The 111,232-nt window shown below is 64.7% G+C and carries 106 protein-coding genes, 1 tRNA gene, 1 other RNA gene and 2 pseudogenes (1 of these 110 cut by a window edge); 57 read left to right on the forward strand and 53 right to left on the reverse strand.

Annotated elements, in window-relative coordinates; all coding sequences use genetic code 11:
* Positions 1 to 67: 67 nt before the first annotated feature.
* From ACFTOW_RS08675 to ACFTOW_RS08685, 3 genes are all read right to left on the reverse strand, one after another.
* Positions 68 to 952 (reverse strand): hypothetical protein, encoded by an 885-nt coding sequence (locus ACFTOW_RS08675; protein ID WP_379914674.1) that lies wholly within the window; start codon positions 950 to 952, stop codon positions 68 to 70.
* Between the two features lie 221 nt (positions 953 to 1,173).
* A tRNA-Ser gene (locus tag ACFTOW_RS08680) sits at positions 1,174 to 1,263 on the reverse strand.
* A gap of 1,425 nt (positions 1,264 to 2,688) precedes the next feature.
* Positions 2,689 to 3,543 carry a hypothetical protein gene (locus tag ACFTOW_RS08685; RefSeq protein WP_379914675.1) on the reverse strand — a complete coding sequence of 285 codons (855 nt, stop codon included), beginning with the start codon at positions 3,541 to 3,543 and terminating at the stop codon, positions 2,689 to 2,691.
* Positions 3,544 to 4,133: 590 nt separating this feature from the next.
* Here ACFTOW_RS08685 and ACFTOW_RS08690 point away from each other — a divergent pair.
* From ACFTOW_RS08690 to ACFTOW_RS08700, 3 genes are all read left to right on the forward strand, one after another.
* Positions 4,134 to 5,204, forward strand: coding sequence for a tyrosine-type recombinase/integrase (locus ACFTOW_RS08690; RefSeq protein ID WP_379914676.1), 1,071 nt, complete (start codon positions 4,134 to 4,136; stop codon positions 5,202 to 5,204).
* 315 nt (positions 5,205 to 5,519) lie between these two features.
* Complete coding sequence (locus ACFTOW_RS08695; protein ID WP_379914677.1) at positions 5,520 to 7,697, forward strand: YjbH domain-containing protein; 2,178 nt, start codon at positions 5,520 to 5,522, stop codon at positions 7,695 to 7,697.
* Positions 7,688 to 8,374 carry a YjbF family lipoprotein gene (locus ACFTOW_RS08700; protein ID WP_379914678.1) on the forward strand — a complete coding sequence of 229 codons (687 nt, stop codon included), beginning with the start codon at positions 7,688 to 7,690 and terminating at the stop codon, positions 8,372 to 8,374. Before ACFTOW_RS08695 ends, ACFTOW_RS08700 begins: the two co-directional genes overlap by 10 nt.
* 106 nt (positions 8,375 to 8,480) lie before the next feature.
* Here the strand turns inward: ACFTOW_RS08700 and ACFTOW_RS08705 are convergent, their stop codons facing one another.
* Together ACFTOW_RS08705 and ychF are read right to left on the reverse strand one after the other, a co-directional pair.
* Positions 8,481 to 8,708 (reverse strand): hypothetical protein, encoded by a 228-nt coding sequence (locus ACFTOW_RS08705; RefSeq protein ID WP_379914679.1) that lies wholly within the window; start codon positions 8,706 to 8,708, stop codon positions 8,481 to 8,483.
* A gap of 179 nt (positions 8,709 to 8,887) precedes the next feature.
* Positions 8,888 to 9,985, reverse strand: coding sequence for a redox-regulated ATPase YchF (gene ychF / locus ACFTOW_RS08710; protein ID WP_379914680.1), 1,098 nt, complete (start codon positions 9,983 to 9,985; stop codon positions 8,888 to 8,890).
* Between the two features lie 143 nt (positions 9,986 to 10,128).
* Here ychF and trpA point away from each other — a divergent pair, with 143 nt between their 5' ends.
* A complete protein-coding gene (gene trpA, locus ACFTOW_RS08715) occupies positions 10,129 to 10,920 on the forward strand; it encodes a tryptophan synthase subunit alpha (RefSeq protein WP_379914682.1) in 792 nt (263 codons plus the stop codon).
* Between the two features lie 39 nt (positions 10,921 to 10,959).
* Here trpA and argC read toward each other — a convergent pair whose 3' ends face one another.
* The 4 genes from argC to ACFTOW_RS08735 form a co-directional block, all read right to left on the reverse strand.
* The gene (gene argC, locus ACFTOW_RS08720; RefSeq protein ID WP_379914684.1) at positions 10,960 to 11,883 is read right to left on the reverse strand and encodes an N-acetyl-gamma-glutamyl-phosphate reductase; all 924 of its coding nucleotides are present in this window, start codon (positions 11,881 to 11,883) and stop codon (positions 10,960 to 10,962) included.
* Between the two features lie 80 nt (positions 11,884 to 11,963).
* Positions 11,964 to 12,407, reverse strand: a complete 444-nt coding sequence (locus ACFTOW_RS08725) for a MaoC family dehydratase (RefSeq protein ID WP_379914686.1) — start codon at positions 12,405 to 12,407, stop codon at positions 11,964 to 11,966.
* A 25-nt stretch (positions 12,408 to 12,432) separates the two neighbouring features.
* Positions 12,433 to 12,876, reverse strand: coding sequence for a MarR family winged helix-turn-helix transcriptional regulator (locus tag ACFTOW_RS08730; RefSeq protein ID WP_379914689.1), 444 nt, complete (start codon positions 12,874 to 12,876; stop codon positions 12,433 to 12,435).
* 22 nt (positions 12,877 to 12,898) lie between these two features.
* Complete coding sequence (locus ACFTOW_RS08735; protein WP_379914691.1) at positions 12,899 to 14,050, reverse strand: Acg family FMN-binding oxidoreductase; 1,152 nt, start codon at positions 14,048 to 14,050, stop codon at positions 12,899 to 12,901.
* 140 nt (positions 14,051 to 14,190) lie between these two features.
* Here ACFTOW_RS08735 and ACFTOW_RS08740 point away from each other — a divergent pair, with 140 nt between their 5' ends.
* Complete coding sequence (locus ACFTOW_RS08740) at positions 14,191 to 15,357, forward strand: alpha-hydroxy acid oxidase (RefSeq protein WP_379914693.1); 1,167 nt, start codon at positions 14,191 to 14,193, stop codon at positions 15,355 to 15,357.
* On the opposite strand, the gene ACFTOW_RS08745 is transcribed toward ACFTOW_RS08740, so the two are convergent.
* From ACFTOW_RS08745 to ACFTOW_RS08760, 4 genes and pseudogenes are all read right to left on the reverse strand, one after another.
* Positions 15,354 to 16,286, reverse strand: coding sequence for a calcium/sodium antiporter (locus ACFTOW_RS08745; protein ID WP_379914695.1), 933 nt, complete (start codon positions 16,284 to 16,286; stop codon positions 15,354 to 15,356). The two genes, ACFTOW_RS08740 and ACFTOW_RS08745, sit on opposite strands and share 4 nt — an antisense overlap.
* 147 nt (positions 16,287 to 16,433) lie before the next feature.
* Positions 16,434 to 17,814, reverse strand: a pseudogene (locus tag ACFTOW_RS08750) (aminotransferase class III-fold pyridoxal phosphate-dependent enzyme).
* Between the two features lie 79 nt (positions 17,815 to 17,893).
* The gene (locus ACFTOW_RS08755; RefSeq protein WP_379914699.1) at positions 17,894 to 19,378 is read right to left on the reverse strand and encodes an NAD-dependent succinate-semialdehyde dehydrogenase; all 1,485 of its coding nucleotides are present in this window, start codon (positions 19,376 to 19,378) and stop codon (positions 17,894 to 17,896) included.
* A gap of 117 nt (positions 19,379 to 19,495) precedes the next feature.
* On the reverse strand, positions 19,496 to 19,981 hold the full coding sequence (locus tag ACFTOW_RS08760) for an Lrp/AsnC family transcriptional regulator (RefSeq protein ID WP_379914702.1): 486 nt from the start codon (positions 19,979 to 19,981) through the stop codon (positions 19,496 to 19,498).
* 95 nt (positions 19,982 to 20,076) lie between these two features.
* On the opposite strand from ACFTOW_RS08760, the gene ACFTOW_RS08765 reads away from it, so the two are divergent.
* The gene (locus tag ACFTOW_RS08765) at positions 20,077 to 20,700 is read left to right on the forward strand and encodes a sulfotransferase family protein (RefSeq protein WP_379914704.1); all 624 of its coding nucleotides are present in this window, start codon (positions 20,077 to 20,079) and stop codon (positions 20,698 to 20,700) included.
* A gap of 28 nt (positions 20,701 to 20,728) precedes the next feature.
* Here ACFTOW_RS08765 and ACFTOW_RS08770 read toward each other — a convergent pair whose 3' ends face one another.
* Both ACFTOW_RS08770 and ACFTOW_RS08775 read right to left on the reverse strand, forming a co-directional pair.
* Positions 20,729 to 22,258 (reverse strand): cryptochrome/photolyase family protein, encoded by a 1,530-nt coding sequence (locus tag ACFTOW_RS08770; protein WP_379914706.1) that lies wholly within the window; start codon positions 22,256 to 22,258, stop codon positions 20,729 to 20,731.
* Complete coding sequence (locus tag ACFTOW_RS08775; protein WP_379914708.1) at positions 22,252 to 22,911, reverse strand: SDR family NAD(P)-dependent oxidoreductase; 660 nt, start codon at positions 22,909 to 22,911, stop codon at positions 22,252 to 22,254. The genes ACFTOW_RS08770 and ACFTOW_RS08775 overlap by 7 nt, the downstream gene beginning before the upstream one ends.
* Positions 22,912 to 23,170: 259 nt before the next feature.
* Between ACFTOW_RS08775 and ACFTOW_RS08780 the strand changes: the two genes are divergently transcribed.
* Entirely contained in the window at positions 23,171 to 24,739 is a 1,569-nt protein-coding gene (locus ACFTOW_RS08780) for a 2-isopropylmalate synthase (protein WP_379914710.1), read from the forward strand.
* Positions 24,740 to 24,894: 155 nt separating this feature from the next.
* On the opposite strand, the gene rlmJ is transcribed toward ACFTOW_RS08780, so the two are convergent.
* The gene (rlmJ, locus tag ACFTOW_RS08785) at positions 24,895 to 25,674 is read right to left on the reverse strand and encodes a 23S rRNA (adenine(2030)-N(6))-methyltransferase RlmJ (protein WP_379914713.1); all 780 of its coding nucleotides are present in this window, start codon (positions 25,672 to 25,674) and stop codon (positions 24,895 to 24,897) included.
* Positions 25,675 to 25,722: 48 nt separating this feature from the next.
* On the opposite strand from rlmJ, the gene ACFTOW_RS08790 reads away from it, so the two are divergent.
* A complete protein-coding gene (locus ACFTOW_RS08790; RefSeq protein ID WP_379914715.1) occupies positions 25,723 to 26,307 on the forward strand; it encodes a uracil-DNA glycosylase family protein in 585 nt (194 codons plus the stop codon).
* Positions 26,300 to 27,094, forward strand: coding sequence for an SseB family protein (locus tag ACFTOW_RS08795; protein ID WP_379914717.1), 795 nt, complete (start codon positions 26,300 to 26,302; stop codon positions 27,092 to 27,094). Before ACFTOW_RS08790 ends, ACFTOW_RS08795 begins: the two co-directional genes overlap by 8 nt.
* 52 nt (positions 27,095 to 27,146) lie before the next feature.
* Here ACFTOW_RS08795 and ACFTOW_RS08800 read toward each other — a convergent pair whose 3' ends face one another.
* The 6 genes from ACFTOW_RS08800 to ACFTOW_RS08825 are packed head-to-tail and all read right to left on the reverse strand — an operon-like array spanning position 27,147 to position 33,699.
* Positions 27,147 to 28,082: a 2-hydroxyacid dehydrogenase gene (locus ACFTOW_RS08800; protein ID WP_379914719.1), complete on the reverse strand. Its 936-nt coding sequence runs from the start codon at positions 28,080 to 28,082 to the stop codon at positions 27,147 to 27,149.
* 3 nt (positions 28,083 to 28,085) lie between these two features.
* Positions 28,086 to 29,225, reverse strand: coding sequence for a rod shape-determining protein RodA (gene rodA, locus ACFTOW_RS08805; RefSeq protein WP_379914722.1), 1,140 nt, complete (start codon positions 29,223 to 29,225; stop codon positions 28,086 to 28,088).
* Complete coding sequence (gene mrdA / locus ACFTOW_RS08810) at positions 29,222 to 31,165, reverse strand: penicillin-binding protein 2 (protein WP_379914724.1); 1,944 nt, start codon at positions 31,163 to 31,165, stop codon at positions 29,222 to 29,224. Before mrdA ends, rodA begins: the two co-directional genes overlap by 4 nt.
* Positions 31,162 to 31,701, reverse strand: a complete 540-nt coding sequence (locus ACFTOW_RS08815) for a rod shape-determining protein MreD (protein ID WP_379914726.1) — start codon at positions 31,699 to 31,701, stop codon at positions 31,162 to 31,164. Before ACFTOW_RS08815 ends, mrdA begins: the two co-directional genes overlap by 4 nt.
* A complete protein-coding gene (mreC, locus tag ACFTOW_RS08820) occupies positions 31,694 to 32,623 on the reverse strand; it encodes a rod shape-determining protein MreC (RefSeq protein ID WP_379914728.1) in 930 nt (309 codons plus the stop codon). Before mreC ends, ACFTOW_RS08815 begins: the two co-directional genes overlap by 8 nt.
* A 29-nt stretch (positions 32,624 to 32,652) precedes the next feature.
* Complete coding sequence (locus ACFTOW_RS08825) at positions 32,653 to 33,699, reverse strand: rod shape-determining protein (protein WP_379914730.1); 1,047 nt, start codon at positions 33,697 to 33,699, stop codon at positions 32,653 to 32,655.
* 366 nt (positions 33,700 to 34,065) lie between these two features.
* On the opposite strand from ACFTOW_RS08825, the gene ACFTOW_RS08830 reads away from it, so the two are divergent.
* Genes ACFTOW_RS08830 through ACFTOW_RS08850 form a run of 5 tightly spaced genes read left to right on the forward strand, consistent with a single transcriptional unit; the run spans position 34,066 to position 39,396 of the window.
* Positions 34,066 to 34,725 (forward strand): ABC transporter ATP-binding protein, encoded by a 660-nt coding sequence (locus ACFTOW_RS08830; protein ID WP_379914732.1) that lies wholly within the window; start codon positions 34,066 to 34,068, stop codon positions 34,723 to 34,725.
* On the forward strand, positions 34,703 to 36,445 hold the full coding sequence (locus ACFTOW_RS08835) for a KpsE/RkpR family capsule polysaccharide export protein (RefSeq protein ID WP_379914734.1): 1,743 nt from the start codon (positions 34,703 to 34,705) through the stop codon (positions 36,443 to 36,445). The genes ACFTOW_RS08830 and ACFTOW_RS08835 overlap by 23 nt, the downstream gene beginning before the upstream one ends.
* Positions 36,442 to 37,275 (forward strand): 3-deoxy-8-phosphooctulonate synthase, encoded by an 834-nt coding sequence (gene kdsA, locus ACFTOW_RS08840; RefSeq protein ID WP_379914736.1) that lies wholly within the window; start codon positions 36,442 to 36,444, stop codon positions 37,273 to 37,275. The genes ACFTOW_RS08835 and kdsA overlap by 4 nt, the downstream gene beginning before the upstream one ends.
* Positions 37,276 to 37,298: 23 nt before the next feature.
* Positions 37,299 to 38,795: a phosphomannomutase/phosphoglucomutase gene (locus ACFTOW_RS08845; RefSeq protein WP_379914738.1), complete on the forward strand. Its 1,497-nt coding sequence runs from the start codon at positions 37,299 to 37,301 to the stop codon at positions 38,793 to 38,795.
* Between the two features lie 13 nt (positions 38,796 to 38,808).
* Complete coding sequence (locus tag ACFTOW_RS08850) at positions 38,809 to 39,396, forward strand: NYN domain-containing protein (protein ID WP_379914740.1); 588 nt, start codon at positions 38,809 to 38,811, stop codon at positions 39,394 to 39,396.
* 17 nt (positions 39,397 to 39,413) lie between these two features.
* Here ACFTOW_RS08850 and ACFTOW_RS08855 read toward each other — a convergent pair whose 3' ends face one another.
* The 6 genes from ACFTOW_RS08855 to ACFTOW_RS08880 all read right to left on the reverse strand — a co-directional run bounded on the left by ACFTOW_RS08855 (position 39,414) and on the right by ACFTOW_RS08880 (position 45,926).
* Positions 39,414 to 41,429, reverse strand: a complete 2,016-nt coding sequence (locus ACFTOW_RS08855) for a M3 family metallopeptidase (protein ID WP_379914742.1) — start codon at positions 41,427 to 41,429, stop codon at positions 39,414 to 39,416.
* Complete coding sequence (locus ACFTOW_RS08860; RefSeq protein ID WP_379914744.1) at positions 41,426 to 42,490, reverse strand: HesA/MoeB/ThiF family protein; 1,065 nt, start codon at positions 42,488 to 42,490, stop codon at positions 41,426 to 41,428. The genes ACFTOW_RS08855 and ACFTOW_RS08860 overlap by 4 nt, the downstream gene beginning before the upstream one ends.
* Entirely contained in the window at positions 42,490 to 42,963 is a 474-nt protein-coding gene (gene dut, locus ACFTOW_RS08865; protein ID WP_379914746.1) for a dUTP diphosphatase, read from the reverse strand. Before dut ends, ACFTOW_RS08860 begins: the two co-directional genes overlap by 1 nt.
* 41 nt (positions 42,964 to 43,004) lie before the next feature.
* Positions 43,005 to 44,201, reverse strand: coding sequence for a bifunctional phosphopantothenoylcysteine decarboxylase/phosphopantothenate--cysteine ligase CoaBC (gene coaBC / locus ACFTOW_RS08870; protein ID WP_379914748.1), 1,197 nt, complete (start codon positions 44,199 to 44,201; stop codon positions 43,005 to 43,007).
* A gap of 67 nt (positions 44,202 to 44,268) precedes the next feature.
* The gene (locus ACFTOW_RS08875; protein WP_379914751.1) at positions 44,269 to 45,051 is read right to left on the reverse strand and encodes a ChaN family lipoprotein; all 783 of its coding nucleotides are present in this window, start codon (positions 45,049 to 45,051) and stop codon (positions 44,269 to 44,271) included.
* The gene (locus tag ACFTOW_RS08880) at positions 45,048 to 45,926 is read right to left on the reverse strand and encodes an RNA polymerase factor sigma-32 (protein ID WP_379914753.1); all 879 of its coding nucleotides are present in this window, start codon (positions 45,924 to 45,926) and stop codon (positions 45,048 to 45,050) included. Before ACFTOW_RS08880 ends, ACFTOW_RS08875 begins: the two co-directional genes overlap by 4 nt.
* 84 nt (positions 45,927 to 46,010) lie before the next feature.
* Between ACFTOW_RS08880 and cobU the strand changes: the two genes are divergently transcribed.
* From cobU to ACFTOW_RS08900, 4 genes are all read left to right on the forward strand, one after another.
* A complete protein-coding gene (cobU, locus tag ACFTOW_RS08885; protein ID WP_379914755.1) occupies positions 46,011 to 46,556 on the forward strand; it encodes a bifunctional adenosylcobinamide kinase/adenosylcobinamide-phosphate guanylyltransferase in 546 nt (181 codons plus the stop codon).
* Complete coding sequence (locus ACFTOW_RS08890) at positions 46,553 to 47,125, forward strand: histidine phosphatase family protein (RefSeq protein WP_379914757.1); 573 nt, start codon at positions 46,553 to 46,555, stop codon at positions 47,123 to 47,125. Before cobU ends, ACFTOW_RS08890 begins: the two co-directional genes overlap by 4 nt.
* A 73-nt stretch (positions 47,126 to 47,198) precedes the next feature.
* Positions 47,199 to 48,065: a glutathione S-transferase gene (locus tag ACFTOW_RS08895; RefSeq protein ID WP_379914759.1), complete on the forward strand. Its 867-nt coding sequence runs from the start codon at positions 47,199 to 47,201 to the stop codon at positions 48,063 to 48,065.
* A gap of 163 nt (positions 48,066 to 48,228) precedes the next feature.
* Positions 48,229 to 49,728 carry a YifB family Mg chelatase-like AAA ATPase gene (locus ACFTOW_RS08900; protein ID WP_379914761.1) on the forward strand — a complete coding sequence of 500 codons (1,500 nt, stop codon included), beginning with the start codon at positions 48,229 to 48,231 and terminating at the stop codon, positions 49,726 to 49,728.
* Here ACFTOW_RS08900 and ACFTOW_RS08905 read toward each other — a convergent pair.
* Genes ACFTOW_RS08905 through rsmI form a run of 4 tightly spaced genes read right to left on the reverse strand, consistent with a single transcriptional unit; the run spans position 49,691 to position 52,888 of the window.
* A complete protein-coding gene (locus ACFTOW_RS08905) occupies positions 49,691 to 50,620 on the reverse strand; it encodes an alpha/beta hydrolase fold domain-containing protein (RefSeq protein ID WP_379914763.1) in 930 nt (309 codons plus the stop codon). The two genes, ACFTOW_RS08900 and ACFTOW_RS08905, sit on opposite strands and share 38 nt — an antisense overlap.
* Positions 50,617 to 51,552 carry a glutathione synthase gene (gshB, locus tag ACFTOW_RS08910; RefSeq protein ID WP_379914765.1) on the reverse strand — a complete coding sequence of 312 codons (936 nt, stop codon included), beginning with the start codon at positions 51,550 to 51,552 and terminating at the stop codon, positions 50,617 to 50,619. Before gshB ends, ACFTOW_RS08905 begins: the two co-directional genes overlap by 4 nt.
* 59 nt (positions 51,553 to 51,611) lie before the next feature.
* Positions 51,612 to 52,025, reverse strand: a complete 414-nt coding sequence (locus ACFTOW_RS08915) for a YraN family protein (RefSeq protein ID WP_379914768.1) — start codon at positions 52,023 to 52,025, stop codon at positions 51,612 to 51,614.
* Positions 52,022 to 52,888, reverse strand: coding sequence for a 16S rRNA (cytidine(1402)-2'-O)-methyltransferase (gene rsmI / locus ACFTOW_RS08920; RefSeq protein WP_379914770.1), 867 nt, complete (start codon positions 52,886 to 52,888; stop codon positions 52,022 to 52,024). Before rsmI ends, ACFTOW_RS08915 begins: the two co-directional genes overlap by 4 nt.
* Before the next feature lie 84 nt (positions 52,889 to 52,972).
* Here rsmI and ACFTOW_RS08925 point away from each other — a divergent pair, with 84 nt between their 5' ends.
* Both ACFTOW_RS08925 and ACFTOW_RS08930 read left to right on the forward strand, forming a co-directional pair.
* Positions 52,973 to 54,160: a penicillin-binding protein activator gene (locus ACFTOW_RS08925; protein WP_379914772.1), complete on the forward strand. Its 1,188-nt coding sequence runs from the start codon at positions 52,973 to 52,975 to the stop codon at positions 54,158 to 54,160.
* Entirely contained in the window at positions 54,120 to 56,945 is a 2,826-nt protein-coding gene (locus tag ACFTOW_RS08930; RefSeq protein WP_379914774.1) for a [protein-PII] uridylyltransferase, read from the forward strand. Before ACFTOW_RS08925 ends, ACFTOW_RS08930 begins: the two co-directional genes overlap by 41 nt.
* Positions 56,946 to 57,330: 385 nt before the next feature.
* Here ACFTOW_RS08930 and ACFTOW_RS08935 read toward each other — a convergent pair whose 3' ends face one another.
* Positions 57,331 to 57,765: a GNAT family N-acetyltransferase gene (locus ACFTOW_RS08935; protein WP_379914776.1), complete on the reverse strand. Its 435-nt coding sequence runs from the start codon at positions 57,763 to 57,765 to the stop codon at positions 57,331 to 57,333.
* Between the two features lie 176 nt (positions 57,766 to 57,941).
* Positions 57,942 to 58,283, reverse strand: a complete 342-nt coding sequence (locus tag ACFTOW_RS08940; RefSeq protein ID WP_379914778.1) for a zinc ribbon domain-containing protein YjdM — start codon at positions 58,281 to 58,283, stop codon at positions 57,942 to 57,944.
* 232 nt (positions 58,284 to 58,515) lie between these two features.
* Here ACFTOW_RS08940 and murJ point away from each other — a divergent pair, with 232 nt between their 5' ends.
* Positions 58,516 to 60,060 (forward strand): murein biosynthesis integral membrane protein MurJ, encoded by a 1,545-nt coding sequence (gene murJ / locus ACFTOW_RS08945; protein WP_379914780.1) that lies wholly within the window; start codon positions 58,516 to 58,518, stop codon positions 60,058 to 60,060.
* Between the two features lie 4 nt (positions 60,061 to 60,064).
* On the opposite strand, the gene ACFTOW_RS08950 is transcribed toward murJ, so the two are convergent.
* A complete protein-coding gene (locus tag ACFTOW_RS08950; protein WP_379914782.1) occupies positions 60,065 to 61,051 on the reverse strand; it encodes an adenosine kinase in 987 nt (328 codons plus the stop codon).
* Positions 61,048 to 61,692, reverse strand: coding sequence for an endonuclease III (gene nth / locus ACFTOW_RS08955; RefSeq protein WP_379914784.1), 645 nt, complete (start codon positions 61,690 to 61,692; stop codon positions 61,048 to 61,050). Before nth ends, ACFTOW_RS08950 begins: the two co-directional genes overlap by 4 nt.
* A 106-nt stretch (positions 61,693 to 61,798) precedes the next feature.
* Here nth and ACFTOW_RS08960 point away from each other — a divergent pair, with 106 nt between their 5' ends.
* From ACFTOW_RS08960 to ACFTOW_RS08970, 3 genes are all read left to right on the forward strand, one after another.
* A complete protein-coding gene (locus tag ACFTOW_RS08960; protein ID WP_379914786.1) occupies positions 61,799 to 62,638 on the forward strand; it encodes a methylated-DNA--[protein]-cysteine S-methyltransferase in 840 nt (279 codons plus the stop codon).
* Positions 62,639 to 62,790: 152 nt separating this feature from the next.
* Positions 62,791 to 63,429, forward strand: a complete 639-nt coding sequence (locus ACFTOW_RS08965; RefSeq protein WP_379914788.1) for a YiaD family glycine zipper/OmpA-like lipoprotein — start codon at positions 62,791 to 62,793, stop codon at positions 63,427 to 63,429.
* A 176-nt stretch (positions 63,430 to 63,605) separates the two neighbouring features.
* Positions 63,606 to 64,145: an NADPH-dependent FMN reductase gene (locus tag ACFTOW_RS08970; RefSeq protein ID WP_379914790.1), complete on the forward strand. Its 540-nt coding sequence runs from the start codon at positions 63,606 to 63,608 to the stop codon at positions 64,143 to 64,145.
* Between the two features lie 14 nt (positions 64,146 to 64,159).
* Here ACFTOW_RS08970 and ACFTOW_RS08975 read toward each other — a convergent pair whose 3' ends face one another.
* Positions 64,160 to 64,843, reverse strand: coding sequence for a rhomboid family intramembrane serine protease (locus ACFTOW_RS08975; protein ID WP_379914792.1), 684 nt, complete (start codon positions 64,841 to 64,843; stop codon positions 64,160 to 64,162).
* A 76-nt stretch (positions 64,844 to 64,919) separates the two neighbouring features.
* On the opposite strand from ACFTOW_RS08975, the gene trpS reads away from it, so the two are divergent.
* The 14 genes and pseudogenes from trpS to ACFTOW_RS09045 all read left to right on the forward strand — a co-directional run bounded on the left by trpS (position 64,920) and on the right by ACFTOW_RS09045 (position 78,071).
* Positions 64,920 to 65,963 carry a tryptophan--tRNA ligase gene (trpS, locus tag ACFTOW_RS08980; protein ID WP_379914794.1) on the forward strand — a complete coding sequence of 348 codons (1,044 nt, stop codon included), beginning with the start codon at positions 64,920 to 64,922 and terminating at the stop codon, positions 65,961 to 65,963.
* A gap of 267 nt (positions 65,964 to 66,230) precedes the next feature.
* Positions 66,231 to 67,487, forward strand: a complete 1,257-nt coding sequence (locus ACFTOW_RS08985) for a DUF2157 domain-containing protein (protein ID WP_379914796.1) — start codon at positions 66,231 to 66,233, stop codon at positions 67,485 to 67,487.
* Positions 67,484 to 68,047, forward strand: a complete 564-nt coding sequence (locus ACFTOW_RS08990) for a GDYXXLXY domain-containing protein (RefSeq protein WP_379914799.1) — start codon at positions 67,484 to 67,486, stop codon at positions 68,045 to 68,047. Before ACFTOW_RS08985 ends, ACFTOW_RS08990 begins: the two co-directional genes overlap by 4 nt.
* Positions 68,048 to 68,099: 52 nt before the next feature.
* Positions 68,100 to 68,963, forward strand: a complete 864-nt coding sequence (locus ACFTOW_RS08995; RefSeq protein WP_379914801.1) for a branched-chain amino acid aminotransferase — start codon at positions 68,100 to 68,102, stop codon at positions 68,961 to 68,963.
* A 162-nt stretch (positions 68,964 to 69,125) separates the two neighbouring features.
* The gene (locus ACFTOW_RS09000; RefSeq protein ID WP_379914803.1) at positions 69,126 to 69,581 is read left to right on the forward strand and encodes a universal stress protein; all 456 of its coding nucleotides are present in this window, start codon (positions 69,126 to 69,128) and stop codon (positions 69,579 to 69,581) included.
* A gap of 125 nt (positions 69,582 to 69,706) precedes the next feature.
* Positions 69,707 to 70,270, forward strand: a complete 564-nt coding sequence (locus ACFTOW_RS09005; RefSeq protein WP_379914805.1) for a NifU family protein — start codon at positions 69,707 to 69,709, stop codon at positions 70,268 to 70,270.
* Complete coding sequence (tsaB, locus tag ACFTOW_RS09010; protein WP_379914807.1) at positions 70,260 to 70,835, forward strand: tRNA (adenosine(37)-N6)-threonylcarbamoyltransferase complex dimerization subunit type 1 TsaB; 576 nt, start codon at positions 70,260 to 70,262, stop codon at positions 70,833 to 70,835. The genes ACFTOW_RS09005 and tsaB overlap by 11 nt, the downstream gene beginning before the upstream one ends.
* On the forward strand, positions 70,825 to 71,238 hold the full coding sequence (locus ACFTOW_RS09015; RefSeq protein WP_379914809.1) for a GNAT family N-acetyltransferase: 414 nt from the start codon (positions 70,825 to 70,827) through the stop codon (positions 71,236 to 71,238). Before tsaB ends, ACFTOW_RS09015 begins: the two co-directional genes overlap by 11 nt.
* 230 nt (positions 71,239 to 71,468) lie before the next feature.
* A pseudogene (locus ACFTOW_RS09020) lies at positions 71,469 to 72,467 on the forward strand (BMP family lipoprotein).
* 100 nt (positions 72,468 to 72,567) lie between these two features.
* The gene (locus tag ACFTOW_RS09025; RefSeq protein ID WP_379914811.1) at positions 72,568 to 74,214 is read left to right on the forward strand and encodes an ABC transporter ATP-binding protein; all 1,647 of its coding nucleotides are present in this window, start codon (positions 72,568 to 72,570) and stop codon (positions 74,212 to 74,214) included.
* A gap of 3 nt (positions 74,215 to 74,217) precedes the next feature.
* On the forward strand, positions 74,218 to 75,312 hold the full coding sequence (locus ACFTOW_RS09030) for an ABC transporter permease (protein ID WP_379914813.1): 1,095 nt from the start codon (positions 74,218 to 74,220) through the stop codon (positions 75,310 to 75,312).
* 3 nt (positions 75,313 to 75,315) lie between these two features.
* Positions 75,316 to 76,281, forward strand: a complete 966-nt coding sequence (locus ACFTOW_RS09035; RefSeq protein WP_379914815.1) for an ABC transporter permease — start codon at positions 75,316 to 75,318, stop codon at positions 76,279 to 76,281.
* A 108-nt stretch (positions 76,282 to 76,389) separates the two neighbouring features.
* Positions 76,390 to 77,313, forward strand: a complete 924-nt coding sequence (locus ACFTOW_RS09040; protein ID WP_379914817.1) for a sulfite exporter TauE/SafE family protein — start codon at positions 76,390 to 76,392, stop codon at positions 77,311 to 77,313.
* On the forward strand, positions 77,313 to 78,071 hold the full coding sequence (locus ACFTOW_RS09045) for a TIGR02186 family protein (RefSeq protein WP_379914819.1): 759 nt from the start codon (positions 77,313 to 77,315) through the stop codon (positions 78,069 to 78,071). Before ACFTOW_RS09040 ends, ACFTOW_RS09045 begins: the two co-directional genes overlap by 1 nt.
* 24 nt (positions 78,072 to 78,095) lie before the next feature.
* Here the strand turns inward: ACFTOW_RS09045 and ACFTOW_RS09050 are convergent, their stop codons facing one another.
* The 4 genes from ACFTOW_RS09050 to ACFTOW_RS09065 form a co-directional block, all read right to left on the reverse strand.
* Positions 78,096 to 78,815, reverse strand: coding sequence for an SDR family oxidoreductase (locus ACFTOW_RS09050; RefSeq protein ID WP_379914821.1), 720 nt, complete (start codon positions 78,813 to 78,815; stop codon positions 78,096 to 78,098).
* The gene (locus ACFTOW_RS09055; RefSeq protein ID WP_379914823.1) at positions 78,812 to 80,341 is read right to left on the reverse strand and encodes an ATP-dependent DNA helicase; all 1,530 of its coding nucleotides are present in this window, start codon (positions 80,339 to 80,341) and stop codon (positions 78,812 to 78,814) included. Before ACFTOW_RS09055 ends, ACFTOW_RS09050 begins: the two co-directional genes overlap by 4 nt.
* 164 nt (positions 80,342 to 80,505) lie before the next feature.
* Positions 80,506 to 81,795 (reverse strand): crotonyl-CoA carboxylase/reductase, encoded by a 1,290-nt coding sequence (gene ccrA / locus ACFTOW_RS09060; RefSeq protein ID WP_379914825.1) that lies wholly within the window; start codon positions 81,793 to 81,795, stop codon positions 80,506 to 80,508.
* Between the two features lie 133 nt (positions 81,796 to 81,928).
* Positions 81,929 to 83,287, reverse strand: coding sequence for a 1-acyl-sn-glycerol-3-phosphate acyltransferase (locus ACFTOW_RS09065; RefSeq protein ID WP_379914827.1), 1,359 nt, complete (start codon positions 83,285 to 83,287; stop codon positions 81,929 to 81,931).
* Between the two features lie 138 nt (positions 83,288 to 83,425).
* Between ACFTOW_RS09065 and ACFTOW_RS09070 the strand changes: the two genes are divergently transcribed.
* Positions 83,426 to 85,393 (forward strand): methylmalonyl-CoA mutase family protein, encoded by a 1,968-nt coding sequence (locus ACFTOW_RS09070; protein ID WP_379914829.1) that lies wholly within the window; start codon positions 83,426 to 83,428, stop codon positions 85,391 to 85,393.
* Positions 85,394 to 85,446: 53 nt separating this feature from the next.
* On the opposite strand, the gene ACFTOW_RS09075 is transcribed toward ACFTOW_RS09070, so the two are convergent.
* Complete coding sequence (locus ACFTOW_RS09075) at positions 85,447 to 85,827, reverse strand: DUF4168 domain-containing protein (RefSeq protein WP_379914831.1); 381 nt, start codon at positions 85,825 to 85,827, stop codon at positions 85,447 to 85,449.
* A 166-nt stretch (positions 85,828 to 85,993) separates the two neighbouring features.
* Between ACFTOW_RS09075 and ACFTOW_RS09080 the strand changes: the two genes are divergently transcribed.
* The 3 genes from ACFTOW_RS09080 (at position 85,994) to ACFTOW_RS09090 (ending at position 88,581) form a co-directional block, all read left to right on the forward strand.
* The gene (locus ACFTOW_RS09080) at positions 85,994 to 86,437 is read left to right on the forward strand and encodes a GNAT family N-acetyltransferase (RefSeq protein ID WP_379914833.1); all 444 of its coding nucleotides are present in this window, start codon (positions 85,994 to 85,996) and stop codon (positions 86,435 to 86,437) included.
* A gap of 109 nt (positions 86,438 to 86,546) precedes the next feature.
* The gene (deoD, locus tag ACFTOW_RS09085) at positions 86,547 to 87,260 is read left to right on the forward strand and encodes a purine-nucleoside phosphorylase (RefSeq protein ID WP_379914835.1); all 714 of its coding nucleotides are present in this window, start codon (positions 86,547 to 86,549) and stop codon (positions 87,258 to 87,260) included.
* Position 87,261: 1 nt separating this feature from the next.
* Positions 87,262 to 88,581: a serine hydroxymethyltransferase gene (locus ACFTOW_RS09090; RefSeq protein WP_379914837.1), complete on the forward strand. Its 1,320-nt coding sequence runs from the start codon at positions 87,262 to 87,264 to the stop codon at positions 88,579 to 88,581.
* Between the two features lie 48 nt (positions 88,582 to 88,629).
* Here ACFTOW_RS09090 and ACFTOW_RS09095 read toward each other — a convergent pair whose 3' ends face one another.
* Complete coding sequence (locus ACFTOW_RS09095; protein WP_379914840.1) at positions 88,630 to 90,318, reverse strand: acyl-CoA dehydrogenase family protein; 1,689 nt, start codon at positions 90,316 to 90,318, stop codon at positions 88,630 to 88,632.
* Positions 90,319 to 90,477: 159 nt separating this feature from the next.
* Here ACFTOW_RS09095 and ACFTOW_RS09100 point away from each other — a divergent pair, with 159 nt between their 5' ends.
* On the forward strand, positions 90,478 to 91,248 hold the full coding sequence (locus tag ACFTOW_RS09100; RefSeq protein WP_379914842.1) for a sulfite exporter TauE/SafE family protein: 771 nt from the start codon (positions 90,478 to 90,480) through the stop codon (positions 91,246 to 91,248).
* Between the two features lie 35 nt (positions 91,249 to 91,283).
* Here the strand turns inward: ACFTOW_RS09100 and ACFTOW_RS09105 are convergent, their stop codons facing one another.
* Positions 91,284 to 91,643, reverse strand: coding sequence for a helix-turn-helix domain-containing protein (locus ACFTOW_RS09105; protein WP_379914844.1), 360 nt, complete (start codon positions 91,641 to 91,643; stop codon positions 91,284 to 91,286).
* A 204-nt stretch (positions 91,644 to 91,847) separates the two neighbouring features.
* Between ACFTOW_RS09105 and ACFTOW_RS09110 the strand changes: the two genes are divergently transcribed.
* Both ACFTOW_RS09110 and ACFTOW_RS09115 read left to right on the forward strand, forming a co-directional pair.
* Entirely contained in the window at positions 91,848 to 92,762 is a 915-nt protein-coding gene (locus ACFTOW_RS09110; RefSeq protein ID WP_379914846.1) for a helix-turn-helix domain-containing protein, read from the forward strand.
* A gap of 60 nt (positions 92,763 to 92,822) precedes the next feature.
* Positions 92,823 to 93,530 carry a hypothetical protein gene (locus ACFTOW_RS09115; protein ID WP_379914848.1) on the forward strand — a complete coding sequence of 236 codons (708 nt, stop codon included), beginning with the start codon at positions 92,823 to 92,825 and terminating at the stop codon, positions 93,528 to 93,530.
* A gap of 138 nt (positions 93,531 to 93,668) precedes the next feature.
* Here the strand turns inward: ACFTOW_RS09115 and ACFTOW_RS09120 are convergent, their stop codons facing one another.
* Positions 93,669 to 95,267, reverse strand: coding sequence for a phosphoenolpyruvate carboxykinase (locus ACFTOW_RS09120; RefSeq protein WP_379914850.1), 1,599 nt, complete (start codon positions 95,265 to 95,267; stop codon positions 93,669 to 93,671).
* A 363-nt stretch (positions 95,268 to 95,630) separates the two neighbouring features.
* Here ACFTOW_RS09120 and ACFTOW_RS09125 point away from each other — a divergent pair, with 363 nt between their 5' ends.
* The 7 genes from ACFTOW_RS09125 (at position 95,631) to ACFTOW_RS09155 (ending at position 101,066) form a co-directional block, all read left to right on the forward strand.
* The gene (locus ACFTOW_RS09125) at positions 95,631 to 96,332 is read left to right on the forward strand and encodes a response regulator transcription factor (RefSeq protein ID WP_379914852.1); all 702 of its coding nucleotides are present in this window, start codon (positions 95,631 to 95,633) and stop codon (positions 96,330 to 96,332) included.
* Positions 96,332 to 98,056: a sensor histidine kinase gene (locus tag ACFTOW_RS09130; RefSeq protein WP_379914854.1), complete on the forward strand. Its 1,725-nt coding sequence runs from the start codon at positions 96,332 to 96,334 to the stop codon at positions 98,054 to 98,056. The genes ACFTOW_RS09125 and ACFTOW_RS09130 overlap by 1 nt, the downstream gene beginning before the upstream one ends.
* A gap of 1 nt (position 98,057) precedes the next feature.
* Positions 98,058 to 98,522 carry an HPr kinase/phosphorylase gene (locus ACFTOW_RS09135; protein WP_379914856.1) on the forward strand — a complete coding sequence of 155 codons (465 nt, stop codon included), beginning with the start codon at positions 98,058 to 98,060 and terminating at the stop codon, positions 98,520 to 98,522.
* Positions 98,523 to 98,535: 13 nt separating this feature from the next.
* The gene (rapZ, locus tag ACFTOW_RS09140) at positions 98,536 to 99,465 is read left to right on the forward strand and encodes an RNase adapter RapZ (protein ID WP_379914858.1); all 930 of its coding nucleotides are present in this window, start codon (positions 98,536 to 98,538) and stop codon (positions 99,463 to 99,465) included.
* A 3-nt stretch (positions 99,466 to 99,468) separates the two neighbouring features.
* The gene (locus ACFTOW_RS09145; RefSeq protein ID WP_379914860.1) at positions 99,469 to 99,861 is read left to right on the forward strand and encodes a PTS sugar transporter subunit IIA; all 393 of its coding nucleotides are present in this window, start codon (positions 99,469 to 99,471) and stop codon (positions 99,859 to 99,861) included.
* A gap of 8 nt (positions 99,862 to 99,869) precedes the next feature.
* Positions 99,870 to 100,148, forward strand: a complete 279-nt coding sequence (locus ACFTOW_RS09150) for an HPr family phosphocarrier protein (protein WP_379914862.1) — start codon at positions 99,870 to 99,872, stop codon at positions 100,146 to 100,148.
* A 66-nt stretch (positions 100,149 to 100,214) separates the two neighbouring features.
* Entirely contained in the window at positions 100,215 to 101,066 is an 852-nt protein-coding gene (locus ACFTOW_RS09155; protein ID WP_379914907.1) for a lysophospholipid acyltransferase family protein, read from the forward strand.
* 129 nt (positions 101,067 to 101,195) lie between these two features.
* On the opposite strand, the gene rnpB is transcribed toward ACFTOW_RS09155, so the two are convergent.
* The 6 genes from rnpB to ACFTOW_RS09185 all read right to left on the reverse strand — a co-directional run bounded on the left by rnpB (position 101,196) and on the right by ACFTOW_RS09185 (position 105,566).
* Positions 101,196 to 101,614: RNase P RNA component class A (rnpB, locus tag ACFTOW_RS09160), an RNA gene on the reverse strand.
* 11 nt (positions 101,615 to 101,625) lie between these two features.
* Positions 101,626 to 102,324: an N-acetylmuramoyl-L-alanine amidase gene (locus ACFTOW_RS09165; protein WP_465261607.1), complete on the reverse strand. Its 699-nt coding sequence runs from the start codon at positions 102,322 to 102,324 to the stop codon at positions 101,626 to 101,628.
* Complete coding sequence (locus ACFTOW_RS09170) at positions 102,321 to 103,061, reverse strand: hypothetical protein (protein ID WP_379914866.1); 741 nt, start codon at positions 103,059 to 103,061, stop codon at positions 102,321 to 102,323. Before ACFTOW_RS09170 ends, ACFTOW_RS09165 begins: the two co-directional genes overlap by 4 nt.
* Before the next feature lie 35 nt (positions 103,062 to 103,096).
* A complete protein-coding gene (gene gatA / locus ACFTOW_RS09175) occupies positions 103,097 to 104,584 on the reverse strand; it encodes an Asp-tRNA(Asn)/Glu-tRNA(Gln) amidotransferase subunit GatA (RefSeq protein WP_379914868.1) in 1,488 nt (495 codons plus the stop codon).
* Between the two features lie 2 nt (positions 104,585 to 104,586).
* Positions 104,587 to 104,874, reverse strand: a complete 288-nt coding sequence (gatC, locus tag ACFTOW_RS09180) for an Asp-tRNA(Asn)/Glu-tRNA(Gln) amidotransferase subunit GatC (RefSeq protein ID WP_379914870.1) — start codon at positions 104,872 to 104,874, stop codon at positions 104,587 to 104,589.
* A 35-nt stretch (positions 104,875 to 104,909) separates the two neighbouring features.
* A complete protein-coding gene (locus ACFTOW_RS09185) occupies positions 104,910 to 105,566 on the reverse strand; it encodes a ceramidase domain-containing protein (RefSeq protein ID WP_379914872.1) in 657 nt (218 codons plus the stop codon).
* Positions 105,567 to 105,680: 114 nt separating this feature from the next.
* On the opposite strand from ACFTOW_RS09185, the gene ACFTOW_RS09190 reads away from it, so the two are divergent.
* On the forward strand, positions 105,681 to 106,373 hold the full coding sequence (locus tag ACFTOW_RS09190) for a metal-dependent hydrolase (protein WP_379914874.1): 693 nt from the start codon (positions 105,681 to 105,683) through the stop codon (positions 106,371 to 106,373).
* 141 nt (positions 106,374 to 106,514) lie between these two features.
* Here ACFTOW_RS09190 and ACFTOW_RS09195 read toward each other — a convergent pair whose 3' ends face one another.
* Positions 106,515 to 106,874 (reverse strand): hypothetical protein, encoded by a 360-nt coding sequence (locus ACFTOW_RS09195; protein ID WP_379914876.1) that lies wholly within the window; start codon positions 106,872 to 106,874, stop codon positions 106,515 to 106,517.
* Between the two features lie 50 nt (positions 106,875 to 106,924).
* Positions 106,925 to 107,773 carry a molybdopterin guanine dinucleotide synthesis gene (locus ACFTOW_RS09200; protein ID WP_379914878.1) on the reverse strand — a complete coding sequence of 283 codons (849 nt, stop codon included), beginning with the start codon at positions 107,771 to 107,773 and terminating at the stop codon, positions 106,925 to 106,927.
* Between the two features lie 96 nt (positions 107,774 to 107,869).
* Between ACFTOW_RS09200 and ACFTOW_RS09205 the strand changes: the two genes are divergently transcribed.
* From ACFTOW_RS09205 to ACFTOW_RS09220, 4 genes are all read left to right on the forward strand, one after another.
* A complete protein-coding gene (locus tag ACFTOW_RS09205; protein ID WP_379914880.1) occupies positions 107,870 to 108,844 on the forward strand; it encodes a glutathione S-transferase family protein in 975 nt (324 codons plus the stop codon).
* Positions 108,845 to 108,908: 64 nt separating this feature from the next.
* Complete coding sequence (gene cobD / locus ACFTOW_RS09210) at positions 108,909 to 109,910, forward strand: threonine-phosphate decarboxylase CobD (RefSeq protein ID WP_379914882.1); 1,002 nt, start codon at positions 108,909 to 108,911, stop codon at positions 109,908 to 109,910.
* The gene (cbiB, locus tag ACFTOW_RS09215; protein ID WP_379914884.1) at positions 109,907 to 110,803 is read left to right on the forward strand and encodes an adenosylcobinamide-phosphate synthase CbiB; all 897 of its coding nucleotides are present in this window, start codon (positions 109,907 to 109,909) and stop codon (positions 110,801 to 110,803) included. The genes cobD and cbiB overlap by 4 nt, the downstream gene beginning before the upstream one ends.
* Before the next feature lie 61 nt (positions 110,804 to 110,864).
* A protein-coding gene (locus tag ACFTOW_RS09220) for a lytic murein transglycosylase (protein WP_379914886.1) crosses the window boundary here: on the forward strand, positions 110,865 to 111,232 show its 5' end (the start). It continues 817 nt past the right edge of the window; only the first 368 of its 1,185 coding nucleotides appear in the window; its start codon is at positions 110,865 to 110,867; its stop codon lies beyond the right edge, outside the window.

Below are 111,232 nucleotides of genomic sequence, written 5' to 3' on the forward strand. Positions count from 1 at the left end.
CAAGACAGACAGCAGTTTCTCAGCCTTCATAGCCCTCGCAGCGACCGTTATTCGCCTCAGATGAACGTCAACAGGCCCTAATCCAAGGCTTGATGTCAGGTGCAGATGAGTTGCCGCAAATTAATTCGCGCTGTAACTCGAAGGCTTTCCCAACATGCCCTTCTCCGACTTTCCATGTTCTGTGAGCACCCAGCGCATCGGAAGGACGCGATCGGTAACAGGCGATGCATTCGAGGTGATTTGTTTCGGAAGATAGCTCGTAGATCGAAATATTGCAGTATTCATCTGCAATTCGGAACAGCGTGAATTTATAGTCAGCAAGTATCTCCACCACCGCATTGAAGAACACCTTTTTCTTCTCATGGCCGAGATCTGACGTGGTTAGGGCCTGATCCAGCAGCTCTGCAAGAAGCTTTGTAACCGATTGCCAAGAAAGAAGAATTTCTTCACGTCGCTCTAAATAAAGAATGTGGTCCGACTGCTCGTCGACCAATGTTTCCTTGGCATATAAATCCAGTACAAGTGACGCGCTATCTTTCTCGAAAAACAGCAGAATCAAACCGGTGGCGATTATCGCGCCAACTCCACACCAAAATATAAACGACGCCCAATCTTGATGCCACACTGTTTGCGAAGTCATCCAAGCCTGGCCAACGGCTATCGCCACCACGCCGAAAGCGCTGGTTATCAACCTTGCGGCCTTCAACACTCTGGCTAGTGGGCGGATGTACTCCAGGAGGTGATCTGAGGAAGACTGACCCAAGTTTGCCCCTTTTACGCCATTCAGTTCAACGCGGCTGTCCACTGGCAGGCAGGGCACGGCACACGTGATAATGAGAGAAAACGTCGACTGTTTCAATGCGCTAGCTACGCCCTGTTTCGAAGTTGCGCGAACCACCACGCCGCCTGCGGGCGTCTCTGTTCGCACTGAGAGCGGACGAACCTGCTTCAACTGCGGCGCAGTTAGATTTCAGCAACACGTTGAAAGTACGATACTTTTTGAAACCGTCTCGATTTTGATGAAGGGCGGATGGAAAGAGACGCGGGGCGTTCAGAGACCGACTTCGACCGAAACGCCAGTCTCTGAAAGTCGGACGGCCTCGCTAAACCCCTTTGACACCAAAAGAAAAAAGGCCCTGTCAGGGGCCTCGTCTCGGGTTCGCGATATGCAAGTGGCGGAGACGATGGGATTCGAACCCACGAGACCCTTCCGGGCCTACTCCCTTAGCAGGGGAGCGCCTTCGACCACTCGGCCACGTCTCCACTGACGCGTATAACCAAGCAAACATAGTGATTACAAGGCAAAACTGGCCTCCCACCCAAAAAGCTTCCAGGTCTCGAAATTCAGCTGAAATGGCACTGGGAGGCACCGGGTGGCGTGGCAAGGTCCGCTGAATGTCTTGTGAGGGCCGGTCACGATGAGGTGCGTCTCGCTGCACATGCGAAGAGGATTTGAAGCGCCGCGGTCGAAGTGGGCTCGGACCGGTCGTTCGAGGACTGTCAGGGCGATTGTCGCCAGGCTGCAACACGAAATGCAAAGGGCTGGCCTGTTGGCGGGTCTATTGCTTGTCGCTTTTGTGCCCTTCTCTTCTCTTTCCCAGTTTGCCTGCCGGCGCGGTCGCATGCCAAGACCGCGCCGACAGGCGGGACCGCAGTTGTTTCGTGACCAATGGTTTCCATTTCGAATTTCACTCCGATTCGGCTCGTCGGACACGCTTCCCGGCTCCTCAGCGGCCTCAAGCAATCACGAATTGTTTCAAACCTTGCGGCGATGCCCGGTCCGAGACGGGAAGCGCTGCCGTGAAAAAGGGGTAGATTCAGACCCTGCTTTCGCCAGTTTTTCAAAGAATCCGAGAGGGACGGAACGGCGCGAACTGCCTATAAAAGCCGAATTTTTCCAGTCCCTCGTCCCGTCGATACTCGTCTTCGGAAAACGCGTCTCGGATACCTTCAGAACACGCCAAGTTGCCAAGGCCCGATGCAGTATCGGCGACACACGGGACGGACGTCTCCAGAACCATCTGAGAGAGAGCGGTTCGGGTCGTCGCCTACGCGAACACTCCAGACCCACCGAACATTTTCCCCACATCCGCGAAGCGGAAATTTTCGGCAGTGCATTGTCTCTTCTCATGGTGCCCGCTTCGTGTATCGAGGCGGACAAAAATTCGCTTGCATCAGAACCCTGTGACTTTCGGCGAATTATCCCGCAGGTCAGCAAGCGCCCGGCCACGCGACACCCGAGTTCCCGGTTCGGCAGGTATTTCCTCATTTTCCCTTTTGGTCGAAGCGAAAGGAAATTCGTTCATCGAACAGAACAGGTTGACCGACCTCCGAACCGAAATCCCACCCATGCGCCAATCGCTTTCGGCCGCGGTCCGCGGGGGCGGTTTTCCGGTATCGGTTCGCGGTGTCCGCCCGGTTTCAGCCGCCTTGGTCCAGCAACTCCCCCCAGTCCTTTGTCTGCGAGTATAACCGGGTCGCTCACCTGTGCCAGCACGTGTAGGGAAGCACCTCGATTCCCAGCCCGGCGTTGTTTCGAATTTTTCCGAAGGCGACGGCCAGCTGTCCCCCACAGTTTTTCCGGAAGACGTAACGCTGTCCGTTCGGCGCCGGAAAGGCAGGGCCGTCTTCAGGGATCGGACTGATGAGTTCCACGGCGCGAGACGGTAGCCTGACGAAACGGGCTCGTTAGACGGTCTTTTTTCCAGGCGGCCACCACTCCCTTGTGGCCGGATTCCAATGCTTTGCGTCGAGTCCCATCGTCTCGCCGGGCCCGGCACCGGTGCACAGCATGAAGGCGATTTTCCGTAGCATCTCGAAGTTCGGGTCGCGGAGGTCGGCAGCTTCAGGATCTGCGGCTGCTCCCAGGAGCCGCTCGGCTTCTTCTGGCGTCAGCCACCGCGTGCGCCGCGTGTCGGGCAGTCTTTCCCGGCGGTTCCCGGCCGCGAAATTCAGGACCGCCTTTATTGGAACCCGGAGCTGGCGCCGAACCGTCTCGGGCTTGGCAAGGGGATAGAGAGCACGTGCGGCGCGCGCGATGACAATCTCATCGATCTCGTTACACCGCGTATTCTTACCGAAGTGGCCGACGATCCTGGGAAGAAACCGAGCCTCCCCACCGCCTTCGATGTAGAGTTCCGACGCCTCTTCGAAGGTCGGAATTTTCCGCTTTGGCGCCGCAACGTCGACCGACCGCCAGGTCTCGGCGTAGATTTCTTTCGCCCGCGTCTGTGCCACCGCTTCGAGGCTTTTGTCATGTATCGGGAGGCGAGGCCTGATCCTTTTTTCCTCGACCCTGAAGTCGATGATCCAGGCGCCAGCGTCTTCTGACCAGATCGGTTCCCAAGGTTGTTTTTGCCGCAAGTTCAGTCTCCGTTCGCTTGTCTCGCAAGAAAGGTTGGCCGGAACGGTTCGAGGCGAGAAAATTCGCTGAACTTTTTTTTCGATGCACAGTGTTTTTTCGATGCGGTTTTTTCCGGTGCGCCCCCGTCTGGTGCACCGAAATTTCCGTCTCAGCTGGATGGAAAAAACGCGGTATCGCATTGGAGAAATTCCGTCGATTGCGCACGGTCTTTGGATACCGAGAGCATCGGCTTCGAAGTCTGGCGGGGCCGTTTTCATCCGATTGTGGCGCTCGGAAAAACAGGCTGATCTTGGACCAGATACCGCTGCCTTCTTCGCTCATCCATTTCCTTGCCTGAAAACGGTCGCTGCATTTTCCCACTTGCACGCTGCGTCGGTGAGGCCGCAACATACTGTCCGTAATACCTAATTGCCGCTACCTGTCGACGAATGCGCCGCCTCTTGGGCGGTACACGGGAGAGGTTTGGTCAGAAGGAGACGAGCATGAACAGGCAGCCTGTCAGCAGGGAGCCGACTGGGGCGAATGCGAAGGGGCCGGGCTCCACTCGCCCTTCGGAGTCTTCACTGAGTAATCGTGAGACGCCCTTTGGTCCCGATACCTTCGAGGCTCCGCTCGATCGGGTGCAAGCCGCGCGCGCGCTGGGCATCTGCGTCAGCAAACTCTGGCAGATAAGGCAGAGATACAAGGACCAGTTCGAAGTCTGCGAGAAGCGCGGCCGAAAGCCGGTTTTTTACGAGAAACATATCATCGACCTGAGGAAAGCACTCAGATGGGAAAACTCGAACACTTCGAAGATGGGACGCGGCCCCCGTGCTGGTATCCGTTCTGGAATGGGCGGTCCTGGTGCTATGATTTCCGCGTCGAGGGTATCCGGTATCGGGCGTCGACCGGGGTCCGCGATCCGGAGGCGATTGAAATAGCCATCACGGTCGCGAAGGGCGTTCACGATGCAGCTTGGGCGCGGGCGCTGTCACCGTATCCCACCTTCCAGGAAGCGGGCGACCTCTATGTCGGCCGCTTCGGGAAGCATGCGAAGGAGGTGGAGGAGCTCATCGAGTATTTCGGGCCGGACATCCGGGTCGACGAGATCATGCCGTTCATGATTGATCAGGCCATGGTCGATTTGAGTCGGCCCACATGGCACACTGATCAGACGGCGCGCCGGCAGGTGTTTATGCCGACGAACGCGGTGATCAACTTCGCCCTCGGCAAACGGCCGCGGCAATGGGCACACTCGGGGCGCGAGCCCGTGCTCGACCCGGAGGAGGCCGAGCGTCTGATCCGCGTGGCCCAGGAGCCGGCGAAGGCAAACCTGCGGGACCCGGAACGGCGGCTGCTGAAACTGATCGCCTTCGAGCTCGGCACCGGAGCTGCTCCCGGCGAGACGCATGTCATCCGGGCCGAGGACTGCAACTGGCCGACGAGGCAGGTTTGGGTTCGCGGCGTTCAGAAGGGAGCCCGCAAGACCAAATATCGGCGGCGCTGGGTGCATGTTCCGGATCGGTCCCTTGAACTCATGGACCCGCTGCCCGAGGATGGTCTCGTTTTCCTGACGCCGACCGGTCGGCCGATCATCACGGATGGAGAACACGGCACGCATCTCATCAAACAGTTCCACAAACTGTGCCATGCGGCCGGTCTGCGCGACGCCGAGGAGATCGTTTTCTACACCCTGCGCCATACCTGGGCGACCTGGTTCAGCGCGCAGGTCGGCGACCTCGCCCTGCTGATCGAGCGGGGCGGATGGTCAGATGCCGAGATGGCGATGCACTACCGCAAGCAAGCCCCGGCAGATCTCGGCGAGCGGCTACTCGCGCATGGTTGGGACTTCCGCCCATGACGGGCAAGATTTGGGAATCCGGATTCAGGGAGAGAGAATAACCGATGAAAACCAAACATTTACGTAAAGAGGGGGCGGCCTTAGCAGGGGAGCGCCTTCGACCACTCGGCCACGTCTCCGCTGACGGGCGTACCCATGGTATCCGGCGGGGACAAGCGGAAATTTTGCGGGGGCGCGCCCATCCTTCGGACGCAGCTTGTGGCAAAACCACCGCGAATTGCGCGGTGCGCCGCAGAATGGCGGCGGCCTCAATGGACAGGCCGGGACAATTGACCTACTCATGGCGGGACTGAAACTGACCGGACCGCAAAGATCATGGCATTTCCCTTTGACCCATTGCTTCGCCAACCGGACCGGACCCTTTGGTTTGGTGGCGCAACAGTCCTTGGACTGCTGGCTGCATCCGGCGCATGGGCGCAGGATGACGGCGGCTTGCGGCCCACCTATGGTCTTTTCGGCACGCCGTCGCTGATCGACATGCCCACCGCCGAAAGTGCGCCCGATGCGGAACTGGCGGCCACGGTGTCGCATTTTGCGGGCACCACCCGCACCACCTTGAGCTTTCAGATCACCCCGCGGCTGAGCGGCAGTTTTCGCTATACAGCCATCGACGGGCTTTTGGTGCCCTCCTACAACGTGGATTCCAACTATAACCCACTGGTCCCGTTGCCCGCGGGTGTAAATCCCGACACGTATTATGACCGCAGCTTCGATCTGCGCTATCGCGTGCTGGACGAAGGCCGCTATCGGCCCGCAGTCGCCATCGGTCTGCAGGATTTCATCGGTACCGGGCTTTACAGCGGCGAATACGTTGTGGCGACCAAATCCTTGACGCCGCGCCTCAAGGTTACCGCCGGTCTGGGCTGGGGACGGCTTGGCAGTTACGGTGCCATCGGCACTTTGGGCAACCGCCCTCAGAACGTCATCGGCGAGGGCGGCGTGCCAACGTTCGACCGCTGGTTCCGGGGCGACGTGGCTCCCTTTGGCGGCATCGCCTGGGCGGCGACGGATCGGTTGACCCTGAAGGCGGAGTATTCGTCGGATGCCTATACCGAAGAGGTCCGCAGCGGCGTGTTGTCTCGCGACTCGTCTTGGAATTTCGGCGTCGACTACATGATCTCGCGCAACCTGCAACTGTCGGTCTATTCGCTCTACGGGGATGAGGTCGGGGCATCGCTGACACTTTTGAACAACTTGCGCCAATCATCGGTGCCGGGCGGCGCGGAAACCGCGCCCGTGCCGGTGCGTCCACGCGCAGCAGCCGATATTCGCGATCTTGGCTGGACGACGGACGCAGAGGCACAGCCCGACATTCGCAACCGCCTGAAGGCGGGGCTTGAATCCGCCGGGCTGACCTATGAGGGCCTTGTGCTGGAGGCCAACAGCGCGACCCTGCGCCTGGTCAACACACGGTATAATGCCGAACCGCAGGCTCTTGGCCGCGCGGCAAGGGTGATGTCGCGTGTCCTGCCCGGCTCGATCGAGACGTTTCGCATCGTGCCGATGGTCAATGGCATGGCAACAAGCGCGGTAACCTTCCGCCGCAGCGATCTGGAACAACTGGAAAACGCACCTGCAGATGCCTTGCTGGCCCGCACCGATATCAGGGATGGCTATCGCCTTGCCCCACCCTCCGAATCCGGTGTGTATCCGCAATTCGTCTGGTCGCTGGGGCCGTACTATCAACTGTCGCTTTTCGATCCCGACAAGCCATTTCGTGCCGATGTCGGGGCGCGACTGCAAGCCACCTACAAGCTGAGTCCGAATATCGAACTCTCCGGGTCACTTACCAAGAAACTGGCGGGGAATCTGGACACCGTCACGCGCCAGATCCCGTCTGCCCTGCCGCGCGTGCGCACGGATTATGCCGAATACTCCAGACAGGGCGATCCCGCGCTGGAACACCTGACAGTCAGCGGCTTTGGTCGGCCCGGTCCCGATCTCTACAGCCGTCTGAGCGTTGGGTACCTGGAGGAAATGTATGCCGGTGTCTCGGGTGAGTTGCTGTGGAAACCCGTCGACAGCCGTCTGGCCCTTGGCGCCGAGGTGAACTGGGTCAAGCAGCGTGATTTTGACCAGCGGTTCGGACTGCGCGATTATGAAATCGTGACTGGCCACGTCTCGGCGTATTACGATTTTGGCAATGGCTTCCACGGACAACTGGATGCTGGGCGGTATCTGGCGGGTGATCTGGGCGCGACAGTGGCGCTGGACCGCGAGTTTGCCAATGGCTGGAGCGTCGGGGCCTATGCCACCTTCACGGATGTCGACTTTGACGATTTCGGCGAAGGCTCGTTCGACAAGGGCATCCGCTTTACCGTACCGCTGCAGACACTGCTTGGTCAGCCGACACGGCGTAGCACCACGGTGGCGCTCCAGTCGCTGACGCGTGATGGCGGGGCAAGGCTGAAGGTCCGTGACCGGCTGTACCCTCGCGTTCGGGATTACCACCAGCCGGATCTGGCACGCGAATGGGGGCGCGTATGGCGATGACCATCAGGAAATCCGCGATGACGCGGCTCGGGACTGCACTGACCTGTCTTGCCCTTGTTGCGGGCTGCGGAAATGATCCGCAAAACCAGAACACCGGGCTGGACCTGATACAGGAACTCGTGGCCAACCTGTCCAGCGAGCCGCCTGCCCCTCCTTCGCCACAGATCATCTCACAAGCCCTGGCCGAGACCGAAGGACCGCTGGAACTGTTCCAGCGGGAAGACAACCAACGTTGGGGCCTTATGCTCAAGCTGGAAGAGAACCGCGGATATGAAACCTTCGGCACGGCGTTCCGTCAAACCGCGACGATGCGAAACGGCCTACTGACGGCAACGCGCGGTTTCGGCGGGGATCTGATGTCGGTCGACATCTCGGAGGTTGCGCCGTTGATCTCGGGCCGCAAACCCGGTCAGGGCACGCGGATCGTTCGGTTTCTGGGGGATGAGGACAAGACAACCGAGCTTCGTTTCCAGTGCAGCGTGACGGTCGGACAATCCGTGGCGGTCACATCCGGCGCGCTGGACGTGATGGCCCGTCAGGTGACAGAGACCTGTCAGGGCGACGGGCGGGAAATCACGAACAACTATCTGGTTGATTCCAATGGTCGCTCTGTCAGCGCAAAGCAGTGGGTCACACCGCTGAATGGCTATTTCCTGACTCAGACATTGCGGCAATAGCCCTGACCAGTGGTCTTTCGTCCCTGACCTTCAATTCAGCAATCAGACACGACAAAGGCGCGGATTTCCCCGCGCCTTTGGTATTTCATGTTCGGGTTCGACGCGATCAGGAACCGCCGGTCGTGCCCACGGAATCCGAGTCCGATGCTGCGACCGCAATGGTGAACACAACCACGGTTGCGGCTGCGATTGCGGTTGCGGTGCCCGGGGCGAGCAGGGCTGCCGAACCTTGGGTCGACACAAAGGGATCATCCGAAGTTTTCTGGTCAGCCATCGCCGGAGCGGCAGAAGCGAACGCCAGTGCGGCGGCGGCTGCGATCGTGAATTTTTTCATAATGTCTCTCCAACATTCAGAATTCTGACGCGGATCGTCCGAGTCTTGCCTCTTATAACCACAATACACCCGCGTTGAAAACAGTCCAGCACGACCCGGTGGGAAATCATCCAATAATTCGCCGGAAATCGTGGCAAATGCGCACTTTTTCGCCAGAAGTGCGCCCGATACTCTGCGGATCAGGTATTGAACAAAAAGTGCAGCACGTCACCGTCCTTGACGGTATAGGCCTTGCCCTCGGCGCGCATCTTGCCCGCCTCCTTCGCCCCCTGTTCGCCGTTGCAGGCCACGAAATCCTCATAGGCGATGGTTTCGGCGCGGATGAATCCCTTTTCGAAATCGCCGTGGATCACGCCCGCCGCCTGCGGGGCCTGGGTGCCGTGACGGATGGTCCAGGCGCGGGCTTCTTTCGGGCCGACGGTGAAATAGGTTTCCAGATGCAGCAGTTCGTACCCCGCACGGATCAGCCGATCCAGCCCCGGTTCTTCCAGCCCCATTTCCGTCAGGAACATCTGCGCCTCGTCATCGTCAAGCTGGCTGATCTCTTCCTCGATCCGGGCCGAGATGATGACATGGCTGTTGCCCTGCGCGGCCGCCATGTCGGCCACCGCTGCGGAATATGCATTTCCGTTCGCGGCATCCTCTTCCGATACATTGCAGACATAGAGCACCGGCTTGGTCGTCAGAAGCTGCAGCATTTTCCACGCCTTGGCGTCATCCGCCGATACCTCGACCACGCGGGCGGGCTGGCCGTTCTCCAGCACCTCCTGCGCCTGCGCCAGCAGCCTGTCTTGCTGCTGCGCCTCCTTGTCGTTGCCCTTGAGCTTGCGTTGCAGGTTGGCGCGGCGCTTTTCGATGCTTTCCAGATCCGACAGCATCAGCTCGGTCTCGATCGTGTCGGCATCGGCCACCGGATCGACCCGGCCATCGACATGGGTGATGTCATCATCCTCGAAACAGCGCAGCACATGGGCGATGGCATCGCATTCGCGGATGTTGGCCAGAAACTGGTTGCCCAGCCCCTCGCCCTTGCTGGCGCCCTTCACCAGACCGGCGATATCGACGAAGGTCATACGCGTCGGGATGATCTGCTTGCTGCCCGCGATTGCGGCGAGCTTGTCCAGCCGCGCGTCGGGCACGTTGACCTCGCCCACGTTCGGCTCGATCGTGCAGAACGGGAAATTCGCCGCCTGCGCCGCTGCCGTGCGCGTCAGCGCGTTGAAAAGGGTGGACTTGCCCACGTTGGGCAAACCCACGATTCCCATCTTGAAACCCATTGCGGCCTCCGTGATCCAGTGTTGCGGCGTGTCTAGTGCGCGCATGGCACAGGCGCAAGGCGACACCGCCCGCAGCCGCAACAGGCATTGATTTTCCCGCCGCCACGCGGCACACCGGCCCGGACCACAGTAAAGGACCACCGATGACCCGGATCGACGACAGGTTTGCCAGGCTGCGCGCCGAAAGGCGCAAGGCGTTCGTGGCCTATATCATGGCGGGCGACCCGGATTTTGACCGCTCGCTGGCGGTGATGAAGGGACTGCCCGATGCCGGCGTGGACGTGATCGAACTGGGCATGCCCTTCACCGATCCGATGGCCGATGGTCCGACGATCCAGCTGGCCGGTCAGCGCGCGTTGGCAGGCGGCCAGACCCTGCAACGGACGCTGGACATGGTGGCCGAATTCCGCAAGCAGGATACCGAGACGCCCATCGTGATGATGGGCTATTACAACCCGATCTATTCGCGCGGGGTCGAGACCTTTCTGACCGATGCCAAGGCCGCCGGCGTGGACGGGCTCATCGTCGTCGATCTCCCCCCGGAAGAGGATGACGAGCTGTGCATCCCCGCCGGTCGTGCAGATGTCAATTTCATCCGGCTGGCGACGCCCACGACCGACAACAAGCGCCTGCCCAAGGTGCTCGAGAACACCAGCGGCTTTGTCTACTACGTTTCGATCACCGGGATCACAGGGGCTGCCGCCGCGCAGGCCGGCGATGTCGCGCCCGAGGTGACGCGGATCAAGTCGCAGACCGACCTGCCGGTGATCGTGGGCTTCGGCATCACCACGCCCGATGCGGCCCAGGCCATTGCAGGCGTCGCCGACGGCTGCGTCGTCGGCTCGGCCATCGTGGCAGAGATCGCCAGCGGCAAGCCGGTGGATCAGGTGCTGGATTTCGTTCGCGGGCTGGCCGACGGGGCACACCGGGCGTGACGCTCAAGTGCCGGGCGTCTGCCCGGCACCCAACCCGGGTTACCCGCTCAGCCCGGCGCCCTCATCCACGCCCAGCATGATGTTGAGGTTCTGCACCGCAGCCCCTGACGCACCCTTGCCAAGGTTGTCGAGCACCGCCAGCAGGACTGCGCGGGTGCCATCCTCGGACGGGAAAACCGCCAGCTCCATCCGGTTGGTGCCATTCAGGCGCTGCGGATCGACGCGCGGGCCGATGTCGACCGGCTCGACCACCTGCACAAATCGCTGGCCGGCGTAATGCGCCTGCAAACAGGCCGTCAGATCGGCCGGAGTCTGGCCATCGGGCAGGTGCAGCGGGATCTGCACGACCATGCCCTGCGCGTATTTCCCGACTGACGGCACAAACACCGGCGCGCGGTTCAGGCCCGCGCTGCGCACGATCTCGGGGATGTGCTTGTGCTTGTGCTCCAGCCCGTAGACGAAATGATCCGGCGCAGTGCCGCCCTCGAACTCCGCGATCAGGGCCTTGCCGCCGCCGGTATAGCCAGACACCGCGTTGATGGTCACAGGCGCATCGGCCTCCAGCAACCCCGCCACGATCAGCGGATGCAGCAGCGCAATCGCGCCGGTGGAATAGCAGCCGGGGTTCGACACGTGCTGCGCAGCGGCGATCCGGGCACGCTGGCCCGCGTCGATCTCGGCAAAGCCGAACACCCAGTCGGGGTTCACCCGATGCGCGGTCGAGGCGTCGATGATCCGCGTGCCGTGCGGCTTGGCCATTTGCACGGCGGCGCGCGCGGCATCGTCGGGCAGGCACAGGATCGCCACGTCGGCCTTGGCATAGGCCTCGGCGCGGGCGGTGTCATCCTTGCGGCGGTCGTCGGGCAGTTGCACCAGCGTGATGTCACCGCGTGCGATCAGGCGCTCGCGGATCTGCAGACCCGTTGTGCCTGCTTCGCCATCGATGAACACGTTCCACGCCATTGCGGCCTCCCTTGACCTTGTCAAAACTGGCCTTGGCATACGCGGCAACCGACGTCCGCGCAAGTCGTGGCGGCAATCCCTCAGGTTTCCGGCGCGCGCTTCAGGATGTGGGTGGCGGTGTAGCGCATTACGACGGTATCCGACTGGTTGATCACGTCATAGGCAATCTCGGTCCGGCCCCGGTCGGGGCGGCTGCTGGACGGGGCGCTGGCCACCACACGTGCATGAACGCGCAGGGTGTCGCCCGGGCGCACCGGAGCCAACCATTGCACGTCACGCATGCCCGGCGATCCCATCGAGGCCTCGTTCCACACCCCGGCCTCAAGCGTCAGTTGAAACGCGGTCAGCAGGGTGTGAAACCCGCTGGCGATGATCCCGCCATAGATCGACTGCGCCGCAGCACCCGCGTCGATGTGAAAGGGCTGTGCGTCGTATTCTCGGGCAAAGGCGATGATCGCCTCTTCGCTCAGGGTGCGCGTCCCGGTGTCGAACGTGTAGCCCACGGTCAGATCGTCGAAATACATGGCACCCTCTCGTTTGTCTGCAACATTAGTCTGTCGTTTCCCGCGGCGCATCGTGCAAGTCGGCATCGCGCGCGGCATCCAGATACTGGCGCAACGCCGTCAGATCCGGCAAGACCCGCTGCGCCAGATCGGGCAGATCGCGGCCGATGCGCTGCAACTCGGGGGTCAGCGCCGCGATCGCCTGCGCGCGAAAGGCGCGGCCTTCATCGGTCAGCCAGACCTGTTTTGACCTTTTGTCGCGCGGATTGGGGCGCAGATCGACCCAGCCGCGCTTTTCCAGCCCCGACAGCGTGTGGGTCATCGTTGTCTTGGGCACCTGAAAGGCCTGCGCCAGTTGCAGCGGCGTGGCCCCGTCACGCACCCGGGTCAGGTGGTTCAGCACCGCGAAATGCGACACGAGCACGCCCTTAGGCAACCGCGCCTCGAACAGCGCGGTGGCCAGTTGGTTGATGATGCCGATCTCGTTCAACAGTACAAAAACCGGCGGTGGATCACCCGGTTGGGTCAATCAGCCTGTCCTCCAGCGGCCAGCGCGGGCTTTGCGGCACGGCCCGGCCATACCCGGCACGGGCGAACATTTGCACGGTTCCGCCATCGGGGGCCAGCCTTTGATGGATCTCGGCATAGTGCCCGGCCATTTCGGGATACTCCTGCAAGGCCTGGCTGAGCGGTTGCAAGCCCAGCCCCTGCGCCGTCGCGGCAAGGTTCAGGCGCAGCCAGTCGCGGCCCGCCGCGATCTGGTCGGCGCGGGTGTTGGTGCGGGTCACCTGCCAGATATGGGCCATGGCCGTGTCGGTGTTTTCCAGAACCGCCGCCAATCCTTGCTGATAGCTCATGCTGGAGCTGTCCAGCGCCACGTCGCGGTTGAACAAGCCCATCAGGTGCAGCGCCTCGAACATGGGACCGGCAAAGTCGATCCCGTCGGGCTGGGCATCGACCTCGCGCCGGCCGATGCGGAACAGATCGACGCTTTCGCGATAGGTATGGGGGGTTTCGATCTCGATCCGCAGGGCATCGTGGCTGAGGCGGCGCAGCTCGGCCACCTGTGCGGGATCGGCGGTGTGCCCCACCATGCTGCCCGCTTGCGCCGCAGCGGCGACCTGTTCCAGCGTGCTCGCTGCCACCGGGCGGGCCATGTCGAACGGGTCTTTCAGCGTGCGGCGGTGCGGCACCTGCGCGAACAGCGGATCAGGCGCCGCATCCGTGGGGCGAAAGGTGCAATGCGCCACAGGCCGGGCATCCAGCGCCTGCGCGTCGCCACCTTCGGGGAACGGGTCGATATCGACCGTCAGCCCCCGTTCCAGCGCGACCATGCGCATCACCTCAAGAAAACAGCCCAGCCCAATGGTGATCTGGCGGCTGTAGGGGTCGGTATGGGGCAGCAGGCGGTCACGATCCACATGCAGGATCACCTGATCCTCGGCCACCAGTTCCACCAACCAAGGCTGACGGTTGTGCGGGTTGGGCGCAAGGATCGCATAGCTGAGCGCGAACAGGCGCGGATCATCATAGCCACCCGCCTGTGCCCAGGGGACAAGGGCAGATTGAAGTGGTCGGGTAATGTGCCAGCCGGTCGCGGCGGCAGCGGCGGTGATGACGCCCCCACCCAGCAGGGCAAGGGTCTGACGGCGGGACAGGGGCATGGCACTCTCCACTTATGTACGATATCGTATCATATAGTTCGATTTCGAACTGATTGCAAGCCCTCGTGCCCTCAGGTTTTGCCGATTGCAAAAAAATGTCAGATTGGTAAGCATTTCTCACCAAAACCCGGGGAGTGCTCATGACCGTCATCACCTGCATCGACGACCTGAAACGCATCCATCGCAGGCGCACCCCGCGTATGTTCTATGATTACTGCGAAAGCGGCAGCTGGACCGAGCAGACGTTCCGCGAGAACACATCGGATTTCGACCAGATCCGCCTGAGACAGCGTGTGGCAGTGGACATGTCGGGGCGGTCCACGGCCAGCCAGATGATCGGGCAGGATGTGGCGATGCCGGTGGCGCTTGCCCCGGTCGGGCTGACGGGCATGCAGCACGCCGATGGCGAGATCAAGGCCGCCCGCGCTGCCGAGAAATTCGGCGTCCCCTTCACCCTGTCCACCATGTCGATCAACTCGATCGAAGATGTGGCCAAGGCCACGCGCGCGCCCTTCTGGTTTCAGCTTTACACGATGAAGGATCAGGGGTTTGTGTCGTCGCTGATCCAGCGGGCCAGGGATGCCAAGTGTTCGGCGCTGGTGATCACTCTGGACTTGCAGATTCTGGGCCAGCGGCACAGGGATCTGAAAAACGGCCTGTCCGCCCCGCCCAAGATGACGCTGTCAACCATGGCCGATCTGGCAACGAAATGGCGCTGGGGCATTGAAATGCTCAGCGCCAAGCGCCGCCATTTCGGCAATATCGTGGGCCATGTGAAAGGCGTCAGCGACGCCGCCAATCTGGGGGCCTGGACGGCGGAACAGTTCGACCCGACGCTGGACTGGGACAAGATCGCGCGCATAAAGGACGAATGGGGCGGCAAGGTGATCCTGAAAGGCATCATGGAGCCCGAGGACGCAAAACTGGCCCTGCAGGTCGGGGCCGATGCCATCGTGGTGTCGAACCATGGCGGGCGGCAGCTGGATGGCGCGCTTAGTTCCATCCGCGCCCTGCCCGCGATCCTGGATGCCGTCGGCGACCAGACCGAGGTGCATATCGACAGCGGCATCCGCTCGGGTCAGGACGTGCTCAAGGCGATGGCGATGGGGGCCAAGGGCACCTATATCGGGCGCGCCTTTGTCTACGGGCTGGGCGCAATGGGCCAGCAGGGCGTGACAAAGGCGCTTGAGGTCATCCACAAGGAGCTGGACGTATCCATGGCCCTGTGCGGACGGCGGCGGATCGACGAGCTTGGCCGCGAAATCCTGAAGATCCCCGCCGATTTCGAGGGGCGTTGGGCCGATTAAAGCAGCGCCATCGCCCCGATATAGGCCGCGTAAAGCAGCATCAGCACCGCGCCCTCGGTCCGGGTGACGCGCCAGCCGGTGACCGCCACCACGACCAGCAGCGCGGTCGCGCCCAGCATGACCCAGATATCACGGGTCAGGATCTCGGGCGGGATCGGCACCGTGCGCACCAGCGCGGTGACGCCCAGTATGCCCAGCAGATTGAAGATGTTCGACCCGATCACGTTGCCAAAGGCCACCGCCCCCTGCCGGCGCAGCGCCGCCACGACCGATGTTGCCAGCTCGGGCAGCGATGTGCCCACGGCCACGACCGTCAGCCCGATCAGGCTGTCCGAGACCTGCCAGCCGCGTGCCAGTTCCACGGCCGATGACACCAGAAGCGATGCGCCCAGCACGGTCAGCACCAGCCCGCCCAGCGTGACTGCCACGGCCAACGGGGCCGCGCGGGGCCATTGCGGTGTGGCAAGGTCGGACTCGATGGCAGGGGCGGTGCGATCCGCCCGCCATGCAAAGACCAGATAGGCCGCCAGCGCCGCCAGCAACCCGGCCCCGATCAGCGGCGTCAGCGTGCCACCCAGCGCCAGCAGCGCCACCCCGATGGTGGACAGCGCCAGCACCGTGCCATCACGCAAGAATGTGTCCCGCGCCACGACGATAGGCGACAGCAGCGCGGCCAGCCCCAGGATCAGCAGGATATTGGCGATGTTCGACCCCACCACGTTGCCCACCGCGATGCCCGGTGCCCCGGCCAGCGCCGCCTGCACCGAGGTCAGCATTTCGGGGGCCGAGGTGCCGAACCCCACGATGGTCAGGCCGATCAGCAGCGGCGACAGGCCAAGCCGCTGCGCCAGCGACACGGCCCCGCGCACCAGCAGGTCACCGCCCAGCAGCAACAGGATCAGCCCTGCGGCAAGTTCAATGTAAAGCATGGGAAGTCACGTATCGGCGTGTTGCGAAATCAAGACCGACATCGCGGATGGCCGACGCACCCGCCAGAGGGGCCCGGCCCTTGGATACTGTGCATATCATGGCGCGGCGCGCGGCAGTCAATGGCCGCGCGCCGCTATATTTTTTCGTCAGCCCAGCACGGATTTCACGGCCTTTGCGGTCTTGCCCACNCTTGCCCACGACCTCGTCCGCCTCGTCCCGCGTCAGGCAGAACGGCGGGGCAAAGCCCAGGATATCGCCCTGCGGCATCGCCCGCGCGATCACACCCTGCGCGGCCAGCGCGGCGGCGATCTGCGGCCCGATCTTGTCGGCGGGATCAAAGAAGGCGCGGCTGTCGCGGTCGCGCACGAACTCGACCGCGCACAGCATCCCCTCGCCACGCACCTCGCCCACATGGGCGTGATCGCCCAGCGCGTCGGTCATCGCCGTGTTCAGATGGCCGCCCACCTCGCGGTTGTTGGCGATCAGGTTCAGATCATCCAGCAGCTTGAGGTTTGCAACCCCCGCCGCCGCCCCGATGGGATGGGCCGAATAGGTCCAGCCGTGGCCGATGGGGCCGTTTTCATCGGTGCCCTGCTCCAGCACCTTCCACATTCCGTCGCCCACGATGGACCCCGACAGCGGCGCATAGGCGCTGGTCAGCCCCTTGGCGATGGTGATCAGGTCGGGCTCGATCCCGTAGTGATCCGAGCCGAACATGGTGCCCAGACGGCCAAAGCCGGTGACAACCTCATCCGCGACAAGCAGGATGTCATGTTTCTTCAGCACCGCCTGAACAGCGGGCCAGTAGCCCGCGGGCGGCGGCACGATGCCGCCGGTGCCCAGCACGGGCTCGCCCACAAATGCGGCAATGGTGTCGGCCCCTTCGCGTTCAATCATCTCTTCCAGCGAGGCCACGCATTGCGCCACGAACTGCTCTTCGGTCTGGGTCAGGTCGTCCCGGCGGAAGTAGTAGGGCGCATCGGTGTGCAGCACCTGCGCCAGCGGCAGATCGAACTTCTGGTGAAACAGGTGCAGCCCGGTCAGCGATCCGGTCATCAGGCCCGAGCCGTGATAGCCCCGCCAGCGGCTGATGATCTTTTTCTTCTCGGGACGGCCAAGGATGTTGTTGTAATACCAGATCAGCTTGATGTTGGTCTCGTTCGCGTCCGACCCGGACAGCCCGAAATAGACCTTGGACATGCCCTTGGGCGCGCGGTCCATGATCATCTTGGCCAAAGTGATGCTGGCCTCGGTGCCGTGACCGACATAGGCGTGGTAATAGGCCAGTTCGCGCGCCTGATCGGCGATGGCATCGGCAATTTCCGTCCGGCCATAGCCGACGTTGACGCAATACAGCCCGGCAAAGGCATCCAGCAGGCGGGTGCCGTCGCGGTCGGTGATGTGGCACCCTTGCCCGCCGGTGATCACGCGGTTGGGGGCCTCGCCCCGGGCGAACTGCCCCAGATGGGTCGAGGGGTGGAAAAAGTTGTCGCGATCCCACTGGTCCAGTTGATCGTTCTTCAGCATGTCTTGTCCTTTCGCGTGATCCCGCACCCGGAATTTTTCTGAAAATTCCGGGGCGAAATCTTTTCAAGATTTCGTACGCTCACGCCCAGTCGCGGCAGACGTACTTGATTTCGGTGAATTCTTCCAAGCCCTGACGCGCGCCTTCGCGACCCAGCCCTGATTGCTTCATCCCGCCAAAGGGGATCGGCGCACCGGTGACCTTGGTGCGGTTCACCGCCACCATGCCGAATTGCAGCGCGCGGCTGATGCGGTAGATGCGGCGCGGGTCAATCGTGTGGACATAGGCAACCAGCCCGTATTCGGTGTCATTGGCCCGCGCGATCACCTCGTCCTCGGTATCGAAGGGCACGATCGGGGCGACGGGGCCAAAGGTTTCCTCGTGCAGGATCATCGCATCGGCCGGCACATCGGCCAGCACGGTTGGTTCATAAAACAGCGCACCAAGGCTGTGGCGCTTGCCGCCCGTCAGCAGCCGTGCGCCCTTGGCCAGCGCATCGGCAACATGCTCTTCCTGCTTGGCCACCGCCTTTTCGTTCATCAGCGGGCCGATATCGGGGTCGTCCATGCCCACACCGATGCGCAGGGCCTGCGTTGCCGTCACGAAGCGGGTGCAGAATTCGTCATAGATCGCGCGCTCGACGAAAATCCGGTTGGCACCCAGGCAGTCCTGCCCCGAGGTCGCGAATTTCGCCTTGATGGTTTCCTCGACCGCGTTGTCCAGATCGGCGCCCTTGAACACGATCACCGGGGCGTGGCCGCCCAGTTCCAGCACCAGCCGTTTCACCGTGTCGGCGGATTGACGATAGAGCAGCCGCCCGACTTCGGTCGAGCCGGTGAAGGACAGCGCTCGGACGCGCGAGTCCTCGGTCCAGGGCTTCACTACCTCGGGTGCGTCCCCTGTCACCACGTTGAACACACCGGCGGGCAGGCCTGCGCGTTCGGCCAGTTCGGCCAGCGCCAGTGCACTGAACGGCGTCTCGGCCGACGGATGCGCCACCACGGTGCAGCCCGCCGCCAAGGCAGCCGCTGCCTTGCGCGTCAGCATCGCGGCGGGAAAGTTCCACGGCGTGATCAGCGCGGCCACACCCACGGGTTCGCGCCACAGTTCAACCTCGGCATCAGGCAGGTGGCTGGTGACGCCCTCGATGTTGGGGCGGCGGGTTTCCTCGGCATAGAATTCGACAAACGAGGCGGCATAGTCGATCTCGCCGCGTGCTCCAGAGATCGGCTTGCCCTGTTCCAGCACCATGATGCGCGCCAGATCCTCCTTGTGTTCGATCATCAGGTCATACCAGCGGCGCAGCATGGCCGCGCGATCCTGCGGCAGGGTGACGGACCATGCGGCAAAGGCCTCTTGCGCGGCATCCACGGCACGGCGCGATTCATCGCCTGTCAGCTTTGCCACCTCACCCAGCCATGTGCCGTCGGCAGGGTTGGTCACGGAAAACGCGGCGCGGTCGGCATTGTCCACCCATTTTCCACCGATATAGGAAAACTGCCGCGCAAGGCGCGGGTCATCCAGATCGGACAGGGGCGATTTCGGCAGGCTGTTGTGCAGCGACATGGCGTTCCTCCGGTTTTCGGGTCTGACGCCAGCATGACGGGTGTGCACAGGCAGCGAGGCTGAATATCCCCGCACTGGCAGAGGAATCCTCTGCCATCCGCACCGCTGACAGGCGGTTTACTCTGCTTGGCCCAGCAGCGCGGCAAACGGCGGCGGCGCGCCGTCCTTGACCACCTTGGTCACGATATAGGTATAGTAGCGCGCCAGCCCCACCCGCGCCTCGAGCAGCCCGTCGATCAGGCGCTGATAGCTGTCGATATCCGGGGTCACCACCTGCATCAGGTAGTCGAACCCGCCGCCCAGCGACCAGCAGGCGGTGATCTCGTCATGCTGCGCCACCGCGCGTTCGAAGGTCTGGAAATGCGCGGCGGTGTGCCCCTCAAGCTCGGCGGCGACGAACACCGTCACCGAGGGGCCCAGCTTGCGCAGGTTGTACCGCGCGCCATAGCCCGTGATCAGCCCCGCGCGTTCCAGCTTGCGCAGGCGTTCCCAGCAAGGTGTGGGCGACAGGCCGACACGCTCGGCCAGGGCCGCCTTGGTGATCCGCCCGTCGCGGGCAAGCACTTGCAATATGGCGATGTCGCGCGGGTCAAGCCGTGTCATGGCCAGCGTTATAGCAGGTCGCGCGGGCGGCGTAAGGGCGGCTTTGACAAGGCCGCGCGCACGGGGCAACGTGGCGCAAAATTGCAGGAGCCGTCATGCTGGTTTTCGTCGATGCCAATCTTGTCCTGTTCGCCGTGCCCAAGACGGGATCGACCGCCTATCACCTGGCCCTGCGGGGCCGCGCGGACATCAGCCTGGCCAACAAGGCCGGGCTGAAACACATGACCGCGCGCAAGTTCGACCGCGATTTCGGACCCTATCTTGACCGCGCCCATGGTCTGCGACCCACGCGCGCGGCGGTCATCCGCGACCCGCTGGAGCAATTGCGCAGCTGGTACAGATACCGGCAGGATCCAAAGCGCAAGGGCGCCAGCAACAGCGCCGCAGGGTTGTCATTCGATGATTTCGTGCTGGCCACGATCGCGGACGATCCGCCGCCCTTTGCCCGTGTGGGCAGCCAGTTCGCCTTTGTCACCGATGACAGGGGCGCGGTGCGGATCGAACATCTGTTCGCCTACGAGAAACCGACCGTGTTCCGCGCCTGGCTCTCTGACCGTCTGGGTCAGAAAATCGACACGAAAGAGAAAAACGTCTCGCCCCCTGCCCCTACCCCTATCAGCACAGAAATCGAGGCGCAGTTGCGCGCAGCGCGGGCTGACGATTTCGCCCTGCATGACGCGATCATGGATGCGAGCGGATATCTGCTGACGACACTGTAGGGTGGGTGAAACCCACCATTCCGCCGACCTAAACCGCCTCACCCCTGCTCATCCGGTCCAGAAACGCCTCCGCATCGGCCAGAACGGTGTCGCGCTTGTCCTCGTCCATCCGGTCCCATGTGCGATACATCTGCGCCATGCGCGGGTTTCTGGCAAAGCGGTCCCGATGCCGCAGCAGGAAATGCCAATACAGCAGGTTGAACGGGCAGGCCTCTGCGCCGGTCTTTTTCTTGACGCTATAGGCGCAGGCCCCGCAGTAATCCGACATTTTGTCGATGTAATTGCCCGAGGACACATAGGGCTTTGACCCCACGATGCCGCCATCGGCAAACTGGCTCATCCCCACGACGTTCGGGGCCTCGACCCATTCGAACGCATCGGCATAGACCGCCAGATACCATTCATGCACCTCGGCCGGGTTCACGCCCGCGATCAGGGCAAAATTGCCCGTCACCATCAGGCGCTGGATGTGGTGGGCATAGGCCTCGTCCCGCGTCTGCGCGACCGTGCATTTCAGGCACTCCATCCCTGTCTCACCCCCCCAGAACAGATCCGGCAGCTTGCGCTGATGGTTCAGGATATTGCGCCGGGGATACTCCGGCCCTTCCAGGAAATAGATGCCGCGCATGTATTCGCGCCAGCCGATGATCTGGCGGATGAACCCTTCGGCGGCATTGATCGGCACGCGACCCGCGCGCCACTCGTCCTCGACCCGCTGGCAGATTTCCAGCGGCGACAGCAGCCCGATGTTCAGATAGGGCGACAGGATCGAATGGTGCAGGAACCGGTCACCGCGCAGCATCGCGTCCTGATAGTCGCCAAACCCCGGCAAAAGTTCCTTTGCAAAATGATCCAGCGCGTGCAGCGCCTGTGCACGCGTCACGGCAAACCAGAACGGGCGCAACGCACCGAAATTGCTTGGGAACCGATCGGCCACCAGCGTCAGCACCTCCTCGGTGATCCGGTCAGGCGCAAAGCTCATCGGCTGCGCGCGCAGCAGGTCGTCCTTTGCGGGCTTGCGGTTGTCGTGGTCGAAATTCCACTTGTCGCCCGCCGGTTTGTCGCCCTCCATCATCAGCCCGGTCTTGCGGCGCATCTGGCGATAGAAATACTCCATCCGCAGTTCCTTGCGGCCCTCGGCCCATGCCTCGAACTCGGCATGCGGGCAGATGAAGCGATCATCCTCCAGAACCGTCACCGGGATCGGCAGATCGTCCAGCGCCGCGATCAGCCGCCATTCGCCGGGGCGGGTGGCGATCACATCTTTCGCGCCATGCTCCTCGGCGCGGCGCAGCAATTCGCCGGGGATGCTGCCCGCGTTGTCGGGATCGTCCAGCGTGGTATAGGCGACGGTCCAGCCCTCATCGCGCAAGTCATCCGCAAAGTGGCGCATGGCCGACAGGATCAGCGCGATCTTCTTGGGGTGGTGCGGCACATATGTGCCCTCGGCCATGACCTCGGCCATCACCACCAAATCGCGCGTCTTGTCGGCGGCGCGCAGGGCCGCGACATCGGGCGTCAATTGGTCGCCCAGCACCAGAACCAGCCGTTTCACCATGGGATTTCGCGCCCGGCATAGTCGAAAAAACCACCCGTCTGCTCGGGCGTCAGCCCTTCCAGCACATCGCACAGGTTGCTGGCCGCCTCGCGCGGCGTCACCTTGTCATGGCCGGGATAACCGGCGGTGAACTCTGTCGCCACCGTGCCCGGATGCAGCGCCGCCACGATGGCATCAGGCCGCTTGCGCCCGATCTCGATGGCCGCCCCGTGCACGATCTGGTTCACCGCCGCCTTGGATGCGCGATAGGAGTACCACCCACCCATGCGGTTGTCCCCGATCGAGCCGACCCGCGCCGACAGCACCCCCACGACCGACCGGCCCTTGCGGGGCAACAACCGCTCGACCTGCGCCAGCAGCATGGCGGGGCCAATCGCATTGACCGCGAACACCCGCGCCATCTGCGCCGCATCGACCTGCCTCAACGCCTTTTCCGGCGCGCCATCCACGGCCAAAGTGCCCACAGCCACGAAAATCACGTCGAACGGCCCGTCCAGCGCGCCCATGATCCGCGTCACCGACGCGCCATCCGTCACGTCCAGCCCGTCACCGCTGCGCGACAGCCCGGTGACCGCATATCCGCGCGTCTCCAGTTCCGCCACCATTGCCGCGCCGATGCCGCCCGATGCCCCGATCACCAATGCCTGTTTCATGGGGCATCACTTAGCAGGCCCACCCGCCCCTTCAATCGCACGAATTGAGGCTTTTCATTTGGCCCTTGCGCGGTATACCATGCCAGCATGACGCATCAGGCTCACATATCCGCATCCGCACGCGCCCCCGGCGCGGCGCTGCTGCGTGGCCTGATTCTGCTAAGCCGCCTCTGAGCGTGCCAGCCCGGCGCGACCGCTCAGAGGAGGCATGTTTCGCGCCATAACGCCTTAGCAGACACCCAGATCAAAGAGATACCCCATGACACAAGCCATCGAACAAGACCGCGTCTTGATCTTCGACACCACCTTGCGTGACGGCGAGCAAAGCCCCGGCGCCACGATGACCCACGAAGAAAAGCTCGAAATCGCCGAATTGCTGGACGATATGGGCGTCGACATCATCGAGGCCGGGTTTCCCATCGCCTCCGAAGGCGACTTTCGTGCCGTCAGCGAAATCGCCCGGCGCAGCAAGCAGGCGGTGATCTGCGGTCTGGCCCGCGCGCAACTGCCCGATATCGACCGCGCGTGGGAGGCGGTGCAGCACGCCGCACGCCCACGCATCCACACGTTCATCGGCACCTCGCCCCTGCACCGGGCGATCCCGAACCTGACCATGGACGAGATGGCCGACCGCATCCACGACACCGTGACCCATGCGCGCAACCTGTGCGACAACGTGCAATGGTCGCCGATGGACGCCACCCGCACCGAATGGGATTACCTGTGCCGCGTCGTGGAAATCGCCATCAAGGCCGGGGCCACCACGATCAACATCCCCGACACCGTGGGCTACACCGCCCCGGTGGAATCCGCCGACCTGATCCGCCGCCTGATCGACACCGTGCCCGGCGCGGACGAGGTGATCTTTGCCACCCATTGTCACAACGACCTCGGCCTTGCCACCGCCAACAGCCTGGCCGCCGTGGCCGGGGGCGCGCGCCAGATCGAATGCACGATCAACGGGTTGGGCGAACGCGCGGGCAACACCGCGCTCGAAGAGGTGGTGATGGCCCTCAAGGTGCGGGCCGACATCATGCCATGGCGCACGCAGGTCGACAGCACCAAGATCATGAACATCTCGCGCCGCGTGGCCAGCGCCAGCGGTTTCGCGGTGCAGTTCAACAAGGCCATCGTGGGCAAGAACGCCTTTGCCCATGAATCCGGCATCCATCAGGACGGCATGCTCAAGAATGCCGAGACCTTCGAGATCATGCGCCCCGCCGATGTCGGGCTTGCGGCCTCGTCCCTGCCTCTGGGCAAACACTCGGGCCGCGCCGCGCTGCGCGCCAAGCTGCGCGACCTTGGCGTCGAACTGGCCGACAACCAGCTCAAGGACGTGTTCGTCCGGTTCAAGGATCTCGCCGACCGCAAAAAGGAAGTCTATGACGAGGATATCCTGGCCCTTGTCCACGCGGGCGAGGATGCGGCCAACGATGCGCTGCAACTCAAGTCCCTGTCGGTCACCTGCGGCACCGGCGGCCCGGCCAGCGCCACCCTGGTGATGGAGGTCGAAGGCACGCAGAAAACGGCGACACAAACCGGCGATGGCCCGGTCGATGCGACCTTCAAGGCAGTGCGCGAACTGCACCCGAACGAGGCGCATCTGCAACTCTATCAGGTCCACGCCGTGACCGAAGGCACCGATGCGCAGGCCACGGTCAGCGTCAGGCTCGAAGAGGACGGCAACATCGCCACCGGCCAGTCCGCCGATACCGACACGGTGGTCGCCTCGGCCAAGGCTTATATCAACGCGCTTAACCGCCTGATCGTCCGGCGCGGCAAGACCGGACAGGACCGCCGCGAAATCAGCTACCGCGACGTCAGCTGATCCTGCACGACGAGGGCGCGCAGAAACACGGCGCCCCTGTTTCCTCTCTCGTCAAATATCCCGGGGGGTGTGGGGGGCTGGCCCCCCACTTGTCCTGCGGTGTGGGGGGCTGGCCGCCACGCTGTGCGACAGCGGCGCGGCGCACTTCCTCCCTGTCAGCCGGCAAACACCTTCGCGATCGTGGCCAGATCATCCTCCAGCCCCCAAGGCGCGTTGACCACGAACAGCCCCGACCCCACCATCCGGTGCCCCGCCCGGACCGGTGGAAAGCTGACCTCGTGGCGCAAGGCACCGGGCAGGCCCTGCGCCTCAAGCGCCCGCAGCATCGGCCCATGCGGCCCGCCGATCAGGATCGGATACCACAGCACGATCACACCCACGTTCCATTTGCGGTGCAGCCTGGCGATCTGCTGCGGGATGGTGTCGTAATCGGCCTTCACCTCGTAGCTGGGATCGATCAGCACCAGCCCCCGGCGCGGGGTTGGCGGGCAGATCGACTGCGCCATCTCGAACCCGTCCTGCCGGTACACGCGCAGCGCAGTGCCCGCCAGCGCCTCTTCCAGCGCCGCATGTTCGCGCGGGTGCAGCTCGGCCACATGGCCCGCATCCCCGGCGCGCAGGAAATGCGCCGCGATCAGGGGCGAGCCGGGATAGGCGCGCGGGCCATGCGCGGCGCGCACCCTGTCCAGTACCGCCAGAATGGAGCTGCCCGCCAGACCGCCGCGCGCCAGCACGGCGTCAATTCCCGCCGCGGCCTCGCCGGTCTTGGCCGCTTCGGGGGCCGCCAGATCATACAGACCCCGCCCGCCGTGAGTTTCGATATAGCTCAGCGGTTTGTCCTTTTGCGTCAGATACGCCAGCATCGCCGCCAGCGCCGCGTGCTTGTGAACATCCGCCGGGTTTCCCGCGTGGTAGATATGTTGATAGGACAGCATGGCGCGTCCTACCCCAGCCCGGGCGAAACGCCAAGCCATGAGCGGATCATGACCCTGCAAGACGACATCGCCGCCTGCCGCCTGTGTGCGGACCGCTTTGCCGCCACCGCCACGGGCCATGCGCCCCGTCCGGTGGTCTGGTTCCGGCCCGGCGCGCGGATACTGATCGCGGGGCAGGCACCGGGCATGCGGGTGCACAAATCGGGTCGGCCGTTCGATGATCCCTCGGGCGATCGTCTGCGGGGCTGGCTGGGCCTCACCCCGGCCCAGTTCTACGACACTGCCCACGTGGCCATCGTGCCCATGGCCTTCTGCTTTCCGGGCTACAATGCCAAGGGGGCCGACCTGCCGCCCCCGCCGATCTGCGCGCGCACATGGCACGCGGCGGTCATGGCCGCCCTGCCCGAGATCCGTCTGACCGTTCTGGTGGGCGGTCACGCGCATCGCTGGCATCTGGGCACACGGGCGTCGGTCACAGACACCGTGGCGGGCTGGCGCGACCATGCGCCCGGGCTTTTCCCCTTGCCGCACCCGTCGTGGCGCAATACCGCATGGCTCAAACGCAATCCGTGGTTCGAGACCGACCTGCTGCCGCCGCTGCGCGCGCAGGTCAGAAAGGCGCTTGATGACTGACACGCAAACCCCGCTTGATCGCGCGTTTCACGCGATGGAGGCCGCACCCGACGACGATCTGGCCCGCGCGCGCTATTACGAGGTGCTGGCCGATACCGAGCTGTTTCTGGTCCTGCGCGAGGAACCGTCAGGCGACCAGATCGCGCCGGATGTGTTCGATCTGGGCGATCAGACCTTCGTGGTGGCCTTCGACGCCGAGGACCGCATCGGCCATTTCACCGGCGGGCCTGCGCCCTATGCCGCGATCTCGGGCCGGGTGCTGGCGGGGATGCTGGCCCCGCAGGGCATCGGGCTGGGCATCAACCTCGAGGCCGGGCCGACATCCTTTCTGGTCCCGCCCGAGGCGCTGGTCTGGCTGGTCGAGACGCTGGGTGCCGCCCCGCAGGAAACCGAAGCCCGCATCGTGACCGTCCATGCGCCCGGCCCGTTGCCGCAGGCGGTTCTGGATGCTTTGGCCACCCGCCTGAGCCGCGCTGCCGGTCTGGCGCAGGCGGCATTTCTTGTCGAGGCCGAGTATGACAGCGGTGCGCGCGCGCATCTGCTGGCCATTCTTGGGGCAGAACCGCGCGCGCACGCCCCGCTGGCCAAGACCGTGGCCGAGGCGCTGACCTTTTCGGGCATCGAGGCCGGGGCACTGGACGTGGTGTTCATCGAGGGCGACGATCCCCGCCTGCCCACGATCACGGCGCGTGGCATGCGGCTGGACATTCCGCCGCCCGCCGAACCGCCCAAGGTCGAGCGGATCGCACCCGGATCAGACCCCGACAAGCCCCCCATACTGCGCTGATAGGTTGGCCGTAGGGTGGGTGCCAACCCACCCCCAGCCGATCACCGCGCGCTCAATACCCCGCGCCGCGCTCCACCACGTGCAGCAGCGGCTCGCCCGCCTCGCCCCGGCGGATGTTCTCGGCGATCACGCGCGAGGCGGTCTCGGGCCGGGTGGTGGCGGCGATATGCGGCGTCACCGTCACCTTCTCATGCGCCCAGTAGGGATGCATCACCGGCAGCGGCTCCTTGCGGAAGGTGTCCAGCACCGCATGGGCGATCTGGCCGGATTCCAGCGCCGCCAGCAGCGCCGTATCCTCGATCAGCGCGCCGCGCCCGGGGTTCAGGATCATCGCGCCCTTGGGCAGCAGCGCCAGCGTTTCGGCGTTCAGGGTGTTCTCGGTCTGCGGCGTGTGCGGCAGCAGCAGGACGACGATCTGCGCGCCTTCCAGCGCGCGCACCAACCCGTCATCGCCATGCAGGCAGGTCAGCCCCTCGACCTCTTTCTCCGTGCGGCTCCAGCCCGTGACCGGAAACCCCAGCCCGGCCAGCGCCTGCCCGCAGGCCTGCCCCAGCGCACCCAGCCCAAGGATGGTGACAGGCCGGTCCTGCGAAACGGGGGGCGCATACTTGCGCCATTTGCCGTCCTGACCATGGATATGCAGGTCCATCCCCAGATGCAGGCGCAGGGTATGGCCCACCACCCATTCCATCATGCTCTGGGTCAGCCCCTCGTCATCGACCATCCGGCACAGCGGCTGGGTCAGCGTGGCGTTGCCCACCACGTTTTCCACCCCGGCCCACAGGTTCAGAACCGCCTTGCAGCGTGTGTAGGGGGTGAAATCCTGAAGCCACGAACTGGGCGCGTAGACGATGTAATCCACCTCTTCGGGCGGAAACTCGGTGCGCAGGTCGGCATCGACCCCCGCCTGTTCCAGCGCGGATTTCAGCGTGGTTTCGTAATCCTCCCACCGCTCGGCACTGGCGGCGAACAGAACATTGACAGTCATGTGTTACCTCGGTCTGTGGACATGGGCGCTTTGCATCAGGCCGAAACCGGCCATCAGCACAAGCATGGCCGAGCCACCATAGCTGACCAGCGGCAAAGGAACACCCACCACCGGGGCCAGCCCCATGACCATCGACATGTTCACCGCGAAATACAGGAAGAACGCCAGCGCGATGCCCAAAGTCAGCAGCGACGAGAACCGGTCGCGGTTGGCCAGCGCCGAGGCGACGCAGAACACGATCACCAGCGCATACAGCACCAAAAGCGAGGTCGCCCCGACAAAGCCGAATTCTTCGGCCAGCGTGGTAAAGATGAAATCGGTGTGCTTTTCGGGCAGGAAATTCAGCCGAGATTGCGTGCCCTGCATGAAACCCTTGCCGCCCCATCCGCCCGAGCCAAGCGCGATTTTCGACTGGGTGATGTGATAGCCCGCATTCAGCGGATCCTGACTGGGGTCCAGAAACGTGTCGATGCGACGAAACTGATAGTCTTTCAGCATCTGCCAGGACGTGCCGCGCGACTGGATCACCGTCGCCACCAGCCCGACGCCGCTGGCGATGATCCCGGCGAAATAGGCCCAGTGCACCCCGGCCAGAAACATCACGCCCCCGCCGCCCGCCACCAGCAGCAGCGCGGTGCCCAGATCGGGCTGCGACAGCACCATCACGGTCGGCAGCAGAACGAAAAACACTGGCAGCGCCACCCACAAAGGGTGCGAGACCTTTTTCATCGGCAGCCAGTCGTAATAGGCCGCCAGCAGCATCACCAGCGTGATCTTAGTCAGCTCCGAAGGCTGCAACCGGATGAACCCCAGATCGATCCAGCGCTGCGCGCCCATCCCGACCGAGCCGAACAGCTCGACCCCGACCAGCAGCAGGATCGACAGGCCATAGGCCACGGCGGCCACGTTGCGCCAGAACCAGATCGGCACCATCGCCACCATGAGCATCAGCACAAAGCCAGCCGCAAAGCGTTTCATCTGCGGCTCGGCCCAGGGCGAGAATGATCCGCCCGCCACCGAATACAGCATCAGAAAGCCAACGCTGGCCACAGCCACCAGCAGCAACGCCACCGGCCAGTTGACATACAACAGCTTGCGCAGCCCGGTCGGGACATATTTGACGGTATATTCAAGATAGCTCATGCGCGGCTTTGCGCCTCGCGCTTGCGGGCCTCGCGCTCGCGCTGAAACCGCTCCTGCTGCGCCTGCACCCGGCTGCGGTCCTTGGCCGGATAGGCGTCGAGCGGCGGGTCATCGCCAAACAGCGCCTGCAAGGTCACGTCGCGCGCGATGGGGGCCGCCGCCGACGATCCGCCGCCGCCATGTTCGACCACCACCGATACGGCGATCTTGGGCGCATCATGCGGAGCATAGTTGACGAACAGCGCGTGGTCGCGCCGATTCCACGGCAGATCCTCGTTGCGCACGATCCCGCGGCGGCGTTCCTCGGCGGTGATGTTGCGCACCTGGCTGGTGCCGGTCTTGCCCGACATCCGGAACCCTTCGGCCAGTATTCGGCTGCCATAGGCCGTGCCGGTGCGGTTGTTGGTCACCGCGTACATCGCGCGCCGGATCTGGCGCAGGTTCTCGGGGTTCAGACCAAGTTCCTCGCCATGGCCGCTGGGCTGTTCGACCCCGTCCACCGACTTGATCAGCCGCGGCAGCACGGCACGCCCGGTGGCCAGTCGCGCGGTCATGACCGCCAGTTGCAGCGGCGAGGTCAGCACAAAGCCCTGCCCGATCGAGGCATTGACCGTGTCGCCCACGACCCATTCCTGGCTGAACCGTTCGCGTTTGTAGGCGCGCGTCGGCAGGATCCCGGCCTTGACCGACGGCATCGGCACGTCAAAGGCCACGCCCAGCCCCAGCCGTTTCCCCATTTCGGTGATCTTTTCGATCCCCACCTTCAGCGCCAGATCGTAGTAGTAGACATCGCAGCTTTCGGCGAGCGAGCTTTGAAGATCGACGGTGCCATGGCCTGCGCGTTTCCAGCAATGGAACCGTCGGCCCGACACCTCAAGGTGGCCGGGGCAATAGGCGGTGTCCTGCGGCGTGACGATCCCGGCCTCCAGCGCGGCCAGCGCCGTGACCATCTTGAAGGTCGATCCCGGCGGATACAGGCCCTGTACGGTCTTGGGCACCAACGGGCGATAGGTGTTTTCGGTCAGCGACGTGTAGTCGGCCACCGAAATGCCGCGCACGAACAGGTTGGGGTCATAGCTGGGCGATGACGCCAAGGTCAGCAAATCGCCGGTGTCGCAATCCATCACGACCACCGCCGCGCTTTCGTTGCCAAGCCGCGCCTGCACATATTGCTGCAACTCGCTGTTGACCGTCAGTTGCAGGTCGGTCCCCGCCCGCCCCTCGCGCCGGTCAAGTTCGCGCATGACCCGGCCCATCGCGTTCACCTCGACCCGCTTGATGCCGGCTGTGCCGCGCAGCACCTCTTCGGCCTCGGCCTCGACGCCCACCTTGCCGATCTGGAAACGCGGGATGCGCAACAGCGGATCGGGGTCTTCGATGCGCGACAGGTCGAAATCGCTGACCGGGCCGACCCGGCCCACCACATGGGCGAAATCCAGCCCGTTGGGATAATGCCGGCTCAACCCAACCTCGGGCGTGATGCCGGGCAGCGCGGGGCCGTTGACCGCCACGCGCGAGATAACCTCCCACGACACCCGGTCGGCGATGGTGACCGGCGTGTCACCGCGCACCTTGTCCAGTTCGGCCCGGGCCCGCGCCATGTCTTCGGGCGGGATGTCGACAAGGGCGGCCAACCGGTGCAGCACCAGCTCCACATCGCCGGCATCCTCGCGCACCATGGTGATGCGATAGCTGGGCACGTTCTCTGCGATAACGCGGCCATTGCGGTCGAATATCTGGCCGCGCGCAGGCGGGATCAGGCGGATGTTGATGCGGTTTTCCTCGGCCAGCAGGCTGAACTGGTCGGCCTGTTCGACCTGCAGATGCCGCATCCGCAACCCCAGCGCCGCCACAAAGGCCACCTGGGCACCGCCCAGCAACAGGGCCCGCCGCGTGACCTTGCGCACGCTGTCCTGTGTTTCCTTCGGATTGCGCCTCATGTCCGTCGCCCCAGTGTGTCCACCTCGCCCGGGGTTGATTTGCGCAGCCCCAGCACGACAAAGGATAGCAGAGAGACCAGCGGATAGGCCAGTATCGTGCCCACGATCTGGATCAGGGTCAGGGTCAGCGGCGCCTGCGGCACGACAAAGATCGCCGCGAACAGCCGGAACGCAATGAAGATACCCGTGATGACGATCCCCACGCTCAGCCACTCCATCACGAAGGGCTGATCGCGCAGCCCGCGCGACTGCGCCTTCAGGAACTCGGCACCGCCCAGCACCAGCGCCGCCAGCAGGCCCGGGGGGCGCATCAACAGGAAATCCGCCAGCAGCAGCATCACCGCGATCGCCAGCGCCGGTACGTATTCAGGGCGGCGCACCGCCCAGACCAGCGTGAGGCAGATCAGAAAATCCGGCAAGGCAAAGCGCCGCGGGGTGAATTCCAGCGGGGTCAGTTGCAACACGACGATTGCCAACCCCAGTCCAAGATAGGCCGCACGCATGCCCCACAGGTGCCAGGCCGACTGATCAATCATTGCCGGCCTCCCCGGCCAGCGCCGCGCCCGTGTCCACCCGGTCCGCCCTGTCGGCACGGTCTGCCGTCGGCACCACCAGCGCGCCGGGATCGCGCAACACCTCGGTGCCTGGATTGCGCAGCACGCGCAGGAACTCCAGCCGCTCGTAATCGGCGGCCAGCCGGACGCGCAGTCGCCCGCCCGGATCCTGCGCCACCTGCCCGATCAGCAGCCCGGCGGGAAACACCCCGCCATCCCCAGCGGTCACCACCCGGTCACCGGGCCGCACGACGTCGCGGTTCTCCAGAAAGCTGATGGGCGGCGCGCCGGTGTTGTCGCCCTGCACCAGCGCCCGTTGCCCCGAAGGCTGGATCACCGACGGTATCCGGCTGGCACTGTCGGTCAGCAGGATCACCCGCGCGGTGTCCTGCCCCACGCCGGAAATCCGGCCCACCAGCCCGATCCCGTCCATCGTGGCCCAACCATCCAGAATGCCATCGCGCGCGCCCACGTTCAGCAGCACCGATTGCCGGAACGGGCTGCCGCTGTCGGCCAGCACAACGCCCGTGACATGGGTCAGACGCGGGTCCAGCCGCACCTTGTTGAGATCCATCAACCGGGCGTTTTCCTGCTCCAGTTGCAGCGCGGCTTCTTTCCAGGCTTTCATCTGCTGCAACTCGCGGCGCAATTCCTGATTTTGCTGCACGACGCGCTGATAGCTCTGGAAATCGCGGGCCAGGTTCACCGTGGCGGTCACCGGGGTCAGCATCCAGTCGAAATTCGGCACCACCGCATCGGTCACCTGCGCGCGGATGCGTTCGACCCGCGGGCTGTCGATCCGCCACAGCAGGAACACCCCGGCAAGTGCCAGCACCAGAAGCCCCACCAGCAAACGCCGCAGGGGGCCGACATAGGTTTCATCTTTGGTCCGTTCCTTTGCCAAGATACCCCCTTGGTCAAAAGGTGGGCGCGTCAGCTGTCATAGTCAATCGCGTGGCGCAGCTGCTTTTCGTATTCCAGCGCCTTGCCGGTGCCCAATGCCACGCAGTTCAGCGACTCGTCCGCGATCGACACGGCCAGCCCGGTCTGCTCGCGCAGGGCCAGATCCAGATCACCCAGCAGCGCGCCACCTCCTGTCAGCATCACGCCGCGATCGACGATATCGGCGGCCAGATCGGGCGGTGTCGCCTCAAGCGCGGTCATCACCGCCTCGCAGATCTGCTGCACGGGTTCCGCCAGCGCCTCGGCCACCTGGGCCTGGCTGATCTCGGTTTCCTTGGGCACACCGTTCAGCAGGTCGCGGCCCCGGATCATCATCGAGGTGCCGCGCCCGTCATCGGGCATCCGCGCGGTGCCGATGCTGGTCTTGATACGCTCGGCGGTGGATTCCCCCACCAGCAGATTCTGCTGACGGCGCAGGTAGTTGATGATCGCCTCGTCCATGCGGTCGCCGCCCACCCGGACCGACCGGGCATAGACGATGTCGCCCAAGCTCAGCACCGCGACTTCGGTGGTGCCGCCGCCGATATCGACCACCATGTTGCCGGTGGGATCGGTGATCGGCATGCCCGCGCCGATGGCCGCCGCGATCGGTTCGGCGATCAGCCCTGCGCGCCGCGCGCCCGCCGACAGGACCGACTGCCGGATCGCGCGCTTTTCCACCGGGGTCGCGCCGTGGGGGACACAGACGATGATCTTGGGCTTGGAAAACGTGCTGCGTTTGTGGACCTTGCGGATGAAATGCTTGATCATCTCTTCGGCCACGTCGAAATCGGCGATCACGCCGTCGCGCATCGGGCGGATCGCCTCGATGCTGCCGGGGGTGCGGCCCAGCATCAGCTTGGCATCCTCGCCCACGGCCAGCACTTTCTTGACGCCGTCCTTGACGTGATAGGCGACCACCGACGGCTCCGACAGGACGATGCCCTTGCCCTTGACGTAGACCAGCGTGTTGGCTGTACCAAGGTCGATGGCCATGTCCGAGGAGAACAGGCCGGGCATCTTGTCGAAAATGGACATGGTGGTTGGTGTCCCCAGGTGTCTTGTGTATCGCGAAAAACCGCATGGGCCCGCGACTCTGTCAGCCCGAACCAGATGCCCTTATAGGAAGGTCAGGCAGACAGGAAAAGGGGCTGACCGACCCAAATCAGCGCCAATCCGCCGGATCAAGGAGATTCGCGCACGCATGCATCCATCCGTGCCGGCATGCTTGCCTGCGCGGCTTTCCGGATTGTCAACTTTCCCCGTGAAAAGGCCTTAATCCTGCCCATATACACTGTAATTCAGGCACGTGATCGGACATAATCCAAGCAGCCATGGTCAACAGGTCGTTAAGGCCTTACCGCGTAAGACAACCATGGCATCAGAGCAGCACCCGGAGCCCGAATGATCGAGTTCGACACTGTCAGCAAGTCCTTCTGGACGGGCACCCAGCGCAAGGTCATCCTCGACCGGGTGTCCTTCCGGGTGGAGATTGGCAATTCCCTCGGCATCCTGGCTCCGAACGGCACGGGCAAGACCACGCTGATCAACATGATGGCCGGGCTTGAAAAACCCGACGAAGGCTCGATCCGGCGCGAGGCCAAGATCAGCTTTCCGCTGGGCTTCATGGGCGGGGTGATCAACAAGATCTCGGCGGTGGAAAACAGCCGCTACATCGCGCGCCTCTACGGCCTGGATCCCGACTATGTCGAGGCGTTCTGCCGCTGGATGTGCAACCTGGGCGAATACTTCGAACAGCCGCTGGGCACCTATTCGTCGGGGATGCGCGCGCGGTTTTCCTTTGCGCTGATGCTGGCACTTGATTTCGACATCTACCTGATCGACGAGGGCATGCCCGGCTCGACCGATGTGGAGTTCAACCGCAAGGCCGGTGAAATCCTGCAGGAACGCCTGCGCACGACGACCGTGGTGATCGTGTCGCACCAGCCGCGGACGCTGGAAAAATTCGCCCGTTCGGCCGCCGTCCTGATGGGCGGCCAGTTACATATGTTTGATTCCTTGGAAGAAGCGAAACAGCTCTATGACTATGAAACCCAAGGCTAGAAAGTTCCGTATCCGGCGCAGCGAACCCAGCGACCCCGGATTCAGCACCGCCCCCACGACCAGGCCGACCGGGCAGCCCCCTCGCCCGCGCGCCTTGGACCCTGTGCAAAGCGCGCCGCAACACCAGCCGCAGGCGCAACGGCCCAACCCGCCGCAGCATGAACAGCCCGCACCGGTGCAGCCCGAACAGCCCGCCGGACGCTCGGGGCAGGTCGCCTCGGCACAGGAATCCAGCGTCGATGCCCAGATCGACGAGATCCGCCGCGAAGGCCTGACCGGGCGTCAGTTGCGCATGGCCCGGCGCGTGGCACAGAAACACGGGCTGGCCCCCACCTCGGATTTCGACGCCGTGCGCCTGCTACGCGCCGCCGGGATCGATCCGTTCCAGCGCGCCACGATGCTCGAGCTTGTCGTTCCCGAGAACGAGCATGGGGATGGCGAGGACGGCGTGACACCCCAGAACGGGTTGCAACTCGCCACCGCCAAGGTCCCGGCCGAGCGTGTGCAGTTGCCCCAGACCGTGCCTGCGGGCAACCGCAACCTGCCATCCACAGAACTGGCCCCGGCCGAACGCCGCGCCGGTGAAATCCGCAACATCCAGCGCGACATCGCCCGCCGCCGCCGCCGCAAGCTGGCGCTGCTGATCACGCGGCTGTCGTTCTTCGTCTTTCTGCCCACGCTGATCTGCGGCTGGTATTTCTACAACATCGCCACGCCGATGTATGCCACCAAGTCCGAGTTTCTGGTTATGCAGGCCGACGCACAGGGCGGCGGCAGCGGCATCGGCGGCCTGCTGACCGGCACGCAATTCGCCACCAATCAGGACAGCATCGCCACCCAATCCTACCTGCAATCGCGCGATGCCATGCTGCGGCTGGATTCCGATATCGGCTTCAAATCGCACTTCAACCAGGATTTCATCGACCCGGTGCAGCGCCTTGGCACCGAGGCCAGCGACGAGGCCGCCTACAAGATCTTCAAGAAAAACGTCAAGATCGGCTATGACCCGACCGAAGGCGTGATCCGGATGGAGGTCATCGCCGCCGAACCCGCTGTCAGCGCCGATTTCTCGCGCCACCTGATCGAATACGCCGAGGAACGCGTCGATCAACTCAGCCGGCAGAAACGCGAAGACCAGATGCGCGATGCCAAGCAAAGCCTTGAAACCGCCAAGATCGAACGCCGCGAAGCCCAGGAGGCGCTGGTCAAACTGCAGGAAAGCACCCTGCTCGACCCCGAAGGCGAGATTGCCAGCATCCGCGGGCTGATCGGCACGCTTGAGGGCCAGTTGATCGAGAAGAAACTGGAACTCAACGGCCAGTTGACCAACGCCCGCCCCAACCGCGCCCGCGTCGACAGCCTGCGCACCGAGATCACCCTGATCGAGGAAGAGCTTCGGACCCAGAACGCCCGCCTGACCGATGCCTCGGTCGGCAGCAACTCGCTGGCGCAGAAGGCCTCGGAAATCCAGATGTTGCAGGCCGATCTGGCCACCGCCGACCTGTTTCTGCAATCCGCCCTGCAGAACATGAAACAGACCGAGCTTGAGGCGAACCGCCAGGTGCGGTACCTGACCACCAGCGTCGAACCTGTGGCCCCGGATGAACCCACCTATCCGCGCAAGTTCGAAAACACGGTCCTGGCCTTTCTGGTCTTTTCGGGGATTTACCTGATGGTCTCACTCACCGCCTCGATCCTGCGCGAACAGGTGTCCTCGTGATCGCAGTCGATATCGGCAAGCTGCGCGTCGCAAATGACGCGCCGCTGACCATCATCGCAGGCCCCTGCCAGCTGGAATCCGACGACCACGCGCAGATGATTGCGGGCTTCATGAAAGAAGCCTGCACCCGTGTCGGGGCGCAGTTCATCTTCAAGGGCAGTTTCGACAAGGCCAACCGCACCTCGCTTTCGGGCAAGCGCGGGCTGGGCCTCGACAAGGGGCTGGCCGTGCTGGCGGGCGTCAAATCGGCGCTGGATGTGCCGGTGCTGACCGATATCCACGACATCGCCCAATGTGCCCCCGTGGCGCAGGTGGCCGATGTGCTGCAGATCCCCGCCTTCCTGTGTCGTCAGACCGATCTGCTGCTGGCCGCGGGCGAAACCGGGGCGGCGATCAACATCAAGAAGGGGCAGTTCCTTGCGCCGTGGGACATGGCCAATGTCGCCGAAAAGGTCGCCAGCACAGGCAACCGCCGCATCCTGCTGACCGAACGCGGCGTCAGTTTCGGCTACAACACGCTGGTGGCCGACATGCGCGCGCTGCCGCAGATGGCGCAGACCGGCTATCCCGTTGTCATGGATGCCACCCATGCGGTGCAGCAGCCCGGGGGCTTGGGCGGTGCCTCGGGCGGGAAACGCGAATTTGCCCCCGTCATGGCCCGCGCGGCGGTGGCCGTGGGTGTGGCCGCCGTCTTCATCGAAACCCATCAGGACCCGGACAACGCGCCCAGCGACGGGCCGAACATGATCCACCTGTCCGACATGCCCGCCCTGCTGGACACGCTGATGCAGCTCGACCGCATCGCCAAGGCCCATCCCATCCAGATCTGACCCCAAGACCAAAAGAGATTGATATGACCAGACCTTTGCCGACCGTCACGCCCAACACATGGGAATTCCTGCGCGACGCGATGATCGCCCCCACCGGGTTTCGCGAATATGACGCGCGCTGGAAATACCCGGACGAGATCAACCTGCCCGGCATGACGGCCCTCGGCCTTGGTCTTGGCACCCAGATGCGCGCGCGAGGCATCCCGCCGGTGATCGCGGTCGGCAACGACTATCGCGACTATTCGCTGTCGATCAAACACGCGCTGATCCTGGGGCTGATGCAGGCGGGGATACAGGTCAAGGATATCGGCCCCGCCCTATCGCCCATGGCCTATTTCGCCCAGTTCCACCTTGATGTGCCCGCCGTCGCCATGGTCACGGCCAGCCACAATCCCAACGGCTGGACCGGCGTGAAAATGGGGTTTGAACGCCCGCTGACCCACGGCCCCGATGAAATGGCCGAGCTGCGCGACATCGTGCTGAACGGTCGCGGTCAGCCCGCCCCGGGCGGCAGCTACGAATTCGTCGATGGCGTGAAAGAGGCGTATCTCGATGACCTCGTGGGCGATTTCCGCATGACCCGCAAGCTGCGCGTGGTCTGCGCTACCGGCAACGGCACCGCATCCGCCTTTGCGCCCGAGCTGTTCGACCGGCTGGGGGTCGAGGTCGTGCCCAGCCACAACACGCTCGATTACACCTTTCCGCATTACAACCCCAACCCCGAAGCGATGGAAATGCTGCACGACATGGCCGCCACCGTGCGCGACAGCGGTGCGGATTTCGCGCTAGGGTTTGACGGCGACGGCGACCGCTGCGGCGTGGTCGATGACGAGGGCGAAGAGATCTTTGCCGACAAGGTCGGCGTCATCATGGCCCGCGATCTGTCAAAACTCTACCCCGGCAGCACCTTCGTGGCCGATGTGAAATCCACCGGCCTGTTCGCCAGCGATCCCGAACTGATCCGCAACGGGGCCAAGGCGGATTACTGGAAAACCGGCCACAGCCACATGAAACGCCGGGTCAAGGAAATCGGCGCCTTGGCAGGGTTCGAGAAATCCGGCCACTACTTTCTGGCCGAACCCATCGGGCGCGGCTACGATTGCGGCATGCGCGTCGCGGTGGAAATCTGCAAGCTGATGGACCGCAACCCCGACATGTCGATGTCCGACCTGCGCCGCGCCCTGCCGCAAACCTGGTCGACCCCCACCATGTCACCCTATGCCGCCGATACCGAGAAGTACGATATCCTGACCCGGCTGGTGGACAAGCTGGTCGCCAAGCACAAGGCGGGCGAAACCATGGCCGGCCGCCCGATCAAGGAGGTTGTCACCGTCAACGGCGCACGCGTGATCCTCGACAACGGGTCATGGGGTCTGGTGCGGGCCTCGTCGAACACACCCAACCTCGTGGTGGTCTGCGAAAGCAGCACATCCGAGGATGAAATGCGGGCGATCTTCCACGACATCGACGCGGTGATCCGCACCGAACCCGCCGTGGGCGACTACGACCAGACGATCTGAGGCGCGGTTGGGCATGGCCCTTTTCTGGCTGGTCACCGCCTTGGCTGCCATCGCCGCAGCCCTGTTTCTTCCCGAGGCGGCTGGCCTGCCCCTGACGCTTCCCGCTCTGGTGCTGGCCGGGGTCGCGGTCGTGCTGTGGGTGCGCGCGGTCGTTCGGGCACGTCGCGCCGACCGGGATCTGGTGCTGATCGACGGGTCGAATGTGATGCACTGGAACAACGGCACCCCCGATATCACCGTCGTCCGTCAGGTGGCCACGGCGTTGGAGGCCCAAGGCCATCGCGTCGTGGTGATGTTCGACGCAAACGCGGGGTACAAGCTGACCAATCGCTATATGAACGCGGCGGCGCTTGCCCGGGCCATGGGCCTGAACGCGCGCAATGTCGTGGTGTCACCCAAGGGCAAGCCTGCAGACGGTCTCCTGTTGCAGATCGCCCGCGATCAAGACGCACCGATCATCACCAACGACCGCTTTCGTGACTGGCACGAGGCGTTTCCGCACTGCACCCAGCCGGGGCGGCTCATACATGGCGGCTATCGCAACGGCGCGCCGTACCTGCGGACGGCGCGGGCAAACCCAGGCAAACGCACCCCGGCCTGAGCCGGGGCAGGCCCACGTCACGCCGCGATCAGGCCGCGCCCTTTCAACAGTGCCTCGACCCCCGGCAGGCGCCCCCGGAACCGGGTATAGAGCTCGGCCGCCTCGACCGATCCGCCGGTGGACAGGATATCGCGCTCCAGCGCCTTCGCCGTCTCGGGATCGAACGCATCACCCGCCTGCTCAAAGGCTGCAAAGGCGTCGGCATCCATCACCTCGGACCACATGTAGCTGTAGTAACCGCTGGAATAGCCATCGCCCGAAAACACATGCGCGAAATGCGGTGTGGCGTGGCGCATCGCGATGGCGCGCGGCATGCCCAATCCTTCCAGAACCTCGGCCTGTTTCTGCATCGGATCGGCGGGGGGCGGCCCGGCGTGAAACTCCAGATCCACCAGCGCCGAGGCGACATATTCCACGGTCTGGAACCCCTGATCGAAATTCGCCGCCTCAAGCACCTTGTCCAGCATCGCCGCTGGCATGGCAGCACCGGTCTCGGCGTGGGTGGCGAATTCCTCCAGAACCGCAGGCACCTCCAGCCAGTGTTCATACAGCTGGCTGGGCAGTTCCACGAAATCGCGCGCCACCGATGTGCCCGAGATGCTTTCATAGGTCACATCCGACAGCATCTGGTGCAGCGCATGGCCGAATTCATGGAACAGCGTGCGCGCCTCGTCATAGGACAATAGCGCCGGGTCGCCCTTGGCAAAGTTGCACACGTTGATCACGACCGGGGCCTGCACCTGCGGAAACTTCGCCTGCCCGCGCATGGCCGAACACCACGCGCCTGATCGTTTCGAGCCGCGCGCAAAATAATCCCCGATGAACACAGCCACATGCCGACCGTCGCGTGTCACCTCCCAGGCGCGGCAATCGGGGTGATACAGGGGCACATCCAGCGGCGCAAATTCCAGCCCGAACAGCCGGTTGGCGCAGGCAAAGGCCGCCTCGATCATCCGGTCCAGTTGCAGGTACGGCTTCAGCGCCGCCTCGTCCAGATCATGCTCGGCCTGCCGGCGTTTCGCGGCGTAAAAGTGCCAGTCCCATGGCTCCAGCGGCCCGTCAAAGCCGTCTGCCGCCAGCATTTTCTCCAACACAGCCGCATCCGCCAGCGCCTGCGCCCGGGCCGGGGCCCAGACCGCCATCAGCAGGTCGCGCACCGCCTGCGGGTTGCCCGCCATCTCGGTTTCCAGCTTGTAATCGGCAAAGCTGTCATAGCCCAGCAGCGCCGCCCGCTCGGCCCGCAGCGCCAGCACCTCAGCCGCGATCGCGCGGTTGTCGGTCTTGCCCCCACGCCCCCCGCGCGAGGTAAAGGCCCGCCACACCGCCTCACGCAGCGCGCGCCGGGGCGAGCTTTGCAGAAACGGCGTCGCCAGCGAGCGTGATGTCGTCACCACCGGGCCCGACACGCCCTTGTCCTGCCCCGCCGCGCGCATCGCGCGGATCAGGAAATCGGGCAGCCCGTCCAGATCGCCTTCGGCCAGTTCCAGATACCAGTCGCGCTCATCCGCCAGCAGGTTCTGGGTGAACTCGGTGCCCAAAACCGCCAGCCGCGACTTGATCGCGGTCATCCGCTCGGCCTGCGCCCCTTCCAGCGCCGCGCCTGCCCGCATGAACCCCCGCCGCGTCAGCATCAGAACCCGCGCCTGCTCGTCGCTCAGATCCAGCGCATCGCGGTCCTGCCACAGCGCGTCGATCCGCGAAAACAGCGCGCGATTGCCGGTGATCGCCGCCGAATGCGCCGCCAGCCGGGGCGAGAACTCGCGTTGCAACGCCTCGCGCGCCTCGGTGCTGTCTGCCCCGGCGACGGTAAAGAACGTGCCCAGCACCCGGTCCAGCAGCTTGCCCGCCGCCTCCATCGCCTCGATGGTGTTGGCAAAGGTCGGCGGCTCGGTCGCCCCGGAAATCGCGTCAACCTCGGCCAGATGCGCCGACAGCGCCTCCTCCAGCGCGGGCGCGAAATCCTCGTCCGCGATCCGGTCAAAGGGCGCGATGGCAAAGGGCGTGTCCCACTCCTGCAACAAGGGGTTGGTCATGTCTCGATCTCCTTCCGGCCGGGCCCGCACACCGGACAATCGGCACTTTGTTTCAAGGTAATGCGCCGGGTGTCGGAATATAGGGCATCCTGAATCATCATCACCCCGCTCAGCGTGTCGCCCGCGCCGGTGATCCGCTTGACCGCCTCGGCTGCCATCAGCGCGCCGATCATGCCGGGCAGCGGCGCGAAAACGCCCGCTTCGGCGCAGGACGGGGCCAGCCCGGGGGCCGGGGCCTGGGGGAAAATGCAGGCATAGCAGGGCGTGCCGCGCGCGGTGTCAAACAGGCTCACCTGACCTTCCCATTGCGACAGCGCGCCGGAAAACAGCGGTTTGCCCAGCCGGTGCGCCACGGCGTTGCTCAGGTAACGGGTGTCGAAATTGTCCGTTCCATCCAGGATCAGATCATATTCCGAGAACAGATCGTCGGCGATCTCATCGGTCAGTCGGCGGTGATAGGGACGCACGGTGACAAACGGGTTGAGCGCGCGCATCGCCATCTCGGCCGAGAAAACCTTGGGCATGCCGATCCGCGCATCGGTATGGATCACCTGCCGTTGCAGGTTGCTGCCCTCGACCACGTCATCGTCGATCACCCCGATGGTGCCCACCCCGCTGGCCGCCAGATACAGCAGCGCCGGGCTGCCCAGCCCGCCGGCCCCGATCACCAGCACCCGCGCATCCTTCAGCCGGCGCTGGCCCGGCCCGCCGATCTCGCGCAGCACGATATGGCGGGCATAGCGGTTCAGCTCGATCGGCGTGAACGGCCCGTCCGTCGCCTTGACCGGGGCCGCCGCCGCGTCGCCTCCAACCCGCCTGCGCAACCGTTCCAGCCCCCAGCGATAGGACAGCACCAGCGCCGCAGCGCCCCCCAGCAACAGCCACGGGGCCGCCGTCTCGCCCGTCGCCAGCCGCAGCGGATGGCCCGCAGGCAGCACCAGATGCAGCAGCACCACACCGCCCCACAAAACGCCAACCATCGCCCAGCGCATGCGCCGGGGCGTGCCCATCACGGCACCAAGACCCCACAGGGCCGCGGCCATGGCAAATATCACCGCCATCAGACCCGCCCGGTCGAGCCAAAGCCGCCCGCCCCGCGCGCTGTCTCGTCCAGCGCGTCCACCAGCGTGAAATCCGCCCGCACCACGGGGGCCAGCACCATCTGCGCAATGCGGTCGCCATGCGCGATCTCGAAAAGCGCATCCCCCGCGTTCATCACGATCACCCCCAGGTCGCCGCGGTAATCGCTGTCGATCGTGCCAGGGCTGTTGGGCAGGGTAATACCGTGTTTCAGCGCCAGGCCCGAGCGCGGCCTGATCTGCACCTCATAGCCCGGCGGAATCTCCAGCCGCAGGCCAGTGGGCACCAGCACCCGCGCTCCAGGATCAACCGTCACGCCCCCGCGCGCGCCGGGCGGAAAATTCGCGCGCAGGTCCGCCCCCGCAGCACCTGCCGTCGCGTAGGACGGCAAGGGCAGATCGCGATCCGCCTCTTCGGTCCAGACCAGCCGCAAGGTTACCATCTCCGCGTCCATCTCTTCATCTTGCCCCTAAACTCCCGCCGGAGGCATCCGCCCTATCCATTCAGCGCCGCCGCCATCCGCTGCGCCAGCCGGGCCGCCACCGCGTCCTTGCCCATGCGCGGCCAGTCCTCGACAACCTGATCGGTAACCACATGCACGGTATTGTCGGCCCCGCCAAAGGTGCCGGTGCCCACCGAGACATCGTTGGCGATGATCCAGTCACAGCCCTTGCGCGCGCGCTTGGCCTGCGCATTGGCCACCACGTCGTCGGTCTCGGCGGCAAAGCCAACCACCAGCGCCGGGCGGCCCGCGCCCATCTGCGCCACGCTGGCCAGTATGTCGGGGTTCTCGGCAAACCGCAGGGTGGGCATCTCGCCCGCCGTCTTCTTCATCTTCGATCCCGCCACCTGCGCCACGCGCCAATCCGCCACGGCCGCGGCAAACACCGCCGCATCGGCGGGCAGCGCGCCCTGCACCGCCTCCAGCATGTCCTGCGCCGTGGTCACGCGCACCACCTGCACGCCCTCGGGCGGGGGCACGTTGGCCGGGCCGGTGACGAACACCACCTCGGCCCCCGATGCGGCCAGCGCGCGGGCGATCGCCGTGCCCTGCGCCCCGGACGAGTGGTTCGAGATATAGCGCACCGGGTCAATCGGCTCTTGCGTGGGGCCGGATGTCACGATCACACGCCGACCCGTCAGCGGCCCCTGCCCCAACGCGGCATCGATCGCGGCGATGATCTGCGGCACCTCGGCCATGCGGCCCGGACCGTATTCGCCGCAGGCCATGTCGCCATCATCAGGCCCGACGAACCGCAGGCCGTCGCCCTGCAACACCGCCAGATTGCGCTGTGTCGCCGGGTGCTGCCACATCCGCACGTTCATCGCGGGCGCGCACAGAACCGGCGTGTCGGTCGCCATCAGCAGCGTGCTGGCCAGATCATTCGCCAGCCCACCCGCCATCTTGCCCATCAGGTCCGCCGTGGCCGGGGCCACCACCACCAGATCGGCCACGCGAGACAATTGGATATGTCCCATCTGCGCCTCCTTGGTCAGGTCGAACAGGTCGCGATGCACCTCTTCGCCCGCCAGCGCAGAGACCGACAGGGGGGTCACGAACTCTTCCGCCGCGCGGGTCATCACCGGCGTCACCGCCACCCCGCGCCCGCGCAGGCGACGGATCAGATCGAGACATTTATAGGCTGCGATCCCGCCGCCAATGATCAGAAGTATGCGTTTGCCGGTCAGCATGTGCCCTCGCTCGCCCTGTCTCGCTCGCCCTGTGTGGCGACAGTGTTACGGGCCGGGGCGGGCAAACTCAATCCTTGGCAAAGGCGGCGCAGGGGTCCTCGCGCGCGACCGGGGCGGCATCGACCACCTGATCAAAGGTGCCCGCGATGCCCCCCGCCTCGGACTGGCCAAGGGCGAACACCGTCACGTCGGGCCGCGCCGCCGCGATATAGACCGGCATGCCCCAATCGGTGCGCGCATGGCCATTGCCGGTGATCACGACGACCGGGCCGCCGGTGTCGTCCAGCGCCTGCACCGCCGTGCGCGCCAGAACCGCATCGCGCAGGCGTTGCAATTCGACCATCTGCGGCAACAGGTCTTCGGGCAGGGCGTCGCAATGCGCTGACGCCTGAAACGCCAGCCGCGCCTGCATCTGCGCCTCCGGCAGCGCATCGGTCAGGCCATAGGCGCTGGCATCCTCGCCAAAGCTGCCCACGACACCATCGGAATACGCCGCCCGCGCTGCATCGCGCGGCACGGCGGCACCATAGACCGCCGCCTCGGGCGCGGCGGTGAAGATCGGATGATACAGCTCAAAATCGGGCCAGCCCGATGCCGCCCAATTCAGCGCATCTCCCAAGGTTTGCGGATCACCCCGATTATCGGCGGTGACCTGTGCCGCCTGATCGGGCGTCAGCATTTCAAAAACGATTGCCGCCGGGGCCAGCCGTGCTGTCCATTCGGCCTGCGTTGCGTGATGGGCGGGGTTGTCATGCACCTCGCCCAGAATCACGACGTCGGATGTTTCGGGCTGGGCCGCGGCATACGCGGACGTCGCTAGAAACAGGAGGGTAAGAATCAGCCTGTTCATGCGAGAAAGGCATGCACCTCTTTCGAGTTGGTTTCCAGCTTCTTGCGCATCTTCTGGAACGCTGCCGCCTCCAACTGGCGCACCCGCTCTTTCGACAGGCCCAGTTCCGTGCCCAGACTTTCCAGCGTCCGCGCCTCATCCCGCAGCTTGCGCTCGGTCACGATGAACCGCTCACGCTGGTTCAACGATGACAGGGCCTCGACCAGCCAGCCCCGCAGGGTATCGGTGTCGTGCTCGTGCTCGACGATCTGGGTGGCGTGCTCGCCCTCGTCCTCGATCGTGTCGATCCACTCGCGCCCTTCGTCCTCGGCCGATTGCGTGGCGTTCAGCGAGAAATCAGAGCCGGACAGCCGACCTTCCATCATCTCGACATCATGCAGCGGCACGCCGATTTCCATCGCGATCGCCTGCCGCATCTGGTGACGGTCCAGTTCCTCGCCCCGCGCCAGCGCCTCGCGTTCCAGCCGCGCCTGAACCCGGCGCAGGTTGAAGAACAGCGATTTCTGACTGCTGGTGGACCCGGTGCGCACCATCGACCAGTTGCGCATCACGTAGTCCTGGATGCTCGCCTTGATCCACCACACGGCATAGGTGGAAAAGCGCACGCCGCGGTCCGGGTCAAACTTGTCGGCGGCCTTCATCAGGCCAAGGCTCGCCTCCTGGATCAGGTCGCCCATCGGTGCACCATAGCGGCGGAATTTCGACGCCATCGAGATGGCCAGCCGCATATAGGCTGTGATCAGGCGGTGAAGCGCCTCTTCGTCACGATGATCGCGCCAGGCATAGGCAAGTTTCAGTTCAGTCTCGGCGTCCAGCAATTCGGCCTTCATCGCGACTCGCGACAGGGACATGTCTTGCGGTGCATCAAGTGCCATTTCAAACCCCCAGTCTGTTGAGGCGCCACCCTGGCACCTTTCATACGTTCCGTTTGGATTTTGTTAATGTTACGAGGCATTCCCATGATCGGATCACTTAAAGATACGCCCGCCCCGTGGCCGGCGCTGACGCTGGTTTTGGGCGGCGCGGCCTCAGGCAAATCGTCTTTTGCCGAAGGATTGGCAGAAAAATGTTCTGCATCAAGGCTTTACCTTGCCACCGCCGAACCGGGCGATGCCGAGATGGAAACCAGGATCGCCGCCCACCGCGCCCGGCGGGGCGCGGGGTGGACCACGGCCGAGGCCGCCCTGCACACCCGCGACGCGCTGTCGCAGGCCCGCGGTGTGGTGCTGTTCGACTGCGCAACCATGTGGCTGAGCAATCACATGCTGGCAGGCCATGACATGACCCGCGAAACCGAAACCCTGCTGGACGATCTGGCCGCCTGCCCGGTTCCGGTCATTATCGTCAGTAACGAGCTTGGCCTCTCGGTCGTTCCCGAAAATGCGCTGGCGCGTCGATTTCGGCAGGCGCAGGGCGAGTTGAACCAGCGTCTGGCCGCGCAGGCCGGGCTGGTGGCGTTCGTCGCGGCAGGCCTGCCGATGGTCCTGAAAGGTCGGATGCCATGAGCCGCTTCTTCTGGGTCCGCCACGGTCCGACACATGCCAAAACCATGGTGGGCTGGTCCGACCTGCCCGCCGATCTGTCCGACACCGCCGCCCTTGACCGGCTGCACGCGGCCTTGCCCTCCGACGCGCTGATGATCTCGTCCGACCTGTCGCGCGCGGTGACCACCGCCGATGCCGTCACGCGCGGGCGCGACCGTCTGCCGCATGATCCCGACCTGCGCGAAATGCACTTCGGTGCGTGGGAATTGCAGCGCTTTGACCAGATCGAGGATCAGGCCCATATCCGCGCCTTCTGGGAAACCCCGGGCGACATCCGCCCCCCCGGCGGCGAAAGCTGGCATGATGTGGTGGCGCGGGTGGACCGGGCCGTGGCGCGTCTGCTGGCGGCGCATCCGGGGCGCGACATCGTGGCGGTGGCGCATTTCGGCGTGATCCTGACGCAACTGCAACAAGGCTTGCGCGTCGGCACCTACGATGTGTTCGGCCACAAGATCGACAACCTGTCGCTGACCGACCTGACCCATGGCGCGGACGGCTGGCAGGTGGGGCGGATCAATCATCGTCCGTGATCGCACTGCCCACGAAATTGCGTTTTCCGGGGCGCGGGTCAGCCGGTAACCTGCGACCAAAAGAGGACACCCGATGACATATGATCTGCTGATTGGGCAACGCGCCTATTCCTCGTGGTCGCTGCGCGGCTGGCTGCCTTTCGATGCCTTCGACATCCCCGTTCGCGTTCACCGCACCCGGCTCTACAGCCCGGAATTCGCGTCCGAGGTCGCCACTTTTGCAGGCGGGCGCACGGTGCCTGCGGCCAAGGCCCCCGATGGCAGCCGCCTGACGGACTCGCTGGCCATCGCCTGGCATCTGGCCGAGGCCTTTCCCGACCACGGGCTGTTGCCCGCCCCCGGACCGGCACGCGCGATGGCGCAAAGCCTGATCTGCGAGATGCACACCGGCTTTGGCGCCCTGCGTCAGGCCTGCCCGATGAACCTGCTGACCGGCTGGGCCGGGTTTGACCCGTCGCCCGCCGTGCAGGCCGATCTGGCGCGGATCGAGGCGATCTGGCAAGCCGCCCTGGATCAGTCCAGCGGGCCGTTCCTGTTCGGCAGCTACACCCTGGCCGATGCGTTCTTCGCTCCGGTGGCGGTGCGGATCGCGGGCTATGACTTGCCCGTGGGCGATGCGGCGCAGGCCTATGTCGCGGCACAGCTTGGCCATCCGCCGATGCGGCGCTGGCGCGCGATGGCGATCGCGGAAAACCGGGTGCTTTCGGGTTATGACCAGCCGCTGGATCGGATGCCCTATCCCGCCCCCGCCGCCCTGCCCGCCCGCGCAGTGCCGGACGGCCCTTCTGTCAACGCCGCCTGCCCCTATTCCGGCAAGCCGGTGACGGATTTTCTGGAGCTTGAGGGCCGGATATGGGGGTTTTGCAACCCGTTCTGCCGCGACAAGACCGTGGCAGACCCTGCCGCATGGGCGAAATTCATGGCGATGTGCACCGCTTGATAGGGCAGAGGGGGGCTGTCCGCCCCCCGTCGCGCGATGCGCGACTCCCCCCGAGGATATTTGCAGAGAGAGGAAGCAGGGGGCCTGCATTAACCATTCCTAAACCCTGCGCCGGTTAGCTGCACAAGGGGGCGTTAACCTTGATGCGAGGGTAAGGGCGGGAATGGTGGCACGGGCCTATACGGTGGCCTTCGAAGGCGTGACTGCCCGGCAGGTGGAGGTGCAATGCGCCGTCACCCCCGGCCTGCCCGCCTTTTCCATCGTCGGCCTGCCCGACAAGGCGGTGTCCGAGGCACGCGACCGGGTGCGCGCGGCGCTGTCGGCATTGGCGATCGCGCTGCCATCGAAGCGGATCACCATCAACCTGTCGCCCGCCGACCTGCCCAAGGAAGGCAGCCATTTCGACCTGCCCATCGCGCTGGCGCTGCTGGCCGCGCTGGAAATCATCCCGGCGGATGCCGCCGAAGGCACGACCGCGCTTGGGGAGCTTTCGCTGGATGGCTCTCTGGTGGCGGTGGTGGGCGCCCTGCCCGCCGCCATGTCCGCCGCCGAAGAAGGCCGGCTGCTGCTCTGCCCCCACGCCTCGGGGGCAGAGGCAGCCTGGGTCGGGGCGGCGCAGGTGATCGCGGCGCGCGGGCTGGCCGATGTGGTGCGCCATTTCACCGGGCAGGCCCCGCTGTCCCCCGCCGAACCGGGCGAGATCGTCAGCGAAACCGGCAGCCGCTGCCTGCGCGACGTCAAGGGGCAGGAACGCGCCAAGCGCGCGCTGGAGATTGCCGCCGCCGGTCGCCATCACCTGATGATGGTGGGCACGCCCGGCTCGGGCAAATCCATGCTGGCCGCGCGCATCCCCGGCATCCTGCCGCCGCTGACAGCACCCGAGGCGCTGGAAACCTCGATGATCCATTCTTTGGCCGGGTTGCTGGATGCCGGCGGGATCAACCGCACGCGGCCCTTTCGTGAACCGCATCACACCGCTTCGATGGCCGCCATTGTTGGCGGCGGACGCCGCGCCGGGCCGGGCGAGATCAGCCTGGCCCACAATGGCGTGCTGTTCATGGACGAGTTCCCCGAATTCCCGCGCACTGTTCTGGAAACCCTGCGCCAGCCGATCGAGACCGGCGAGGTGATGGTCGCCCGCGCCAATGCTCATGTGAAATATCCCTGCCGTTTCATGCTGGTGGCGGCGGCAAACCCCTGCAAATGCGGCTACCTGTCCGATCCGGGCCGGGCCTGTTCGCGCGCGCCCGTCTGTGGCGAGGATTACATGGGCCGCATTTCCGGCCCGCTGATGGACCGGTTCGATCTGCGGGTCGAGGTGCCGCCGGTGGCCTTCAGCGATCTTGATCTGCCGCCTTCGGGCGACACCTCGGCCACGGTCGGGGGGCGGGTGGCGGCGGCGCGCGCGGTGCAGATCGCGCGCGGCGGGCTGAACGCCGATCTGGAAGGCTCGGCGCTGGACCGCGCGGCCGCCCCCGACGATCAGGGCCGCGCCCTGCTGACCCGCGTGGCCGAGCGGTTTCACCTGTCCGCGCGCGGTTATCACCGGGTGCTGCGGGTGGCGCGCACCATCGCCGATCTGGACCACAGCGACACAGTACGCCAGCCCCATGTGGCCGAGGCGGTCAGCTATCGGCTGGCGCTGGCACATGCCGACGGATGAACCGGGCGGTGTTGCCGATGGCCTCGCGCGCCTCGGGGAACCAGCCGTCGAAGATCTGCCAGACATGGGGCGCATCCTCCCACATCTCCAGCCGCACATCGGTGCCCTGCGCGCGCAGCTTTGCCTCAAGCCTGACCGCGTCATCGCGCAGGATCTCGCTGTCAGAGACCTGCAGCAGGACCGGCGGACAGCCGGGAAACGCCGCAAACAGCGGCGAGGCGCGCGGATCATCCGGCGCGGTATCGCCCAGGATCAGCCCGGCCAGGAAATGCACCCGGTGGCCGGGGAAAAAGTGATCGCGTCGGCCGTTTTCCTGTACTGACGCGCCCGAAAAGGTCTGATCGCAGAACGGCGACCAGGCGAAACAGGCCGCCGGAGCCTGCCCGCGCTGGCACAACAGCGCCAGCAGCGCCAATGCGATGCCCCCGCCCGCGCTGTCACCGCCCAGAACGATGTCACCGGGCGCGTATCCAAGCGCCAGCAGATGCGCATGCGCCGCCTCCATATCGGCCAGTTGCGCAGGCACCGGATGCTCGGGCGCCAGGGCATAGGACGGCAGAAAGACTCGCAGGCCGGACATCCGCGCCAGCCGCGCGACCATGCGTTTGTGGGTGTTCGGACTGCCCGCAAAATAGCCACCGCCATGGGCATAGAGCAGCACCTTTCCCGGCACCGGCCGCGCCCGGGCCGAAACCCACAGCGCGCGGCGCGCGGCACCATCCGCTGCCCGGTAGGTGGTCTTGAGATAGAGGGCGAAGGGCACGTTGCGGAAAAACAGCCGCGCCGACATCTCCATCCCGCGCCGCAGGGGCGCAGGGTCGGTGGCGCGGGCGTTCATGGCGCGCATCCCGGGCCGCATCGCGCCCGCGATCAGGCGCATCGACAGGCTCATGCCCGGCGCGCCTCGATCGCCTCCCAGATCTTTCCGGCGACGTTGACCTCGTCGAACCGCTCAAGCTCCTGAATGCCGGTGGGCGAGGTCACGTTGATCTCGGTCAGGTAGGTGCCGATCACGTCGATGCCGACGAAAACCTGTCCCCTTTCGCGCAACAACGGACCGATGCGGGCGCAGATTTCCAGATCGCGCTCGGTCAGTGCGACCTTTTCGGGGCGGCCGCCCACATGCATGTTCGACCGCGTCTCGCCCTCGGCCGGGACACGGTTGATCGCGCCCACCGGCTCGCCATCCACCAGGATCACCCGCTTGTCACCCTTGGACACCGCCGGCAGGAATTTCTGCACGATCAGCGGCTCGCGCGAGAATCCGGTGAACATCTCGTAGAGCGACGACAGGTTGCGATCGGATTCGGTCAGCCGGAACACACCCGCGCCGCCGTTGCCATACAGCGGCTTGAGGATGATATCGCCGTGCTCGGCCTTGAAGGCACGGATCGTGGCCAGATCGCGGGCGATGGTGGTCGGCGGCGTCAGGTCGGGGAAATCCAGCACCAGCAGCTTTTCGGGGTAGTTGCGCACCCAGAACGGATCGTTGACCACCAGGGTGGCGGGGTGAATGCGCTGCAACAGGTGGGTGGTGGTGATGTAGAACATGTCGAACGGCGGATCCTGGCGCAGCCAGACCACGTCGAATTCGGACAGGTCCACCTCGACCTCGTCCCCGAGGCTGAAATGATTGCCCTTCTCGCGCCGCACGGTCAGCGGCCAGCCGCGCGCGGTGATCCGCCCCTGCTGATAGGCCAGCCGCTCGGGCGTGTAATAGAACAGCTCGTGCCCGCGCGCCTTCGCCTCTTCGGCGATGCGGAACGTGCTGTCGGCATTGATGTCGATGGGACCGATCGGGTCCATCTGGAACGCGATTTTCATACCGTCACCCCCTGGCCAGTGTCGCCACCTACATGGCGCATGGGCCGGGCATAGGCAATTCAGAATCCGCCAAAGGCATTTTCCACGATCCGGGCCCGGCCCTGCCCGTCGACCACCGCCAGGTCGAACCGCATGTCCGACAGCAGACCGTCGGGCTGCGTGCCGGCGAATTCCTGCGCGGCCATGCAGATGCGGCCGATCTGGCGCGCGGACAAGGCCGCCAGTGCCCGGTCAAAACAGCGGGCCGCCTTGACCTCGACAAAGACAAGCCCGGTGTCGTCGCGCAGGATCAGATCGATTTCGCCGCCGGCCCCGCGCCAGCGCCGCGCCAGAACCTGCGCCCCGGCCTCTGTATACAGGCGCGCCACCCGGTCCTCGGCCGCGGCGCCGGCCAGATAGGCGCGCTGGCCGCGGTCGCGGCGCGCGACCACCGGCGTGGCGGTGGCCAGTGCGGGATCGAAATGCTGCGTCATGTCATGTCCTGTTCCAGTTTCAGCGCCAGTTGATACACCTTGCGGCGCGGCAGCCCGGTCTGCGCGCTGATCCGGTCCGCCGCGTCCCTGACACTGTGCCCCTCAAGCGCCCCGCGCAGCAACTGTTCTAGATCATCTTCCCTAACACTTCCCAAATCCCCCCGGTCCACCAGCACGACGATTTCGCCTCTGGGCGGGTCATCCGTGCAGGTTTCGGCCAGTTCTGACAGGGTCCCGCTCCGGATCTCCTCGAATTTCTTGGTCAGTTCCCGACAAATCCGCGCCTGCCGGTCCGCGCCCAGCGCCTCGGCCGCGTCGCGCAGCATCGCCGCAACCCGCTTGGGCGATTCGTAGAACACCAGCGTCGCGGGCACCTCGCGCAGGGCCATGAGCGCGGATTTCCGCTGACCGCTGGCATTGGGCAGAAACCCCGCGAACAGGAACCTGTCGGTGGGCAGCCCGGCAATGCTGAGCGCCGTGATCGCCGCCACCGGCCCCGGGGCCGCCGTCACCGCATGCCCCGCCTCGCGCGCCGCGCGCACCAGATCGAACCCGGGATCGGCCACCAGCGGCGTGCCCGCCTCGGACGCATACAGCACCGAGCGCCCTTCGTGCAGCCACGCCAGCAGCTTCGGGCGCATCCGCGCGCCATTGTGTTCGTGATAGGCCACCAGCGGGCGATCCCCCATCGGCACGCCATGGATATCCATCAGCTTGCGCAGGCTTCGCGTGTCCTCGGCCACCAGCACATCGACCGACGCCAGCAGGTCCAGAGCCCGCAGCGTGATGTCGCGCGCATTCCCCAGTGGCGTCGCGATCAGGTACAACCCCGGCCCCTGCGCCCGCTTTTCCCAATTCGGCACTGGACCCCCTTCTCATGGCGTTTATGATTGCCCCGAATGCCACGAGGCGGCATCGCCGCCCAGACCCAGGGAGCCTTATCGCTCATGTTTGCTGTTTTGACCTCTGCCCGCAAGGTGCTGTGGCGCGTTGTGGCGCTGTTCTCGATCCTCGTTCTGGCCTCGTGCGAGGCCATTCCCGTCGCCGGCGGTGGTGGTGGCAAGGGCCAGCGCGTTGACCCGGGCGCGCCGGTGCCGGTGGCCCTTCTGGTGCCGCGCGGCGGTGGCAACTCGGGCGATGACGCGCTGGCACGATCGCTGGAAAACGCCGCGCGACTGGCCATTGCCGACCTTCAGGGCGTCGATGTCGACCTGCGTGTCTACGGCACCGCAGGCAACGCCGCGCAGGCCCAGCAGTCGGCCATGCAGGCGATCAGCGACGGGGCAAAGATCATCCTCGGGCCGGTCTATGCCGAATCCGCCAATGCCGTGGCGGTCGCCGCCGCGCCCCGATCGGTGAACGTGCTGTCCTTCTCGAACAACACCACCATCGCGGACGGCAACCTGTGGGTGCTTGGCCCGACGTTCCAGAACACCGCCAACCGGCTGGTGTCCTACGCCCGGGGTCAGGGCAAGTCGCGCTTCATGGTGGTTCATGCCGATGACGTGTCCGGCCAGCTTGGCAATCAGGCGATCCAGCAGGCCGTATCGCGCTCGGGCGGCAGCATCGTCGGCACCGTGTCGCATGAATTCTCGCAAGAGGGCGTGGTCTCGGCCGTGCCGCGGATCGTGTCGACCGCACGCGACGGCGATGCCGACGCGATCTTCATGACCGCCAACTCCGCCGGTGCCCTGCCGCTGCTGACGCAGATGCTGCCCGAGGCCGGGCTTGGGCCAGACGTGACGCAATACATCGGCCTGACGCGCTGGGACGTCCCGGCCCAGACGCTGGACCTGCCGGGGGTGCAGAACGGCTGGTTCGCAACGCCCGATCCGTCGAAAACCGCCGCTTTCCGCAGCCGCTATCAGGCGGCCAACGGCGAAGCCCCGCACCCGATCGCTGGTCTGGCCTATGACGGGATCGCGGCCATCGGGGCCCTGGCCAGCCGCGGGCGGCAGGACGCCCTCAGCGCCTCGTCGCTGACCCAGGGCGCCGGATTTGAAGGCACCGGAGGCATCTTTCGCCTGCGCGCCGACGGCACGAACGAGCGCGGCCTTGCCGTGGCGACGATCCGCAACAGACAGGTGGTTGTGATTGACCCTGCCCCAAGAGCGTTCGGTGGCGCCGGGTCCTGACCCGGCACTGCCCTTCCCCCCCGACATCCTGCCCGTCCCCGACGGCGACCTGATCTGCGCAGCCGAGGCGATATTCGACGCGCCTCGGGTGTTCGAGGATCTGGCCCGCGCGCTGGACGGCGTGCCGCTGACCGAGGCGCGCAGCGCCGTCGTTCCCGTGCTGATGGCCGCGCAAAAGCACGGGCGCGAGTCGATCGCCAGCGGCTTTGCCCTGCGCCCCTTCGATGCCCGCCCCACCGTGCGCGCCTATGCCTGGCTGACCGACTGCATCGTCACCTGCGCGCTGCACCTGTCGATGGATGTGCTGCACCCGAACGCCACGCCCACGCAGGGCGAGCGTCTGGCGCTGTTTGCCGTGGGCGGTTACGGGCGCGGCGAAATGGCCCCGCAATCGGATGTCGATCTGCTGTTCCTGACCCCCAGCAAGATCACCGGCTGGGCCGAAAGCGTGATCGAAACCATGCTGTACATCCTGTGGGATCTGCGGCTCAAGGTCGGCCATTCCAGCCGCACGATCCGCGATTGCATCCGCCTCGGCGCCGAGGATTACACCATCCGCACCGCCCTGCTGGAACACCGCTGGCTTGGTGGCGACGCCGATCTGGCCCAAGAGCTCGACCGTCGCCTGTGGGACGAGCTGTTCTCGCGCGGCGCCCCCGATTTCATCGAGGCGAAACTCGCCGAACGCGACAGCCGCCACATCAAGCAGGGCGAACGCTATGTCGTCGAACCCAACGTCAAGGAGGGCAAGGGCGGGCTGCGCGACCTGCAGACGCTCTACTGGATCGCCAAATACGTCCACCGGGTGCAGAACGTGCAGGAACTGGTCGGCCTGCGCGTGTTCCGGGCCGAGGAATTCCAGACCTTCACCAAGGCCGAGAACTTTCTCTGGGCCGTACGCTGCCACCTGCATCTGATCACCCGCCGCCCGGCGGATCAGCTGACCTTCGACATGCAGGTCGAGGTCGCCGCCCGCATGGGCTACACCGACAAGGGCGGCCGCCGCGCGGTCGAGCATTTCATGCAGGACTACTTCCGCCACGCCACCGGCGTCGGCGATCTGACCCGCATCTTCCTGACCCAGCTCGAAGCGGCCCATGCCAAAAGCGCCCCGCTGCTGGAACGCATCTTTCGCCGCCGCCCCAAGGTCAAACCCGGCTACAAGGAAGAGCACGGCCGCCTTGCCATCGTCGATGACGCCGAGTTCCTGTCCGACAAGATGAACCTGCTGCGCCTGTTCGAGGAAGGCCTGCGCACCGGCATGCTGATCCATCCCGACGCCATGCGCCTTGTCACCGCCAACCTGCACCTGATCGACGAGGACATGCGCACAGACCGCGAGGCACGGCGCATCTTCCTCGATCTGCTGCTGAAACACGGCAACCCCGAACGCGCCCTGCGCCGCATGAACGAACTGGGCGTGCTGGCCGCCTTCATCCCCGAATTCGCGCCGGTCGTGGCGATGATGCAGTTCAACATGTACCACAGCTATACCGTGGACGAGCACACGATCCAGTGCATCCGCGTGCTCAGCCAGATCGAGCACGGCGACCTGACCGAGGAACTGCCGGTCGCCAGCCGCATCCTCAAGGCCGGGGTGAACCGCCGCGTCCTCTATGTTGCGCTGATGCTGCATGACATCGGCAAGGGCCGCGACGAGGATCACTCGATCCTGGGCGCCCAGATCGCCCGCAAGGTCGCCCCGCGCCTTGGCCTGAACCGGGTCGAATGCGACACCGTGGAATGGCTGGTGCGCTATCACCTGTTGATGTCCGACATGGCGCAGAAACGCGACCTGTCCGACCCGCGCACCCTGCGCGATTTCGCCAAGGCGGTGAAAACCCGCAAGCGGCTCGACCTGCTGACCGTGCTGACGGTCTGCGACATCCGCGGCGTCGGCCCCAACACCTGGAACAACTGGAAGGCCATGCTGCTGCGCCAGCTGCACCGCGAAACCGCCCGCGCGCTGGAACACGGGCTCGAAGAGGTCAACCGCGAGAACCGCGGGGCCGAGGCCCGCCGCGCCCTGCGCGACGCCCTGACCGGCTGGGACGCTGCCGCGCTGAAGCGCGAAACCGGGCGGCACTACGCGCCCTACTGGCAGGGGCTGGACACCGCCACCCAGGCCGTGTTCGCCGGGCTGCTGCGCGACCTGTCCGACACCGAGATCGCCATCGACCTGGCCGTGGATCACGACCGCGACGCCACCCGCGCCTGTTTCGCGCTGGCCGATCACCCGGGCATCTTCTCGCGGCTCGCCGGCGCGCTGGCGCTGGTGGGGGCCAACGTGGTCGACGCGCGCACCTATACCTCCAAGGATGGCTATGCCACCGCCGTGTTCTGGATTCAGGACGGCGACGGCAGCCCCTACGAGGACGAGCGCCTGCCCCGCCTGCGCGACACCATCCGCAAGACCCTGACCGGCGAGATCAGACCGACCGAGGCGATCCGCAGCCGCGACAAGATCAAGAAACGCGAACGCGCCTTCCGCGTGCCCACCTCGATCACCTTCGACAACGAGGGGTCCGAGATCTATACCATCATCGAGGTCGACACCCGCGACCGTCCCGGCCTGCTGTTCGACCTGACGCGCACGCTGGCCAATGCCAATGTCTACATCGCCAGCGCCGTGATCGCGACCTATGGCGAACAGGTGGTCGACACCTTCTACGTCAAGGACATGTTCGGGCTGAAGTTCCACTCGGGCACCAAGCAGAAGGCGCTGGAGAAGAAACTGCGCGAGGCAATCAGCGCCGGCGCGGAACGGGCGGTATCGGGGCAGTAGTTGCGGGCTGCGCTGCCCTGCCCGACATCAAGAGCCGTCCGCATCAGGCAGGTCATCCCCGCGAATCCGCCCTGCGCACCCCACGGGACGCGCACCAAGCCGCGCGAGCGCCGACACGCAGGGTGGCGATCCGACGTTGGTGTGAGCCAGTTTATCCACGCCGAACCTTCCAACCTGCGTTGGTGCCAAACCATCAGCCAATCTCCACCCCGGGGGGCGGGTCGGCGATCGCGCGGCGGCCTGCGGCCTTGAGTCCGCGCGCGGGGTCCGGGGCGGAGGTTTGTTTTTGGGTGACTGAAGTGAGACTCTGCTCGATGGCATGTTGGACGGCTTGCGGGACGGAGCGGACATTCCAGCTTACGAGCTGTCTGTTCTCAAAGAGGAATCATAGCTTGTAGCTCATCCTCAAAGCAGAGTTTTCAAACCCGACTGAACGGTAGAACGCGTGAGCTTCTTTGCGTTCCAGGCCGGTGGTCAACTCGATCGTCTCGCATCCGCTTTCTTGCGCGAGTAGCAGCGCTTCATCGACGAGGGCGCGACCGATGCCCTGCCGTCGTCTCAGCTGATCGACAACCAGAGTCGTAATACGGGCCAAGGGCTTAGGATAAAACAACAATGGCGCAATGTGGAGAGCAACCATACCGACTGGCGCGCCGCGGTCAACAGCAAGAATTGCAAGGTCTTGTTCGTGATCTTCAACCAATCCCCAGCGCCGGGAAATTTCTTCGGCGGAATGACTAAACCCCATTCCGATCATCAACTGTGCAATGGATTTAACATCCGAATACTCGGCGCGACGGAAGGTAATATTAGATCGCATTTCGTTTCACTACATCGCCACTGTTAAGCAAGTTTAACTTTCGGAGATCCCGGTCAATATGGGCTCTTTTCGACCCCTCCCCCATCTGCAAAGACATTACCGACAGCATCGCGCCACAATTCCGCAGTCCTCCGCACCACATACCATTCGGCACACCGCAACGCACCACGCCGACCCTACTCCCCCACCTTCTTGACGAATTGCGACTTCAGCCCGATCTGGCCCACGCCCGGCACCTTGCAGTCGATGTCGTGATCGCCGCTGACCAGACGGATGCCGCGCACCTTGGTGCCGACCTTGATGGTGGTGGACGAGCCTTTCAGCTTCAGGTCCTTGATCACCGTCACCGTATCGCCATCGCTCAGGATGTTGCCGACGCTGTCGCGCACCGCATAGGCCTCGTCCGGGGCTGCATCGGCGGACCACTCATGCCCGCATTCCGGGCAGGTCAGCAGCGCGTCCATCCGGTAGGTGAAGGCCGAGGCGCAGGTCGGGCAAGGGGGCAATGTATCGTCCATACTCCGCCCTTTACGCCGCGAAATGCGGGTTGACCAGCACCACAAAGGTCAACAGGGCCACAGGCAACGGCCTGCGCACGGGATGTGCATGGTTCGTGCATGGCCGGCGCATCGCTATTTTCGCGTGTCGACAAAGCGTTACCCCTGATTTCCGGCGGGGCGCAGCCGCCCCCTTTCCCCGCCCCCCGCGATCCGCTAAACCCGGTCATACCCATACAGGCAAGGCCCGCCCATGAAACCCATCCGCCTGATGCGCGGCTTTCTGACCGTCGGATTCTGGACCCTCGCCAGCCGCATCCTGGGGTTCGTGCGCGAAATCCTGATCCTCGCCCTCATCGGCCCCGGTCCCGTAATGGACGCCTTCGTCGCCGCCTTCCGCCTGCCCAACATGTTCCGCCGCTTCTTTGCCGAAGGCGCGTTCAACGCAGCGTTTGTGCCGATGTTTTCAAAGAAGTACGAGGGCGAGGAGGATGCCCAGAGGTTTGCCCGCGACGCCTTCAACGGGCTGGCGCTGGTGGTTCTGGCGCTGACCGCGCTGGCGATGGTGTTCATGCCCGCGCTGGTCTGGGCCACCGCCGAGGGCTTTGTGGGCGACGCGCGGTTCGACCTGACGGTCAGCTATGGCCGCGTGGTGTTTCCCTATATCCTGTGCATGTCGCTGGCCGCGCTCTTTTCCGGCATCTTGAACGCCACCGGGCGTTTTGCCGCCGCCGCCGCCGCGCCTGTGCTGCTCAACATCTTCGTCATCATCGCAATGGTCATCGGCCACCAACTCGGCGGTCCGGTGATCTGGTGGCTGATATGGGCTATCCCGTTGGCAGGACTGGCACAATTGGCGCTGGTCTGGCGCGCGGCGCATGGTGCCGACATCTCCGTCATCCCCGGTCGCCCCCGCTGGACCCCCGACATGCGCCGCATGATCGTGGTGGCCGTGCCGGCCGCGCTGGCGTCGGGCGTGTTGCAGGTCAACCTGCTGGTGGGGCAACTGGTGGCGTCCAACACGCCCAACGCGCTTAGCTGGCTTTATGCCGCCGACCGGCTGTATCAACTGCCGCTCGGGGTGGTGGGCATCGCCGTGGGCGTGGTGCTGCTGCCCAGCCTGTCGCGGCATCTGAAATCGGGCGATGCGGCCGAGTCGCAAAACGCGCTCAGCCGCGCGGGCGAGGTCAGCCTTGCCCTGACCCTGCCCGCCGCCGTAGCCCTGATCGTGGTGCCTTTGCCCGTGGTTTCAGTGCTTTACGAACGGGGCCAGACCACCAGTGATGACAGCGCCGCGATCGCCATCGCTGTGGCGATCTATGGTCTGGGGCTGCCTGCCTTCGTGCTGCAAAAGGTTCTGCAACCACTGTTTTTCGCGCGCGAGGATACCCGAAGCCCGTTCCGCTATGCCGTGGTCGCGATGGTGGTCAACGCCGTGGTTGCCATCGGCCTGTCGGTCTGGATCGGCTGGATCGCGGCGGCCATCGCGGCCACCGTGGCAGGCTGGGCGCAGGTGGCGCTGCTGTATCGGGGCACGCGGGCGATGGGCGAGATCGCGCGTTTTGACGTGCGGTTCCGCCGGCGGATGTGGCGCATCATTCTGGCCAGCGTGCTGATGGGCGTTGTGCTGTGGGGGATGACCCTGCTGCTGGGGCCGTTCCTTGGCACACCGGGCTGGCGCTATCTGGCGCTGGCCGCGATGATCGCGGCGGGCATCGCAAGCTATCTTGCGATTGCCCAGATCATCGGCGCGCTGCACCTGTCCGATTTCCGCCGCGCCCTGCGACGCGGCGGCTGACGGTTCAGATCAGCCCCTCGGCCCGGAACAGCGCCAGCACATCCGCCTCGGGGCGGGCGCCGTAATGTCCGATCACCTCGGCGGCGGCGATGCAGCCCATGCGCCCGGCAACCTCAAGGGCTTGCCCGGTGGCCAGACCATACAGGAACCCGGCGGCAAACTGATCGCCCGCGCCCGTGGCGTCCACGGGCGTGACCGGAGTGACCGGCACGGTCACCGTTTCCTCGCCGCGCACCAGCACCACGTCATGGCCCGACCGGGTGCAGACGATCAGCCCGCTGTCGGCGGCGGCCTGTTCCAGCGCCGTGCCCAGATCGTCGGTTTCATACAGCGATTTCCACTCGTGCTCGTTGCCGATCACGTAATCCAGCGATTTGACCAGCCGCCGGAAATCGGCGCGGTGGCGGTCCACGCAGAACGGATCGGACAGGGCGATGCCCGCCTGCCCGCCACCGGCGCGGCACAGTTCTGCGGCACGTTCGAACGCCTGTTTGCCCTTGGGCTTGTCATACAGATATCCTTCGAGAAACAGGATCTGCGCGCCGCCCGCCACGGTGTCGGGCACATCGTCGGGGCCAAGCTCGGACGAGATGCCAAGATAGGTGTTCATCGACCGCTCGCCATCCGCCGAGACAAAGATCATGCTGCGCGAGGTCGGCAGTTCGCCCCCCGCCACCGGATCGTTTACGAAATCGGTGCCATCCTCGGCCATGCCGGCGGCATAGAACCGGCCCAGATCGTCATCATGCACCCGCCCGATAAAGGCCGTGCTGAGGCCAAGCGCCCCCACCCCGGCCACCGAGTTGGCAACCGATCCGCCGGGGGCCTGCACGCGGTTGTGCATCTGGTCATACAGGAACTCGCCGCGCTCTTGCTCGACCAGTTGCATCACGCCCTTGTCGATGCCCATGCGGGTCAGGAACTGGTCGTCACATTGCGAAATCACGTCCACCACGGCATTGCCGATCCCGACGAGCTGGTATCTGGTCATTGTGTCTTTTCCTCGAATTGGCACAGGTCACGGATCAGGCAGGCACCGCATTTCGGCTTGCGCGCGACGCAGATATAGCGCCCGTGCAGGATCAGCCAGTGGTGTGCATGATGTTGATAATCGACCGGAATATTGTCTTCGATCGCGCGTTCCACCGCGACCACGTCGCGCCCGGGGCAGATGCCGGTGCGGTTGCCCACGCGAAAGATATGCGTGTCCACCGCCTGCGCCGGGTAATGCCACCACATGTTCAGCACCACGTTCGCGGTCTTGCGCCCGACCCCCGGCAGCGCCTGCAAGGCGGCGCGGCTGTTGGGCACCTCGCCGCCATAGTCGTCGACCAGGATACGCGCCATCTTGATCACGTTCCTGGCCTTGTTGCGATACAGGCCGATGGTCTTGATATGCTGGGTCACGCCCTCTTCGCCCAGTTCCAGCATCTTTTCGGGCGTGTCGGCCACGGCAAACAACCCGCGCGTTGCCTTGTTCACGCCCGCATCCGTCGCCTGCGCGCTCAGCGCGACGGCGACGACAAGGGTATAGGCGTTCACATGCTCCAGCTCGCCCTTGGGTTCGGGCTCGGCCGCGTGAAAGCGGTCAAAGATCGCGCGGATCGTATGATAGTCGAGCTGCTTTGCCATCGCCGACGGGTATGCCCGATGGCCGTGGGGGCGTCCAGCAGGTTGCGCAGGTTTCGGGTCGCGGGTTGCACGTGTCAGGGGTAGTCTGCCCGCAAAGGAGACAGTGATGACCATCCAGACGCCCGAAAGCCGCTATCACTACCACGTCATGCGCCGCGCGCTGGATCTGATCGACGCCGCCGAGGCGCCCCTGTCGCTGGAGGAATTGGCCAGTGCCATGGGGATGAGCGCGGCGCATTTCCAGCGCCTGTTCACGCAATGGGTCGGCGTCAGCCCCAAGCGGTATCAGCAATACCTGGCCCTTGGTCAGGCCCGCGCGTTGCTGGCCAGCCGCCACACGGTGCTTGAGGCGGCGGATGGAGCGGGCCTGTCGGGTTCGGGCCGGCTGCACGACCTGTTCCTGCGGTGGGAGGCGATGCGCCCCGGCGATTACGCCCGCGGCGGTGACGGGCTGCTGATCCGTTGGGGCTGGTTCGACACGCCCTTTGGCCGCACGCTGGCCATGGCCACCGATCACGGTCTGTGCGGCATGGCCTTTGCCGAGGAAACCGGCGAGGCCGCCGCCATGGCCGACCTGCGCGCGCGCTGGCCCAAGGCCGAGTATGTCGAGGCGCCCGAGGCGATCCGCCAATGGGTCGACGCCGGTTTTGCCCAAAAGGGCGAGGCGCGGCTGCACATGATCGGCGCGCCGTTCCAGATCAAGGTCTGGGAGGCGCTGATGCAGGTGCCCACCGGCCATGTCACCACCTATTCCGACATCGCGCAGGCCATCGGCCACCCCAAGGCCGTGCGCGCCGTGGGCACGGCTGTCGGGCGCAATCCGGTCAGTTTCCTGATCCCCTGCCACCGCGCGCTGCGCAAGTCGGGCGGACTGGGGGGCTATCACTGGGGTCTGCCAGTCAAGCGCGCGATCCTGGCCTGGGAAAGCGCGCGCACCGGGGCCTGATCAGAGATGCAATCGGCAGCGTGACACAACGCCCGATGCGCGAAAACCCGCCGAGATCACTGCCGTGGCCTGTTGGGTCGCCCGCAAGGCGCGCATATACTGCGCCCGATCCGTTTCGCGGACCAGTAATGAACGTTCAAAGGCATAACACCATGATCCGAGCATCGAAAATCTCTCTTTCCGTCGCGGGCGCGGCACTGCTGCTGACCACCGCCTGCACCGTCGAACCCGCTGAAAACACCCGCCGGGGTGCCATCACGGGTGGTATCCTGGGCGCGGTCGTGGGGGCCGCAACCAGCGATGACGGCGCACGCGGCGTCATCCGGGGTGCGGCCATCGGTGCCGCAGCCGGCGGCGGCATCGGCTATGCCCTTGACGCGCAAGAGGCCGAGTTGCGCCGCGGTCTGGGCAACAGCGCGACCGTCACCAACACCGGCGACCGTCTGATCGTGTCGATGTCGCAGGATATCCTGTTTGCCACCGACAGCGCGGTGCTCGATCCCGGCATCCGCAGCGAGCTGCGCACCGTGGCCGCCAGCCTGAACAAGTACCCGCAATCGCGCGTGCAGGTGCTGGGCCATACCGACAACACCGGTGCCGCAAGCTACAACATGGACCTGTCGCAGCGCCGGGCGGCCTCGGTCTCGGCCGAACTGATTTCGGCAGGCGTAGCCTCAAACCGCATCCAGAGCATCGGCCGGGGCGAAGATCAGCCTGTTGCCTCGAACCTGTCCCCCGAAGGCCGGGCACAGAACCGCCGGGTGGAAATCGTGATTTTGCCCACCACCTGATCGGCAGATAGACGACACAGGCAAACGCCCCGCGTCCTCGCGGGGCGTTTTGCGTTTGTCATTACCCGCACTTCACACCCCCGTTTGCGCGTCACACCCCTTGTGCGATCGCGCGGGTTTTGGACCGCGCGGCTGCGCGCTATGTGATGACGCGAAGCAACAATATGGAGCGAGACATGAGCACACCGAACCTTCTGGGCATTTCCGGGTCGCTGCGCGCCGGATCGACGAACCGCAAATTGCTGCGCGCCGCCGTGCAGGAATTCGGCGACGTCAGCTACACCGAAGCGGACCTTAATTTTCCGCTCTACGATGGCGATCTGGAGGCTGAAAAGGGCGTTCCCGCTGAGGTTCAGACCCTGTCCGATCAGATCAGGGCGGCGAATGCGGTGCTGATTTCCACGCCTGAATACAACAAGGGCATTTCCGGCGTGCTGAAGAACGCGCTGGATTGGGTCAGCCGCACGCAGAACCCCTGGGCCGACAAGCCCGTTGCGATCATGTCGGCCACCGCAGGCCGCGCCGGGGGCGAGCGCACCCAGGTCATGCTGCGCATGTGTCTGTTCACGTTCCGCCCACGCCTGTTGCAGGGCCCCGAAGTGCTGGTGGCCGCGTCCTCGGACGCGTTCGATGAAAACGGCAAGCTGTTGGGCGACATGAACCAGAAGACGCTGGCCGACCTGATTGCCGCGCTGAAATCCGAGATGGCGCGATAGGCCCTTGGGCGCGGTCAGTCGTGGCGCAACCGCGCCCGCAGCCGCGCCCAGCCCCCGGGCACCAGCACGATGGTGGCCGCAAAGCCCGCGCCAAACCCCACCAGATCTGCCAGCCACGTGGCATCGGCCCCGAACAGCAAGCCAAACACCAGCTTGATCCCCAGCAGGAACCCGATCAGCACAAAGGCCCGCGCGCCGTTCGATCCGGAACTGACCAGCCGCACATACAGCAGATAGGTGAACGCCCCGATCAGCGCGTAGACACCGGGAAATCCGCCCAGCAGCCAAGGCTGCGCCACGATCAGCACCCCGTGCACCAGCGCACCGGCCAGCGTGCCGATGACGAACACCGCCAGCGTGGCCCATTGCGACAGCACCTCGCCCACGAACTTGCCAAGAGCCAGCAGCATGACGCCGACGAACAGCGCATGGGTAAATGACCCATGCACGAACGGATAGGTGACGAAGCGCAGGGCATGCTCGGGCGGGTATCTGCCCTGATCCAGCATCCAGCGAAAGATATCCGACGAAAACCCGTAATCCTGAATCGCCCCCACACGCCAGCCCACCGCCTGCGCCCCGCCCAGCAGGCCATTGGCCCCCAGGGTGAACAGCGCCTCGACCGCCATGATGGCCAGAAACAGCGCCGATACCGTCGGCGGCAGCGGGTTCACCGGGCTTATGTTGGGATCTTGCATAGCGGGCCTCTGCTTGACGGTGGTTGGGGGCATGGGTAAGCCACCCGCAGCCATAAATCCAGACAGGAGACCGGCCATGTCGGATGCGACACAGGCGACAACAGGCGACGCGACATTCAAGCACCGGGTGTTTTCCGGCATCCAGCCCTCGGGCGGGCTGACGCTGGGCAATTATCTGGGCGCGATCAAGCGCTTTGTCGACATGCAGGATCAGGGGATCGAGACGCTGTATTGCGTGGTCGACATGCACGCGATCACCGTCTGGCAAGACCCCGAGGCACTGCGCCGCCAGACCCGTGAACTGGCCGCCGGATACCTTGCCGCCGGGCTGAACCCCGACCGGTCGATCCTGTTCAACCAGTCACAGGTGCCCGAACACGCGCAGCTTGGCTGGATCTTCAACTGCGTGGCCCGCATGGGCTGGATGAACCGCATGACGCAATGGAAGGACAAGGCGGGCAAGAACGCCGAAAAGGCCTCGCTCGGCCTGTTTGCCTATCCCTCGCTGATGGCGGCCGACATCCTGCTGTATCACGCCACCCATGTGCCGGTGGGCGAGGATCAGAAACAGCATGTCGAGCTGACGCGCGATATCGCCGCCAAGTTCAACAACGACTACGATGTCGCGTTCTTTCCGCTGACCGAGCCGGTGATCGAAGGGGCCGCCACGCGGGTGATGAGCCTGCGCGACGGGTCCAAGAAGATGTCGAAATCCGACCCGTCCGACATGAGCCGGATCAACATGACCGATGATGCCGACACCATTGCAAAAAAGATCCGCAAGGCGAAAACCGACCCCGAGCCGCTGCCCGACACGATGAAGGGTCTCGACGATCGCCCCGAGGCGCGCAACCTGGTGCGGATCTACGCGGCGCTCGCCGAAATGACGCCCGATCAGGTGCTGGCTGACTTTGGCGGGCAGCAGTTCTCGGCGTTCAAACCAGCGCTGGTCGATTTGGCGGTGGACAAGCTGGCCCCGATCTCGACCGAGATGGCGCGGCTGATGCAGGATCCGGCCGAGATCGACCGGATCCTGGCCGGGGGGGCCGCCCGCGCCCGGGCAATCGCCACGCCCATTCTGGAGCGCACCTACGATATCGTTGGCATGGTGCGGGGCTGACCCGGTTCACAAAACGGTCATCGGCGCGTCACGGAATCGATTCCGGGCGCGCCTAAATCTAAAGATACAGCTTTTGATGCTGTCCTAAGGTCGGGTCCTGTCCCCAAAAGTCCCGGTCCGACACATACGAGTGAACTTGGGGTGCGCCAGCACCGGAAAACCCCTTTTCCAGAATGCGCCCCCCGGTGCCCCAGCGGCGCCGGGGGTATTCCTGACTTTACCTTTCCGCGTGCAGGATGTTTCATCCCGCTCAGGGGAAGCCAAACCATGTCCGCAAAGACGCGCCGCACCATTCTGGATCAGGCCATCGCCGATTGGTCGGCGCAGGGCGTGATCACCGAAGCGCAGGCAGACCGGATGCGGGCCGACCTGCCCGCCCCGGGCGCCGGCTGGGGCTTCGGCGCGGTGATGATCCTGCTGGGCTGTGCGTGCCTTGGCGCAGCGGTGATCACCTTCGTCGCCGCCAACTGGGAGGACATGACCCGGCTGATGCGCGCAGGCGTGGTCTTTTCCGCGCTCTGGGCCACATGGGGCGTGGCCATCTGGGCCGGGCGGCGCGGTGCGGTCTGGTGGTTCGAAGGGCTGACCGCGCTGGCCTGCACGGCCTATGGCGCGACGATCATGCTGGTGGCACAGATTTATCACATTCAGGGCAATGCCGCCGATGCGGTCTGGCTGTGGGCGGCGGGCACCCTGCTGGCGGCGGCCCTGCTGCGCGGGCAGGCGATGCTCGCCCTTGCGCTGGTGCTGTTCTTCACGTGGTTCGTCATGGGTATCGAGGAGGATTTCAGCCCGCGCAACCTGATCTGGCTGGCCAGCATCGCCCTGGGCGCGGGGCTCGCATGGCTGAACCACAGCCGCGCGGGCGCGCATCTGGTGACACTGTCGCTGGCAGCGTGGCTGCTGGTGGCGCTGTTTCAGAGCGATCCGACACAGATGCGCCTGATCGCGGGCCTTGCCGGGCTGCTGGCACTGGGGGGCTGCGCGCTGTTTTCGCTGGGCGGTCCGCGCTGGCTGCGCGGGTTCGAAACCGCACTTCTGGCCTATGTGATGCTGGGCGCAGGTGGTCTGGTGCTGCTGCTGGCCTTCGTGCCCGAGCTGCCCGATCGCGGCACGGCCGATGCCTGGGTCTGGGGTGTGGCCGCGGCCTTTGCACTGACCGCAGGGCTGAGTGTGATCGGGCGTGCGCTCGGGCGTGCGACCGCCTATGACCTGGCGGTGACGGCAATCGCGATCGCGTTGGCATGGCTGGTATTCGCGCTGCTGGACCATCCCTGGTCCAGTGCTGCGGCGGCGCTGGCGATGGCGATCTGGGTGCTGCGCATGGGCTGGCGGCTGGACATCCGCGCCCTGCGCGCGCTGGGGCTGATCGGATTCATCCAATCGATGATGCTGATCTATGCCGAGACCCTGGGCAGCCTGATCGGCACCGCCGGGTTCTACCTGGGCGCGGGCGTGATCCTGTTGGCCGGGGCCTGGGGCGCGCGGTATCTGCGCCCCGGTGACGCAGAGGTGCAGCCATGACACTGCGCCTGTCGCGCCGGCTGATCCTGCCCGCGGCCCTGATCGCCGCACTGGTCCAGACCGCGCTGGCGGGCAAGATGATCGTGGATCGCGCCGCCCTGCTGCGCGACGGCGCCGAGGTGGTGCTGGCCACCGGCTTTGTCGATCCGCGCGACCTGTTTCGCGGGCATTACGTGGTGCTGAACCTGACCATCAGCCAGTTACCCAAGGACAGCGTCGCGGTTTCCGGCTCCCCGATCCTGGGCAACCCGGTCTGGGTCGAGCTGACGGCTGCGCCCGACAGCGATTTCTGGCAACCGGCCCGCCTGCATGCCGCCCTGCCGGATATGGCACAGGCCCCGGTGCTGCGCGGCACGCTGGTGGGCGATTATGGCGACATCTATTCCATACAATTTCCCATCGACCGCTTTTTCGCCCCGAAATTGCGCGCACAAGAGCTGGAAGACCTGCGGGCCGAGTCACGGCTGGGAGTGATCCTGGCCCTTGCCCCCGACGGCGAGGCCGCCATCAAGGGCATCACCGTGGATGGCGCGCGCCTGTATGAAGAGCCGCTTTACTAGCCGCCTCTGGCTGATAAGGTCCGCCGGATCAGACATGCAAAAGGAACAGCCCATGGCCTCTGGCACCAACATCCGCACCTATTTCGACGGCCAGTGGCATGATGGCGATATCGCGGTGATCCGCGCGGCGGATCACGGGGCGTGGTTGGGATCGGGCGTGTTTGACGGGGCGCGGTTCGTGAACGGGCTGGCCCCCGACGTGGAGGCGCATTGCGCCCGCGTCAACCGCTCGGCCCGCGCGCTGGGGCTGACACCGACGGTGTCGACCGAAAACATGGTGCAGATGGTATGGGACGGGTTGGCCGCCTATCCGCGCGATGCGGCGGTGTATATCCGCCCGATGTACTGGGGCATCGACGGCGACGCGACCGCCATCGTGCCCAGCGAGGATGCCACCGGCTTTGCCATCTGTCTGGAACAGATCGCGATGGCCCCCGAAACGGCCACCACCACGCTGGGGCGCACGCAGTTCCGCCGGCCCGTGCTGGAAAGCGCCGTGGTCAATGCCAAGGCCGGCTGCCTGTATCCCAACAACGCCCGCATGCTGCGCGAGGTGAAGGCGCGCGGCTTCGGCAACGCGCTGGTGGCCGACGCGATGGGCAACGTCGCCGAAAGCGCCACCGCCAATGTGTTCATGGTGCGCGATGGGGCGGTGTTCACGCCAATCGCCAACGGCACCTTTCTGGCCGGCATCACCCGCGCGCGGCACATGGCCAACCTGCGCGCCGACGGGGTCGAGGTGCATGAATGCGTGCTGGGGTTCGAGGACTTTCAGGCGGCGGACGAGGTGTTCCTGTCCGGCAACATGAACAAGGTCACGCCGGTGACCGCCTTTGAAGACACGCAGTACCAGGCCGGTCCGGTAACCAGACGCGTGCGCGAGTTGTACTGGGACTGGGCGCACAGCACCGCCTGACCCGTTGTGCCGGGCGATTTGCGCAGGCAGGGGCGCTGCCCCTCTTGGGCCCCTGGCCCAATTCACCCCGGAGTTTATCTGGCAAGATGAAGGCGGACGCGCGGTGTTGCCACGCCCGCGGCACTGCGCCATGATCGGCCAATCTGAGGGAGAGGCACCAGCATGCGCAAGTTCATGGTCGTTCTGGACGACAGCCGCGAATGCCTTAACGCGATGCGTTTTGCCGCGATGCGGGCGGCGCGGACGGGCGGTGGCGTGGTGATCCTGTCGGTCATCCCGCCAGAAGAGTTCAATCACTGGATCGGCGTGGGTGACATCATGCGCGAAGAGGCGCGCGAGCGCATCCATGCGCATTTCGAGGTGTTCGCCAAGTGGATGCGCGACAAGCAGGGCGTCGATCCGGATCTGGTGATCCGTGAGGGCGAGGCGGTGCCGCAGATCCTCGCCCAGATCCGCGAGGACAGTTCCATCGGCGTTCTGGTCCTGGGGGCCGGAACAGACAAGAAGGGCCCTGGCCCCCTGGTCACGCAACTGAGCAAGAACGCGGGCTCCCTTCCGGTGCCGGTCACCATCGTGCCCGGCGATCTGTCCAAGGAGCGGCTGGAATCGATCACCTGAGTATGCGGCGTGGCGTAGGGTGGGTGCCAACCCACCGCCCCGTCCAGATTAGAATCGTTCCAAACCTTGACTCATGACCGTCGGGGGCGCATATCTGGTGCAATCCGACAAAAGGTGCAGCCAAGATGTTCATTCAAACCGAGTCCACACCCAACCCCGCAACGCTGAAATTTCTGCCCGGTCAGACCGTGCTGGAAAGCGGCACGGCGGATTTCCCGTCCCCCGACGCGGCGGGCACTTCGCCGCTTGCAGGCCGCATCTTTGCCGTGCAGGGCGTGTCAGGCGTGTTCTTCGGCACCGATTTCGTCACCGTGACCAAGGGCGAGACGGTCGAATGGGACCATATCAAACCTTCCATCCTTGGCGCGATCATGGAGCATTACCAGTCCGGCCAGCCGGTCATGGCGGGCGAGGCGCAGCCGGGGTCTGGCCATGCCGATCACAGCGGCCCGGATGCCGAAGTCGTGGGCCAGATCAAGGAACTGCTGGACACACGCGTGCGCCCTGCCGTGGCACAGGATGGTGGCGACATCACCTTTCACGGCTTTGAACGCGGCGTCGTCTACCTGCACATGCAGGGGGCCTGCGCGGGCTGCCCGTCCTCGACCCTGACGCTGAAAATGGGGATCGAGAACCTGTTGCGCCACTACATCCCCGAAGTGACCGAGGTGCGCCCGGTTGCCGTCTGACGCACTGGTTCTGGCATTCGACACATCGGCGGCGCATTGCGCCGCCGCTTTGCTGTCCGGCGACCGGATCGTGGCCCAGCGGGCCGAAGACATGGCGCGCGGGCAGGCCGAGCGGCTGTTTCCCCTGCTGGACGACATGCTGACCGAGGCAGGCGTGGCCTGGGCCGATCTGACCCGCATCGGCGTCGGCATTGGCCCCGGCAACTTCACCGGCATCCGCATTTCCGTTTCTGCCGCGCGCGGGCTGGCGCTGTCGTTGGGCATCCCTGCCATCGGCGTTTCCACGTTTGACGCCATCCGGCACGACCAACCACAGGCTCGCGCGGCCGTGCCCGCGCCGCGCGATCATGTCTATCTGGTGCAGGACGGAACGCCCGTGCTGCTGCCGCGCGATCAGGCCGGGCCGGGCCTGACGTTTCCGCCCGCCCCTGCCGATCTGGCCATGGCCATCGCGCAGGTCGCTGCCAGCGCGCGGCCGGGCCCGTCCCCTGCGCCACTCTATGTGCGCGCCGCCAATGCCGCCCCTGCGCGCGATGCACCGCCGGTGATCCTTGATGACGCCTGAGGCACTTGCGGGTCTTCATGCGCGCGCCTTCAGTTCTCCACGACCCTGGAGCGCGCGGGAAATCAGTGATCTGCTGGCCAGCCCCCATGTCTTTGTCACCGGCGACACCCGCGCCTTTGCCATGGGCCGTGTTATCGCGGACGAGGCCGAGCTGTTGACCATCGCCACGGATCCGGCTCACCTCCGCTCCGGATTGGCGCGCGCCACGCTGGCGGCCTTTCACGCCGCTGCGATGACGCGCGGGGCCACCACGGCCTTTCTGGAGGTCGCCGCCGACAATGCCCCGGCCCGCGCGCTTTATGCCGGTGCAGGCTATGCGCAGACCGGCCTGCGCCGGGGCTACTACCGCAGCCCTGCAGGCAAAGCGATTGATGCGCTGCTGCTGTCGCGCTCTTTGGCCTGATCCTTGCCCTGCAGGCAGTGCATGTGCGCAAGCAAGAATTGCCCCCCTTGGCCATGCCCCGCAAAAGGCAAAGCAAATCCCTGCCCCAAGGTCAGCCGCGCCGCAAGGGCGCAGCGCACCAGATTCCTGTTGACCCACCCCACCCGTCCCGGCCTTAATCGGACCGAGACTGCAAGACCGGGCACGCGCCCGAGTGTTCGTGCGCGTCCCCAACCAACCGGGAGACACCAATGACCGTGATGAAATCCATCCTCGGCACCGCCGCCGCATTTGCCCTCACAACGGGTGCCGCGCTGGCCGATCCTGCGCTGATCTTCGATCTGGGCGGCAAGTTCGACAAGTCGTTCAACGAGGCCGCGTTCAACGGCGCGCAACGCTGGGCCGACGAGACCGGCGGCAGCTTCAACGAAATCGAATTGACCTCGGAAGCACAGCGCGAGCAGGCCCTGCGCCGCTTTGCCGAGGCCGGGTTCAACCCGGTCATCACCATGGGCTTTGCCATGGCCGATCCGCTGACCTCGGTCGCGCCGGATTATCCCGACACCAAGTTCGTCGCGATCGACGTCACCTAGCTGGATGCGCCCAACGTGCGCCAGATCGGCTTTGCCGAACACGAAGGCAGCTACCTGGTCGGCATGATGGCCGCGATGGCGTCGGAAAGCGGCACCGTGGGCTTTGTCGGTGGCATGGACATTCCGCTGATCCGCCATTTCGGCTGTGGCTATGCGCAGGGCGCCAAGGCGGTGAACCCGGATATCACCATCGTCGCCAACATGACCGGCACCACCCCGGCTGCGTGGAATGACCCGGTGAAGGGGTCGGAGCTGACCAAGGCCCAGATCAGCCAGGGCGCTGACGTGATCTATGCCGCGGCAGGCGGCACTGGCGTGGGCGTGCTGCAGACCGCCGCTGACGAGGGTATCCTGTCGATCGGCGTGGACAGCAACCAGAACCACCTGCACCCGGGCAAGGTGCTGACCTCGATGCTCAAGCGCGTGGATGTCGCCGTCTATGACGCGATGGCGGCGGGTGAGGAGCTGGAAACCGGCGTCTTCACCCTTGGCCTGGCCGAAGAGGGCGTGGGCTATGCGCTGGATGAACACAACGAATCGCTGGTCTCGGACGAGATGAAGGCGGCCGTCGATGCCGCGCGCGAGCAGATCATCGCCGGTGATCTGGACGTGGTCAGCTATTACGAGAACGACAGCTGCCCGGCGCTGAACTTCTGATCCTGACACCAAGGCTACCGACCGCCCAAGCGTTTTGCAAAAAACGCTTGGGCAAAACTTTGTTGCAAAGTTTTGCCCGCCCGGAACAGACGGACTTGCCATGACCGCCCCCGCCATCGAACTCAAAGGCATATCCAAGGCCTTTGGCCCAGTGCAGGCCAACCGCGACATCTCGATCCGGGTCGAGCGTGGCACGATTCATGGCATCATCGGCGAGAACGGCGCGGGCAAGTCCACGCTGATGTCCATTCTCTATGGTTTCTACAAGGCCGATGCGGGCGAGATTTTCATCGGCGGGAAAAAGACCGACATCCCCGACAGCCAGGCCGCCATCGCGGCAGGCATCGGCATGGTGTTCCAGCATTTCAAGCTGGTGGAAAACTTCACTGTCCTCGAAAACGTCATCCTCGGGGCCGAGGATGGCTGGCTGTTGCGCCCGTCACTGGCCAAGGCGCGGCGCGAGATGAAATCGCTAGCCGATGACTACGGCCTGAACGTCAGTCCTGACGCGGTCATTCAGGATATAGGGGTCGGCATGCAGCAGCGTGTCGAAATCCTCAAGGCGCTGTACCGGCAGGCCGATATCCTGATCCTGGACGAGCCGACAGGCGTGCTGACGCCGCCCGAGGCGGATCAGTTGTTCCGCATCCTTGGCCGCTTGCGGGCCGAGGGCAAGACCATCGTCCTGATCACACACAAGCTGCGCGAGATCATGGAGATCACCGACAGCGTTTCGGTCATGCGGCGTGGCGAAATGACCGCCACGGTCAGGACGGCGCAGACCACGCCCGCCGAACTGGCCGAGTTGATGGTGGGCCGCAAGGTGCTGTTGCGCGTCGACAAGACCCCGGCGCAGCCCAAGGCACCGGTGCTGGAGGTTGAAAACCTGTCGGTGACAGACATAGCCGGGGTGCAGCGCTTGCGCGATGTGTCGCTGAACGTGCGCGCGGGCGAGATCCTGGGGCTGGCCGGGGTGGCGGGCAACGGGCAGTCGGAACTGCTGGAGGTGCTGGGCGGCATGCGACCCGGTCAGGGCACCGTGCGGCTGAACGGCCAGCCGCTGGCCCTGTCAGGGCCAGATGCCGACGGGCGGGCCCGCCGCGCGGCTGGCATCGGCCATGTCCCCGAGGACCGTCAGCGCGAGGGGCTGATCATGCCCTATACCGCCTGGGAGAACAGCGTTTTCGGCTATCACCGCGACCCGCGCTGGCAAAACGGCGCGCTTATGGACAACGCCGGGATCGAGGCCGCCGCCCAGACCCAGATGGAGCGGTTCGACGTGCGCCCCCCCAACCCGCGCCTTGCCGCGCGCAACTTTTCCGGGGGCAACCAGCAAAAGATCGTCGTCGCGCGCGAGATTGACCGCAATCCCGACCTGTTGCTGATCGGACAGCCCACACGCGGAGTTGATATCGGCGCGATCGAATTCATCCACCAGCAGATCATCGCCCTGCGCGATGCGGGCAAGGCGATCCTGCTGGTATCCGTGGAACTGGACGAAATCCTGTCGCTGTCGGATCGCGTGGCGGTGATGTTCGACGGGCAGATCATGGGATACGGCCCTGCCGATACCGCCACGCAGGTGGGCATGGGCTGCCTGATGGCGGGGCTGGGCGGCGATGACACGCGCGACATGACGGGCTGGACCATATCGGACGCGGCCATCATTCAGGAGGGCACGCCGGATATCCGGACGATCGAGGCGCAACTGGCCGAAAAACGCGGCGACGCCAGCAAAGAGGTGTAACTGATGGACCGAATGCCCCCATGGGTCGATGCGTTGCTGGTGCCCGTGATCTCGCTGATCCTCGCGGCGCTGCTGTCGGCGCTGGTGATCGTGGCGATCGGCGAAGACCCGGTGGCGGCGGTCAACCTGATGGTCAAGGGCGCGCTGGGGTCGACCTATGGCTGGGGCTATACGCTGTTCTACGCCACGAATTTCATCTTTACCGGGCTGGCCGTGGCGGTGGCGTTTCACGCGCGCATGTTCAACATCGGCGGCGAGGGGCAGGCAATGCTGGGCGGGCTGGGCGTGGCGCTGGTGTGCCTGTATCTGCCCTTGCCACACTGGACCGTGGCGCTGGTGGTGGCGAGCCTCGGTGCGGCATTGTTCGGGGCGGCCTGGGCCTTTCTGCCCGCGCTGCTGCAGGCCCGGCGCGGCAGCCATATCGTCATCACCACGATCATGTTCAATTTCATCGCCGCGGCGCTGCTGAATTATGTTCTGGTGAACATGCTGCGGCCGCCACGCGCGATGGACCCCGCCAGCGCCCGGTTCCCCGAGGCGACCAACCTGCCCACCCTGCATGACCTGCTGGCCCCCATCGGCATCGGCTTTTCCAAGGCGGCCCCCGCCAACGTCACCCTGCTGATCGGGCTGCTGGCCTGTGTCGCGGTCTGGTTGCTGATCTGGCGCACGCGGCTGGGCTATGAAATCCGCGCGTTTGGCCATTCCGAAACCGCCGCCCGCTATGCCGGCATCAACCCGTCGCGGACCACCGTGGTGGCGATGCTGATCTCGGGCGGGCTGGCGGGCATGATGGCGCTGAACACCACGATGGGCGAGGCCGAACGGCTGGTCCTGAACTCGGTCGAAGGCGCGGGTTTCATCGGCATCGCCGTGGCGCTGATGGGGCGCAACCACCCGTTTGGCGTTCTTCTGGCGGCGCTGCTGTTCGGGTTTCTGTATCAGGGCGGCGCCGAGCTGGCGTTGTGGACGAACATCCCGCGCGATTTGATCATCGTGATCCAGGCGCTGGTGATCCTGTTCACCGGCGCGCTGGACAACATGGTGCGGATGCCGCTGGAACGGCTGTTTCTGGCCCTGCGCCGGACGGGGGGCTGAGCCATGGATTTCATGACCGCCTTGCAAGTGCTCGACAGCACGATCCGCCTGTCCACCCCGCTTCTGCTGGCGTGCCTCGCAGGGCTTTTTTCGGAACGCGCGGGCATTTTCGACATCGGGCTTGAGGGCAAGATGCTGGCCGCCGCCTTCTTTTCCGCCGCCGTCGCCTTTGTCACCGGATCGGTCTGGCTGGGGCTGCTGGCGGGGATCGCATCCTCGATGCTGCTGTCGGGGCTGCATGGCCTTGCCTCGATCACCTTTCGCGGCAACCAGTTGATTTCAGGTGTGGCGATCAACTTTCTGGCCGCGGGACTGACGGTGCTGATCGCACAAAGCTGGTTCTCGCAGGGCGGGCGCACCCCGTCGCTGATCGGGCAGGCCCGGTTCGAGCCGCTGACCCTGCCGCTGGCCGAAACCTTGCAACCCGTGCCCGTGCTTGGCCCGGTGTATTTCGAGCTGATCTCGGGCCACACCCTGCCGGTCTATTTCGCCTTCCTGTGCGTGCCGGCGACGTGGTGGCTGCTGTTTCGCACGCGCTTTGGCCTGCGGCTGCGTGCGGTGGGCGAAAACCCGGCAGCGGTGGACACAGCCGGGATTTCCGTGATCGGCATGCGTTTTGCCGCGGTGGCGATCTGCGGCGTGCTGTGCGGCGTTGCCGGTGCCTATCTGGCCACGGCCCTGCAGGCCGGGTTCATCAAGGACATGACCGCAGGGCGCGGGTTCATCGCGCTGGCCGCGTTGATCTTTGCCAAATGGCGGCCCTGGTACGCGCTGATGTCGTGCCTGCTGTTCGGGTTCCTGCAGGCCATCGCCCTGCGGTATCAGAACATCGAGCTTGGCCCGATCACCCTGCCGGTGCAGTTCATGGATGCCCTGCCCTATATCCTGACCGTGGTGATCCTGGCCGGGTTCGTCGGCCGCGCCATCCCGCCGCGCGCGGGCGGCGAGCCATATGCCAAGGAACGATAGCCGAGCCTCGCGCCAGTTCGACGCCGTGCATAGGACCAGCCGCGCAAATCCTGCTGCCCGGCGCATGCCGCACTTGCAAAATCACGCCCCCGGGCGCTAGTCATAGACATGCAAATCTACCTCCCCATAGCCGAGGTATCGGTCAACGCCTTCCTTTTGCTGGGGCTGGGCGGGTTTGTGGGCGTATTGTCTGGCATGTTCGGCGTCGGTGGCGGGTTCCTGATGACGCCCCTGCTGTTCTTTATCGGCATCCCGCCCGCCGTGGCCGTGGCAACCGAGGCGAACCAGATCGTCGCCTCGTCCTTCTCGGGCGTGCTGGCGCATCTGCGACGAAAGACGGTCGATCTGCGGATGGGCACCGTGCTTTTGATCGGCGGTCTGGTCGGCGCAGGCCTTGGCGTGGTGGTGTTCAACTACCTCAAGTCCATGGGTCAGGTCGATCTGCTGGTCAAGCTGTGCTACGTGGTCTTTCTGGGCATCGTCGGCGGGCTGATGTTTCTGGAAAGCCTGCGCGCCATCCGCCGCAGCCGCGCCACAGGTGGCGCACCGCCGCCCAAACGGCGTCAACGCGGCTGGGTGCAGACCATGCCGTTCAAGATGCGGTTTCGCACCTCGGGGCTTTATATCTCGGTCATCCCGCCGCTGATCGTCGGTCTGCTGGTGGGTATCCTGGCCGCCATCATGGGTGTCGGCGGTGGCTTCATCATGGTGCCCGCAATGATCTACATCCTTGGGATGCCGACCAAGGTGGTGGTCGGAACATCGCTGTTCCAGATCATCTTCGTCACCGGGTTCACCACTCTGCTGCATGCCACGACCAACTACACAGTCGATATGGCGCTGGCGGTTCTGCTGCTGATCGGCGGCGTGATCGGTGCGCAGGTCGGCACCCGGATCGGCGTCCGGATGAAGGCCGAACAACTGCGCATCCTGCTGGCGATCATGGTGCTGGCGGTCTGCGGCAAGCTGGCGACGGATCTGCTGTTCATGCCATCCGAGCTGTATTCCATCGGCACGGACGGGGGGCATTGATGCGGGGTCTGGCCGCGCTCTTGCTGCTGCTCTGCGCCCTGCCCCTGCGGGCCGAGGAGGTCGTTCTGGGCCTGTCGCAGAACCGCGTCTCGATCACCACCAATTTCGACGGGTCCGAGATCCTGATCTTTGGCGCGGTCAAACGTGAAACCGCCCTGCCCGAAGACCCGTTGCAGGTCGTCATCACCGTCGCCGGCCCGTCGCAGCAGCTGACCATCCGGCGCAAGGACCGCCGCTTTGGCATCTGGGTCAATTCCGCCGCGGTGCCCATCGATTCCGCGCCGTCGTTCTACGCGGTCGCCACCTCGGCCCCGTTGCGCCAAACGCTGTCCGAGACCGAGGATCTGCGCCACAGCGTCACCGTGCCGCGCGCCATCAGGTCCGTCGGCGCACCCGCCGACGTGGGCGATGCGCAGCTTTTTACCGACGCGTTGATACGCATCCGCGAAAAGGCAGACCTGTATCAGACCCTTGAAGGCGAGATCAATTTTCGCGAGCAGACGCTGTTCAGCTCGGCCATCGCGCTGCCTGCCAACCTGACCGAGGGCAATTATACCACCCGCATCTTTCTGACCCGCGATGGTGCAGTGGTCAGCCAGTATGAAACGGTAATCCATGTGAACAAGGTCGGGCTGGAGCGGTTTTTGTTCAACCTGTCTCGCGAGCAGCCGCTGGTCTACGGCCTTCTTTCGCTGGCCATCGCCATCATCGCCGGCTGGCTGGCATCGGCGGCCTTTACCCTGCTGCGGCAGGGCTGACGGTACGCGCCCGCAAGGGCGCGGTCATCCACGCCCGACAAAGGGCATCTTGGTCGCCATGATCGTCATGAACTGCACATTCGCCTCGGGGCCCAGCTCGGCCATCTGACGCACCGCGCGCGACACGTCTCGCACATCCATCGTGGGCGGCGGGTTGTCGGGATTGGCGTCGATGATCCCCTGCAACAGATCGGTGCGCGCATTGCCGATGTCGATCTGCCCGCAGGCGATGTCGAACGCCCGCCCATCCAGCGACAGCGTCTTGGTCAGCCCGGTGACTGCATGTTTCGTCGTCGTATAGCAGATCGAGTGATCGCGCGGCGCATGCGCGCTGATCGAGCCGTTGTTGATGATCCGCCCGCCCCGGGGCGTTTGGGCGCGCATGATCCGGAACGCGGCCCGCGCGCAGGAAAACATGCCGTGCAGGTTCACGTCCACCACCTTCCGCCATTCATCGAATGACAGCTCGTCAATCGTGGCCGCGCGCCCGAACATGCCGGCATTGTTGAACAGCACATCCAGACGGCCATGATCGGCGGCAAATCTGTCAAAGGCCGCGTCAACCGCCGCCGGGTCGGTCACGTCGCAGGGCAGGATCACCGCATTCTCTGAACCATCTGCGACGGCCTCCATCGCATCCGAACGCCGCGCGATCATCCCCACGCGCCAGCCTGCACCCAGAAATTCGCGCGCGCAATCCGCTCCGATTCCGCCACTTGCGCCGGTGATGACGATGCTTTTCATTCTTCCGACTCCAGTTCCAGCGGCGCAGGCCGGGCCGCCGATTTCAGATCGTCCACCGGCAGGGGATAGGTGGGTTTTTTCAGACGGTTGCGCACCACCCAGAACAGCCGCTCCTGCGCGCGCGTCACCGCGACATAGGCCAGGCGCTTCCACAATGGTTGCCCCGCCTCGGTCCGGTTCATGCGCGCGGCGACAAACAGATCCGGGGCGAAGACCTGAACATTCTCCCACTGGCTGCCCTGCGCCTTGTGGATCGTCACCGCCGCCCCATGCAGAAACGCAGCCCCCATGTTGGCGGCAAAGGGGATGAACGGCTCTTCCTCGTCCGGTTTCTCGATCTTGACGATGCTGGCCGCGCTGACCTGCGGCTCTTCGGCCCCCATCACGTGCAGCCGCGAAAATCCGGGCTTTCGACCGGGGCCAAGATAGATCACCTGCGCCCCCTTGATCAGGCCTCGCGCCTCAAGATCCAGCCGCTTCTTGCGATGCTTCAGCGGCAATTCAATGCCATCACAGATCAGCGGCTCGCCTTCCAGCAACGCATCCAGCGGCGCGTCATGCACGGCGCGAAACGCGTTGATCAGCCGGATTCGCGTGGCATTGCGCCAGACCAGCACCGGGCTGCGCGCCATCAGGTCCACCTCGACCCGTTCGGCCCAGACCACGCGATCATCCTTGCTTGCGCGGTCCTGAATCATCGCCTCGAAATCCTGAAAACTCAGGTGCGGATCGCCAAGCGCGTGGGCCAGATCAAGGATCGGGTTGTCGGCCTCCTGCCGGTGGATGCGGTGCAGTTCCAGCTTGGCCGGGGCGGGCAGTTGCTCGAACACCATCCCCCCCGGCGCGTTCACCGGCGCCAGCTGCGCCGGGTCACCGAACAGCATCAGCGTCGGGAAAATCTCTTTCAGATCCTCGAACTGGCGTTCATCCAGCATCGAGGATTCGTCGATGAACCCGATATCCAGCGGCTCTTCGCGGCGCTTCCAGCCGGTGATGAAATCGCTGCCGCGCAGCCCGGCGGCGGCCAGCGCGCCGGGCACCGAGGGCTGGGCCTGATAGAACCGATAGGCGCGGTCCAGCGCCTCGTCGGTCAGGCCCTCGATCTCGGGGCGGTCACCATTGCCGGTCAGCCATTCAGCGATACGCTCGTATTCCGGGTCATAGACCGGGGTGTACAGGATGCGGTGAATGGTCGTGGCGGGCACGCCGCGCATCCGCAGCACGCTGGCCGCTTTGTTGGTCGGGGCCAGCACCGCCAGTGTGCGCCGGTCCTTGCGCCGCCGCCCTTCGTAATCGCCCGACACGATGTCGACGCCCGCACCCTGCAAGGCCTTGACCAGCTCGGCCAAAAGCAGCGTCTTGCCCGATCCGGCCTTGCCCAGAACGGCCATGACCCGGGTCTGCCCCTCGACCCGCGGAGTCAGGTTGCCGTTCTCGATATCCACGCCCACGCCGCGCAGACCTTCGGCGATGCGGTCATAGGCTTCGGCCTGATCGTCCGAGAATGTGAGGGCGGGAAGGGTCATGGCGCGACACTATACCGGGCCGGGATCAAGGGCCAGCAGGTTGCGGGCGGCGTTTCGGGACGGCGGGTGGGGCGATGCGCGCAGCGCGAGCGTCACCCCCGTTCCGACGAAAAACCGCGCCCCACAGCAAGGGGGCGCGGTACAAATCACCAAAGTTCAGGCGCTTACACCTTGCCCGCCTCCAGCACATCCGCGACGGTGCGCAGCCCGGTCTTGGGTGATTGCACCAGCACGGCCATGTTGCCGGGCTTGTGCTCGTTGCGCAGCATCTTCATATGCGCGGCCGGAATGTCGTTCCACGGGAACACCTCGGACATGCAGGGATCAAGCCGACGTTCGATCATCAGGCGGTTGGCGCTGGCGGCCTGCTTGAGGTTGGCAAAGTGGCTGCCCTGCAGACGTTTCTGATGCATCCACATGTAGCGCACGTCGAAGGTGCAGTTGAACCCGCTGGTGCCTGCGCAGATCACCACGATACCGCCCTTTTTCACCACCAGGGTTGATACCGGGAACGTCGCCTCGCCCGGGTGTTCGAACACCATGTCGACGTTCACACCCTTGCCGGTGATGTCCCAGATCGCCTTGCCGAACTTGCGCGCCTCTTTCAGCCAGTCATTGTATTCAGGGCTGTTGACGATGGGCATCTGGCCCCAGCAGTTGAATTCCTTGCGGTTGATCACGCCCTTGGCACCCTGATCCAGCACGAACTGTCGCTTGCTCTCGTCCGAGATCACGCCGATCGCATTGGCGCCGGCCGTGTTGGCCAGCTGGATCGCATAGGACCCCAGACCGCCTGACGCGCCCCAGACCAGCACGTTCTGCCCGGGCTTCAGCTCATGCGGATGATGGCCGAACAGCATCCGGTAGGCGGTGGCCAGAGTCAGGGTGTAGCACGCACTTTCTTCCCATGTCAGATGCTTGGGGCGCGGCATGAGCTGCTGCGCCTGCACGCGGGTGAACTGCGAGAACGAGCCATCGGGCGTTTCATAGCCCCAGATTCGCTGCGTCGGGCTGAACATCGGGTCGCCGCCGTTGCACTCTTCGTCGTTGCCGTCGTCCTGGTTGCAGTGGATCACGACCTCGTCGCCCACCTTCCAGTTCTTGACCGCCGATCCGACCTGCCAGACGATGCCGGACGCATCCGAGCCTGCAATGTGATAGGGTTGCTTGTGACCGTCGAAGGGGCTGATCGGCTGGCCCAGACCGGCCCAGACGCCGTTGTAATTGACGCCTGCCGCCATCACCAGCACCAGAACCTCGTTGCTGTCGATCTCCCATGTGTCAACGACCTCGACCTCGAAGGACGTATCCGGCTCGCCATGGCGCTCGCGGCGGATGGCCCAGGCATACATCTGCTTGGGGACATAGCCGAGGGGGGGCATCTCGCCGATCTCGTACAGGTCCTTTTCCGGTGCGTCGTAGGGGGCGATCCCCGTGTCGTTGTCCAGCGCCATCTTGAGCCTCCAAAACTGAATTGCCGCAACGCAGAATCGCGGCGTCTGCCGGAGGGGATAATGCCCGTCGCGCAACAATGCAATCACCTTATCATTGATTTTGAAATTTTATAACCCCGCAGATGCAGAAAGATCATGCTGCAGATGCGTCATCCTCGGGCACAAGATGTGCGATCGAGGCTGCATAATAGGCAATCGTCGCCTGTTCAGCCACGGGCACCGTGATCTGGTCCCCGGTTTCGGTGATCAGGTGGCGACGACGCAGTTGCGTCAACCCCTCGTCGACCAATGCCTGCGCGGGCTCTTCGGGGCGACGGTGCGCGGGCAACCCCGCCAGCATCCTTGCCGCGGCGGGGGCCAGCGTATCGGCCTTCAGCGCGCAACCTGCCCGTTGCAGCACCAGCGCCACCAGCGGCACGGGCAATACCGGCATCTCTTGTGCAATCCGGGCCATCAGGGTCCGGGCCAGCGTCCGGGTGTCCCCTTCGGCCTCGGACAGCGACAGCGGCGCGCCAAAGCTGACACCGGCCCGCCCGAACCGCCGATACCGCCCGCGCAGGCGCAGCCACAGCAGATGACCGACAAAGCGCAGCACGACGGCCACCCGCCCCCGGAACCGCCGCGACCCGTCCTGCGCCGCCTGCAACAGCACGCGATCCTCGAGCACCCGGTCATAGTTCAGCGCAACCGGCACGAACACCACGTCAGGCGCATCCGGCCCGCGCCCATGGGCGATGTATTTCAGGATACCGTGCCGCGGCTGGGTCAACGCGCCGGTTAGGCTCAGGCCCCCCTCGGGGAACACGGCCTGCGTGACACCGCCATCGGTGGCCAGCCGCACATACCGTTCCAGCACCTTGCGATACAGCAGACCCCGGCTTTGCCGCCGGATGAAATACGCCCCCATCGCCCGGATCAAACGCGCCAGCGGCCAGACCCGCGCCCATTCCCCCACCGCATAGGCCAGGGCCGAGCGGTCGGCGGCCAGATAGGTGACCAGCACGTAATCCATGTTGCTGCGGTGGTTCATCACGTAGACCACCGTTGCCTTGGGATCGATGCCCACCAGCGCGCCATCGCCACGATGGTCCAGATGCACATCATACAGGGCGTTGGACAGAAACCGCGCCAGCCGCGTCGCCACCCCGAAATAAAGCGAGGCGGAAAACCCCGGGACGATCTCGCGCGCATAGCGGCGGGCGGATTCGAAGGCCACGTTTTCCGGCACGCCGTTCTTGCGCGCATGGATCACGATTGCGCGCGTCACCTCGGGGTCATAGATCAACCGCTGGATCATGTCATACCGGCGGGCCAGCTTGAACGGCTGGATCGGGCGTTCAAGCCGCTTGTTCAACTCGGCCACGGCGCGTTCCAGCCTGCGGCGAAAGAACCAGCGCACGGATGGAAACAGGAAATGCGACGCAAAGGTCACAGCCGCAAAGCCCACCAGAAGCACCAGCGCCCAGAGGGGCATTTGCACGGTTTGAAACATGTGCGCACCATGACCGGAACGGGCCCCGGCGTAAATGACCCCATGCCGCAATGCAGCGAATTGACCTTGGCACAAAATTCCGGTTTATTACGCGCTGACGCAATAAAATTGCCAAAGAGATTCACACCGGAGGCCCCGATGACCGAGATCCAGAAAGACAAGCCTTGGCTGATCCGCACCTATGCCGGCCACTCGACGGCCAAGGCCTCGAACGCGCTGTATCGCGGCAACTTGGCCAAGGGCCAGACCGGCCTGTCGGTGGCCTTCGATCTGCCCACGCAGACAGGATATGACAGCGACCACGTGCTGGCGCGCGGCGAGGTGGGCAAGGTCGGCGTGCCGGTCAGCCACCTGGGCGACATGCGCGCACTGTTCGATGGCATCCCACTGGACCAGATGAACACCTCGATGACGATCAACGCCACCGCGCCGTGGCTGCTGGCACTGTACATCGCCGTGGCCGAGGAACAGGGCGCGGATGTGTCCAAGCTGCAAGGCACGGTGCAGAACGACCTGATAAAGGAATACCTGTCGCGCGGCACCTATATCTGCCCGCCCAAGCCCAGCCTGAAGCTGATCGGGGATGTGGCCGAATACTGCTATACCAATGTGCCGAAATGGAACCCGATGAACGTGTGTTCCTATCACCTGCAAGAGGCCGGTGCGACGCCCGAGCAGGAACTGGCCTTTGCACTGGCCACCGCCACCGCCGTTCTGGACGAACTGAAACCGCGCGTGCCCGCGCAGGATTTCCCGCTGCTGGTCGGGCGGATTTCGTTCTTCGTGAATGCCGGCATCCGCTTTGTCACCGAGATGTGCAAGATGCGCGCCTTTGTCGATCTGTGGGATGAAATCTGCGCCACGCGCTATGGGGTGGAGGATGCGAAGTATCGCCGCTTTCGCTATGGCGTGCAGGTCAACAGCCTTGGCCTGACCGAACAGCAGCCCGAAAACAACGTCTACCGCATCCTGATCGAGATGCTGGCCGTCACCCTGTCCAAGAACGCCCGCGCCCGCGCCGTGCAACTGCCCGCCTGGAACGAGGCGTTGGGACTGCCCCGGCCATGGGATCAGCAATGGTCGATGCGGATGCAGCAGATCCTGGCCTATGAAACCGACCTTCTGGAATTCGACGATCTGTTCGACGGCAATCCGGCCGTCGATGCCAAGGTCGAGGCGCTGAAGGAAGGCGCGCGGCACGAACTGGCCACGATCGACGGCATGGGCGGCGCGGTGGACGCGATCGACTACATGAAGGCGCGGCTGGTGGACAGCAACGCCGACCGGCTGAACCGGATCGAGGCGGGGCAGACCGTTGTCGTGGGCGTCAACAAGTTCACCGAAGGCGAACCCAGCCCCCTGATGGACGAAGAGGGCGGCATCATGGTCGTAGATGCGGCCGTGGAACAGGATCAGATCGACCGCCTGAACGACTGGCGCGACGCGCGGGATGCCGCGGCGGTGAAACAGGCACTGGCCGAGTTGCGCGCCGCCGCTGCCGAGGGGCGTAACGTGATGCCCGCGTCGATCAGGGCGGCCAAGGCCGGTGTGACCACCGGCGAATGGGCGCAGCAGATGCGCGCCGTGCATGGCGAATATCGTGGACCAACGGGCGTGTCCAAATCGGTCAGCAACAAGACCGAAGGGCTGGATGACATCCGCGACGCGGTGAACGCGGTCAGCGACCGTCTGGGTCGTCGTCTGAAGTTCCTTGTGGGCAAGCCGGGGCTGGACGGCCATTCGAACGGCGCCGAACAGATCGCATTCCGCGCACGCGATTGCGGCATGGACATCGACTATGAAGGCATCCGCCTGACACCCGAACAGATCGTCACCGCCGCGTTGGAAACCGAGGCGCATGTGCTGGGCCTGTCGATCCTGTCAGGCAGCCATATTCCGCTGGTCGAGGACATGATGACCCGCCTGCGCGAGGCCGGTCTGGGGCATGTCCCGGTGATCGTTGGCGGCATCATCCCTGAAGAGGACGCCAGACGCCTGCGCGCCATGGGCGTCGCCAAGGTCTATACCCCAAAGGATTTCAACCTGAACGCCATCATGATGGATATCGTCACGCTGGCCGATCCGCAGGAAATCGCCGCCGAATAGCGCACAAAAAAAGCGGGGCACATTACGTGCCCCGCCTTTGAACGATCCTTGGATCACTCGGTCTGTGCAGCTTGAAGGCTGGCAACGATGCGCGCGTTCAGGTCCTGATCCTGCTGTGCGGCACGTGCGATCGCCATGTAGTCGTCGCCGTTCAGGCCCTCGACGTTCTCGACCGCTTCCAGCGCTGCGGTGTTTGCCTCTTCCAGCAGGCTCTGGCGCGTCTCTTCGTCCTCGGCCGCTTCGATCTGCGGCACATAGGCCTCGCGCACGGTGTCGACGGCCATTGCAGCCTCGACAAAGGCATCGACCTGATCCTGGGTCACATCCTCGGCGGCCATTTCAGGCACCTGCCCCTGCTGCGCGATGGCGGCGGGTGCGGCAAAGCCAAGGGCGATTGCGGTCAGGGCTGCTGTCAGTTTCGGCTTAAAGGTCAAAACGGTCCTCCGTTTGGGTTGTTGTCAGTTCGCGCCATAGAAATGGTCCTTCGCGGGAATGGCGTCAAACACGGTGGCGGAATAATGCCACCGCTTCTGCTGGATCGGCCATGGACGACGCGCCGGAAAGCGCACAGACTGCCCTGAATTCAAAGGGAGAGACAGAATGCCGCCTACCATCCGCCCCCTCACAGCCGCAGACGAGGCCGACTGGCGCAGGCTCTGGACCAGCTATCTGGAGTTCAACGAGACCAGCGTGCCCGAGGAGGTCTACCAGACCACATTCGCCCGCCTGCTTGACGCCGATCGACCGCAGCAGAACGGGCTGATCGCCGTGCAGCAGGATGGGCGCGCGGTTGGCCTGGTGCATTACATTTTCCACCCGCACAACTGGAAGATCGAGGATATCTGCTATCTGCAGGATCTCTATGCCGATCCCGATGTGCGCGGCACCGGCGTGGGACGCGCCCTGATCGAGGCGGTGTATGATGCGGCTGATGCCAATGGCACACCCGGCGTCTACTGGACGACGCAGGAATTCAACGCCACCGCCCGGCTGCTCTACGACCGGATCGGAGAGTTGACGCCCTTCATCAAATATCAGCGTTGATCCGCCGGGTGGGCTGTATTGCCCACCCTGCCCTGCCGGGCCGGGCAAAACCCGATTGCCCGCGCCCCTGTGCCCGCTATGCTGCGCGCAAGATCAAAGGGGGGCATTGATGACCATTCATATCGGGGCCAGACCGGGCGAGATTGCCGAGACGGTGCTGATGCCAGGCGATCCGCTGCGCGCGGAATGGGCGGCGCAGACGTTTCTGGACGACGCGGTTTGCGTCAACCGGGTGCGCGGAATGCTGGGTTACACCGGCACATGGCGCGGGCACCGGGTGAGCATCCACGGCTCGGGCATGGGTATGCCGTCGCTGTCGATCTATGCCAACGAGCTGATCCGCGATTACGGGGCAAAAACCCTGATCCGCATCGGCTCGTGCGGGGCCATGCAGCCCCATGTGGGCTTGCGCGACATCATCCTTGCGATGACCGCCAGCAGCATGTCCACCCCGTCTCGCGGGATTTTCCGAGAACTGAATTTCGCCCCCTGCGCCGATTGGCCTTTGTTGCGCGCCGCCGTTGCCGCAACCGAGGCGCGCGGCATGACCCCGCATGTGGGCGGCGTCTATTCCGCCGATGTCTTCTATGACGAGCGTCCCGACCTGAACGAGCTGATGACCCGCCACGGCATCCTTGGGGTCGAGATGGAGGCGGCAGAGCTGTACAACCTTGCCGCCCGTCACGACGTGCGCGCGCTGGCGGTTCTGACGGTCAGCGACCACCTGCTGACGCATCAGGCGCTGCCGTCCGAGGACCGCGAACGCAGCTTTGGCGAGATGGTGGAAATCGCGCTGACGGCGGCCTTTGCCGGGGAGGTGTAGGATGACATTGGCCAGACGCGACTGGGTGCCCCCGCAGATCGAGGATTACATCACCGCCATCGCCACCACCACGGCGCAATCGTCCAGCGCCGACATCGCCAGATGCATCGAGGCGCTGGCCGTGGAGAACCGCCAGATACACGAGCGCGACTGCTTCAACCTCAATCCCGCCACCAACGTGATGAACCCGCGGGCCGAGGCGCTGCTGGCCAGTGGACTGGGCTCGCGCCCCTCGCTGGGGTATCCGGGCGACAAGTATGAAATGGGGCTTGAGGCGATCGAGCAGATCGAGGTGATCGCGGCCCATCTGGCGGCCGAGGTCTTCAACGCGCGGTTTGCCGAAATCCGCGTGCCCTCGGGCGCGATTGCCAACCTTTTCGGGTTCATGGCGCTGTGCAAACCCGGCGACACGATCATCGTGCCGCCCGCATCAATGGGCGGGCACGTGACGCACCATGCGGCAGGCTGTGCGGGGCTTTATGGGCTGGATATCCACCCTGCCCCGGTCAATGCCGATGGCTATACCGTCGATCTGGACGGTCTGGGCACACTGGCGCAGCGGGTGCAGCCCAGGCTGATCACCATCGGCGGGTCGCTGAACCTGTTTCCGCATCCGGTGGCGCAGATCCGCGCGATTGCCGACAGCGTCGGGGCCCATGTGCTGTTCGATGCAGCGCATCAATGCGGGATCATCGCGGGTGGCGCATGGCCCAATCCGCTGGATCAGGGCGCGCATCTGATGACGATGAGCACCTATAAATCCCTTGGCGGCCCGCCTGCGGGGCTGATCGTGACGAATGACGCCGACATCGCGCAGCAGCTGGATGCCATCGCCTTTCCCGGCATGACGGCCAATTTCGACGCGGCGAAATCGGCGGCGCTGGCCATGTCCCTGCTGGACTGGCGCGATCACGGCAAGGCCTATGCGCGGACGATGGTGGAGCTGGCGCAAGCCCTGGCGCGGGCGCTGGAGGACGAGGGGCTGCCGGTTTTTGCCGCCCACAAGGGTGCGACGCAAAGCCATCAGTTCGCGCTGCTGGCGCACGGGTTCGGCGGCGGGCAGGCCGCGTCGAAAACCCTGCGGCAGGCCGGTTTTCTGGCCTGTGGCATCGGCCTGCCCACGGCGGAGGTGCCGGGTGACATGAACGGGCTGCGCATCGGCACACCCGAACTGGTGCGCTGGGGCATGATCCCCGAGGATGCCCCGCGCCTTGCCGCATTGATCGCCAGTGCCTTGCGCGCAAACGACCCCGCCGCGCTGGCGCCCGAGGTGGCAAAGTGGCGCAAGACGTTCAAGCGCCTGCATTTCATCCGAAAATAAAAAAAGGGCCGCGACTGGCGCGGCCCCTTTCCGTCAAGAGCAGTCGGTTCAGCCCAGCAGACGCCGTGCGATCACCTGCGCCTGAATCTCGGCTGCACCTTCAAAGATGTTCAGAATCCTCGCATCGCACAGCAGACGGCTGATTTCATACTCCAACGCAAAGCCGTTGCCGCCGTGGATCTGCAAGCCGTTGTCGGCGGCCGACCATGCCACGCGCGCGCCCAGCAGCTTGGCCATGCCGGCCTCAAGATCGCAGCGCCGCTCGTTGTCCTTCTCAAACGCCGAGAAATATGTGAGCTGCCGCGCCACCATGATCTCCACCGCCATCATCGCCAGCTTGTTGCTGACGCGCGGGAACGCGATCAGTGCCTTGCCGAACTGCTTGCGGTCCTGCGCGTATTTCATCGCCACGTCCAGCGCTGCCTGCGCCACGCCGATGGCCCGCGCAGCGGTCTGGATGCGGGCGGATTCAAAGGTCTGCATCAACTGCTTGAACCCCTGCCCGGTCTGGCCACCCAGCAGGTTTTCGCCCTTTACGTGGAAGTTGTCGAACGCCAGTTCGTATTCCTTCATGCCGCGATAGCCCAGAACCTCGATCTCGCCGCCGGTCATGCCATCGGTCGGGAAAGGATGCTCATCCGTGCCGGGTGTCTTTTCGGCCAGGAACATCGACAGCCCGCGATGGTCGGTCGTGTCGGGTTCTGTCCGGGCCAGAAGGGTCATCACATGGGTGCGCGATGCGTGGGTGATCCAGGTCTTGTTACCGGTGATATTCCAGTCGCCGTTGTCATCCTTGACCGCGCGGGTGCGCAGCGACCCAAGGTCGGAGCCGGTGTTGGGCTCGGTAAACACGGCTGTCGGCAGGATTTCGGCACTGGCCAGTTTCGGCAGCCAGTTCTGCTTCTGCTCGTCCGTGCCGCCCGCGATGATCAGCTCTGCCGCGATCTCGGAGCGCGTGCCAAGGCTCCCCACGCCGATATACCCGCGCGACAACTCTTCGGACACCACGCACATCGAGGCCTTGGACATGCCCAGTCCGCCGAATTCCTCGGGGATGGTCAGCCCGAACACACCCATTTCGGCCAGTTCCTCGATGATTTCCATCGGGATCAGCTCGTCCTTGAGGTGCCATTCATGGGCATGGGGGGCCACCCGCTCGACAGCGTAGCGGCGGAATTGCTCGCGAATCATCTCAAGCTCTTCGTCCAGACCCGAGGCACCGAACATGGTGGCGGCGGACTGATCCTGCATCAACGCGACCAGACGGCTGCGCGCGGCCTGCGTGTTCCCGCCCTGTGTCAGGGTCATCACCGCCGGTTCCATCAGGTCGCGCATGTCGTCCTGACCCATGCCCAGATCCTGCAGGCGCAGGATTTCGGCCTGGTTCATCTGGATGCCGCCGTAGATTTGCCAAAGGTATTCGCCAAAGGCGATCTGGTGGATCAGCTGCTCGATCTCGCCGAATTTGCCATCGGCCTGCAACGCCTCGGCCCATTTCTGCATCTGGCGCAGCGATTCGACATAGGTGGCAAGCCACGCCAGCCCGTGCGCCGCCGTCTGCTCGGCCTCAAGCAGCGCACCCGATACACGCCCCCCTTCAGAGACCGCGTCGCGCACACGGGCCGTGGCCTTTTCAAGGATACGCTCGGCCGGGGCAACAGCCGCGCCGGTCAGTGTCAAAAGGTCGGGGAAAATCACCGGCTGGGTTACAGCCATGTCCTGTCCGTCATGCGCCATGGTACAAATCCTTTGTCTTGCTGGACCGTGTCTTAGCCACTTCGCAGTTGCAGCGCAACAAAAATACCCGATCTACCCTGCGGCATATTCGAATGTTGCTCGTTGAAATTTCGTCCGCCGGCTCTGGTGGCGGTCTGATTTCGATAGTAAGCCACCGGGATGGCATTTCTACCCCCTGATATCACACTTATGGTGCTGCTGGCCGCCAGTCTGGCCGCATTTCTTGCCGGCGTGATCAAGGGGATGGTCGGATTTGCCATGCCGATGGTGATGATCTCGCTTCTGGGCAGCTTTCTGTCACCAGAATTGGCCCTGGCCGGCCTGATCATGCCGACGCTGGCCACCAACGGCGTGCAGGCCCTGCGCGAGGGGCCATCTGCCGCAGGCCGGGCCCTGCGCGACTTCAGGGTCTTTCTGATCGTGGGCGCGCTGGCGTTGGTGGTGGGCGCGCAGATGGTGACGCTACTGCCCGCAAAGATACTGCTGATGATGATTGGCGGGCCGATTCTGTTCTTCGCCGTATTGCAGCTGACGGGCTGGCAGCCGCGTCCCTCAGAGCGTCACCCCAACGCCACTCAGGCCGGGGTGGGCGCTGTTGCCGGATTCATCGGCGGCATGTCGGGTATCTGGGGGCCGCCCACCGTGATGCTGCTGACCGCACTGAACACGCCGAAGACGGCGCAGATGCGCATTCAGGGAGTCATCTATGGTCTGGGTGCGGTGGCATTGGCCGCAGCACATATCGGGTCGGGGGTGCTGACCTTGCGGACGGGCTTGTTTTCCGCGCTGCTTGTGCCGGCTGCCTTGCTGGGGATGCGGGTGGGCATGCGCTTCTCTGATCGATTCGATCAGGCCACGTTCCGCCGCGCCACATTGGCCGTGCTGGTGATTGCTGCGCTCAACCTGCTGCGCCGCGCCTTGGTGATGTGACCCCGCACAGATGCATGCGGGGTCCATCGTGATTGTCAGTTGGCCCGCGCCCCGCTCGAGGCAAGCTCGGAAATGAAGGTGCGAATCTGCCCGCGCAGACGCTCATCCTTGATCTGCGTCAGCATAGAGGCGATCTTGTTCGCCTCCTGATCCAGGACTTCGTTATCTGCGTCCTCGGCTTCCAGCCCGTCAAAGAAATGCGACGGCGGAACACCAAGTATGCGCGATATTTCAAATAGTTTGCTTGCAGAAATGCGATTGCGGCCCAGTTCGTACTTTTGAACCTGTTGAAACGAAATCCCCAAGCCCTGGGCGACTTCGGTTTGCGTCAGTCCGCGCAGAACGCGGAGGTGTTTTAGTTTCTTACCGACATGAACATCTACCGGGTGCGACATACTGTATCCTCACTCTTTGCTACTTCCGCGAGAATGGCGAATCCTCTGATTCATTCAATTTATGAATTTTGCACGTTAGCGTTGCGCGATTTGGCCATTGATGGGTGATATATTTACCTTTGCTGTAACCCATTATACTTTAGTATGTGAGGTAAGGAAACGACCTTTCGGTCGTGATTCGAAAAGAAAGAGTAGTTGTTGCCCATGACACCGGTCCAACCGTCCCAGTCCATCCTGTTCGAGCTGCTGCGATCCTTTACGACGCTGGCGCGAACATTGAACCTGTCACATGCCGTCAAGGAGCTTCGCAGCACACGGCAGACGGTGCGCCGGCACGTTGCCCAGCTCGAAGAGCTGCGTGGCGAACCCTTGTTCGAAGTGATCGACCGTCAATACAGGCTGACCGAGGCCGGTGCCCGGGCCCTGCCCGAAGCCGAGGATCTGTTGGCGCGCGGTATTGCCTGGATGCAGAATCACAGCTCTCATCAGAACGGCCTGTTCGTCGCGACATATACGGACCAGGCGGATTTCGACTATTATCTTCAACAACATCCGGTCAGTGCCATCTGGCGCACGGGGTCTGAGCGCATGCAGCAGATCGTGGCCTGCTGGGCCGAAGCTGGCGGTCAGATCGAGCATCCGTCGATGCAGGCCATACGCAAACATCTGCTGGTCTACCGCTTGGGGGAAGATGATGGCGTCTGGTATTGCGCAGAGGTGGGCGACGAAAGCTCGTTCTCGTCCTGGTACGGATGGGCGGCGGCGCGCTCCAGTGTCGGGCGCGCGCTTGAACGGTTGCCGGGCGGAGCGTCGTTTGCCAGCCTTTTGGCGCAGCCGTTCAAGGACGTTGCGTCAACGCATGGAATGCGCCTGGACCATGTGCACACCCAGATGACGCGCGGCACAGAGTTTCCCGAGGGACTGCATCCCATCAGTTTCCAACGCCTTATGCTGGGATGCTCGTTTCCGGATGGCTCATTCGCCTTGGCCAGCTATGTCGAGCGGACTTACGAAATCGAAATTTCCGAACTGCCACCCGAAAAGATAACCACGATGCCGCCCGATCTGCTGATGACTGTTCCCAAGGAGCCACCAAAGCTTCAGTCAATACCTTTTTGATGCTCAAAATACAATTTTTGCGCTAAGCTTCCCCCGTGAACGCGGCACTGGAGGGAACCTATGTCGATTCACGACGTTTACGATGGCTCGCGGCTTATCGCCGCAAGTATGGATATTCTGACCCGGCACAAGATCAGCATAACGGTCGGTGATGATTTCGAAGAGTATCGGGCACTGTTGAAGGAATGGCGCCCGAATCAGCCGCTGGGCGCGCCGTTCGACCCGAATTTGCAGGCGATGTCGCCCTCAAATTCGTTCTGGGTCGTAGGGCGCGACCCTATGGGCAGGGTGGTCCACACGCAGGCGATGCGACTGCTTCACCTGGAAGATCAGCCGCTCAGCGACCACCTGCGCGAGCGTTTCAAGGAATATCCCCCCTCGACGATCGACATCGACTACGAGAACTCAAGGTACCGCGCTGGGCCAGGTGCACGCCGGATTTCCGGACGCGTCTGCTATCATGGCGAGGTCTGGCTGGACGGATCGAACGGGCAGTATCGCGGCAGCGGCGTGTCCAGCGTCCTGGGCCGATTCGCCTTCATGACGGCCATGCTGCGCTGGTCGCCGGACTGGGTTTTCGGCTTTATGCCCAAGGGTGTAGCATGGAAAGGCTTTGCCGAACGTCAGGGGTACATGCATGCCGAACCGGGCGTGCTGCGCTGGTGTCGCAAGGACTCGGACCTGCCGATGGAGGCCTTCATGGTCTACATGGCGCAGGAGGATATCCGATACGTCATGTCCATGCCGTTGCACGAATTGGTCGCCTGACACCCGCCACGGGCCAGTGGACATGCCATCCCAGTTGCGGGGCGGTCACCCGGTGCTGTCATGCATCCGACGCGGCCCGCCAGACACGCAAAAGCCCCGGTCCTGCGACCGGGGCTTTTCTGTACCGAACGAAACGACTCAACCGATCGCGGCGGCTTTCACGTCGTCGTCGATGTAATCGAGGTATTGCGCGAAATTGTCGGCAAACATCTGCACCAGCTTGGCCGCCTGCACGTCATAGGCCTCGGGGTCGTCCCATGTGCGGCGCGGGTCCAGCAGAACCTCGGCCACGTTCGGCACGGATACCGGCACGTCAAAGCCGAAATTCTCGTCCTTGCGGAACTCGGAGTCGTTCAGCGTGCCATCCAGCGCGGCCGTCAAAAGTGCACGCGTCGCGCGAATCGGCATGCGCGATCCGGCGCCATAGGCCCCGCCAGTCCAGCCGGTGTTGACCAGCCAGCAGGTTGCCCCGTGCTTTGCGATCTTGTCCTGCAACAGCTTGCCATAGACCTCGGGACGACGCGGCATGAAGGGCGCGCCGAAACAGGTGCTGAAGGTCGGCTCGGGCTCGGTCACACCACGCTCGGTCCCGGCCACCTTCGACGTGAACCCGGACAGAAAGTGATACATCGCCTGCGCCGGCGTCAGCCGCGCGATCGGCGGCAGCACGCCAAAGGCGTCGCAGGTCAGCATGATGACATTCTTGGGGTGACCACCCAAAGCCGTTTCCGACGCGTTCGAGATGTATTCCAGCGGATAGGCGCAGCGCATGTTCGCCGTCAGGCTGTCGTCTTCGAAATCCAGCTCGAATGTCTCGGGGTCGAAGACCATGTTCTCGATCACCGTGCCGAACTTGTCCGTCGTGGCAAAGATCTCGGGCTCGGCCTCGGGGTTCAGGTTGATCGTCTTGGCATAGCAGCCGCCTTCAAAGTTGAAGGTGCCGCGATCCGACCACCCATGCTCGTCATCGCCGATCAGCGTGCGCGCGGGATCGGCCGACAGCGTGGTCTTGCCGGTGCCCGACAGGCCAAAGAACACCGCCGTGTCCACCGGGTTGCCATCGGCATGGTTGGCCGAGCAATGCATCGGCATCACGCCCTTTTCCGGCAACAGGTAGTTCAGCAGGGTAAAGACCGATTTCTTGTTCTCGCCCGCGTATTCCGTGCCGCCGATCAGGATCATCTTGCGGTCGAAATTCATCGCGATCACGGTCTGGCTGCGGCAGTCGTGCCGCTGCGGATCGGCCTGAAAGCTGGGGCAGTTGATCACGGTGAAATCGGCCATGAAATTGTTCAGCGCGTCGCGCTCGGGGCGGCGCAGCAGGTGGCGGATGAACAGCCCGTGCCAGGCCAGCTCGGTCACCATGCGCACATTGATCGACAGTTGCGGGTCGGCCCCGCCAACCAGATCCTGCACGAAATAGTCGCGGCCCTTCATATGGGCCAGCATATCGGCATAAAGCGCGTCGAACCCTTCGACGCTCATGGCGGCGTTGTTCTCCCACCAGATCGTGTCGACCACGCTGTCGGTCTTGACCACGTGCTTGTCCTTGGGCGAGCGGCCGGTGAACGTGCCCGTGGTGACCAGAAACGCGCCACCCTTGCCCAGCGACCCCTCACCCTTCTTGAGCGCGGCTTCGATCAGCGCGGGCTCCATCAGGTTGTAATAGACATTGCCCAACCCTTCGATGCCCTGATCTTCAAGCCGGAATTGCGGGTTCACCCGTCCAAATGCCATCTGCAAGCTCCTGTAGCCGCGCGCAAAAGCGGCGTTTCCGTCCTTCAATCCAAAACGCCGGATACAGCGTTCGTGACCGGGCCCGCGTGGTCCGATGCGGGCGTCTTAACATGACGCTTCTGTGAAGGAACAGGACGCTTTCACACAGTTAGCGCAACCAATGAAAGGTTAGCGCAAACGCGCGGCTTTTCGCCGGAGCTGCGCACAGACGGTGTGGCGCTATTGCGCCACTTTGGACTCGATGCATCGATTTTTAGGGGAAATCCCCGACCAAATCGGCGCGATTCGCAGTTTGTCGTTGCCTGACAAGGGTAAATTCATGAATACTGTGGAAAAATCATAGAGCAGTACAAGGATACCCCCATGGCAAAAATCGCCCTTGTGGACGATGACAGGAATATTCTGACATCGGTCGCCATGACACTCGAAGCCGAAGGGTTCGAGGTTGAAACTTACAACGACGGTCAATCCGCGCTGGACGCCTTCAACAAGAAACTGCCCGACATGGCCGTGCTGGACATCAAGATGCCGCGCATGGACGGGATGGATCTGCTGCAGCGCCTGCGCCAGAAAACCCAGATGCCGGTGATCTTCCTGACCTCCAAGGACGACGAGATCGACGAGGTGCTGGGCCTGCGCATGGGCGCCGATGACTATGTGAAAAAGCCCTTCAGCCAGCGTTTGCTGGTCGAACGCATCCGCGCGCTTCTGCGGCGGCAGGACGCGATGGAAACCGGCGTCGTTGGCGACACCGAAGAAACCAAGGTGATGGAGCGGGGCAACCTGCGCATGGACCCGCTGCGCCACGCCGTTGCCTGGAAGGGCAAGGATGTATCGCTGACCGTGACGGAATTCCTGCTGCTGCAGGCCCTTGCGCAGCGTCCCGGTTTCGTGAAATCCCGCGATCAGCTGATGGATGTGGCCTATGACGATCAGGTCTATGTGGATGACCGCACCATCGACAGCCATATCAAGCGTCTGCGGAAAAAGATGCGCAGCGTAGATAACGATTTCTCGGCGATTGAGACGCTGTATGGCATCGGATATCGTTACAACGAAGAGTAATGGCCTTCGCTGAAAGGATGGTCATGCGCGACGTCACGCCTTCACGTGACGGAGATGTCGTTCTGGGTGATGACTACGTCGCCCCCGACAGCACCGTCGAAAAAGAGCTGCGCGTCAGGCGCGCGCGGCGAGGGTGGTTCTCATTGAACCGCTCTCCCTTGACGCGCAAGATCATCACTTTCAACCTGATCGCTCTGAACGTGCTGGTCGCGGGCATCCTGTTTCTCAACTCGTCCCGCGATTCCATGGCCGTCGAGCGGGCCAACACCCTGGTCAGCGAGGCAGAACTGATCGCCGACGTGTTCGAGGCCCGGTTGCCTTCGGACGCCCCTGTCAGCATGGCAACCGGCGACGGTATCGATGTGGCCGGCACGCTGGACGGGCTGGACCTGCGCCGCGGGGTCGAGGTGTATGTCTATGACCCCGCCGGCACACTTGTAGGACGGTTTGACGGGGCGGGCGTGACCCGTGCGCTTGACCCGAATGCCGCGAGCGATGATCGCACGATCATCGTCGATTTCCTGACCGGGCTGTGGTCGGGCGTGGCCGGCCTGCTGCCCGAGGTTCAGCGCCCGTCCACCCCGACACCCGAGGAAAAGGCGGCAGGGATGGTGCCTGACGCGATGCAGGGCGCTACCGGCATGCTGTCGGGACAGACGCAGGACGGCCGCACGCTGTTCGCCGTGGCCACCCCGATCATGCAAGGCGACACGCCGATCGGTGTCGTCGCGCTGGCCAACAGCTCGACCGAGATTGACCGTGCCGCCCGGATCGAGCGCGAGCGCGTGCTACGCATGTTCATCATCGCCACGCTGGTCTCGATCGGGCTCAGCCTTGTTCTGGCCTCGACCATCGCGAACCCGATTTCCGATCTGGCCGAAGCCGCCGAACTGGGCCGGGATCGTGACCAGCGCAAGACCGGCACAGTGGGGCGCATCCGCATCCCCGACCTGACCGCGCGGCCCGACGAGATCGGCCGCCTGTCGGGGGCGCTGCGCGGCATGGTCGCCGCCCTTTATGAACGGATCGACGGCAACGAACAGTTCGCCGCAGACGTGGCGCATGAGATCAAGAACCCGTTGGCCTCGCTGCGCAGCGCCGTGGGCAGCCTGCGCATGGTCAAGAAGGAAGAACACCGCGAAAAGCTGCTGGATGTGATCGACCATGACGTGCGCCGGCTTGACCGGCTGGTCAGCGACATCTCGAACGCCTCGCGTCTGGACAGCGAACTGGTCAAGGAAGAGGAAGAGGCGTTCGACCTGATCAAGATGATCTCGAATCTCGGCGAATACCTTGGCCAGCAGGCGCGGCAGGACGGGATCGACTTCATCACTGATCTGCCCGCCCAGCCCATCGTCATCCAGGGGCTGGAGGCGCGGCTGGCGCAGGTGTTCGTGAACCTTATCACCAACGCGATATCGTTCTGTGAAGAGGGCGACGCGATCCGCGTCTGGGCCCGGCGGCGCGAAAACCGCGTGCTGATCGTGGTCGAGGATACCGGCCCCGGCATCCCGGATCAGGCGCTGACCAAGATATTCAAACGCTTCTACTCGGAGCGCCCGCAGAACCAGTTCGGCAACAACTCCGGCCTTGGGCTGGCGATTTCCAAGCAGATCGTCGAGGCGCATGGCGGCGTGATCTGGGCCGAAAACATCCGTCCCACGGATGTCGACATCACCTCCGAACCGCTGGGCGCGCGCTTTGTCGTGGGCCTGCCGATCTGACATGTCCGCCGCCGCCCCCGTCCCGGGCGCGCCCGGCAGCAGCCCTGATGCTCCGCTTTTGCTGCACGCCTCGACCGTGGCGATGGCGGGGCGTGCGGTGCTGATCACGGGCTGCTCGGGCGCAGGCAAATCCGCCCTCGCGCTGCAACTGCTGGCGCTGGGGGCCGTTCTGGTGGCGGATGACATCACCCATCTGTGGCGCGCAGGCCACAATTTGATGGCCGATGCCCCCGACACGATCCGGGGCCGGATCGAGGCGCGCGGCGTCGGAATCCTGAACGCGCAGCCGCATGGCCCCGCCCCTGTGACCCTTTGCATCGATCTGGACACGCCGGAAACCGATCGCCTGCCGCCCCATCGCCAGCAGGTGCTTCTGGGTCACGACCTACCGATACTTCACAATCCGGCCATGGGCTGTTTGCCTTCGGCAATCGCACAATATCTCAAGGCTGGACGCGCAGCGTAAAAGGGTTTCGCCCGTGACACAGACCAACCCCGACATCCGCGCCGATCATCGCGTGGTTCTTGTAACCGGTCCTTCCGGGGCCGGACGGTCGACTGCGATCAACGTACTCGAAGACATGGGGTTCGAGGCGATCGATAACCTGCCGCTGTCTCTGCTGCCCCGCCTGCTGGATGGACCGCTGGGCGGCAGACCGCTGGCGCTGGGTCTGGACACGCGCAACCGCGACTTTTCGACCAATGCCCTGATCGAGACCATCGACCAATTGGGCGGCTGGCCCGGCATCACCGCCGAGATCGTGTATCTCGATTGCCGCGACGACGAGTTGCAGCACCGGTTTTCCGCCACAAGACGGCGGCACCCGATGGCCCCCGCCGAAAGCCCCGAGATCGGCATCGCGCGCGAAAAGGATCTGCTGATCCCGGTCAGGGCGCGGGCCGATATCCTGATCGACACGTCGGACATGACGCCCCACAACCTGCGCGACGAGCTGCACGCCCTGCTCAACCCGCAGACCGGCAGCTTCATGGCGGTGACGATAAACTCGTTCTCCTACAAGCGCGGGTTGCCGCGCGGGGTCGACATGGTGTTCGACGGCCGGTTCCTGCGCAATCCCTACTGGCAGCCGGGCCTGCGCGACGGGGACGGGCGCGACCCGGCGGTGGCCGACTATGTGCAGGGCGACCCGCGCTTTGCCCCGTTCTTTGAGCGTGTGCACGATCTTGCCCGGATGCTGCTGCCGGCCTACCTGTCCGAGGGCAAGGCGCATTTCGCCATCGGCTTTGGCTGTTCGGGTGGTCAGCACCGGTCGGTTGCCCTTGCGGAAATGCTGGGCAAGGCCCTTGCGGAAGACGGCTGGCAGGTGTCAATTAGGCACCGAGAACTGGAACGGCGACAGCCCGCGCAGACCAGCAGCGCAGCTCGCCCGGGCGACAAGGACAGGTAAGGCGTGATCGGCATTGTCATCGTCGCGCATGGGGGGCTGGCGCGGGAATATCTGGCGGCGGTCGAGCATGTCGTGGGCGCGCAACCCGCCATGCGCGCCATCTCGATCGAAGCAGACCATGATCGCGCCGCCAAGCGCGATGAAATCCGCGACGCCACTGCAGCCGTCGATCGGGGCGAAGGGGTGGTTGTGGTGACCGACATGTTCGGCGGCTCGCCCTCGAACCTCAGCCTGGCCGCGTGCGAAGGCGCGGGGCGGCGCATCCTGTACGGCGCAAACCTGCCGATGCTGATCAAGCTGACCAAAAGCCGCCACCTGCCCCTGGGCGACGCCGTGCGCGCCGCGACCGAGGCAGGGCGGAAATACATTGACAGCCAGAACATATCAAAAGACTAAAGGCGGCCATGTCGGACAGTATAGAACGCACCCTGAATATCGTTAACGAAAAGGGGCTCCATGCCCGCGCCTCGGCCAAGTTCGTCGAGATCGTCGAGGGTTTCGACGCCTGCGCCGAGGTCAGCCGAGATGGCCTGTCCGCCGGGGGGGACAGCATCATGGGCCTTTTGATGTTGGCAGCGTCGAAGGGAACCACTATTGACGTGCGCACGTCCGGGCCTGACGCTGCGGCGCTTGCCGATGCGCTGGAAGCTCTGGTAAGAGACCGTTTTGGCGAAGACATGTAGCCCCCGCAAACCGGGGCAAAGGCAAAGGTGAAATGGCCAGTGGTGGACAGCACGCATAATCGGGTGATGCCGAGGAACCGGCGCGAGGTCGTGTTCAACAAATACGACCGGCGCAGCCTGACCTATGCCAACAGCTTTGACGCATCCCTGACATCCACGATCATCCGGGCGATGGAGTGGATGACCGGCAAGATCAACATCCTGCGCCGCGTGCGCGAGTTCGAAAAGCGCGGCGCCCCGACCGGGCAGGCGTTCTGGCCCGCGACCATGGAAGTCATGGGCATCGACCTGCTGACGCCGGAGGAACAACTGGCGCGCATTCCGAAAACCGGACCTGTGGTGTTCGTGGCCAACCATCCGCACGGGCTGGTGGACGGGATGATCCTGGCCGACCTGATCGGACGGGTGCGCAACGACTACCGCATCCTGACGCGCTCGCTGCTGACCGGCATCGACGAAAGTGCTGCGTCCTACATGATCCCGGTGCCTTTCCCGCACCAGCCCGACGCGCAGGAACAGATGATCGAGATGCGCACCCGCGCGATGGAACATCTGGCCGATGGCGGTCTTGTCGCGCTGTTCCCTTCAGGTGTTGTGGCCACGTCGAAAACCCTGTTCGGCCCGGTGATCGAGGCTGAATGGAACCTGTTCACCTCCAAGATGATCCGCCGATCGGGTGCCACCGTGGTGCCGTGCTTTTTCTCGGGACAGAATTCACGCTGGTATCAGATCGCCAACAGGATTTCTCCGGTCTTGCGCCAGGGGCTGCTGCTGCACGAGGTGGTGCACAGCTTTGACAAGCCGCAGGCCCCGGTGATCGGTCATCCGATCTCGCCCGAGGAATGCGCCGAACGTGGCCGCGATCCCCGCGCCTTCATGGCCTGGCTGCGCGAACATACGTTGAATCTGCGCAACTGACGGGGTCGTCCGGGGCAGAGGCTGGGGGGCCAGCCCCCCAGACCCCCGGGATATTTGTGGAGAGAGGAAACAGGGAAAAAAGCCTGGCACCGTGACGGCGGTGCCCGGTGCCGTTTGTTCCGGAATGTCATGCGCGGAGGGCCTGTAAGCCGGATTTTGTCCCCGGGGTTGCCCCCGGTGGATGACCATTCGTCTGAAGGCACCGTTGCCGATGCCCCTCTAGCTGCCTACCCGAACCCCTGGGCCAAGACCGGCCCTGCGGCGATATCGGTTGCCCGATCAGCCCGCGCGGGGTTCCTATTCGGCATTGCTCCCGGTGGGGCTTGCCATGCGGGCGCTGTTGCCAGCCCCCCGGTGGGCTCTTACCCCACCGTTTCACCCTTACCTGCCGCAGGCTCCAGCGACGAACCACTGGCGCGACGGGCGGTCTGTTTTCTGTGGCGCTTTCCGTCAGGTTGCCCTGCCCGGGCGTTACCCGGCACCGTTGTCTTGTGGAGTCCGGACTTTCCTCGGACGGCAGAGCCGCCCGCGGCCATCCAGCCCTCCGCGCTCGCCCGAATTAGGCGCTGCGGTTGGCGCGGTCAACGGGAAACCGTTTGGCGAGGTCCTGCGCGGCGGCAAGGCTGGTGAACGCGCCAAAACGCGCGCGAAAGGCCGCCAGCACCGCGTCATCCGGCGCGCAGTCGGGCGGGGTGGCATAGCCAAAGCCATGCAGCGCGGTGCCAAGGGCCCGCTGCGCGTCCGGCGAGGTGTTGTGATGGGCAGAGGTCTCGGGCCAGACCGACAGGCCCTGTCGCGCCAGCCTGCGCCAGTCGAACCGCGGGCCGGGGTCGGCTTTACGGCCGGGGGCCATGTCGGCATGGCCGATCACCCGCTGAGGGGAGATCTGCCAGCGCGACAGGATACCCCCCAACAGGTCCTCCAGCACCCGCATCTGCCGGGCGGCAAAGGGGTGATCGCCGCGATTGTCCAGCTCGATCCCGATCGAGCGCGAGTTCACGTCGCTGACAGCGCCCCATTGCCCGGCCCCGGCGTGCCAGGCGCGGGCAGCCTCGTCCACCATCTGCCAGCATGTGCCATCCGCCCCGATCAGGTAATGCGCCGAAACCTGTGCCTGCGGATCGCACAGCCGGTCAAGAGCGGCCTGCGCGCCCTGCATCGCGGTAAAGTGGATCACCACCATGTCCGGGCGCGCACCCTGTCGGCGCGGGCCGCAATTGGGCGATGGATGCCAGATCACGCCGGTCAGCGGGTTCAGCCCCCGCGCACGCTGCGGAACGGGGCCGGATCCCACTCACAGGCAAAGCCGTCGCCATCCGGGTCAAGGCCCAGCCGGTCGCGCTCGGGCCCGCCACGCGCCAGAAAATCCTCTTGCGCGCGGTCGGGCGAGGCATAGGCCGCGCAGTTGCGCTGATAGCGGGCTTCACCCGACAACCCGCCGCGGCGATAGAGCGCCGTGCCCTTGGGGTTCGTGGTGCGCAGGGCGAAATCAACGATGTTCGGCCCCGAATCGCCCGAGCGTGTGGGCAGTTCGGTCGGCTGCACCACCTCGTATTGCGCGCGGTTCTGGGCGATGCGCGCAGCGTCGCTTTCGATGGTGCGCAGCGACGACACGTTGTCGAAATTGTTTTCCTCGCTGATTCCCTCGGCATTCACCGCGGCTGGCGGCGGGTTCGACGGGCTGGCCTGCAACGGCGCCCCGCCGGGGTTCAGCGCGGCGGCGGTGTCGGCGGCCAGACGTTCGGCCTCGGACATCTGTTGGTTGCTCTGCTGTGATTGGGCTGACAGGGGCATGTCCCCCGCGCGCGGCGTTTCGTCCGAAATGGCACCGGCGGGTGGCACGGCCGCACCGATCAGCGCCGCCTCGCGAATGGCCTGCTGACGCTGATAGTCACTGTAGTCGCCAAAGCCGACGCCCGCCCCACTGTCGGGCACGGTCGCACAGGCGCCAAGGGCAAGGGCCGAAAGGGCCGCAGCAACAAGGGTAACACGCATGGTCTGGATCCTGCCTGATCTGGTTTTCGGGCGGTTTACCACCATTTATCGGGCTTTGCCACAAAACCCGCCGCCTGCTCCAGCGCATAGGCGGTGTTCAGCAAATCACCCTCTTCCCAAGGGCGACCGATCAGTTGCAGACCCAGCGGCAGCCCCTTGCCATCCAGCCCGGCGGGCACGGAAATGCCCGGCAGCCCGGCCAGGTTGACCGTCACGGTGAACACGTCGTTCAGGAACATCTGCACCGGATCGTCCTGCCCCATCTCGCCCAGCCCAAAGGCGGCGCTTGGGGTGGCAGGGGTCAGGATGGCGTCGATGCCATCGGCGAACACAGTTTCAAAATCGCGCTTGATCAGGGTGCGCACGCGCCGCGCGCGGTTATAGTAAGCGTCGTAGAACCCCGCCGACAGCACATAGGTCCCCACCATGATGCGGCGTTGCACCTCGTGGCCGAACCCTTCGGCGCGGGTTTTTTCATACATGTCGGTGATGTCATCCCCCTGCGCCAGCGTGGCTCGGTGGCCATAGCGCACCCCGTCATAGCGCGCCAGGTTGCTCGATGCCTCGGCGGGCGCGATGACGTAATAGGCGGGCAGCGCGTATTTGGTGTGCGGCAGGCTGATGTCGCGCACCTCGGCCCCGGCATCGCGCAGCATCGCCGTGCCATCGGCCCACAGCTTTTCAATCTCGGCCGGCATGCCATCCATGCGGTATTCGCGCGGGATGCCGATGACCTTGCCGCGAATGTCGCCGGTCAGCATCGATTCGAAATCGGGCACGGGCAGATCGGCGCTGGTGGAATCCTTGGGATCGTGCCCGCACATCGCCTGCAACATGATGGCGGCGTCGCGGACATCCTTGGTCATTGGCCCGGCCTGATCCAGACTGCTGGCAAAGGCCACGATGCCCCAGCGCGAACAGCGGCCATAGGTCGGCTTGATCCCGGTGATGCCGGTAAAGGCGGCAGGCTGGCGGATCGACCCGCCGGTATCGGTGCCGGTGGCAGCCAGACACAGATCGGCAGACACGGCCGCAGCCGAGCCACCCGATGACCCGCCGGGGGTCAGCGCCGTGTCCTCGTTGCCGCGCCGCCACGGGTTGATCACATTGCCATAGACGCTGGTCTCGTTGCTGCTGCCCATGGCGAATTCGTCCATGTTCAGCTTGCCCAGCATCACCGCGCCCGCGTCTTCCAACTGCTGACCGACGGTCGAATTGTATTCGGGCCTGAATCCCTGCAGGATGCGGCTGGCGGCCTGACTTGGCACGCCCTTGGTGCAGAACAGGTCCTTGATGCCGATGGGCAGGCCGCACATGGCGGGCGCATCGCCCTGCGCCAGCCGGGCGTCAGCGGCGCGGGCCTGCTCCAGCGCAATCTCGGGCGTCTTGTGCACGAATGCGCCCAGCGCATCCGCCGCGTCGATGGCCGTCAGGCAGGCCTGTGTCAGCTCCACGCTGGAAATCTCGCGGGCGCGCAGCTTGTCACGGGCGGCGGCCAGGGTCAGGCGGTTCAGATCGGTCATGATTACTCCACCACCTTGGGGACGGCAAAGAAGCCTTCGCGCGCGTCCGGTGCATTGCTCAGGACCTTGTCCTGCATGTTGCCATCGGTCACCACGTCCTCGCGCCGCTTCAGGCGCTGGGGGGTAACACTGGTCATCGGTTCGACGCCGTCCACATCGACCTCGTTCAACTGCTCGATGAACCCCAGGATGGTGTTGAATTCGGCGGCAAGCGCAGGCAGCGCGTCAGGCTCGACCTTGATACGGGCGAGTTTTGCCACCTTGGCGGCGGTGTCATGGTCGATCGACATACGGCAATCTCCGGGGTTTTGCGGTCTGATTGCGTTTAGCGCCGCGCGCCCTGACCCGCAAGCATGTGGCGGCGATAAACCTCGATCATCCAGCCCAGCATGACCGCATTCAGGATATGCCACATGAAATGCGTGCCAAACGGGATCGCATCGCACAGCGGCTCATCCAGCGTGCGAAAGGTCAGCGAGGCGATCAGGATCAGCGCCCCGATCGCCAGCCCGCGCGCCACCTGCGGCAGACGGTGCCGCAGCAGCCACGCATAGATCAGAATCAGCAGCGGCACCGGCGCATAGGCCGCCGAACTGCCAAGCCCGGGGATCATCGCGAACAGCGGCACGGTGGCGGCCGCATAGGGGATGAACAGCGCCGTCAGCGCCAGCGCGGGCCAGACCCGCAGCCCCCAATAGGCGCGGTTGGCGGTGTAGATATACAGCAGGATATAGCCAAGGATCGGCAGCACATCCATCAGCCCGGTCAGCCGGTTGGCGTGGGTGTGAAACAGCCAGCTTCCCACCCCGATCACGGCCAGCACCACGCACAGCGCCTGCCCCAGCGGCAGACCCCGCACCCGGGGCCACAGGATCGCCGCCGCGATCACAAAGGCCAGATTCGTCAGAGCGTTGATCGGCTCGGCCCAGTAGTCGGGCCCCAATCGTTCGCAATAGGCATCTACCTGCTCGGTCCAGTCCATCGCCACCCCCTGTCGCAGAAATACGCCCCGACCGCGCCGGTTCAATCCCCCTTTTCACGCGGGCGCACCATGTTACCTTGCCCGCGACACAGAAACACCCGAGGGAGGGAAAAGATGCAGATCACATGGATGGGGCACGGATCGTTTCGGATCGAGATCGCAGGGCAGGTCCTGCTGGTCGATCCTTGGCTGACCGGCAACCCGATGCTGCCCGAGGATCAGCACGAGGCGGCACTGGCCGGGGCCACGCATATCCTGCTGACCCATGCGCATTTCGATCATATCGTGGACGCGCTGCCGCTGGCGCGGCGCCTGAAGGTGCCCGTGGTCGGCCAGTATGACCTGATGGCGCATTGGGAAGAGCACGAGTCGATCGAGACCATCGGCTTCAACAAGGGCGGCACCGTCGATCTGGGCGGGCCCAAGGTGACGATGGTGCATGCGGTGCATTCCACCAGCATGGCCACCGATCAGGGGCCCAAGGTCGTGGGCAGCGAATGCGGCTTCATGATCGAAGGCGACGGGCACGTGATCTATCTGTCCGGCGACACGGATGTGATGGCCGACATGAAGGTGTTCAACGACCTGCACAAACCCGATATCGGCATCCTGTCAGCAGGCGGTCATTTCACCATGGACATGAAGCGCGCGGCCTATGCCGCCAAGACCTTCTTTGATTTCAAGACGGTGATCCCCTGCCACTACAAGACTTTCCCGCTGCTGGAACAATCCGCGGATGAGATGAAAGCCGCCCTGCCCGGCGTCGATGTGATCGAGGCCGAGGTGATGAAGCCGATGTCGTTCTGACACGCGGTTTTCACCAAGGCACCGGCACGGCCATCCGCAGGTTTGATGGCCGTGCCGGCCCGGGTTTTCGTGGTTCCACCGAAGCTCACGGATCAGCATGTCCGCCGACGCCCCGAAACCGCGCTGGTCATGCGCCGGAGTTCATGCGCCTGTATCGACCGCCAGCAAGGCGACTGGCGCATCTTCTTCTCGCGCGAAATCCAGCGGCTGCTGATCGCTGACTTCGGTCATGCGCTTGAACTCGTATTGCATCTCGCCCGCATCCTCGGCGGCGGCGACGATCAGGCAGCGTTTCAGATGCACCGCGCCATCATACAGATCCACCAGACCGCGCAGGCCCGGCACGACCTCGGCCTCCACGGCGAACCCGTCATCCCAGATGCGCAGCACCGGGTGGCGTTTGCCATCCACTTCGACCCGTAGCCGGTTGCGCTTGCGCCCCGCCTGTTTGCGCGCGGCGTCAAGACCGGCCTGCACTTCCCGTGGCACAAAGGTGGACATCACAGAATCTCCTGAAACACCCATTCAGGATGCCGCATCAAACCTTTTCGTCAAGTTAATCCCGCAACATCAAAGCCTTTTTCACTCAGCCCGAGGATCCAGCCCTCTTCCATCCGCACGCCAGGCGGTTGCCCGAGCGGCGCGTCCAGCGCCCCGGCCAGCCGCCCCTGTCGCGCCCAGGCGGCCAGCCGCAACGCCACGTCGCGCACCTGCACCGCATCGCGCACGCGCGCCGGATCAACCCCAACCGGCCACAGCGACGGGAACACCTCGGCCAGCACAACGCCCGCATCAGACGGCCATTCAAAGGGCCAGACCGCCGCCCCCGTCGCCTGCCGCAGCCGTTCCAGCATGGCAATCCCGGTCAGGGCCTGCCCGCCCACCGATCCGGCACCCGACAGTTTCCAGACCTCCTGCGCCCCCGGCGCCAGACCGTCACAGATGCGTCGGTTGACCGGCAGCACACCGCCCCAGCCCGCGGGCTTCAGCCGAGGCAACCCCGCAACATCCCGCTTCAGCCCGTTGCCCCAGAACGGGCCCGGTGCATCGAACAGCCCGTTCAGGTCGCCGCCCACGTCAAAACGGTTGTTGGCGTTCTTCGGCCCCTCCTGCACCCGCGCGGCCAGCGCGGCCCAGACCGCGCGCCAGCTCCCCGGGCCCAGCCGCGCCGACAGCCCCGCAGGATAGCCAAAGGCAAAATCGAACCCCGCCAGCACGCGCCGCCCGGCCCGTGCCTCTTCGCTCAGCAGCGCGCGCAACCCCGCCTCGGCCTCGGCCCGGGTGGCCGGGTTGTGCAGCACCAGCCCGCCACCGCGCAGCACCGCGATCCAGATGCTGTCCTTGCCGGTGCGCGGCACCCCGGCCGCCGACCAGTCCACGATCACAAAGGTATCAAACATCATGTGCACCCATGCAGTGACCATGCGCGCCTATCCCCGTTTTCGCGCGCCCATGCACCAACTAGATCAAGATCAACGCAATCAAAGGAGGCCACAATGGGCCAGCTCGTCAACGGCACTTGGCACGACACATGGTATGACACCTCGAAAACCGGGGGGAAATTCGTGCGCTCCACCGCAGGTTTCCGCAACTGGATCACCCCGGACGGCAGCGCAGGCCCGTCAGGCGACGCCGGTTTCAAGGCCGAGGCCGACCGCTATCATCTCTACGTCTCCTATGCCTGCCCCTGGGCGCACCGCACGCTGATCTTCCGCGCCCTCAAGGGGTTGGAGGATCTGATCACCGTGTCCGCCGTGCATCCCGACATGCTGTCGGATGGCTGGACCTTCGACACCGATTTCGACGGGGCCACGGGCGACACGCTGTTCGGTGAACCCTACCTGCGCAACATCTACCTGCGCGCCGATCCCGAAATTTCGGGCCGCGTGACCGTGCCGGTGCTCTGGGACAAGAAAACCAACACCATCGTGTCCAACGAATCGGCCGAGATCATTCGCATGCTCAACTCGGCCTTCGACGGGCTGACCGGCAATAGCGACGATTACTGGCCCGCCGAACTGCGCGACGCGATCGAGCCGATCAACGCCCGCATCTATGACACGATCAACAACGGCGTCTACAAATCCGGCTTTGCCACCAGCCAAGAGGCTTATGAAGAGGCGGTGATCCCCCTGTTCGACAGTCTCGACTGGCTGGAAAAACATCTGTCGGAAAACCGTTACCTGATGGGTGAGCGGCTGACCGAGGCCGACTGGCGCCTGTTCACCACGCTGGTCCGGTTCGATCCGGTCTATCACGGGCATTTCAAATGCAACCGCGCCCGGATCGTGGATTACCCCAACCTCTGGGGCTACACGCGCGAGCTGTATCAATGGCCCGGCGTGCGCGACACGGTGCATATGGACCATATCACGCGGCACTATCACTACAGCCACGATACCATCAATCCCAACCGGATCGTGCCCATTGGCCCGGATCTGGATTTCGACGCCCCCCACGGGCGCGGATAAAAAGGTTGAGAATCCGGCAGCGCTGCGTTTCATGGTGCCCAAACCCTGACAACGCGGCGCACCCATGGCCCAGACCGATCGAACCCCACGCGACCATGGCGGCGACCTCGACGCCGCCATGGCGCAATTCGGCGGCACCCGCGACAGCTGGCTGGACCTGTCCACCGGCATAAACCCGGTGCCCTATCCTCTGCCCGACCTGCCGTCCGATGCCTGGACGGCGCTGCCTGACGCCCGCGCGCAGGCCCGGCTGGTGCAGGCCGCGCGTCAGCACTGGCGCGTCCCCGCAGGAGCCGAAATCCTGCCCGCGCCCGGCGCCTCGGCCCTGATCGCGCAGATGCCGCGCCTTGCCACGCCGGGCCGGGTGCATATCCCCCAGCCCACTTATAACGAGCATGCCGCAGCCTTTGTCGCCCATGGCTGGGCCTTGGCCGACCTGCCGCAACAGGCCGACGCGCAGGTCATCGTGCATCCCAACAACCCCACAGGGCGCTGGTATGACAGCAGCGTGCTGACCGCTCCGCTGGTGGTGATCGACGAGAGCTTCGCCGATGTCGCCCCCGACCGCTCGCTGATCGCGCAGGCCGCCTTGCCCGGGCGCGTGGTGCTCAAAAGCTTTGGCAAGTTCTGGGGGCTGGCCGGCCTGCGGCTGGGCTTTGCCATCGCGCAGCCCGGAACCATCGCTCAGCTCGCCGAATGGCTTGGGCCTTGGCCGGTACCCGGCCCCGCGCTGGCCATCGGTGCCGCCGCACTCGAAGATCCCGAATGGGCCCGCGAAACCCGCGCCCGGCTGAACGAGGATGCCGCCCATCTGGACGCACTGATGCAACGCGCGGGCGCACGGGCCCTGGGGGGCACATCGTTGTTCCGGCTCTACGAGGTGCCCAATGCCGCAGGCTGGCAGGCCGATCTCGCCCGCCATCACGTCTGGAGCCGGATCTTCCCGTGGTCCGCCACCGACCTGCGCCTCGGCCTGCCCCATCCCGACCGCTGGGGGCAGATCGAATCCGCTCTCGGGACGGTGGGTGGGGCGATGCCGAAGGCGAGCGTCACCAACCGTCCATGACCCTCACATTCGCCATGCTCCTCGACGCCCTGCTGGGCGAGCCGCGCTGGCTGTGGTCACGCGCGCCGCACCCGGCGGTCCTGATGGGCCGCGCCGTGGGCTGGTGCGACAGCCGGTTCAACCGCGGCACCGCCCGACGGGCCAAAGGCGTGCTGGTCATGGCCGCTCTGTGCCTGTGTGCCGGGGTGCTGGGCGGCTTGCTTTCGCTGGGCGGTCCGGTGGTTGAAATCCTCGTCGCTGCCATCCTGCTGGCGCAGAAATCGCTGGTCGATCACGTCGCCGCTGTCGCCACCGGCCTGCGGCAGGGTCTGCCGCAGGGCCGCGCCGCCGTGGCGATGATCGTCAGCCGCGACACCACCGCGATGGACCTGTCGGCCACCGCCCGCGCCGCCATCGAAAGCGCTGCGGAAAACCTCTCGGATGGGGTGATCGCGCCGGCCTTCTGGTTCGCCGTGGCCGGACTGCCCGGGCTGCTGATCTACAAGATCACCAACACCGCCGACAGCATGGTGGGCTACCGCACCCCCCGGCACGAACAATTCGGCTGGGCCGCCGCGCGGCTTGACGACCTGCTCAACCTGATCCCTGCGCGCCTGACCGCGCTGCTGATCGCCACCTGTGCCGGGCGCTGGCGCGACCTGCCCGCCATCCGCGCGGATGCGCGCCTGCACCGCTCGCCCAACGCAGGCTGGCCCGAGGCCGCGATGGCCCGCGCGCTGGGCATCGCCCTGTCAGGCCCACGCGCCTATGACGGGGCCATGCGCGATTTTCCATGGGTCAACGGCGCGGGCCGCCGCCCCCTTGGCCCGCGCGACATCGACGCCGCCATCCGCCTGTTGTGGCAGGCCTGGGCGCTGGCCCTTGGCCTGTCCCTGCTGATGGCGCTGACGTGAGTTGCAACCCCGCGCCGCGCAGGGATAGTGTCGCGCGACCACTGCCAACAGGATTGCACAGATGAAATTGCCCGCCCTCGCCGCCGCCCTCTGCCTTGCGACCGCCCTGCCCGCAGCCGCGCAGTCCGCATCGTCCCAATGCGGCGGCAACTGGCAAACCTTCGTGCAGGGCGTCGCCGACGAGGCCATATCGCAGGGCCGCGATCCGCAGGCCGTGGACCGTTTCACCGCGCAACTGCGGCAGGATCAGAAGGTGCTGGATGCCGACCGCCGTCAGGGCGTGTTCCAGCTTGATTTCACCACCTTCGCCCGCCGTCTGATCTCGGGCGCGCGGATGGACAAGGGACAGGCCATGTCGCGCGAATGGGACAGTGTCTTTGATCGGGTGCAGGCGGAATACGGCGTGCCGCGCGGCGTGCTGCTGGCCTT

The sequence above is a fragment of the Lacimonas salitolerans genome (assembly GCF_042677865.1).
GTDB classification, from domain to species: domain Bacteria; phylum Pseudomonadota; class Alphaproteobacteria; order Rhodobacterales; family Rhodobacteraceae; genus Lutimaribacter; species Lutimaribacter salitolerans.

What these genes read in the sequence shown, in the direction of transcription:
- ACFTOW_RS08975 (WP_379914792.1), bottom strand. Translation starts at nt 64,843, where the DNA reads ATGCAAGATCCCAACATAAGCCCGGTGAACCCGCTGCCGCCGACGGTA.
- ACFTOW_RS09045 (WP_379914819.1), top strand. Translation starts at nt 77,313, where the DNA reads ATGCGGGGTCTGGCCGCGCTCTTGCTGCTGCTCTGCGCCCTGCCCCTG.
- ACFTOW_RS09185 (WP_379914872.1), bottom strand. Translation starts at nt 105,566, where the DNA reads ATGGACTGGACCGAGCAGGTAGATGCCTATTGCGAACGATTGGGGCCC.
- ACFTOW_RS09040 (WP_379914817.1), top strand. Translation starts at nt 76,390, where the DNA reads ATGCAAATCTACCTCCCCATAGCCGAGGTATCGGTCAACGCCTTCCTT.
- ACFTOW_RS09015 (WP_379914809.1), top strand. Translation starts at nt 70,825, where the DNA reads ATGACGCCTGAGGCACTTGCGGGTCTTCATGCGCGCGCCTTCAGTTCT.
- mrdA (WP_379914724.1), bottom strand. Translation starts at nt 31,165, where the DNA reads ATGAGGCGCAATCCGAAGGAAACACAGGACAGCGTGCGCAAGGTCACG.
- ACFTOW_RS09155 (WP_379914907.1), top strand. Translation starts at nt 100,215, where the DNA reads ATGCCGAGGAACCGGCGCGAGGTCGTGTTCAACAAATACGACCGGCGC.
- ACFTOW_RS08760 (WP_379914702.1), bottom strand. Translation starts at nt 19,981, where the DNA reads ATGACACGGCTTGACCCGCGCGACATCGCCATATTGCAAGTGCTTGCC.
- murJ (WP_379914780.1), top strand. Translation starts at nt 58,516, where the DNA reads ATGAAACCCATCCGCCTGATGCGCGGCTTTCTGACCGTCGGATTCTGG.
- ACFTOW_RS09030 (WP_379914813.1), top strand. Translation starts at nt 74,218, where the DNA reads ATGGACCGAATGCCCCCATGGGTCGATGCGTTGCTGGTGCCCGTGATC.
- ACFTOW_RS08740 (WP_379914693.1), top strand. Translation starts at nt 14,191, where the DNA reads ATGACCGTCATCACCTGCATCGACGACCTGAAACGCATCCATCGCAGG.
- gshB (WP_379914765.1), bottom strand. Translation starts at nt 51,552, where the DNA reads ATGAAAATCGCGTTCCAGATGGACCCGATCGGTCCCATCGACATCAAT.
- ACFTOW_RS08850 (WP_379914740.1), top strand. Translation starts at nt 38,809, where the DNA reads ATGGCCCTTTTCTGGCTGGTCACCGCCTTGGCTGCCATCGCCGCAGCC.
- ACFTOW_RS08915 (WP_379914768.1), bottom strand. Translation starts at nt 52,025, where the DNA reads ATGACGCAGCATTTCGATCCCGCACTGGCCACCGCCACGCCGGTGGTC.
- ACFTOW_RS08770 (WP_379914706.1), bottom strand. Translation starts at nt 22,258, where the DNA reads ATGGTGAAACGGCTGGTTCTGGTGCTGGGCGACCAATTGACGCCCGAT.
- ACFTOW_RS08745 (WP_379914695.1), bottom strand. Translation starts at nt 16,286, where the DNA reads ATGCTTTACATTGAACTTGCCGCAGGGCTGATCCTGTTGCTGCTGGGC.
- ACFTOW_RS09080 (WP_379914833.1), top strand. Translation starts at nt 85,994, where the DNA reads ATGCCGCCTACCATCCGCCCCCTCACAGCCGCAGACGAGGCCGACTGG.
- ACFTOW_RS09115 (WP_379914848.1), top strand. Translation starts at nt 92,823, where the DNA reads ATGTCGATTCACGACGTTTACGATGGCTCGCGGCTTATCGCCGCAAGT.
- ACFTOW_RS08735 (WP_379914691.1), bottom strand. Translation starts at nt 14,050, where the DNA reads ATGCCCCTGTCCCGCCGTCAGACCCTTGCCCTGCTGGGTGGGGGCGTC.
- gatA (WP_379914868.1), bottom strand. Translation starts at nt 104,584, where the DNA reads ATGACCGATCTGAACCGCCTGACCCTGGCCGCCGCCCGTGACAAGCTG.
- ACFTOW_RS08835 (WP_379914734.1), top strand. Translation starts at nt 34,703, where the DNA reads ATGACTATGAAACCCAAGGCTAGAAAGTTCCGTATCCGGCGCAGCGAA.
- ACFTOW_RS08700 (WP_379914678.1), top strand. Translation starts at nt 7,688, where the DNA reads ATGGCGATGACCATCAGGAAATCCGCGATGACGCGGCTCGGGACTGCA.
- ACFTOW_RS08725 (WP_379914686.1), bottom strand. Translation starts at nt 12,407, where the DNA reads ATGTATTTCGACGATCTGACCGTGGGCTACACGTTCGACACCGGGACG.
- gatC (WP_379914870.1), bottom strand. Translation starts at nt 104,874, where the DNA reads ATGTCGATCGACCATGACACCGCCGCCAAGGTGGCAAAACTCGCCCGT.
- ACFTOW_RS08765 (WP_379914704.1), top strand. Translation starts at nt 20,077, where the DNA reads ATGCTGGTTTTCGTCGATGCCAATCTTGTCCTGTTCGCCGTGCCCAAG.
- ACFTOW_RS08985 (WP_379914796.1), top strand. Translation starts at nt 66,231, where the DNA reads ATGTCCGCAAAGACGCGCCGCACCATTCTGGATCAGGCCATCGCCGAT.
- ACFTOW_RS08905 (WP_379914763.1), bottom strand. Translation starts at nt 50,620, where the DNA reads ATGAGCCTGTCGATGCGCCTGATCGCGGGCGCGATGCGGCCCGGGATG.
- ACFTOW_RS09065 (WP_379914827.1), bottom strand. Translation starts at nt 83,287, where the DNA reads ATGTTTCAAACCGTGCAAATGCCCCTCTGGGCGCTGGTGCTTCTGGTG.
- trpA (WP_379914682.1), top strand. Translation starts at nt 10,129, where the DNA reads ATGACCCGGATCGACGACAGGTTTGCCAGGCTGCGCGCCGAAAGGCGC.
- argC (WP_379914684.1), bottom strand. Translation starts at nt 11,883, where the DNA reads ATGGCGTGGAACGTGTTCATCGATGGCGAAGCAGGCACAACGGGTCTG.
- ychF (WP_379914680.1), bottom strand. Translation starts at nt 9,985, where the DNA reads ATGGGTTTCAAGATGGGAATCGTGGGTTTGCCCAACGTGGGCAAGTCC.
- trpS (WP_379914794.1), top strand. Translation starts at nt 64,920, where the DNA reads ATGTCGGATGCGACACAGGCGACAACAGGCGACGCGACATTCAAGCAC.
- rlmJ (WP_379914713.1), bottom strand. Translation starts at nt 25,674, where the DNA reads ATGCTGTCCTATCAACATATCTACCACGCGGGAAACCCGGCGGATGTT.
- ACFTOW_RS09095 (WP_379914840.1), bottom strand. Translation starts at nt 90,318, where the DNA reads ATGGCGCATGACGGACAGGACATGGCTGTAACCCAGCCGGTGATTTTC.
- ACFTOW_RS08860 (WP_379914744.1), bottom strand. Translation starts at nt 42,490, where the DNA reads ATGGCGGTGATATTTGCCATGGCCGCGGCCCTGTGGGGTCTTGGTGCC.
- ACFTOW_RS08695 (WP_379914677.1), top strand. Translation starts at nt 5,520, where the DNA reads ATGGCATTTCCCTTTGACCCATTGCTTCGCCAACCGGACCGGACCCTT.
- ACFTOW_RS09000 (WP_379914803.1), top strand. Translation starts at nt 69,126, where the DNA reads ATGCGCAAGTTCATGGTCGTTCTGGACGACAGCCGCGAATGCCTTAAC.
- ACFTOW_RS09005 (WP_379914805.1), top strand. Translation starts at nt 69,707, where the DNA reads ATGTTCATTCAAACCGAGTCCACACCCAACCCCGCAACGCTGAAATTT.
- ACFTOW_RS09125 (WP_379914852.1), top strand. Translation starts at nt 95,631, where the DNA reads ATGGCAAAAATCGCCCTTGTGGACGATGACAGGAATATTCTGACATCG.
- ACFTOW_RS09130 (WP_379914854.1), top strand. Translation starts at nt 96,332, where the DNA reads ATGGCCTTCGCTGAAAGGATGGTCATGCGCGACGTCACGCCTTCACGT.
- ACFTOW_RS09100 (WP_379914842.1), top strand. Translation starts at nt 90,478, where the DNA reads ATGGCATTTCTACCCCCTGATATCACACTTATGGTGCTGCTGGCCGCC.
- ccrA (WP_379914825.1), bottom strand. Translation starts at nt 81,795, where the DNA reads ATGGCGCTGGACAACGACACGGGGATCGCCCCCTACGACGCACCGGAA.
- deoD (WP_379914835.1), top strand. Translation starts at nt 86,547, where the DNA reads ATGACCATTCATATCGGGGCCAGACCGGGCGAGATTGCCGAGACGGTG.
- ACFTOW_RS08960 (WP_379914786.1), top strand. Translation starts at nt 61,799, where the DNA reads ATGACCATCCAGACGCCCGAAAGCCGCTATCACTACCACGTCATGCGC.
- ACFTOW_RS08950 (WP_379914782.1), bottom strand. Translation starts at nt 61,051, where the DNA reads ATGACCAGATACCAGCTCGTCGGGATCGGCAATGCCGTGGTGGACGTG.
- ACFTOW_RS08795 (WP_379914717.1), top strand. Translation starts at nt 26,300, where the DNA reads ATGACTGACACGCAAACCCCGCTTGATCGCGCGTTTCACGCGATGGAG.
- ACFTOW_RS08755 (WP_379914699.1), bottom strand. Translation starts at nt 19,378, where the DNA reads ATGTCGCTGCACAACAGCCTGCCGAAATCGCCCCTGTCCGATCTGGAT.
- cobD (WP_379914882.1), top strand. Translation starts at nt 108,909, where the DNA reads ATGGCCCAGACCGATCGAACCCCACGCGACCATGGCGGCGACCTCGAC.
- ACFTOW_RS08800 (WP_379914719.1), bottom strand. Translation starts at nt 28,082, where the DNA reads ATGACTGTCAATGTTCTGTTCGCCGCCAGTGCCGAGCGGTGGGAGGAT.
- ACFTOW_RS09200 (WP_379914878.1), bottom strand. Translation starts at nt 107,773, where the DNA reads ATGTTTGATACCTTTGTGATCGTGGACTGGTCGGCGGCCGGGGTGCCG.
- ACFTOW_RS09090 (WP_379914837.1), top strand. Translation starts at nt 87,262, where the DNA reads ATGACATTGGCCAGACGCGACTGGGTGCCCCCGCAGATCGAGGATTAC.
- ACFTOW_RS08940 (WP_379914778.1), bottom strand. Translation starts at nt 58,283, where the DNA reads ATGGACGATACATTGCCCCCTTGCCCGACCTGCGCCTCGGCCTTCACC.
- dut (WP_379914746.1), bottom strand. Translation starts at nt 42,963, where the DNA reads ATGGACGCGGAGATGGTAACCTTGCGGCTGGTCTGGACCGAAGAGGCG.
- ACFTOW_RS09110 (WP_379914846.1), top strand. Translation starts at nt 91,848, where the DNA reads ATGACACCGGTCCAACCGTCCCAGTCCATCCTGTTCGAGCTGCTGCGA.
- ACFTOW_RS08895 (WP_379914759.1), top strand. Translation starts at nt 47,199, where the DNA reads ATGACATATGATCTGCTGATTGGGCAACGCGCCTATTCCTCGTGGTCG.
- ACFTOW_RS08815 (WP_379914726.1), bottom strand. Translation starts at nt 31,701, where the DNA reads ATGATTGATCAGTCGGCCTGGCACCTGTGGGGCATGCGTGCGGCCTAT.
- ACFTOW_RS08990 (WP_379914799.1), top strand. Translation starts at nt 67,484, where the DNA reads ATGACACTGCGCCTGTCGCGCCGGCTGATCCTGCCCGCGGCCCTGATC.
- ACFTOW_RS08845 (WP_379914738.1), top strand. Translation starts at nt 37,299, where the DNA reads ATGACCAGACCTTTGCCGACCGTCACGCCCAACACATGGGAATTCCTG.
- rodA (WP_379914722.1), bottom strand. Translation starts at nt 29,225, where the DNA reads ATGAGCTATCTTGAATATACCGTCAAATATGTCCCGACCGGGCTGCGC.
- ACFTOW_RS09150 (WP_379914862.1), top strand. Translation starts at nt 99,870, where the DNA reads ATGTCGGACAGTATAGAACGCACCCTGAATATCGTTAACGAAAAGGGG.
- ACFTOW_RS08890 (WP_379914757.1), top strand. Translation starts at nt 46,553, where the DNA reads ATGAGCCGCTTCTTCTGGGTCCGCCACGGTCCGACACATGCCAAAACC.
- ACFTOW_RS08995 (WP_379914801.1), top strand. Translation starts at nt 68,100, where the DNA reads ATGGCCTCTGGCACCAACATCCGCACCTATTTCGACGGCCAGTGGCAT.
- ACFTOW_RS09055 (WP_379914823.1), bottom strand. Translation starts at nt 80,341, where the DNA reads ATGACCCTTCCCGCCCTCACATTCTCGGACGATCAGGCCGAAGCCTAT.
- ACFTOW_RS08790 (WP_379914715.1), top strand. Translation starts at nt 25,723, where the DNA reads ATGACCCTGCAAGACGACATCGCCGCCTGCCGCCTGTGTGCGGACCGC.
- ACFTOW_RS08855 (WP_379914742.1), bottom strand. Translation starts at nt 41,429, where the DNA reads ATGACCAACCCCTTGTTGCAGGAGTGGGACACGCCCTTTGCCATCGCG.
- cobU (WP_379914755.1), top strand. Translation starts at nt 46,011, where the DNA reads ATGATCGGATCACTTAAAGATACGCCCGCCCCGTGGCCGGCGCTGACG.
- ACFTOW_RS08775 (WP_379914708.1), bottom strand. Translation starts at nt 22,911, where the DNA reads ATGAAACAGGCATTGGTGATCGGGGCATCGGGCGGCATCGGCGCGGCA.
- ACFTOW_RS09195 (WP_379914876.1), bottom strand. Translation starts at nt 106,874, where the DNA reads ATGTCCACCTTTGTGCCACGGGAAGTGCAGGCCGGTCTTGACGCCGCG.
- ACFTOW_RS08925 (WP_379914772.1), top strand. Translation starts at nt 52,973, where the DNA reads ATGTTTGCTGTTTTGACCTCTGCCCGCAAGGTGCTGTGGCGCGTTGTG.
- cbiB (WP_379914884.1), top strand. Translation starts at nt 109,907, where the DNA reads ATGACCCTCACATTCGCCATGCTCCTCGACGCCCTGCTGGGCGAGCCG.
- ACFTOW_RS09120 (WP_379914850.1), bottom strand. Translation starts at nt 95,267, where the DNA reads ATGGCATTTGGACGGGTGAACCCGCAATTCCGGCTTGAAGATCAGGGC.
- ACFTOW_RS08900 (WP_379914761.1), top strand. Translation starts at nt 48,229, where the DNA reads ATGGTGGCACGGGCCTATACGGTGGCCTTCGAAGGCGTGACTGCCCGG.
- ACFTOW_RS08690 (WP_379914676.1), top strand. Translation starts at nt 4,134, where the DNA reads ATGGGAAAACTCGAACACTTCGAAGATGGGACGCGGCCCCCGTGCTGG.
- ACFTOW_RS08875 (WP_379914751.1), bottom strand. Translation starts at nt 45,051, where the DNA reads ATGAACAGGCTGATTCTTACCCTCCTGTTTCTAGCGACGTCCGCGTAT.
- ACFTOW_RS09050 (WP_379914821.1), bottom strand. Translation starts at nt 78,815, where the DNA reads ATGAAAAGCATCGTCATCACCGGCGCAAGTGGCGGAATCGGAGCGGAT.
- ACFTOW_RS09025 (WP_379914811.1), top strand. Translation starts at nt 72,568, where the DNA reads ATGACCGCCCCCGCCATCGAACTCAAAGGCATATCCAAGGCCTTTGGC.
- ACFTOW_RS09070 (WP_379914829.1), top strand. Translation starts at nt 83,426, where the DNA reads ATGACCGAGATCCAGAAAGACAAGCCTTGGCTGATCCGCACCTATGCC.
- ACFTOW_RS09170 (WP_379914866.1), bottom strand. Translation starts at nt 103,061, where the DNA reads ATGCGTGTTACCCTTGTTGCTGCGGCCCTTTCGGCCCTTGCCCTTGGC.
- ACFTOW_RS09135 (WP_379914856.1), top strand. Translation starts at nt 98,058, where the DNA reads ATGTCCGCCGCCGCCCCCGTCCCGGGCGCGCCCGGCAGCAGCCCTGAT.
- ACFTOW_RS08705 (WP_379914679.1), bottom strand. Translation starts at nt 8,708, where the DNA reads ATGAAAAAATTCACGATCGCAGCCGCCGCCGCACTGGCGTTCGCTTCT.
- coaBC (WP_379914748.1), bottom strand. Translation starts at nt 44,201, where the DNA reads ATGCTGACCGGCAAACGCATACTTCTGATCATTGGCGGCGGGATCGCA.
- ACFTOW_RS08965 (WP_379914788.1), top strand. Translation starts at nt 62,791, where the DNA reads ATGATCCGAGCATCGAAAATCTCTCTTTCCGTCGCGGGCGCGGCACTG.
- ACFTOW_RS09205 (WP_379914880.1), top strand. Translation starts at nt 107,870, where the DNA reads ATGGGCCAGCTCGTCAACGGCACTTGGCACGACACATGGTATGACACC.
- ACFTOW_RS08935 (WP_379914776.1), bottom strand. Translation starts at nt 57,765, where the DNA reads ATGCGATCTAATATTACCTTCCGTCGCGCCGAGTATTCGGATGTTAAA.
- ACFTOW_RS08780 (WP_379914710.1), top strand. Translation starts at nt 23,171, where the DNA reads ATGACACAAGCCATCGAACAAGACCGCGTCTTGATCTTCGACACCACC.
- ACFTOW_RS08970 (WP_379914790.1), top strand. Translation starts at nt 63,606, where the DNA reads ATGAGCACACCGAACCTTCTGGGCATTTCCGGGTCGCTGCGCGCCGGA.
- ACFTOW_RS08685 (WP_379914675.1), bottom strand. Translation starts at nt 3,543, where the DNA reads ATGCGATACCGCGTTTTTTCCATCCAGCTGAGACGGAAATTTCGGTGC.
- ACFTOW_RS08830 (WP_379914732.1), top strand. Translation starts at nt 34,066, where the DNA reads ATGATCGAGTTCGACACTGTCAGCAAGTCCTTCTGGACGGGCACCCAG.
- ACFTOW_RS08825 (WP_379914730.1), bottom strand. Translation starts at nt 33,699, where the DNA reads ATGTCCATTTTCGACAAGATGCCCGGCCTGTTCTCCTCGGACATGGCC.
- ACFTOW_RS09105 (WP_379914844.1), bottom strand. Translation starts at nt 91,643, where the DNA reads ATGTCGCACCCGGTAGATGTTCATGTCGGTAAGAAACTAAAACACCTC.
- ACFTOW_RS09190 (WP_379914874.1), top strand. Translation starts at nt 105,681, where the DNA reads ATGCAGATCACATGGATGGGGCACGGATCGTTTCGGATCGAGATCGCA.
- nth (WP_379914784.1), bottom strand. Translation starts at nt 61,692, where the DNA reads ATGGCAAAGCAGCTCGACTATCATACGATCCGCGCGATCTTTGACCGC.
- ACFTOW_RS09035 (WP_379914815.1), top strand. Translation starts at nt 75,316, where the DNA reads ATGGATTTCATGACCGCCTTGCAAGTGCTCGACAGCACGATCCGCCTG.
- ACFTOW_RS08880 (WP_379914753.1), bottom strand. Translation starts at nt 45,926, where the DNA reads ATGGCACTTGATGCACCGCAAGACATGTCCCTGTCGCGAGTCGCGATG.